At 62.5% G+C, this 99,914-nt stretch carries 108 protein-coding genes, 2 tRNA genes and 1 pseudogene; 44 read left to right on the forward strand and 67 right to left on the reverse strand.

The features are described from left to right. Window positions 1-255 precede the first annotated feature (255 nt). Window positions 256-2,364: an ATP-dependent DNA helicase RecG gene (recG, locus tag VKR55_RS15845; protein WP_324404849.1), complete on the forward strand. Its 2,109-nt coding sequence runs from the start codon at window positions 256-258 to the stop codon at window positions 2,362-2,364. 322 nt (window positions 2,365-2,686) lie between these two features. Here recG and VKR55_RS15850 read toward each other — a convergent pair whose 3' ends face one another. From VKR55_RS15850 to VKR55_RS15865, 4 genes are all read right to left on the reverse strand, one after another. Further along, entirely contained in the window at window positions 2,687-2,890 is a 204-nt protein-coding gene (locus VKR55_RS15850; RefSeq protein ID WP_324404850.1) for a hypothetical protein, read from the reverse strand. 198 nt (window positions 2,891-3,088) lie between these two features. Next, window positions 3,089-3,295: a hypothetical protein gene (locus tag VKR55_RS15855; protein ID WP_324404851.1), complete on the reverse strand. Its 207-nt coding sequence runs from the start codon at window positions 3,293-3,295 to the stop codon at window positions 3,089-3,091. Between the two features lie 89 nt (window positions 3,296-3,384). After that, the gene (locus VKR55_RS15860) at window positions 3,385-3,630 is read right to left on the reverse strand and encodes a hypothetical protein (protein WP_324404852.1); all 246 of its coding nucleotides are present in this window, start codon (window positions 3,628-3,630) and stop codon (window positions 3,385-3,387) included. A 388-nt stretch (window positions 3,631-4,018) separates the two neighbouring features. Beyond that, a complete protein-coding gene (locus VKR55_RS15865; RefSeq protein WP_324404853.1) occupies window positions 4,019-4,378 on the reverse strand; it encodes a hypothetical protein in 360 nt (119 codons plus the stop codon). 384 nt (window positions 4,379-4,762) lie between these two features. On the opposite strand from VKR55_RS15865, the gene VKR55_RS15870 reads away from it, so the two are divergent. Both VKR55_RS15870 and VKR55_RS15875 read left to right on the forward strand, forming a co-directional pair. Beyond that, window positions 4,763-5,413, forward strand: a complete 651-nt coding sequence (locus VKR55_RS15870) for a PilZ domain-containing protein (protein ID WP_324404854.1) — start codon at window positions 4,763-4,765, stop codon at window positions 5,411-5,413. Continuing rightward, entirely contained in the window at window positions 5,410-5,724 is a 315-nt protein-coding gene (locus VKR55_RS15875) for a PilZ domain-containing protein (protein WP_324404855.1), read from the forward strand. The genes VKR55_RS15870 and VKR55_RS15875 overlap by 4 nt, the downstream gene beginning before the upstream one ends. A gap of 53 nt (window positions 5,725-5,777) precedes the next feature. Here VKR55_RS15875 and VKR55_RS15880 read toward each other — a convergent pair whose 3' ends face one another. From VKR55_RS15880 to VKR55_RS15890, 3 genes are all read right to left on the reverse strand, one after another. Beyond that, window positions 5,778-6,542: a hypothetical protein gene (locus tag VKR55_RS15880; protein WP_324404856.1), complete on the reverse strand. Its 765-nt coding sequence runs from the start codon at window positions 6,540-6,542 to the stop codon at window positions 5,778-5,780. A gap of 197 nt (window positions 6,543-6,739) precedes the next feature. Continuing rightward, window positions 6,740-6,934: a hypothetical protein gene (locus VKR55_RS15885; protein ID WP_324404857.1), complete on the reverse strand. Its 195-nt coding sequence runs from the start codon at window positions 6,932-6,934 to the stop codon at window positions 6,740-6,742. A 64-nt stretch (window positions 6,935-6,998) separates the two neighbouring features. Then, entirely contained in the window at window positions 6,999-7,238 is a 240-nt protein-coding gene (locus VKR55_RS15890) for a hypothetical protein (RefSeq protein ID WP_324404858.1), read from the reverse strand. A gap of 284 nt (window positions 7,239-7,522) precedes the next feature. On the opposite strand from VKR55_RS15890, the gene VKR55_RS15895 reads away from it, so the two are divergent. After that, window positions 7,523-7,879, forward strand: coding sequence for a DUF6481 family protein (locus VKR55_RS15895; protein ID WP_324404859.1), 357 nt, complete (start codon window positions 7,523-7,525; stop codon window positions 7,877-7,879). 89 nt (window positions 7,880-7,968) lie between these two features. Here VKR55_RS15895 and VKR55_RS15900 read toward each other — a convergent pair whose 3' ends face one another. The 4 genes from VKR55_RS15900 to VKR55_RS15915 form a co-directional block, all read right to left on the reverse strand. Further along, the gene (locus tag VKR55_RS15900) at window positions 7,969-8,202 is read right to left on the reverse strand and encodes a pentapeptide MXKDX repeat protein (protein WP_324404860.1); all 234 of its coding nucleotides are present in this window, start codon (window positions 8,200-8,202) and stop codon (window positions 7,969-7,971) included. Between the two features lie 226 nt (window positions 8,203-8,428). Continuing rightward, entirely contained in the window at window positions 8,429-9,340 is a 912-nt protein-coding gene (locus VKR55_RS15905; protein ID WP_324404861.1) for a hydroxymethylglutaryl-CoA lyase, read from the reverse strand. Between the two features lie 7 nt (window positions 9,341-9,347). Beyond that, a complete protein-coding gene (locus tag VKR55_RS15910) occupies window positions 9,348-11,351 on the reverse strand; it encodes an acetyl/propionyl/methylcrotonyl-CoA carboxylase subunit alpha (protein ID WP_324404862.1) in 2,004 nt (667 codons plus the stop codon). Between the two features lie 2 nt (window positions 11,352-11,353). Then, window positions 11,354-12,958 (reverse strand): carboxyl transferase domain-containing protein, encoded by a 1,605-nt coding sequence (locus VKR55_RS15915; RefSeq protein ID WP_324404863.1) that lies wholly within the window; start codon window positions 12,956-12,958, stop codon window positions 11,354-11,356. Window positions 12,959-13,208: 250 nt separating this feature from the next. Here VKR55_RS15915 and VKR55_RS15920 point away from each other — a divergent pair, with 250 nt between their 5' ends. Together VKR55_RS15920 and VKR55_RS15925 are read left to right on the forward strand one after the other, a co-directional pair. Then, a complete protein-coding gene (locus tag VKR55_RS15920; protein WP_324404864.1) occupies window positions 13,209-13,859 on the forward strand; it encodes a TetR/AcrR family transcriptional regulator in 651 nt (216 codons plus the stop codon). A gap of 18 nt (window positions 13,860-13,877) precedes the next feature. Continuing rightward, window positions 13,878-14,372 carry an Lrp/AsnC family transcriptional regulator gene (locus VKR55_RS15925; protein ID WP_324404865.1) on the forward strand — a complete coding sequence of 165 codons (495 nt, stop codon included), beginning with the start codon at window positions 13,878-13,880 and terminating at the stop codon, window positions 14,370-14,372. 28 nt (window positions 14,373-14,400) lie between these two features. On the opposite strand, the gene VKR55_RS15930 is transcribed toward VKR55_RS15925, so the two are convergent. After that, on the reverse strand, window positions 14,401-14,706 hold the full coding sequence (locus tag VKR55_RS15930) for an ETC complex I subunit (RefSeq protein WP_324404866.1): 306 nt from the start codon (window positions 14,704-14,706) through the stop codon (window positions 14,401-14,403). A gap of 233 nt (window positions 14,707-14,939) precedes the next feature. Here VKR55_RS15930 and VKR55_RS15935 point away from each other — a divergent pair, with 233 nt between their 5' ends. Beyond that, complete coding sequence (locus VKR55_RS15935) at window positions 14,940-16,103, forward strand: OpgC domain-containing protein (protein ID WP_324404867.1); 1,164 nt, start codon at window positions 14,940-14,942, stop codon at window positions 16,101-16,103. Window positions 16,104-16,117: 14 nt separating this feature from the next. Here VKR55_RS15935 and VKR55_RS15940 read toward each other — a convergent pair whose 3' ends face one another. Continuing rightward, window positions 16,118-17,023 carry a VOC family protein gene (locus VKR55_RS15940; RefSeq protein WP_324404868.1) on the reverse strand — a complete coding sequence of 302 codons (906 nt, stop codon included), beginning with the start codon at window positions 17,021-17,023 and terminating at the stop codon, window positions 16,118-16,120. A gap of 45 nt (window positions 17,024-17,068) precedes the next feature. On the opposite strand from VKR55_RS15940, the gene VKR55_RS15945 reads away from it, so the two are divergent. The 3 genes from VKR55_RS15945 (at window position 17,069) to VKR55_RS15955 (ending at window position 21,627) form a co-directional block, all read left to right on the forward strand. Then, the gene (locus VKR55_RS15945; protein WP_324404869.1) at window positions 17,069-17,635 is read left to right on the forward strand and encodes a hypothetical protein; all 567 of its coding nucleotides are present in this window, start codon (window positions 17,069-17,071) and stop codon (window positions 17,633-17,635) included. Window positions 17,636-17,877: 242 nt separating this feature from the next. Beyond that, on the forward strand, window positions 17,878-20,127 hold the full coding sequence (locus tag VKR55_RS15950) for a TOMM precursor leader peptide-binding protein (protein ID WP_324404870.1): 2,250 nt from the start codon (window positions 17,878-17,880) through the stop codon (window positions 20,125-20,127). 60 nt (window positions 20,128-20,187) lie between these two features. Continuing rightward, a complete protein-coding gene (locus VKR55_RS15955) occupies window positions 20,188-21,627 on the forward strand; it encodes a SagB/ThcOx family dehydrogenase (protein WP_324404871.1) in 1,440 nt (479 codons plus the stop codon). Window positions 21,628-21,629: 2 nt separating this feature from the next. Here VKR55_RS15955 and VKR55_RS15960 read toward each other — a convergent pair whose 3' ends face one another. From VKR55_RS15960 to VKR55_RS15990, 7 genes are all read right to left on the reverse strand, one after another. Then, entirely contained in the window at window positions 21,630-22,010 is a 381-nt protein-coding gene (locus tag VKR55_RS15960; RefSeq protein ID WP_324404872.1) for a YidH family protein, read from the reverse strand. 96 nt (window positions 22,011-22,106) lie between these two features. Then, on the reverse strand, window positions 22,107-22,922 hold the full coding sequence (locus VKR55_RS15965) for a heavy metal-binding domain-containing protein (protein WP_324404873.1): 816 nt from the start codon (window positions 22,920-22,922) through the stop codon (window positions 22,107-22,109). 1 nt (window position 22,923) lies between these two features. Beyond that, the gene (locus VKR55_RS15970; RefSeq protein WP_324404874.1) at window positions 22,924-23,853 is read right to left on the reverse strand and encodes a heavy metal-binding domain-containing protein; all 930 of its coding nucleotides are present in this window, start codon (window positions 23,851-23,853) and stop codon (window positions 22,924-22,926) included. 3 nt (window positions 23,854-23,856) lie between these two features. Continuing rightward, window positions 23,857-24,237 carry a hypothetical protein gene (locus VKR55_RS15975; protein ID WP_324404875.1) on the reverse strand — a complete coding sequence of 127 codons (381 nt, stop codon included), beginning with the start codon at window positions 24,235-24,237 and terminating at the stop codon, window positions 23,857-23,859. Further along, entirely contained in the window at window positions 24,234-25,499 is a 1,266-nt protein-coding gene (locus VKR55_RS15980) for a toxic anion resistance protein (RefSeq protein WP_324404876.1), read from the reverse strand. Before VKR55_RS15980 ends, VKR55_RS15975 begins: the two co-directional genes overlap by 4 nt. Before the next feature lie 136 nt (window positions 25,500-25,635). Then, the gene (locus VKR55_RS15985) at window positions 25,636-25,887 is read right to left on the reverse strand and encodes a hypothetical protein (RefSeq protein ID WP_324404877.1); all 252 of its coding nucleotides are present in this window, start codon (window positions 25,885-25,887) and stop codon (window positions 25,636-25,638) included. Window positions 25,888-26,672: 785 nt separating this feature from the next. Then, complete coding sequence (locus VKR55_RS15990; protein WP_324404878.1) at window positions 26,673-26,858, reverse strand: hypothetical protein; 186 nt, start codon at window positions 26,856-26,858, stop codon at window positions 26,673-26,675. Between the two features lie 201 nt (window positions 26,859-27,059). Between VKR55_RS15990 and VKR55_RS15995 the strand changes: the two genes are divergently transcribed. After that, window positions 27,060-27,326, forward strand: a complete 267-nt coding sequence (locus VKR55_RS15995) for a hypothetical protein (RefSeq protein ID WP_324404879.1) — start codon at window positions 27,060-27,062, stop codon at window positions 27,324-27,326. A 136-nt stretch (window positions 27,327-27,462) separates the two neighbouring features. On the opposite strand, the gene VKR55_RS16000 is transcribed toward VKR55_RS15995, so the two are convergent. The 4 genes from VKR55_RS16000 to VKR55_RS16015 form a co-directional block, all read right to left on the reverse strand. Continuing rightward, window positions 27,463-27,663 carry a hypothetical protein gene (locus VKR55_RS16000; RefSeq protein ID WP_324404880.1) on the reverse strand — a complete coding sequence of 67 codons (201 nt, stop codon included), beginning with the start codon at window positions 27,661-27,663 and terminating at the stop codon, window positions 27,463-27,465. 1,145 nt (window positions 27,664-28,808) lie between these two features. Continuing rightward, window positions 28,809-28,885 (reverse strand) — tRNA-Pro (locus VKR55_RS16005). Between the two features lie 109 nt (window positions 28,886-28,994). Continuing rightward, window positions 28,995-29,651 (reverse strand): cold-shock protein, encoded by a 657-nt coding sequence (locus VKR55_RS16010; protein ID WP_324404881.1) that lies wholly within the window; start codon window positions 29,649-29,651, stop codon window positions 28,995-28,997. A 319-nt stretch (window positions 29,652-29,970) separates the two neighbouring features. Beyond that, window positions 29,971-30,732 carry an SIR2 family NAD-dependent protein deacylase gene (locus tag VKR55_RS16015; RefSeq protein WP_324404882.1) on the reverse strand — a complete coding sequence of 254 codons (762 nt, stop codon included), beginning with the start codon at window positions 30,730-30,732 and terminating at the stop codon, window positions 29,971-29,973. A 326-nt stretch (window positions 30,733-31,058) separates the two neighbouring features. On the opposite strand from VKR55_RS16015, the gene VKR55_RS16020 reads away from it, so the two are divergent. Next, complete coding sequence (locus VKR55_RS16020) at window positions 31,059-31,220, forward strand: hypothetical protein (protein ID WP_324404883.1); 162 nt, start codon at window positions 31,059-31,061, stop codon at window positions 31,218-31,220. A 67-nt stretch (window positions 31,221-31,287) separates the two neighbouring features. Here VKR55_RS16020 and VKR55_RS16025 read toward each other — a convergent pair whose 3' ends face one another. Continuing rightward, entirely contained in the window at window positions 31,288-31,590 is a 303-nt protein-coding gene (locus tag VKR55_RS16025) for a hypothetical protein (protein ID WP_324404884.1), read from the reverse strand. A 250-nt stretch (window positions 31,591-31,840) separates the two neighbouring features. Between VKR55_RS16025 and VKR55_RS16030 the strand changes: the two genes are divergently transcribed. Then, entirely contained in the window at window positions 31,841-31,972 is a 132-nt protein-coding gene (locus VKR55_RS16030; protein WP_324404885.1) for a hypothetical protein, read from the forward strand. An 18-nt stretch (window positions 31,973-31,990) separates the two neighbouring features. Here the strand turns inward: VKR55_RS16030 and VKR55_RS16035 are convergent, their stop codons facing one another. After that, complete coding sequence (locus tag VKR55_RS16035) at window positions 31,991-32,341, reverse strand: GrlR family regulatory protein (RefSeq protein ID WP_324404886.1); 351 nt, start codon at window positions 32,339-32,341, stop codon at window positions 31,991-31,993. A gap of 877 nt (window positions 32,342-33,218) precedes the next feature. After that, complete coding sequence (locus VKR55_RS16040) at window positions 33,219-33,767, reverse strand: hypothetical protein (RefSeq protein ID WP_324404887.1); 549 nt, start codon at window positions 33,765-33,767, stop codon at window positions 33,219-33,221. 199 nt (window positions 33,768-33,966) lie between these two features. Here VKR55_RS16040 and VKR55_RS16045 point away from each other — a divergent pair, with 199 nt between their 5' ends. After that, window positions 33,967-34,419: a VOC family protein gene (locus VKR55_RS16045; protein ID WP_324404888.1), complete on the forward strand. Its 453-nt coding sequence runs from the start codon at window positions 33,967-33,969 to the stop codon at window positions 34,417-34,419. A gap of 124 nt (window positions 34,420-34,543) precedes the next feature. Further along, window positions 34,544-35,179: a glutathione S-transferase family protein gene (locus VKR55_RS16050; RefSeq protein WP_324404889.1), complete on the forward strand. Its 636-nt coding sequence runs from the start codon at window positions 34,544-34,546 to the stop codon at window positions 35,177-35,179. Here VKR55_RS16050 and VKR55_RS16055 read toward each other — a convergent pair. Together VKR55_RS16055 and VKR55_RS16060 are read right to left on the reverse strand one after the other, a co-directional pair. Then, the gene (locus VKR55_RS16055; RefSeq protein WP_324404890.1) at window positions 35,176-35,421 is read right to left on the reverse strand and encodes a porin; all 246 of its coding nucleotides are present in this window, start codon (window positions 35,419-35,421) and stop codon (window positions 35,176-35,178) included. The genes VKR55_RS16050 and VKR55_RS16055 overlap by 4 nt on opposite strands. A gap of 120 nt (window positions 35,422-35,541) precedes the next feature. Continuing rightward, window positions 35,542-35,796, reverse strand: coding sequence for a PilZ domain-containing protein (locus tag VKR55_RS16060; protein ID WP_324404891.1), 255 nt, complete (start codon window positions 35,794-35,796; stop codon window positions 35,542-35,544). 226 nt (window positions 35,797-36,022) lie between these two features. On the opposite strand from VKR55_RS16060, the gene VKR55_RS16065 reads away from it, so the two are divergent. From VKR55_RS16065 to VKR55_RS16085, 5 genes and pseudogenes are all read left to right on the forward strand, one after another. After that, window positions 36,023-36,097 (forward strand) — tRNA-Glu (locus tag VKR55_RS16065). A 1,185-nt stretch (window positions 36,098-37,282) separates the two neighbouring features. Continuing rightward, window positions 37,283-37,522, forward strand: a pseudogene (locus VKR55_RS16070) (transposase domain-containing protein); the annotation flags it as partial. Beyond that, on the forward strand, window positions 37,519-38,124 hold the full coding sequence (locus VKR55_RS16075) for a plasmid pRiA4b ORF-3 family protein (protein WP_324404892.1): 606 nt from the start codon (window positions 37,519-37,521) through the stop codon (window positions 38,122-38,124). The pseudogene VKR55_RS16070 and the gene VKR55_RS16075, both read left to right, overlap by 4 nt. Window positions 38,125-38,231: 107 nt before the next feature. Further along, the gene (locus tag VKR55_RS16080; RefSeq protein ID WP_324404893.1) at window positions 38,232-38,891 is read left to right on the forward strand and encodes a hypothetical protein; all 660 of its coding nucleotides are present in this window, start codon (window positions 38,232-38,234) and stop codon (window positions 38,889-38,891) included. Next, window positions 38,892-39,305, forward strand: coding sequence for a hypothetical protein (locus VKR55_RS16085; protein WP_324404894.1), 414 nt, complete (start codon window positions 38,892-38,894; stop codon window positions 39,303-39,305). 123 nt (window positions 39,306-39,428) lie between these two features. Here VKR55_RS16085 and VKR55_RS16090 read toward each other — a convergent pair whose 3' ends face one another. The 4 genes from VKR55_RS16090 to VKR55_RS16105 all read right to left on the reverse strand — a co-directional run bounded on the left by VKR55_RS16090 (window position 39,429) and on the right by VKR55_RS16105 (window position 43,140). Then, window positions 39,429-40,586 carry a hypothetical protein gene (locus VKR55_RS16090; protein WP_324404895.1) on the reverse strand — a complete coding sequence of 386 codons (1,158 nt, stop codon included), beginning with the start codon at window positions 40,584-40,586 and terminating at the stop codon, window positions 39,429-39,431. Between the two features lie 423 nt (window positions 40,587-41,009). Further along, a complete protein-coding gene (locus VKR55_RS16095) occupies window positions 41,010-41,153 on the reverse strand; it encodes a hypothetical protein (protein ID WP_324404896.1) in 144 nt (47 codons plus the stop codon). A gap of 725 nt (window positions 41,154-41,878) precedes the next feature. Then, a complete protein-coding gene (locus tag VKR55_RS16100; RefSeq protein WP_324404897.1) occupies window positions 41,879-42,250 on the reverse strand; it encodes a hypothetical protein in 372 nt (123 codons plus the stop codon). A 335-nt stretch (window positions 42,251-42,585) separates the two neighbouring features. Then, entirely contained in the window at window positions 42,586-43,140 is a 555-nt protein-coding gene (locus VKR55_RS16105) for a cation diffusion facilitator family transporter (RefSeq protein WP_324404898.1), read from the reverse strand. Between the two features lie 755 nt (window positions 43,141-43,895). On the opposite strand from VKR55_RS16105, the gene VKR55_RS16110 reads away from it, so the two are divergent. After that, window positions 43,896-45,146 carry a Zn-dependent hydrolase gene (locus VKR55_RS16110; protein ID WP_324404899.1) on the forward strand — a complete coding sequence of 417 codons (1,251 nt, stop codon included), beginning with the start codon at window positions 43,896-43,898 and terminating at the stop codon, window positions 45,144-45,146. A 10-nt stretch (window positions 45,147-45,156) separates the two neighbouring features. Here the strand turns inward: VKR55_RS16110 and VKR55_RS16115 are convergent, their stop codons facing one another. After that, window positions 45,157-45,438, reverse strand: coding sequence for a hypothetical protein (locus VKR55_RS16115; RefSeq protein WP_324404900.1), 282 nt, complete (start codon window positions 45,436-45,438; stop codon window positions 45,157-45,159). 158 nt (window positions 45,439-45,596) lie between these two features. Between VKR55_RS16115 and VKR55_RS16120 the strand changes: the two genes are divergently transcribed. After that, window positions 45,597-45,887 carry a hypothetical protein gene (locus VKR55_RS16120; protein ID WP_324404901.1) on the forward strand — a complete coding sequence of 97 codons (291 nt, stop codon included), beginning with the start codon at window positions 45,597-45,599 and terminating at the stop codon, window positions 45,885-45,887. A 25-nt stretch (window positions 45,888-45,912) separates the two neighbouring features. Here the strand turns inward: VKR55_RS16120 and VKR55_RS16125 are convergent, their stop codons facing one another. Next, entirely contained in the window at window positions 45,913-46,119 is a 207-nt protein-coding gene (locus tag VKR55_RS16125; protein WP_324404902.1) for a DUF2061 domain-containing protein, read from the reverse strand. Window positions 46,120-46,229: 110 nt separating this feature from the next. Between VKR55_RS16125 and VKR55_RS16130 the strand changes: the two genes are divergently transcribed. From VKR55_RS16130 to VKR55_RS16145, 4 genes are all read left to right on the forward strand, one after another. Beyond that, entirely contained in the window at window positions 46,230-46,649 is a 420-nt protein-coding gene (locus tag VKR55_RS16130) for a hypothetical protein (RefSeq protein WP_324404903.1), read from the forward strand. Window positions 46,650-46,811: 162 nt separating this feature from the next. After that, window positions 46,812-47,849: a PrsW family glutamic-type intramembrane protease gene (locus tag VKR55_RS16135; RefSeq protein ID WP_324404904.1), complete on the forward strand. Its 1,038-nt coding sequence runs from the start codon at window positions 46,812-46,814 to the stop codon at window positions 47,847-47,849. A 48-nt stretch (window positions 47,850-47,897) separates the two neighbouring features. Continuing rightward, window positions 47,898-48,473: an HdeD family acid-resistance protein gene (locus tag VKR55_RS16140; protein WP_324404905.1), complete on the forward strand. Its 576-nt coding sequence runs from the start codon at window positions 47,898-47,900 to the stop codon at window positions 48,471-48,473. Between the two features lie 228 nt (window positions 48,474-48,701). Continuing rightward, window positions 48,702-49,787, forward strand: a complete 1,086-nt coding sequence (locus VKR55_RS16145; protein ID WP_324404906.1) for a 3-deoxy-7-phosphoheptulonate synthase — start codon at window positions 48,702-48,704, stop codon at window positions 49,785-49,787. Between the two features lie 43 nt (window positions 49,788-49,830). On the opposite strand, the gene VKR55_RS16150 is transcribed toward VKR55_RS16145, so the two are convergent. The 3 genes from VKR55_RS16150 to epmA are packed head-to-tail and all read right to left on the reverse strand — an operon-like array spanning window position 49,831 to window position 52,258. Continuing rightward, complete coding sequence (locus VKR55_RS16150) at window positions 49,831-50,079, reverse strand: hypothetical protein (RefSeq protein WP_324404907.1); 249 nt, start codon at window positions 50,077-50,079, stop codon at window positions 49,831-49,833. A 38-nt stretch (window positions 50,080-50,117) separates the two neighbouring features. After that, a complete protein-coding gene (locus tag VKR55_RS16155; protein ID WP_324404908.1) occupies window positions 50,118-51,209 on the reverse strand; it encodes a lysine-2,3-aminomutase-like protein in 1,092 nt (363 codons plus the stop codon). Further along, window positions 51,206-52,258, reverse strand: coding sequence for an EF-P lysine aminoacylase EpmA (epmA, locus tag VKR55_RS16160; RefSeq protein WP_324404909.1), 1,053 nt, complete (start codon window positions 52,256-52,258; stop codon window positions 51,206-51,208). The genes VKR55_RS16155 and epmA overlap by 4 nt, the downstream gene beginning before the upstream one ends. A 137-nt stretch (window positions 52,259-52,395) precedes the next feature. Between epmA and efp the strand changes: the two genes are divergently transcribed. Then, on the forward strand, window positions 52,396-52,962 hold the full coding sequence (efp, locus tag VKR55_RS16165; RefSeq protein WP_324404910.1) for an elongation factor P: 567 nt from the start codon (window positions 52,396-52,398) through the stop codon (window positions 52,960-52,962). 83 nt (window positions 52,963-53,045) lie between these two features. After that, on the forward strand, window positions 53,046-54,596 hold the full coding sequence (locus tag VKR55_RS16170) for a peptidoglycan DD-metalloendopeptidase family protein (RefSeq protein WP_324404911.1): 1,551 nt from the start codon (window positions 53,046-53,048) through the stop codon (window positions 54,594-54,596). Between the two features lie 75 nt (window positions 54,597-54,671). Here the strand turns inward: VKR55_RS16170 and VKR55_RS16175 are convergent, their stop codons facing one another. Both VKR55_RS16175 and VKR55_RS16180 read right to left on the reverse strand, forming a co-directional pair. Further along, on the reverse strand, window positions 54,672-55,181 hold the full coding sequence (locus VKR55_RS16175) for a cupin domain-containing protein (protein ID WP_324404912.1): 510 nt from the start codon (window positions 55,179-55,181) through the stop codon (window positions 54,672-54,674). 142 nt (window positions 55,182-55,323) lie between these two features. Continuing rightward, on the reverse strand, window positions 55,324-55,803 hold the full coding sequence (locus VKR55_RS16180) for a carboxymuconolactone decarboxylase family protein (RefSeq protein ID WP_324404913.1): 480 nt from the start codon (window positions 55,801-55,803) through the stop codon (window positions 55,324-55,326). Window positions 55,804-55,927: 124 nt separating this feature from the next. On the opposite strand from VKR55_RS16180, the gene VKR55_RS16185 reads away from it, so the two are divergent. The 3 genes from VKR55_RS16185 (at window position 55,928) to VKR55_RS16195 (ending at window position 59,153) form a co-directional block, all read left to right on the forward strand. Further along, the gene (locus VKR55_RS16185) at window positions 55,928-56,437 is read left to right on the forward strand and encodes a MarR family winged helix-turn-helix transcriptional regulator (protein WP_324404914.1); all 510 of its coding nucleotides are present in this window, start codon (window positions 55,928-55,930) and stop codon (window positions 56,435-56,437) included. Window positions 56,438-56,512: 75 nt separating this feature from the next. Further along, window positions 56,513-57,745 carry a lytic murein transglycosylase gene (locus tag VKR55_RS16190; protein WP_324404915.1) on the forward strand — a complete coding sequence of 411 codons (1,233 nt, stop codon included), beginning with the start codon at window positions 56,513-56,515 and terminating at the stop codon, window positions 57,743-57,745. A 40-nt stretch (window positions 57,746-57,785) separates the two neighbouring features. Next, complete coding sequence (locus tag VKR55_RS16195; protein WP_324404916.1) at window positions 57,786-59,153, forward strand: class-II fumarase/aspartase family protein; 1,368 nt, start codon at window positions 57,786-57,788, stop codon at window positions 59,151-59,153. A gap of 6 nt (window positions 59,154-59,159) precedes the next feature. On the opposite strand, the gene VKR55_RS16200 is transcribed toward VKR55_RS16195, so the two are convergent. The 7 genes from VKR55_RS16200 to VKR55_RS16230 all read right to left on the reverse strand — a co-directional run bounded on the left by VKR55_RS16200 (window position 59,160) and on the right by VKR55_RS16230 (window position 66,984). After that, window positions 59,160-59,969 (reverse strand): SDR family NAD(P)-dependent oxidoreductase, encoded by an 810-nt coding sequence (locus tag VKR55_RS16200; RefSeq protein ID WP_324404917.1) that lies wholly within the window; start codon window positions 59,967-59,969, stop codon window positions 59,160-59,162. A 24-nt stretch (window positions 59,970-59,993) separates the two neighbouring features. Beyond that, on the reverse strand, window positions 59,994-61,835 hold the full coding sequence (recJ, locus tag VKR55_RS16205; protein ID WP_324404918.1) for a single-stranded-DNA-specific exonuclease RecJ: 1,842 nt from the start codon (window positions 61,833-61,835) through the stop codon (window positions 59,994-59,996). A 111-nt stretch (window positions 61,836-61,946) separates the two neighbouring features. After that, complete coding sequence (locus VKR55_RS16210) at window positions 61,947-62,666, reverse strand: haloacid dehalogenase type II (protein ID WP_324404919.1); 720 nt, start codon at window positions 62,664-62,666, stop codon at window positions 61,947-61,949. 142 nt (window positions 62,667-62,808) lie between these two features. Beyond that, a complete protein-coding gene (gene glpX / locus VKR55_RS16215; RefSeq protein WP_324404920.1) occupies window positions 62,809-63,810 on the reverse strand; it encodes a class II fructose-bisphosphatase in 1,002 nt (333 codons plus the stop codon). A gap of 87 nt (window positions 63,811-63,897) precedes the next feature. Next, complete coding sequence (locus VKR55_RS16220) at window positions 63,898-65,217, reverse strand: homoserine dehydrogenase (RefSeq protein WP_324404921.1); 1,320 nt, start codon at window positions 65,215-65,217, stop codon at window positions 63,898-63,900. Between the two features lie 25 nt (window positions 65,218-65,242). Then, the gene (locus VKR55_RS16225) at window positions 65,243-66,463 is read right to left on the reverse strand and encodes an LL-diaminopimelate aminotransferase (protein WP_324404922.1); all 1,221 of its coding nucleotides are present in this window, start codon (window positions 66,461-66,463) and stop codon (window positions 65,243-65,245) included. 206 nt (window positions 66,464-66,669) lie between these two features. Then, window positions 66,670-66,984: a hypothetical protein gene (locus tag VKR55_RS16230; protein ID WP_324404923.1), complete on the reverse strand. Its 315-nt coding sequence runs from the start codon at window positions 66,982-66,984 to the stop codon at window positions 66,670-66,672. A 257-nt stretch (window positions 66,985-67,241) separates the two neighbouring features. Here VKR55_RS16230 and VKR55_RS16235 point away from each other — a divergent pair, with 257 nt between their 5' ends. After that, entirely contained in the window at window positions 67,242-69,047 is a 1,806-nt protein-coding gene (locus tag VKR55_RS16235) for a PHA/PHB synthase family protein (protein WP_324404924.1), read from the forward strand. 92 nt (window positions 69,048-69,139) lie between these two features. Further along, the gene (locus VKR55_RS16240; RefSeq protein ID WP_324404955.1) at window positions 69,140-69,538 is read left to right on the forward strand and encodes an MAPEG family protein; all 399 of its coding nucleotides are present in this window, start codon (window positions 69,140-69,142) and stop codon (window positions 69,536-69,538) included. Between the two features lie 65 nt (window positions 69,539-69,603). Here the strand turns inward: VKR55_RS16240 and VKR55_RS16245 are convergent, their stop codons facing one another. The 8 genes from VKR55_RS16245 to VKR55_RS16280 form a co-directional block, all read right to left on the reverse strand. Then, window positions 69,604-71,457, reverse strand: coding sequence for a nucleoside triphosphate pyrophosphohydrolase (locus VKR55_RS16245; RefSeq protein ID WP_324404925.1), 1,854 nt, complete (start codon window positions 71,455-71,457; stop codon window positions 69,604-69,606). Continuing rightward, the gene (locus VKR55_RS16250; RefSeq protein WP_324404926.1) at window positions 71,454-71,969 is read right to left on the reverse strand and encodes a hypothetical protein; all 516 of its coding nucleotides are present in this window, start codon (window positions 71,967-71,969) and stop codon (window positions 71,454-71,456) included. Before VKR55_RS16250 ends, VKR55_RS16245 begins: the two co-directional genes overlap by 4 nt. Before the next feature lie 92 nt (window positions 71,970-72,061). Beyond that, on the reverse strand, window positions 72,062-72,616 hold the full coding sequence (locus VKR55_RS16255) for a hypothetical protein (RefSeq protein WP_324404927.1): 555 nt from the start codon (window positions 72,614-72,616) through the stop codon (window positions 72,062-72,064). Window positions 72,617-72,682: 66 nt separating this feature from the next. After that, complete coding sequence (locus tag VKR55_RS16260; protein ID WP_324404928.1) at window positions 72,683-73,306, reverse strand: hypothetical protein; 624 nt, start codon at window positions 73,304-73,306, stop codon at window positions 72,683-72,685. Between the two features lie 206 nt (window positions 73,307-73,512). Continuing rightward, entirely contained in the window at window positions 73,513-73,701 is a 189-nt protein-coding gene (locus tag VKR55_RS16265; RefSeq protein ID WP_324404929.1) for a hypothetical protein, read from the reverse strand. Window positions 73,702-73,710: 9 nt separating this feature from the next. Further along, window positions 73,711-74,757: an N-acetyl-gamma-glutamyl-phosphate reductase gene (argC, locus tag VKR55_RS16270; protein WP_324404930.1), complete on the reverse strand. Its 1,047-nt coding sequence runs from the start codon at window positions 74,755-74,757 to the stop codon at window positions 73,711-73,713. Next, complete coding sequence (locus tag VKR55_RS16275) at window positions 74,754-75,413, reverse strand: FMN-binding negative transcriptional regulator (protein ID WP_324404931.1); 660 nt, start codon at window positions 75,411-75,413, stop codon at window positions 74,754-74,756. Before VKR55_RS16275 ends, argC begins: the two co-directional genes overlap by 4 nt. Window positions 75,414-75,626: 213 nt before the next feature. Further along, window positions 75,627-76,157, reverse strand: a complete 531-nt coding sequence (locus VKR55_RS16280; RefSeq protein ID WP_324404932.1) for a DedA family protein — start codon at window positions 76,155-76,157, stop codon at window positions 75,627-75,629. Window positions 76,158-76,330: 173 nt separating this feature from the next. Between VKR55_RS16280 and VKR55_RS16285 the strand changes: the two genes are divergently transcribed. The 6 genes from VKR55_RS16285 to VKR55_RS16310 all read left to right on the forward strand — a co-directional run bounded on the left by VKR55_RS16285 (window position 76,331) and on the right by VKR55_RS16310 (window position 82,740). Then, the gene (locus VKR55_RS16285) at window positions 76,331-76,699 is read left to right on the forward strand and encodes a hypothetical protein (protein ID WP_324404933.1); all 369 of its coding nucleotides are present in this window, start codon (window positions 76,331-76,333) and stop codon (window positions 76,697-76,699) included. A 91-nt stretch (window positions 76,700-76,790) separates the two neighbouring features. Further along, the gene (gene parE, locus VKR55_RS16290) at window positions 76,791-78,845 is read left to right on the forward strand and encodes a DNA topoisomerase IV subunit B (protein WP_324404934.1); all 2,055 of its coding nucleotides are present in this window, start codon (window positions 76,791-76,793) and stop codon (window positions 78,843-78,845) included. 229 nt (window positions 78,846-79,074) lie between these two features. Then, entirely contained in the window at window positions 79,075-79,860 is a 786-nt protein-coding gene (locus VKR55_RS16295; protein WP_324404935.1) for an outer membrane protein, read from the forward strand. A gap of 230 nt (window positions 79,861-80,090) precedes the next feature. After that, a complete protein-coding gene (locus VKR55_RS16300; protein WP_324404936.1) occupies window positions 80,091-80,276 on the forward strand; it encodes a hypothetical protein in 186 nt (61 codons plus the stop codon). 20 nt (window positions 80,277-80,296) lie between these two features. After that, complete coding sequence (locus VKR55_RS16305; protein WP_324404937.1) at window positions 80,297-81,061, forward strand: SDR family NAD(P)-dependent oxidoreductase; 765 nt, start codon at window positions 80,297-80,299, stop codon at window positions 81,059-81,061. Window positions 81,062-81,945: 884 nt separating this feature from the next. Further along, entirely contained in the window at window positions 81,946-82,740 is a 795-nt protein-coding gene (locus VKR55_RS16310) for an outer membrane protein (protein WP_324404938.1), read from the forward strand. A 94-nt stretch (window positions 82,741-82,834) separates the two neighbouring features. Here VKR55_RS16310 and VKR55_RS16315 read toward each other — a convergent pair whose 3' ends face one another. After that, the gene (locus VKR55_RS16315) at window positions 82,835-84,334 is read right to left on the reverse strand and encodes a caspase family protein (RefSeq protein WP_414642385.1); all 1,500 of its coding nucleotides are present in this window, start codon (window positions 84,332-84,334) and stop codon (window positions 82,835-82,837) included. A gap of 614 nt (window positions 84,335-84,948) precedes the next feature. Between VKR55_RS16315 and VKR55_RS16320 the strand changes: the two genes are divergently transcribed. Further along, window positions 84,949-86,343 carry a DEAD/DEAH box helicase gene (locus tag VKR55_RS16320; RefSeq protein WP_324404939.1) on the forward strand — a complete coding sequence of 465 codons (1,395 nt, stop codon included), beginning with the start codon at window positions 84,949-84,951 and terminating at the stop codon, window positions 86,341-86,343. Window positions 86,344-86,459: 116 nt separating this feature from the next. Continuing rightward, the gene (locus tag VKR55_RS16325; protein WP_324404940.1) at window positions 86,460-87,527 is read left to right on the forward strand and encodes a GGDEF domain-containing protein; all 1,068 of its coding nucleotides are present in this window, start codon (window positions 86,460-86,462) and stop codon (window positions 87,525-87,527) included. Between the two features lie 49 nt (window positions 87,528-87,576). Here the strand turns inward: VKR55_RS16325 and VKR55_RS16330 are convergent, their stop codons facing one another. The 9 genes from VKR55_RS16330 to VKR55_RS16370 form a co-directional block, all read right to left on the reverse strand. Beyond that, window positions 87,577-88,083 carry a TfoX/Sxy family protein gene (locus tag VKR55_RS16330; protein ID WP_324404941.1) on the reverse strand — a complete coding sequence of 169 codons (507 nt, stop codon included), beginning with the start codon at window positions 88,081-88,083 and terminating at the stop codon, window positions 87,577-87,579. An 18-nt stretch (window positions 88,084-88,101) separates the two neighbouring features. After that, complete coding sequence (locus VKR55_RS16335; protein WP_324404942.1) at window positions 88,102-88,503, reverse strand: HesB/IscA family protein; 402 nt, start codon at window positions 88,501-88,503, stop codon at window positions 88,102-88,104. A gap of 64 nt (window positions 88,504-88,567) precedes the next feature. Then, window positions 88,568-88,939 carry an SUF system Fe-S cluster assembly protein gene (locus tag VKR55_RS16340; protein WP_324404943.1) on the reverse strand — a complete coding sequence of 124 codons (372 nt, stop codon included), beginning with the start codon at window positions 88,937-88,939 and terminating at the stop codon, window positions 88,568-88,570. Then, complete coding sequence (locus tag VKR55_RS16345; protein ID WP_324404944.1) at window positions 88,936-90,183, reverse strand: cysteine desulfurase; 1,248 nt, start codon at window positions 90,181-90,183, stop codon at window positions 88,936-88,938. The genes VKR55_RS16340 and VKR55_RS16345 overlap by 4 nt, the downstream gene beginning before the upstream one ends. Further along, the gene (sufD, locus tag VKR55_RS16350; RefSeq protein WP_324404945.1) at window positions 90,180-91,490 is read right to left on the reverse strand and encodes a Fe-S cluster assembly protein SufD; all 1,311 of its coding nucleotides are present in this window, start codon (window positions 91,488-91,490) and stop codon (window positions 90,180-90,182) included. Before sufD ends, VKR55_RS16345 begins: the two co-directional genes overlap by 4 nt. An 18-nt stretch (window positions 91,491-91,508) precedes the next feature. Continuing rightward, the gene (gene sufC / locus VKR55_RS16355) at window positions 91,509-92,261 is read right to left on the reverse strand and encodes a Fe-S cluster assembly ATPase SufC (RefSeq protein ID WP_324404946.1); all 753 of its coding nucleotides are present in this window, start codon (window positions 92,259-92,261) and stop codon (window positions 91,509-91,511) included. Beyond that, the gene (locus VKR55_RS16360; RefSeq protein ID WP_324404947.1) at window positions 92,261-92,536 is read right to left on the reverse strand and encodes a hypothetical protein; all 276 of its coding nucleotides are present in this window, start codon (window positions 92,534-92,536) and stop codon (window positions 92,261-92,263) included. Before VKR55_RS16360 ends, sufC begins: the two co-directional genes overlap by 1 nt. Before the next feature lie 5 nt (window positions 92,537-92,541). Further along, a complete protein-coding gene (gene sufB / locus VKR55_RS16365; RefSeq protein WP_324404948.1) occupies window positions 92,542-94,029 on the reverse strand; it encodes a Fe-S cluster assembly protein SufB in 1,488 nt (495 codons plus the stop codon). Window positions 94,030-94,113: 84 nt separating this feature from the next. Further along, the gene (locus VKR55_RS16370; protein WP_324404949.1) at window positions 94,114-95,280 is read right to left on the reverse strand and encodes a cysteine desulfurase family protein; all 1,167 of its coding nucleotides are present in this window, start codon (window positions 95,278-95,280) and stop codon (window positions 94,114-94,116) included. Between the two features lie 289 nt (window positions 95,281-95,569). On the opposite strand from VKR55_RS16370, the gene VKR55_RS16375 reads away from it, so the two are divergent. Together VKR55_RS16375 and VKR55_RS16380 are read left to right on the forward strand one after the other, a co-directional pair. Then, window positions 95,570-96,217 (forward strand): alpha/beta hydrolase, encoded by a 648-nt coding sequence (locus VKR55_RS16375; RefSeq protein ID WP_324404950.1) that lies wholly within the window; start codon window positions 95,570-95,572, stop codon window positions 96,215-96,217. 63 nt (window positions 96,218-96,280) lie between these two features. Continuing rightward, window positions 96,281-96,799 (forward strand): DUF1697 domain-containing protein, encoded by a 519-nt coding sequence (locus VKR55_RS16380; RefSeq protein ID WP_324404951.1) that lies wholly within the window; start codon window positions 96,281-96,283, stop codon window positions 96,797-96,799. Here the strand turns inward: VKR55_RS16380 and VKR55_RS16385 are convergent. Further along, window positions 96,788-97,459, reverse strand: a complete 672-nt coding sequence (locus VKR55_RS16385) for a glutathione S-transferase family protein (protein ID WP_324404952.1) — start codon at window positions 97,457-97,459, stop codon at window positions 96,788-96,790. The two genes, VKR55_RS16380 and VKR55_RS16385, sit on opposite strands and share 12 nt — an antisense overlap. A 73-nt stretch (window positions 97,460-97,532) precedes the next feature. Continuing rightward, entirely contained in the window at window positions 97,533-98,636 is a 1,104-nt protein-coding gene (locus VKR55_RS16390; RefSeq protein WP_324404953.1) for an anhydro-N-acetylmuramic acid kinase, read from the reverse strand. Between the two features lie 194 nt (window positions 98,637-98,830). On the opposite strand from VKR55_RS16390, the gene tyrS reads away from it, so the two are divergent. Next, on the forward strand, window positions 98,831-99,914 hold a 1,084-nt coding region (tyrS, locus tag VKR55_RS16395), incomplete at its 3' end, for a tyrosine--tRNA ligase (RefSeq protein WP_324404954.1).

Raw genomic sequence — 99,914 nt, forward strand, 5'->3', positions numbered from 1 at the left:
TCGATCCCGTCATCTCTTTGCTTCCAGTCCAACGCCAAAAGCCCGGACGTGCCGGGCGCGGTGGATATAGCGACGGCGAGAGCGAATGTCAGCCCTTCTGGTCCCAATTATCAAAAGCCTTGTCATTGCCGGGCTTGACCCGGCAATCCATCCTCTTTTGAAGATGGATGCGCGGGCCTTCGCCGCGCCGAAGGGGCTTCGGCCCCGCAGGCGGGTCAGGTCCGCGCATGACGATTTCAATGGGACGTGAGCTTGATGCGCCCTGCTCTGCTCAATCCGCTGTTTGCGCCGGTCACGAGCCTGCCGGGCGTCGGGCCCAAGCAGGACAAGCTCTTGCGCTATCTGCTCGGCCGCGATGAGACGCCGCGGCTGGTTGACCTGCTCATGCATCTGCCAAGCCAGGTGATCGATCGCCGCGCGCGGCCAAAAATCCGCGATGCGTCGCCTGGGACCGTGGTGACGTTGGAAGTGACGATCGACCGCCATCGGCCGCCGCCGCCCCGCAACCGCCGCGCGCCCTATCTGGTCTATGCCAGCGACGACACCGGCGATGTTGTGCTGACCTATTTCCGTGCCCAGCCGGGCTACGTCGAAAAGCTGCTGCCCGTCGGCGCCAAGCGCTTCGTCTCCGGCACCTTGCAGATGTATGACGGCATGGCGCAGATCGTCCATCCCGACCGCGTGGTGGACGAAGCGGCGTTCTCCAAGCTTTCCAGGATCGACCCCGTCTATCCCCTGACCGAGGGGCTCGCGCTCGGCTCCCTGAAGCGCGCAGTCGCGCTGGCGCTGGCGAAATTGCCGGAGCTGCCGGAATGGATCAGCCCCGAGGTGACCCGCCGCTGCCATTTCCCGCCAATCCGCGAAGCGTTTTCGCGGGTGCATCAGCCGGTCGAGCTGACCGACATCCTGCCCGATGGTCCCTTCTGGTCGCGGCTTGCTTTCGACGAGTTGCTCGCCGGCCAGTTGGCGCTGGCGCTGATCCGCGCACAGCTCCGCCGGCCTGCCGGCGACCGCCATGCCGGCGACGGCAGTCTGCGCAAGAAGATCATCGATGCGCTGCCCTACGCGCTGACCGCCTCGCAGCGGCAGGCCGCAGCCGCGATCGCGGATGATCTGAAACAACCGGTGCGTATGCTCCGCCTCCTGCAAGGCGATGTCGGCTCGGGCAAGACCGTGGTGGCACTGCTTGCGGCTGCGGCAGTCACCGAGGCCGGCAAGCAGGCCGCGCTGATGGCGCCGACGGAAATCCTGGCGCGCCAGCACGTCAAGACCATCGCCCCGCTGGCCGAGCGCGCCGGCATGAGGGTCGCTATCCTCACCGGCCGCGAGAAAGGCAGGGAGCGGCGCGAGCTCTTGGCCGAGCTCGAAGCCGGCAAGATTGATCTTGTGGTGGGCACCCATGCGCTGATCCAGGACGACGTCCTCTTCAAGGCGCTGGCGCTGGCTGTGGTCGACGAGCAGCACCGCTTTGGCGTCCGCGAGCGGCTGGCGCTGACCGCCAAGGGCGAAGCGGTCGACGTCCTGGTGCTGAGTGCAACCCCGATTCCGCGCACGCTGGTCCTGACCTATTTCGGCGACATGGACGTCTCGGAGCTGCGCGAGAAGCCGGCGGGCCGCCAGCCGATCGATACGCGTGCAGTCCCGGATAGCCGGCTGGAAGAGGTGATGGACGCCGTCGGCCGCGCGCTGTCGTCGGGCAAGCTCGTCTACTGGATCTGTCCGCTGGTCGAGGAAAGCGAGGCCGAGGGCACCGATCACCTCACCAATGCTACCAAGCGCTTCGAGAGCCTGCAGAAGCGCTTTGGCCGCAAGGTCGGCCTCGTCCATGGCCAGATGAAGGGCGCCGAGAAAGACGAAGTCATGGCAAGATTCGCCGCGCACGACATCCAGCTTCTGGTCGCCACCACGGTGGTCGAGGTCGGCGTCGATGTGCCGGCCGCGACCATCATGGTGATTGAGAATGCCGAGCGCTTCGGGCTCGCTCAGCTTCACCAACTGCGCGGCCGCATCGGCCGCGGCGCGGAATCCTCGACCTGCCTTTTGCTCTACCACGAGCCGCTCGGCGAGATGTCGAAGGCGCGACTCAAGGTGATCCGCGAAACCACCGACGGTTTCCGGATCGCCGAGGAGGATCTGAAGCTCCGCGGCGAAGGTGACGTGCTCGGCGTCCGCCAGAGCGGCCTGCCCGGCTACCGCATCGCCCGATCGGACGTGCATGGCCAGCTCATCGCGCAGGCGCGCGACGAGGCGCTGCGCATCATGAAGGACAACCCAAGACTGAAAGGAGCGCGCGGCGAAGCGCTGCGCTGCCTGCTCTATCTGTTCGAACGTGACGAAGCGATCCCTCTCATCGGCGCTGGCTGAAAGGAAAGCTATCGTGCCCAAGGATGACCGCCGATTTCCCGCGCTCGTCCCACAGAAGTGCGCCCGCCTCGCAAGGGGAGCCGGTCGTCTCACGGTTGCGCGAGGCCTTCACATCGCGACATAGTTTTGCGGCATTGCGGGCCCATGCTGGCCCAAATGAAGCAGTCCCTTTTATTGATTCGAAGCCTTGCCGCATCTGTCGTCGTCGCGGTTGCGATTTGGGCCTTACTCGGCGCGCCGCCGCATCAGAACAGCATGGCCTCGTTCATCGTCGCCTGGCGCCACTGAATTTTTGTGCGCGTCCCCAGGAGCTGTCACCTGTTCACGTGCGTTCGCTGCTGGCTTGACCGCGCTGCTTCGGCGGCGCCAAACCCTCCGAGGGATCGGAATCGAGCGCCTGCTCGGCCTGCAGATCATAATCGGCGCCGATGGCTTCGAGCCGTTCGACGATCGCCGGGTCGGTCATGTTACGGGCGATACGGCGCGACATCTGCGCCAGGTTTCTGAAATAGTCTTTGCTGGGCATGTTCCTGCTTTCCCCGCCCCGGCTGTGACGGCATTGTGTCGTGCCCATGAAATCATCGGGGCTGCACTGCCACCGAACGTCACACAGCGGATTTCGTTCCCAGGGCCGTGAAAGATTTTTGCGTGCGAGGCCCGCGCAGGGGAATTTTCAACCTCAAGGTGTCGTGTCGGCCTGTACCTCTATTATCGTCGAGCGCATTCAAGCGAGCGGCTGGTCGTCCTCGGTCGGCATCGGCCGTTCCGGCGAGCAGAGATCGCCACCGCCGTACTCGTCCTCCGGAAGCCGCTGGGAACCGCGCCGCTCCGCATTCTGGCGGACCTGTTCCCAGGCGTGATTCATTGCGAGATTCAGAAGATGGTCGACCGCCAGCAAAGCGCGCGTTGCCACTGAAGACGCGAAAATCATCGCCGTGCTCCCACCGCCTTGTGGACGGCGCGTTTTGATCAATGGCTGGCATCCGGTCTGTGCCGCCGGTCACAGTGGCGGCACGCCGGTCATTTCGCCGCAAAGCTTGTAGTTTGCACGCTCGAGCCCAGGCACCGCCGTGCGGTCTCGATCTGGGCATCGGTGGCGCCGTGACTGCGCGCCCACCCCTCGGCGGCGGCTTCCGAATATTTGGCGACGTAATATCGCACCAATGTGCACGACAGGCGCCGCAGCACGGTTGGCTTTTCACTGGCGAGGGCGCCCTGCCCCCAGATCGTCAACACCGCCGCAAGGGCGACCGCGTGTCTCACCATGCTGTTCCCCCGTCGTTGGAACTTGGTGGCAAACTCGGTAGGTGCCGTTTGGTTCCGGCTCGGGTTTCACTCCGGCGGATTTCCATCTCGGGAATGTCGAAACTCGCCATTGCGAGGAGCGACCACGTGTCCGCCGTAGCTCAGAGAGCGAAGTCGGAAGCAATCCGGAATTGTGCCTTGGAAACAATCTGGATTGATTCGCGGCGCCTGTCATCGGCCGCGCTTCGCGCGGACCCGTTGGCTCGCAATGACGAAGCTCTTTGACATGTGAACGAGACCGCCAGAGCCGCACGCCCTACCTGCCTCGGCCGCGCGCGCAATGCCACAAACGAAAAAGCGCGGGCGTGACACCCGCGCTTCCGCTTTTTTCAATCAAACAGGCTTGCGCTCAGTAGCCGCAAACCGGGCAGCGCGGCGCGACCGGTGCATAGTAGCCAGGCGACACCATCTCGACGCGCTCGCGCGTCGCATATTGCGGCGGGATCTGCTCATAGGCGACACCGGGAGGCGCGACCATCACGGTCTGCGGCACCATCACGGTCCGGTATTGCGCGGGTGTGCGATGCGCGACCACCGCGCCCGGCGACACCATCACGGTCTGCTGCACCGTGCGGTATTGCGGAGGCACATATTGCTGCTGATAACAGGTGCCGCAGGGCGGCGGCGTGTAGCAGCAGGCCGAGGCGGCTGTCGGCACGATGGAAGAAGCGAGGATCGCAGCAAAGGACGCGGCAATAACGCGGGACATTGATGACACCTGAATTGTTGGAGCGTTTCGTATGCTCGGAAGTGAAAGCCGATGTAACGGCAGAGTCCGCAAATTTGCGTTGAGAAAAGTCCTTAACGGAACGTGACGCGAGCCACGGGCTGTATGTGGCAATCTGAAGCCGCGACGATCGCACAACCGTGATCGCCCGGAGCTCCATTTTAACGAAGCGGAAACCTTTGAATCCTAACGTGCCCTCGGGGACATCTGCCCGAAGCTTGGATTTTCAGAATCTCTTAGCTTTTCGCCGGCTTAATGCCGCGTGGAGCGTATCTGGTCTCGAGTTCCTGAAGCGCAGCCCGGTTGGCCCGCCTCGAAATGGAAACTCTCGCGGCCGTCCCTGATCTCGTCCCGCGAGGCCAACCCGTGTCCGTCGAAAGATTTCTGCGGCAACGTGCCGTCAACATCGTCTGCGAAGGAAGCTACACGCTTCATCGATGGTACGACCCGAACGGAAAGCTCCGCACGCTCGCCTGCCGCACCACGCGGGTTTCGCCGTTTCGCATGATCGTCGACGTGCCCGTCACCGGCCGCGTCGGCGATCGCATCACCTCCTATTTCGGCGAGTTCGGCGAGTTCGAAGGCAACATCAGCGACACCCGGCAGGGCAGCATCCTGCTCGAGCTCGAGATGACTCCGGAAAAACGCGAATGGATGGCCGACAAGCTCACCTGGCTCGAGAAGAAGCTGAGGGACCCGGGCATAATGGATGCGCGGGAGGATAGCCGCTTCATCCCGCAGACCCCGCAGACCACGCTCACGCTTGCTGATGGCAGCGTTCACGGCTGCTTCATCATCGACTTCTCGTCGGGCGGCGTTGCAGTCGCTGCCGAGCTGCAGCCGCCGGTCGGCACGCCGCTCGCCATCGGATCCTGCGTCGGCCGCGTCGTCCGCATCTTCCAGACAGGATTCGCGGTCAGGTTCGTCGCCAAGCAGGACGCCGACGATCTTTCGCGCCTGATCATGCGCTACGACCAGATCTCTGGTGGGCCGACACCGATGGCGGCCGCATCATGAGCGATGGCGAAAAAGGCGAAAAGCGCCAGAGCCAGCGTGTGCGCTTCGAGCACAAACGGCCGGCGCAAATGATGGCCATCGACGGCACCTGGCAGCGCCCCTGCACCATCGACGACATCTCCGATGGCGGCGCCAAGCTGACCGTCGGTGATTCCATCCAGGGATTGCCGATCACGGAATTCTTCCTGGTATTGTCCCCGTTCGGCCTGGCTTACCGCCACTGCCGCCTGATCTGGGTCAACGGGGATCAGATCGGCGTAGCCTTCGCCAATCGCGGCCGTGGGCCGAAGAAGGCTGCACAAACGGCGTGAATGCAAAAGCGCGGGAACCGGCCCCGCGCTTTCTTCATCGATCCTCGATCAGCTCAGTAGCACCAGCGCGGATCGGCCGCCACGTACTGCCCGTCGGGATAGCGGTAGTAGCAATTGCCCTCGGCCATCCAGTAGCCAGGCCGCGAAGCCGCGGTAGCGCCTGCGATAGCACCGGTCGCGCCCCCCACGATCGCGCCAGCGGCGGCGCCGCTCGCCCTTCCGGTGAGGAGCCCGCCCAGCAAGCCCCCCACGATCGCACCGCCAACGGCGCTCGCACCGGGATCCGGCGGAGGCGGTGGGGGTGGCGGTGGGTACGCATCCGGCGGTGGCGGATAGGCGCCGGGCGGCGGCCCATAGGCCGCGACCGGCGGCCCGTAGACGACATCGTCGGCGTAATCCTCGGAGATATAGGTCGGCGGACCTTCCATGCGCTGCGGATACCAGTACCAGACGCCACCGACGTCCCACCACCAGCCGGCGCGGCCGTCATGGACCTCATGCCGCCAGCGTCCGCCTTCCCAGGCGAGACGGCCGCGATAGGGATGGCCGGCGAAATGGCGCATCGGCAGCGGACCGGCGGCGCGGACGACATGCGGGTTCGGACGACGCGCGACGTGCGCTTTCTTCGCAGCGGCTACCGGGCCGGGATTGCTGGAGGTTGCTGCCGGTGTCGGCGGACCGGCCTGCGCCGATGCTGGCTGGTTGGCCGCGGCCGGCGGTGCTGCCGGCGGCGGCGCGGTCGATGTCTGCGCTTGGGCCGACATGGCAACCACGGTGAACAGAGAGACCAGTGGAACGACGATCCTCGATCGGCTCATTCTGGAAAAACCCCTTCTGGCGTGCCACGAAGCCTCAACGCCGGGACGCTCTACCCCGATTGTTGCGCCAAAGGATGGCGCGGCCGCTATTGCTGACCGGCGCGTGGCGCCCTGTCTTCTTACAAATCCGTAAGATCGCGACAAATTTGCGTCAGCCGGGAGCCAACGCGAATCAGCCACCCACCATCGGCCCAGCCTTATCGTGAAGGCTCGATGACGTTGCAATTGGTCCGCCCTGACATCACGCAATCCTGCAGCTTGCTCGCAGCAGTGAGCTCGCGCGCCAGCCAGATTCCAGCTGCAACCAGCACGACGGCGATCACGAGGCCCGCGATTGCGCCGCGCCGGTTGTCACCTGGTTCCGGACTCCTGTCCTTCAAGGGGCTGGTCATCGCGCGGTCATATATCAGGCAGCAAACGTTATGCCGCTTCTACCATCACTGCGCGACTTGCGTCTCACACCTTCATCGCGGCGATTGGACGGCTGGCCGAACGATGAACCGTCGGCTCAACACGGCTGATCCGGCGGCAGGTGGTCATGATTCCCGCTGAGCGGTGGCACTCCCAGCCAGCGCCGAGGGTTGGATTGGCGACTGGGGTCGGATAGGCAAGCCCGATGGTGACGGCCACGGCCGCGCCCGACAGCGCCGCCGCGATGAGGATCAGGGCTTTCCGATTCCAAACAGAACCTGTCATTGCCGTTACTCCTCTTTTAGCGCGCGCGGACACTAGTCCTGTGCTCCGGATATGGTTGTGAGGGAGATCACATGCGACAAAATTGCGCGTGATCAGCGTTGAACCTCCCTGCCGCGCCAGGACACGAGGGTTTCCACGATTTCAAGGGTGGTAGACGGCGATAACGGGTGGCATCCGAGCGCGCGAGGCTGTACACGCTGGGCCCGACCGCGCAGGGCGCCATTTTCGGCCGTGGGCGCGACACCCAAACACCAGGACTTCAGGAAAGGCACAAGGCTCGTTCGATGAGTGGCTTCAGGGAACCCGGCTTCGCCGACCGGCAGAAAGCGGCAAAAGAGGCGAAGAAGAATCTGCTGGAAAAATTCCGCGCCCAGCCGGGACCGGACGATCCCACGGTGGCCGCACGCCGCGCCGAGCGCGAGGCGATTGCCGCCAGCCGCGAGAAGGCCCGGCTTGCGCGCGAGGCCGAGAAGGCGGAAGTCCAGCGCCGCGAGCAAGAGGCGGCCGCCGCCGAGGCGGCTCGCATCGCCCGCGAGAGGGAAGAAGAAGCGTCACGCCTGGCCGCGCTTGAAGCCGAGCAGAAGGCAAAGCGCGACGCCCGCTATGCCGCGCGCAAGGAACGCGGCAAGAAGCGGAAATGAGGAAGCAGCCGGGCGCGGCGCGTCCGCATGATCCCTCACGCCAGGTTTAATGCGCTCGCTTCGCGCCGGAATGACCGACCTCGGTCGGATCAATTCTTCTTCATCATGTGATCGTCTTTCTTCATGGAATCCTTGGACATCGAATCCTTGGACATCTTGTCCTTCGACATCGTGTCCTTCTTCATGCTGTCCTTGGACATCGTGTCCTTCTTCATGGCGTCGTCCTTCATCTTGTCCATGGCGGACGCAGCGGGAACGAGCGCCAGGCTGAACGACAGGGCAGCGGCCGAAATTCCGAGCGCGATGCGGGTGCGAATGGTCATGTTGGGTCATCCCTTCGAAGACTGGTTTTGAAAGCGACTGATGCCGCCTCAGCCTTCGACGAACCGCCGCCCGCCGTTGTTACGATCAGAATGAAAATTTTTACGACGACGGATTTTTGCTACCTTCGCCGAGGTTTTCCTCCGCAGCGCCGAATGCCGGCCGATAGGAGGCGAATAGCGAGTGGCGAATAGCGAATAGTTAAAGGGGTCTTCTATTCGGTACTCCCTATTCGCTATTCGCCTTTCTCTTCTTCGCATTCAGCGCATTCGCGACACGGCTCGCGGGCGTGCGGCCGATCAAAGCCGTGATCTCGTTGGTCGCGGTCAAGAGCTTGGACATGTCGACGCCGGTTTTGATGCCCATGCCCTCCAGCATGTAGACGACATCTTCAGTCGCGACATTGCCGGTCGCGCCGGGCGCGAACGGGCAGCCGCCGAGCCCGCCGGCCGCCGCGTCGATCACGCGGACGCCCTCCTCCATGCCGGCATAGAGGTTCGCGAGCGCCTGGCCATAGGTGTCGTGGAAATGCATGGCGAGGCTGGCCATGGGAATGTGTGCGCCGACCGCGCGCAGCATCTCCTTGGCCTTAGTCGGCGTACCGACTCCAATGGTGTCGCCGAGCGAGATTTCGTAGCAGCCAAGGTCCCACAGCGTTTTGGCGACATCGGCGACCGCCCTGGGCTTGACCGCGCCGTCGAAGGGGCAGCCGAGCACGGTTGAGATATAGCCGCGAACACGCACGCCATCCGCCCTGGCTCGGGCTACGACCGGCTTGAACCGTTCGATCGATTCCGCGATTCCGCAGTTGATGTTGGCCCGGCAAAAGCCTTCCGACGCCGCGGTGAACACCGAGACCACCTTGGCGCCGCAGGCGCGGGCTGTCTCATAACCCTTCTCGTTCGGCACCAGAACGTGGAATTCACCGGGCAAATGGCTGACGCCGCGCAACACCTCATCGGAGCCGACCATCTGCGGGATCGCCTTCGGCGACACGAAGGCGCCGACCTCGATCGTATGCAGACCTGCGTCGAGCAGCCTCTCGATGAACGCAATGCGACCCGCGACGCTGACAGGGGTTTTCTCGTTCTGCAGCCCGTCCCGGGCGCCCATCTCGATGATGCGTACGGTATCGTTCATATGACCGTCACGCCGCAGGCTCGACTTCAGCGAGCTCGGCGCCCTCCTGCACAATATCGCCGACCTTGCATTTGAGTCTCGTCAGGATCCCGGCAAACGGCGCGCGTAGCGTCTGCTCCATCTTCATGACCTCGAGGGTCAGGATCGGCGCGCCCTTTTCCAGTGTCGCCCCTTCTTGTGCGAGCAGCGCCACCACCGTGCCCGGCAAGGGCGCAACGATCTTGTCTTCGCCAGCCTGCTCTTCCGTCTCGCCGCCGAAGGGATCGACCCAATGCAGCTCGAATCGGCCATTGCGGGTCCGCACGTAGAGCTCGTGTCCTTCGAGGACGGCGACGGTGCGGGATTTCACGCCATCCAGCGTCACATCGTAGCGGCCGGCTTCCGACGACGTAGACGCGAATGCGACCTCGCGGTTGTCGATCGTCAGCATCGATGGTCCGCTGCCGTAGCGCAGGGTGGCCTTGCTCTCAGCGCCCTGCCCTGCGCGGAATGAAAACACCCGCTCGCGACGGCCGACCGGCATCCAGCCGAAGGCATGCCATGGCGAAGGCGCCTCCCGCCGCGCGGCCTTCGCTTCCTCGCCAAGGATCGCCGCCACCGCCGCCGCCAGCTCGAGATCGCCCGGCGCCGCAGCCGAAGGCGTCAGCGCCTTCAATTCGCGTTCGATGAAACCGGTGTCGATCTTGTTGGCACGCACCTTCGGATGCGTCACCAGCGCCGCCAGGAACGGCGTGTTCGTGACGATGCCGCGGACATCCGTCTCTTCCAATCCGCGGTTGAGGCGATCGATCGCAGCCTCCCGCGTCGGCGCCCAGGCGATGACCTTGGCGAGCATGGCGTCGTAATAGGGCGAGACCGCATCGCCTTCCCGGTAGCCGCCGTCGAGGCGAAGACCATCGGCTTGCGGCGGCAACCGCCAGGTCCGGATCTTGCCGACCGAGGGCATGAAATTCTTCTGCGGGTTTTCCGCGTAAAGGCGCGCCTCGATGGCGTGGCCCCTCATTTTTATCTGGTCCTGGCTCAAGGGCAGCTTCTCGCCGAATGCGACGCGGAGCTGCCACTCGACGAGATCGATTCCGGTGATCAGCTCGGTCACGGGATGCTCGACCTGCAGGCGCGTGTTCATTTCGATGAAAAACACGTCCTTGCCGTCGGAGACGAACTCGATAGTGCCGGCGCCGACATAGTTCACCGCGCCTGCCGCCTTGCGCGCGGCCTCGCAGACCGCCTCGCGCTGCTTGGCATTCAGCGTCGGCGACGGCGCTTCCTCGATCACCTTCTGATGCCGCCGTTGCAGGGTGCATTCGCGCTCGAACAGCGAGAGCAGATTGCCGTGGCTGTCGCCGATCACCTGCACTTCGATGTGACGGGGATTGTCGACGTATTTCTCGATCAGCATGCGGTCATCGCCGAACGCCGCCTTGGACTCTCGCTTGGCGCTGGTGATTGCTGCACCGAGCTCGGACGCCGAGCGGACCACGCGCATGCCGCGCCCGCCGCCGCCGGCAGAGGCTTTGAGCAGCACGGGATAACCGATCCTGTCCGCAGCCTTGGCCAGGACCGCTTCATCCTGGTCCTCGCCGTGATAGCCGGGCACCAGCGGCACACCGGCCTTCTCCATCAGCGCCTTCGAGCCGGATTTCGAGCCCATCGCCGTCATCATTGCGGCCGTCGGGCCGACGAACACCAAGCCGGCCTTTGCACAGGCTTCCGCGAACTCGGCATTCTCGGAGAGGAAGCCGTAACCGGGGTGAACGGCCTCGGCGCCGGTCTGTCGCGCAGCTTCGATGACCCGTTCGATGTTGAGATAGCTGTCGCGGGCGCGGGCAGGTCCAAGCAGCACGGCGTCGTCAGCCATGGCCACATGCATAGCGCCGCGATCGGCCTCGGAATAGACCGCGACGGTGCGCAAGCCCATGGCGCGTGCAGTCCGGATCACGCGGACTGCGATCTCGCCACGATTGGCGATCAGGAGCGTGCGAAAGCGCCGGTACATCTTTGTGCCATCCATGGTCACATCCTGAACAAGCCGAATTTCGTGGGTTCGATCGGCGCGTTCGACGCCGCCGACAGTCCGAGCCCGAGCACAAGCCGCGTGTCGGCTGGATCGATCACGCCGTCGTCCCACAAACGGGCCGTGGCGTAGTAGGGATTGCCCTGGCTTTCATATTGCGCGCGGATAGGCGCACGGAATTTCTCCTCTTCCTCCGCCGGCCAGCTTTCGCCCTTGGCCTCGATATTGTCGCGGCGGACCTGGCTCAGCACCATCGAGGCCTGCTCACCGCCCATGACGGAAATACGCGCATTGGGCCACATCCAGAGGAAGCGCGGGCTATAAGCGCGCCCGCACATGCCGTAATTGCCGGCGCCGTAGGAGCCGCCGATCACCACGGTGAATTTCGGCACGCCGGCGGTCGCAACCGCTGTTACGAGCTTGGCGCCGTCGCGTGCAATGCCGCCCGCCTCGTATTTCCTGCCGACCATGAAGCCGGTGATGTTCTGCAGGAACACCAGCGGGATCTGGCGCTGGCAGCACAGCTCGATGAAGTGTGCGCCCTTGAGCGAGCTTTCGCTGAAGAGGATGCCGTTGTTGGCGATGATGCCGACCGGATAGCCCCAGATATGGGCAAAGCCGCAAACCAGCGTCTGACCATAGAGTTTTTTGAACTCGTCAAATTCGGAGCCGTCGACAAGGCGCACGATGATGTCACGAACGTCAAACGGTTTTCTGCCGTCGACGGGCACCACGCCATAGATTTCCTCCGCCGCATAGAGCGGCTCGCTCACCTCCCGCGTGTTGAGCACCGGCCGCGTCGGCGGCTTCAACGTGGCGACGATGCGCCGGGCAATCCCGATCGCATGGGCGTCGTTCTGCGCATAGTGGTCGGTGACGCCGGACTGGCGCGAATGCACGTCGGCGCCCCCGAGCTCTTCGGCGGTCACGACCTCGCCGGTTGCGGCCTTCACCAGCGGCGGGCCGCCGAGAAAGATGGTGCCCTGATTGCGCACGATGATGCTCTCGTCCGACATCGCCGGCACGTAGGCGCCGCCGGCAGTGCACGAACCCATCACGATCGCGATCTGGGGAATGCCGAGCGCCGACATCTGTGCCTGATTGTAGAAGATGCGTCCAAAATGACGTTCGTCCGGAAAGATCTCGTCCTGCAGCGGCAGGAAGGCGCCGCCGGAATCCACCATGTAGACGCAGGGCAGATTGTTCTGCCGCGCGATCTCCTGCGCACGCAGATGCTTTTTCACCGTCATCGGGTAGTAGGTGCCGCCCTTGATGGTGGCATCGTTGGCGACCACGACACATTCGCGCCCCGAAATCCGCCCGACGCCGGTAATGATGCTCGCCGAATGCACGTCGCCGCCATAAAGCCCGTGCGCTGCGAGCGGCGACAGTTCGAGAAACGCAGTGCCGGGATCGATCAGGAGGTCGACTCGCTCGCGCGCCAGCATCTTGCCGCGGGAGGTGTGCCGCGCCCGCGATGCCTTGCCGCCCCCGCCTGCAACCTCCTTCAACTTGTCGCGAAGCTCGGCGACGAGGCCGCGCATGGACGCCGAATTCCGCGTGAAATCGGAGGACGCGGGATCGAGTGTGGAATGAAGCGGCATCGTTGGGGTTTCCTTTGAATGCTGGAGGGGGGCCTGGAGATCGCTTCAAGGGCCATCCGACCGTGGCTCCTCCCTGCTTGCAATTAAACGATCATACGTTTTTTTAATTCAATCTCAAGGGCTAGATCGCGATCTGCATTTCAGGCCCATACTACATTGGAAATACTCCAATTTTACCACGACAAACATACGGTCGTTCGCTATTATCGCCGGCGGCTTTCGCAGCACAGGCTTGTTCCAGAGGATCAGAGTGGCGCGCACGATCGGCTCGCACGGCCCAAAGACGATGGAGGCGATCCGCAGGGCCGGATTGCGTCTCATCTTCGAGCATGGCTACGAGGCCATGAGCTTGCGCCAGCTCGCCGCAGAAGTCGGCATTCAGGTGGGCTCGCTCTATAACCATATCAGCACCAAGCAGGAGCTGCTGTTCGATCTCGTGCAGGACCACCTCCAAGAGCTGCTCCGTCAGCTCGAGCGCGCCTTGAAGGGGAAGGCCCAGCCGATCGAGAAACTGCGAGCCTTCGTTGCTTTTCACGTTCTCTATCACATGACGAGGAAACGCGAGGTCTTCATCGCCAATTCAGAGCTGAGAAGTCTCGATCCGAAAAACCATGCCGCCATCGTGACGCTGCGCGGCGCCTATGAACAACGGCTTGCGGGAATTCTCGCCGAGGGCGTCTCGGAAGGCGTGTTCGAGGTCGCCGATGTGCAGGTGGCAACATTTGCGATCCTGGCGCTGCTGACTGGCGTATGCACCTGGTACCGTCCGGGAGGACGCCTCACCAAGGAGGCCATCGTTGCGACCCACGAAAAGCTGGTGCTGTCAGGCATCACCGCCCAGGGCGAAATCGGCGCATCGCGTGGCAGGCGCAGGCTGCTGCGGCACCTCGAGGCCGGCTAGCCCGAAGGCGCGGAGGCGATGATAGAAGACCAGGGACTGGACGGCGTCGATCTGAAGATATTGTCGGAGCTGCAGAAGGACGGCCGCATCCGCAACAATGAGCTGGCAAGCCGTGTCGGCATTTCACCCCCTCCCTGCCTGCGACGTGTTCGGTCCCTGCTCCGCCGCGGCGTCATCCGGGCGATCCGCGCCACCCTCGATGAGAGGCATCTCGGCTACGAGGTGATCTCATTCGTCTCCATCCAACTCAAGCGTCAGACTCCCGCGGCCATCGACGCGTTTGAAGCGGCGATCATGGCCGAGCCACGCGTTCAGCAATGTTGGCGACTGTCGGGAGATACCGATTTCCTGCTGAAATGCCTCGCGCCGAACGTCGAGGCGATGCACCGGCAGCTTCTGCGGTTCGCGGGAATGCCGGAAGTCCTGGCGATCCGAAGCTTTCCAGTGCTCGGCCTGTCAAAGGACGAGCCGCTGCCGATACCGGAAGATCCGCCAACGGCTTTGCCGAAATAGCGCGAAGCCTGCTCTTCCGGGCCGCTCGCTAATGCGTCCAAGGTTCGCCGCGGCGGAATGCGAAATTATCGGCATAGGCCATCTGGCGGTAGGCCGACTGTTTCGGCTCAATCACCTGATAGGGAATGCCCATGCGCTCGCAGTAGGCGATCGCCTCTTCCTTGCTATCGAATTGCAGCGAAAGCTGCTGCTTCATGTCGACCGAAGACGTCCAACCCATCAGCGGCTCGATCGCACGCGGCTGCTCGGGTTCGTATTCGAGCCGCCATTCCATGGTCTGAGCTCTGCCCGATTGCATCGCGTTTTTGGCAGGCTTAAAAATGCGAGCGGTCATGGATGGCGGCGTCCCCTTGAGAAATGTGATATTGAAGCCCTTGGTGGAAACGTCCAAGATGGGATTCAAAGTTCTTGAGACCGTTGATTCCCGTCTCAAATGCTACCCGTCCGACCGGTATAGTCATTATGCTGCGCTGTGACAATCTCATTGCCGCGCTGTGACAATCTCGGCGGATTGCCCTGTCGGCCTTCGATCCCCACGCGAAAGCATTCACCCTCGAAGCAGTGCCCATGAAAATCAACGCAATTCTCCCCGACAAGGGTCGCGATCTCCGACTCGACCTGTTTCGCGGCATCGCCAACTGGGCGATCTTCCTGGACCATATTCCCGACAACGTCGTGAACTGGATCACGACCCGTAACTACGGCTTCTCCGATGCTGCGGATCTGTTCGTGTTCATCTCCGGCTATACGGCATCCTTCGTGTATGCGCGGATGATGATTGAGCGCGGCTTCATCGTCGGCGCCACGCGCCTCACCAAGCGCGTCTGGCAGCTCTATGTCGCCCACGTCATCCTGTTCGTGATCTACATCGTCTCGATCAGCTATCTTGCCCAGCGCTTTGCCGATTCCGAGTTGATCAACGAGTTCAATGTCGCCGGCCTCGTCGATCACGCGACCCAGACGCTCGGTCAGGGCCTCCTGCTCAAATTCAAGCCGGTCAACCTGGACGTGCTGCCGCTCTACATCGTACTGATGGGCTTCTTTCCGCCGGTGCTTTGGCTGATGCTGCGCCAGCCTGATCTGACCATGCTCGCCTCGATCGTGCTATGGCTTCTGGCGCGCCATTTCGGCTGGAATTTCAACGCCTATCCCGCCGGCGCCTGGTATTTCGACCCCTATTGCTGGCAGGTCATCTTTGTCTTCGGCTCCTGGTGCGCGCTGGGCGGTGCAAGAAGGGCGGCGTGGATCATCAATTCCAGCGCCGCGCTCTATCTCGGCATCGCCTATTTGATTTTCGCGCTGATCATGACCTTTGCCGGCCGGTTCCCTGATTTCGGCGCGATGTTTCCGCAGTGGCTCTATTCGGCGTTCAATCCGAACGACAAGACGTACATGGCGCCCTATCGCTTCATCCATTTCATAGTGATCGCGATGCTGGTGGTGCGTTTCATTCCCAAGGACTGGCCGGCGCTGCAATGGAAAGGTTTTGATCCCGCCATCGTCTGCGGCCAGCAATCGCTTGCCGTGTTCTGCGTCGGCGTATTCCTGTCCTTCGTCGCGCATTTTACGCTGACACTGAGCTTCGGCTCCTTGTTCACGCAAATTGTGGTCAGCCTTGCCGGCATCACGATCATGACGATCGTCGCCTACTACATTTCCTGGTCGAAGCGGCAGGACAAGCCGGCCGCCAAAGCGGCGAAGCCACCGGCAGCGCCTGCCGTCCCGACGTGAGGCTTGCGCCCGTGTCACGGCCGCTTCGGCCGGACCACCTTGCCACGTGACGCAAAGTCGCCCCAATCTGCCGCCCAGTTGAGCTCGCTGGTCGAGGTCGGTTCGATGCTGCGGTCGCTCGTCTTGCCTTGAAGCGAGAACATCGCGCCCTGCGGATCAATGCAGCGGGCGATCCAGATTCCGCCCGGAAGGGGCATGGGCCCCTGCACCACCCGGCCGCCGCTCTCCTTCACGCACGCGACGGCGACCGCGATATCGGCAACATTGAAATAGTAGAGCCAGAACGGCGTCGGCACCCGCGGCAGCTTGGTGAACATGCCGCCCATCTTACGTCCGCCGGCGCAGAGCAGTTGATAGGACTCGGGGAGGTCACTCTCGCCGGCTGCGCCCTGCCAGCCGAACAGTTCGCTGTAAAAGGCAAACGCCTTCTTGGAGTCGGCGGCAAACAACTCATGCCAGCCGATCTGGCCAGGTCGGTCCAGTTCCGGCAGTAGTCCTCCGCGCTTCAAGCCGCCGACGATGCCGAAATTTGCCAACTGTGGGTCGGCAACGATCGAAACACGGCCGATGTTGCTGTCGGTCGGCGGGACAAAGACCGATCCGCCGAGACTCTTGAGGCGGTTGACGGCGCGGTCGGCATCGTCGACCGCGACATAGCCGGCCCAACGCGGCGTCGCGCCCATGCGTCGCCCCTCGAGCGGAAGCTCCATCAATCCGGCGACTTCGGTCTTGTCGGTGGAGAAAACCGCATAGGCAAACGCCGCCGTCGATGCGTCCTGCACCTGCCATCCGACGACGCTGCCATAGAAGTCTCGCGCGGCAGCGGCATCGGTCGTCAACAATTCATACCAGGCAAAAGCTGCGCTGCGATCGGTCAACTCGACGTCTCCGTTCGGCCGGACAAAACTGCGCTGCAGCATTTCATCTCGCGCGACAAAAATGTCGTCACAAAATCGCGCACGCTTTTGTTCACTGAACGACACAACCACATTCATCAATATGAATGGAAACTGAATATACAACAACACGTTAGTGAGATCGCCAGCCTTGCGCGCGGACCCACCTTGAGCGTAGGATCGCTGCGGCTGGAATCTGAAATCGTCTCTACAGGTATTGGAGGAGATGCGACTATGTCGAAGCAAGGTTCTAGGCGGAAACGTGTCGCCAAAGCCGCCGCAGTGCCTGCGTTGGGCGCTGCCGGTTTGACCTTTTCGCTCGCGGGGGGTGCTTCAGCATCGGCTCTGCCGAATGCAGACACGCCGCAGAAACTGAACTTCTCGCCGTCCCAATCGGTCCTGCTCGGCGAAGAAGAGATCGCTGACGTCAGCCTCGCCACGTTCCATCTGTTCGACAAGGAAAATGGCGGCAACACCGGTTTCCAGCAGATGGCATGGGGATGTCGCTGTGGCGGCTGTCGCTGTGGCGGCTGCCGTGGTTGCGGCTGTCGCTGCGGCGGTTGCCGTGGTTGCGGTTGCGGCGGCTGCGTTGTCGGCCCGTGCTGTCTGACGTGGGGCTTTTGCCGCCTCTGCTGAGCGGGCCAGGTCCTGTGATTGTGCGTCCCAATCGATGATTCCTTGGCCGGGTTCGACCATCGACCCGGCCAATTCGCGTGTAGGGCCGCGCCGCGCGTCTCCCGGCAGCGACTTCGAAGCCTTGTATTTCCAACCAAATCGAAAAATGCTGGCGCGCGAGCCGGTGCGAATGTTCGGCGAGCGAACAGTTCACCTTGCGCCGACGTTCCCAGGAAGTCGAAAGAATCACGCGTGTTGACCCGATGACAGCCAAACGCAAGAGCCGCGCGCCGAAGCAGACCGGCAAGGACGTTCTGCAATTCGCGCCGAACTTCACCGCCTATATGCTGCCGCCCGCGACCGTCTGCCTCTATTCCGAGCATCGGAAATTCTTCCTGCACGGCGAGCTCTATTGCGCGCTGGTGGAAGCGATCGGAAAGAACGGCAAGAGCGCGCAAGCCTTGATGGGCGAGCTCTCGAAACGCTATCCGTCCGACCAGATCCAGGAAGGGCTGAAGCGGATGCTCGATCGACGCTACATCATCCAGGCTTCGCCCACGACGAGCGGCCCCGTGGCGGGCTTCTGGGCGAGCCTCGGCCTTCCGCCGGACGTTGCGGAGAAGAATTTGCAAGCCTGCCGCGTGCGACTCGAAACCTTCGACGTCAAGGGCGCCAGGGAGCTGACCACGGCCCTCACCAATCTCGGCGTGCGCGTCGTCGATCGTGCGCCAAGTCTCACGGTGACGCTCGTGAACGACTATCTCGACCGCCGGATCGCCGACGTCAACGGGCGGCACGTCGCCGACAAGACGCCGTGGCTGCTGGCGCAGCCGTCGGGCCCCTTTCCCCTGGTGGGACCGGTGTTCAAGCCGTTCGAAAACGCCTGCTGGACCTGCCTGTCCGACCGGATGATCCGCAACCGCGAGATCAAGGGCTTCCTCAACCGCGCGCAGGCGCGCACGATTGTGGAATCGCCGCTGGTGCAAAATGGCTTTGGGCAAAGCGGAATCCAGTTCGCCGCGGTCGAGATTGCCAAGGCGATCGCCTCCGGCTTCCGCACCGATCTTTCCAACCACATCGCAAGCTTCGACCTGATGGGCGCCACCATCACGAAGCACTACGTTGCCCACCGGCCGCAATGCCCGGCCTGCGGCAACAGGAAGCTGTGGAATCCGCGCCGCGCGCCGCAGCCGATCGAGATCAATCCCGGCACCAAGCTGATCATGACCAGCGGCGGCTATCGCTCGGTATCCTCGCGCACCACGGTGACGCGCAACCGCAAGCATGTCAGCCCGCTCACCGGCGTCGTGACCAGGCTCGAGAAGATGGACGGCGAGCTGCCGCTCAACACCAATTTCTTCGCTCAACACAACTTCTCCGCGCCGGCGATGAGCGTCGATCAGCTTCGCTCAGGGCTGAGCGGCGGCAGCTTTGGCAAGGGCTCGACCGCCGAGCAGGCCGAGGCCAGTGCGCTGATGGAAGCGATCGAGCGCTACTCGGGAATCTTCCAGGGCGACGAGATCAGGATGAAGCGCCGCTTCGCCGATTTCGGGCAGGGCGAGGCGATCCTCGCGAACGACGTCCAGCATTTCAGCGAAGCGCAGTTTGCAAGCCGGAACGAGCCGCAGCCGGAAAGCGCGCATCCCGTCCCTGATCCGATCGATCCCGACGCAGAGATCGAATGGTCTCCTGTCTGGTCGCTGCGCGACCAGCGGTTCAGATATCTGCCGACCGGGTTCCTCTACTTCTTCTACGAAGATTATCACACCGACTCGAACGGCTGCGCGGCCGGCAATACCCGCGAGGAGGCCATCGTCCAGGGGTTCCTCGAGCTTGCCGAACGCGATGCCTATGCGATCTGGTGGTACAATCGCCTGCAGCGCAATGAGGTCGACCTCGGCGCCTACGACGATTCCTACATCCGCGATCTGAAGAACCAGTTCGCCGATCAAGGTCGAAAGATCTGGGTGCTGGACGTCACCAGCGATCTCGGCGTGCCGGCCTATGTTGCGATCATGCACTGGATGCGGGACGGCAAGGAGCACATCGAGTTCGGCTCCGGCGCGCATTTCGATCGCCGCATTGCGCTGCTCCGCTCGCTGACCGAGCTCAGCCAGTTCCTCTCGATCGGCGGCGTCGGCGAGGGTATGCGCGGCGACAAGTCGACGCTCGATGGCGTAACCCCGCTCAGGCTGGAGAATTATCCCTTCCTGACCCCGGCGAGCCATCCGGTCAGCGCGCCAGAGCTCGGCCTCAACGTTCCGCTCGACAGCGTGAAGGAGCAGGTCGAGGCCTGCGTCGAAGTTGCCAGGCGCGCCGGATACGACTTTCTCGTGCTCGACCAGACCCGCCCCGACGTCGAGGTGCCGGTGGTTCGCGTGATCGTTCCGGGACTGCGACACTTCTACAAGCGGTTCGCGCCAGGCCGGCTCTACGACGTTCCGGTCAGGATGGGCTGGATTGATCGTCCACTCCGGGAGGACGAGCTTACGCCCTTCCTTCCCCACACCTGACGAGGTCCCGCCCGCGTGCGCGCTCCGAACAAGAAACCAACACGAAAGGCGGCGGCTCCCGTGCTGGCCGCGCGCGTCAACGACCATGTGACACTCGACGTCTACGATAGCGGCAAGGTTGGCGCCTTCTTTGATGGCTATGCCATCGAGATCGGCACGATCAGCACAGGCGCGGTGAAGCGAGCGCGCGCGCTGCGCGAGGGGCTGCCGATCGCCTCGCTTTCGCCGCCTCGCAAGGCAACCGACCAGGAGATCGAAGCGCTCGTCCGCCACCTCGCCCGCAGCGGACTTCTGGAATACTGCCTCGTGCCTCCGCGCGGCCGGGAATTGGTTGCAATCGAGCCGCAGATGCAAGGCTACTGGCCGCAGGCGGCGAAGCTCAGGAATTCCGACACGCTTGTACTGTCGCGCTTTGCCTATCTGCGGCGACGCGGCAGCGAGTTGGTGCTGGAATCGCCGCGCTCACCGGCGCTGTTCCGGATTGCAAACCCCAAACTTGCGGCAGCGATTGCCGCGCTGGTCACGCCGCAAAAGGTCGGCACGCTGTTGCGGGAGAAAGCCTTTGCCGGGCTCGCGCTGCTGGGCCTGCTCGTCGAATGCGAAATCCTGTTCAAGGTCGGCGCCAAGGACGAAGGGCTGCGCGCGAGCGAGGGCGACGAACACCTCGTGGTCTGGGACTTCCACGACCTGCTGTTCCACACCCATTCCACCGAGGGCCGGCAAGCCAACCCTCTCGGAGGCCGCTACCCCTATATCGACGCGATCGCGCCACCCGCGGCCGTGCGCCCGCCATGGGAGGGAGCGCCGATCGATCTTGCCGCCCATGCATCGGCGCCGGACGAACCGGCGTCGTCACTGGCCGCGCTGCTCGCCGAGCGGCGTTCGGTGCGCGATTTCGACGAGGCGAGACCGATCCGGCTTGCCGAGCTCGCCCGCTTTCTGGACCAGGCGGCGCGCGTGAAATCGAAATGGTCGAGCCAGCTCGATTTCGGCGAGGGCAGCATCGGCCCCATGCTGGATTATACCTCGCGGCCCTATCCATCCGCCGGCAGCGCCTACGAGCTCGAGCTCTATCTCACCGTAAACCATTGCGAGGGGCTTGCACGCGGCCTTTACCACTATGACGCGGACCGCCATGCGCTGGTACCGATCGCGGTGCGCACGCAGGAATTGGAATCCCAGCTCTCGGCCGCCAGCCTCGGGATGGACGCGATGGCCCCGCCGCAGATCCTGCTGACGATCGCCGCGCGCTTCAACCGCGTCGCCTGGAAGTACAGCGCCATCGCCTATTCCCTGATCCTCAAGGACGTCGGCGTGCTGCTGCAGACGCTCTATCTGACGGCCACCGACCTGGGGCTCGGCGGCTGCGCCATCGGCACCGGCAATATCGATCTCTTTGCCAGGATGACCAGGCAGCCCTTCCATGTCGAAGGCCCGGTCGGCCAGTTCGCGCTCGGCCGCGGCCGGCCCGCGGGCGTGGAAGGAGTTCCTCCTGGTTAAAGCTAATCCAGCGCGACGTAGGCTGCTAGCGCGGCCGTGATCAGCACCAGCGTCAGCACGATCTCGGTGCGGACACGTTCACCGGAGTGGGTTGCCTCGTCGTCGATCAGCCTGCCGGTCCGGACGAAGCGAAAGGCCGCGACCGCGATCAGCGCGATACCGACGAAGATCAGCATCGTGCCGTCATATTCGCCGAGATATCCGGAGAGCTTTCCCAGCATCTTGTGCTCGGGGGGCGCGATCTGGCTTGCCTTTTCCATCACCCGCACGAACAGGTTGAACTTCTCGATGACAAAGCCGAAAGCGATCGTGGCGATGCCGGTGCGGACCCAGGCCAGAAAGGTCCGCTCGTTGGCGGCATGGTCGGTGTATCGCTGGATCACGGCATTCTCCTGTCTGCATCTCGTGAATAGCCGTGTACATGATTTTCTCGCCGGTCGCCTCCAGTGCCGAAAAATCCATGCGCCCTACGGACGCATCTAATCGTTCACCGACAACACCATGATCGGATCGGCGATCTTCTCCGGCGCGATCTCGGCCTCCAGTGGGAGCACGGCGGTGCCAATCGCAAAGAACTCGATCACGTGGGTTTGCCAGCCGTGGCTGCCCTCGTGGATATCAACGCCGACGACGCCTTCAGCCTTCGCTGCGGAAGCTTCAAACTGCATCCGCTCGATCGCGACCTCGCGCGCTTCATAGAGGGCCGAGGTGAAATTCTCCAATTCCACGTTGCGGCCGACAGTATTGAGTCCTTTGAGAAAGCCGCGATGCGCGACGTGATAGACGCAGGAGCCCATCACCATCTCGACCGGGCGGTAGCCTGAATGCAGCAGTGACCAGAAATCCTGCCCGGAGAGATCGGAGGTGAAGGGACCGCCATCATGGGCGCGGAAGCCGCGGTGGCCGTCGGCGTGGACTACACCCGTGCCGATCGCGATAAACTCGAGCAGATGTTCATCCCATTCCAGCCGCTTGATCGTGAGCTTGACGCCGACGATGCCGTCGGCGCCCATCGCGGTCGCCTCCGAGCGCATACGCGTCATGGCAAGCTCGCGGGCGTGGTACATCGCCTTCGACAACACCTCGAGCTCCTGGTTCTGGCTCCAGTTCCCGTACTGGATGCCGACATGGTAGACGCAGGAGCCAACGCAAAGCCCGATCGGCTCGAAACCCGCCTTGCGGACCAGCAGGAATTCGTTGACGGAAAAGTCCGACGTGAACACGCCGGTTGAGTGCGCCGAGGAGCGCAAGCCCTTCAGCCGCTCCTGGGCGTGCGCGGGGAGATCCAGCGTCATGTCAAATCGCTCCTTCGGATTCGTTGGCGTAGGACTGGTGGTGCGGCCTGGTGCCCGTGAGCGGCGTTCCGCCGGCGTGGATATCGACGACGAAATTGACCTTGTGCGGCAAGGTCGTGCCGCGGCGCGCGTCGACGGTGGTCGCGACCACGATGTGCCGGGCGAGATAAGCCTTGCGGTCGTTGACATCGCTCTCGAACATCTGGCTGAAATTCAGATGCGCCAGCACGCCGTTGCCTTGCTTGCGCGCATGGTTGCGCAAATCCGCATGCGCCTGCCGTCGCACCCGCTCCCACAGCGCGCTGAGCTGCTCCGATTCGACATTACCCCTCCAGCGCATGTTGGGGTCGACCCAATAATTCTGCAGCCATTCGTAACAGGCGCCGATCGCGATCCCGGTCGGGACCACGTCAGCCTCCAGCAATTTCACGAACTCCAGCGTCGGCACGGTAGCGACAACGGGATCTGCGCTCGGCGGCAGCCCCTCCACGGAAACTGCTGTCCCGACCAGGGTGAAATCCATGCTGGCTTCGACCCCAAGCGGGATGGTGCGCATCTTGACGTCGAGCACCGCATTGGCGCCCGCGGCCCTTGCCTCGTCACGCAAACGCTGCAGCGCCATCTCCCAGCCCTGGGCATGGCCCTCGGTCCACGACCAACCGTAGTGCAGCCAGCAGCTCGCCGAGATCGCCGCGATCGGCCGGATGCCATGGGAGCGCACGGTGATCAGCTCGGCCGGCGTCAGCGTCGCGACCCAGGGCAATTTGCCACTTCGTGCATCTTCGACCCGCGCCTGAATGGCCGGCGGCACCCTGCCCTCGGCGAGCGCAGCCTCGATTTCCGCCCGCGGCCGCTCGGAGGCGGCGCGCTGCGCCAGCACTTCCGGGCTTGGGCCGGCAAACAAGCTGGTGAAGAGATCGCGGAGACCCACGGCTCAGCTCACCATGAATTGGCTCAGCGACTGGCTGAGCGCCCGCGCATGCTCGGTGGCTTTTTTGGTCTCGCCGGCGAGTTTCGCAAACCACTCGGCGGGATCGATGGTCTTGGTGTTGAGCACGATGCCTCGCACGACCATGGCGATCTTTGCGATCAGGCGACCGCGCTCAAGCTCGAGGCTGTAACGGTTTTCGCCGAGCTCGACGCTGACGCCGGTGGTTCGCCCGCCCGAGAAGAAGCCGCGGGATTCGTGTACCGTCACCAGCTCCGGCATGGCCTCTTTCAGTCGCAAGGCAAACGCCGTGAGGTTTCTCTCGGCGTCCGCCTTGAAGCGGCGCAGCCACGCCGCCTGCATGTCGAAATTGAGATCGTCGCTCATGGCTGCTGCACCGCGGACGCCGCGACGCCCTGCATGCCGCGCACCAGCTTCTCACGGATCTCCACGAGTTTTGCCTCGCGATCGCGATCGGCGGCTGCGACCTCGCGCTCGATCTTGATCACCTCGTTCATGGTGTTGATGGTCTGGTCGGCGACCTGCGCCAGCACCTCGATATTGCGCGCGTCGCCACCAAGGCTCCGCGCCGCGGAAGTCGCCGCCTCATGCGCGCCCTTGGAGGCGAGGATGGTGATCTGCCGCGCCGCGTCGTCGAGCTTGGCCGCTTCGTCGGCGGCCCGCTTGATATCGACCTGCACGACCGCCTGGCTCGCCACCGCCATCAGCCGCGGGATTACCACCAACATGCCGTTGGAAATCTGCATGATCCGCGTTTCCGCGGCCTTCTTGTTCTGGCCGATGATCGGGATCAGCATCGCCGAGCCCATCAGATTCTCGCGCATGTCGGCGATCTTGCCGCGGAAGTTTGCGATCGCCGAGCGGAACTCCATCACGTCGGCGGCATCGACCGCCTCGCCCGTCGTGACTGCGTGCTGGCGCAGCTTCTCCAGCTCCTCATAGCCGCGATCGAGTGCGATCTGGCCGGCGGCGATTTCGATCTTCAGGCCATGCAGACTCTCGCGGATGGCGACCGCCTGCTGATCCAAAAGCTCGACTGCGACGGATAAGTCCGCCTTGGTCCTGCGCGCCTTGGCTTGCTCTGCGTCCATCAGGTCCAGGAATTTCTTACGGTTCTCGGCAAAGCCCTTGAAGGCGGTATGGGCGTCAGCGACGAAGCCGACGATCTTGCCGATGATGCCGCCCCGCGCCGATGCACCGCCTTTGACTTCGGCCTGCAGATCCTCGATCCGCAAGATCTTGACGCCATCGATCACGCTGGCCGCGATGCGTCCGACGTCGCCGGTTTCCCCCAGCCGGACGCCGGTCAGCAATTGACGCGACGCGGCGGCGATGCCTGCCAGCACGCCCTCGCCATGGGCGAGCAGCGAATTGGTGTCGCGGAAATTGATCTTCGAAGCGGAGGCCTCCGCCGCCTTCAAATCGTCCGGGCCGAGATTGGCGATCTCGACCAGCCGTTCAGGCACTGGCGTGGCCGCAAGCCGCGGGTCGGCCGTTGCCGGCAAGGATGCCGCCGGCGCGACCGTGAGCGGCTGCTCCGGCGGCGCAACAAGCGCTTGTCCGGCTGGTGTTTCAAGATTGTCGAAAATTGAGAGATCGAGCGGCGCGCCCGGCCTGGTATCCGGCATGATCAATCCTTGGGTGTTGGTCTCCGGAAGCAAATTCGATCATACGCGGGTTGGAAGACACCGCACAAGGATGCGCCGACAGGTCAGGACGAGGGCGGTGCTCCCTTGTATCCGTCGGCGCGGCAATGGCTGTGGTTCAAATCACACTGCAATCGAAAGAGCAGGAAATCCAAAAGATGCTATTTTTTTCGGCGAAGAAGGCGCGCATATCGCGGACAAAAGCGCGCGCGACCTCGGACGGCAGTTCGATAGGTTTGCGGGGCATGCGGTGAAGATAGGGTTGCAAGCCGCGAATCGCGAATCCAACCGCCAACGAGTGCGGCCCTTGGCTGTCCTGGGGACCAAGGGCCGCGGGGCATTCCGATGATGCCTTCGTGAGGAAAGACATCGGGGCGATCCAAGCGTGATGTTGAGGCAAACTTGCGAACGATCGGGTGCTAAGCGACGGCCTCACAGGGGCAATAATCTGGCGTCAGCACCAGCCTTGTCTCGCGCGGATCGCGCGAAGCAAACGGCCCCACTCATTGGGGAGGAGCGGGGCCGCCAACCTTGCGGTTGGCTCCCCGGATGGGTTTGGGGGGCTTCTTTTACCGGGGAGCGATGAGTCGATTCCTCGCCGCGCTTCTAGTTCCGAAATTCCGGCTCAGTGGCACGTGCTGGTATCATCGTCAGGGATAAATCCCGGTGGCATGCGTGGCGGTGTCAATCCATCGCTCGGATTGCAGTTTGGGCAGGGCATCCCCAGAGCCCCGCAGCCACAAGCGTGCTCGCCTTCCCAAGGACGTTCGGGATGGCTTTCGCAAACCCACAGACTGCCGTCGCAGCGTTGGCAGGTCATGACCCGGTCTTGTCTCGCTCGGCTCGAGCAAGTGTCTTAGTATGCTGTTCGGCCATTTCGCCGGTAAGCAGATCAGGCCTTAGCCGGCGCCCCGGCTCGTCATCCCAATAGAAGAACCGGGAAGGCCTGCCGTCCGAAAACCGGACTTCATAGCTGCCGCACTTCGGGACGGCCTCGTGTTTGATCAGTCGGACGCTCGCCATGCGTCCATGATTCCGCTGCCATCCCGCTATCCGCAAATCATCAATCCCTTGGGGTGCAGAGGGGCGCCGGGCTACCGCACGTCGTGGTATGAAAGAGGCCGCCAACTGAGGCGGCCTCTAGTTTTCCTCCTCTTATTGCGGGTCTAAAGCGCGTTTTGGTTTTGCCTCCGGGGCTGGCGGCGGCAATTCGCCCGCTTGGTCTTTGAGATCGGCGGCGGCCTCGATAAGTCCAGCTGCGATCTTGGGATCGGAAGTTGTCTTTGCCATCTTGAGCAGCGCAATTGCTGCTTGGCGCGCGTGATAACGACTCTCGGACATCGGGGACCCCAACTTCACCCACCTACCGCGCACAAGTGAGAAGAGCGAAGCTGCGATTCAGTTCCGTCGCGAACGCAGATTTTTCTCGCCAATTGCGGCCGACCGTGTGAACTAATCATTCACCGCAATTGCTTCGGCATGCCGAACCTTAGGAACCTTCGCGGCGTTTGCCTTGTGCACTTGAAGCTGCAGGAGGAGGAGATGAAGCGTTTCTTCCTTGGCCTTCGCGGTGGAAGTAATATCGATGATCCGTTTGGCCTTCGGTTTGAGACCGAGTTGCAGGCCTTCCATGCCGCCGAGAATCTAGCCCGCGAATTGTCCGAGGCGCGTCCGTCATTACAGGGGAATACCTGGATTGCGCTCACTCAAGAGGGCTCAGACAGCACCTATTGCATTGCCGTCGGCAGTCACCCGGTGGGGAGGCCTGGCACGGCCGCGGCGTTGATGTGCGCTTCGCCCATGCCGTGATGACGATGTCAAAAGAGGACTTGATCAATTTGCACGCGACCAGGGGCGGCCGAAGCTTGTCGTGAGGCGCCCACGCTCATGAAGCGCCGGCGACGATCACACCGGAAGCGTAACCGCCAGCGGCTGGCGTCTCACGCTAGGCGACTGCGGCGATAATATCTGGCGCGGGCCTTCGGGCCCGCGTTGCATCTTGTAGATCCGCTGAAAGCTGCGCCTCTCTCAACTGCTGGCGTAGATCCATTAGTTCGAGGAACTGCGCGTGAAGATCAGCTTCTGTCCGTCTGAGTATTCCAAGCCGCGCGATGGCCAGATCTAGGCGCCTCAAATAGAGTTTCATTTTCGTCTCCCCAAAACCATTAGAGGAAAAACGAGATAGCTTGTGGATAAGCCTAAAAATTAACTTGCAAGCAGCAAAAGGCTGAATCCCATCAGAGTCAATTACAAATTGTCGGAGAGCTTAGCGGGCAGGGGCTGGCGACACACGCCAGAAGGCTGAGGCGATAACGCGATATCAACCCGGCCCGCGTAGCTTTTGGCTACCGCGGGTCTGGCATCGCGTACCGCGACATTGGTGATTTGATTGACCCGCCGGCGCCCACACGTCGGCGGGTTTTCTTTTTGCCCTGGAGGGCAGCCTCAGCACCGCCCCTGCTTCGCTAGACCGGGCGGGCAGCCGTAACCGCCCCAGCCCGTCTTGCGACCGTGGCTCCAGCCAGGTGGCGGATAGTGGTAGCCGTGACCCCAGCCGTGACCGTGACCCCAGCCGTGACCGTGACCCCGGCCGTGACCGCCTTTTATTTCGATGACATCGACGTTGTTCGTGATGTCCTGCACGAGCGGATGAGTCGGCGACCGGGGGAATGCTGACACCGGTGAGATCATTAAGGCGACGTGCACCGTGAGCGTGATTCCAAGAAGCAGTTTGCGCATGGTTGTCCCATTCCACATTTGAACACGCGATTAGGCAGAACGGGAAAATGTGGCCGGCGCGGGGCTTCGGTCTCGCGCATTCATTTTGCATCGGCGTCGATCGCGCAGCGCCTGAGACGCGCCAAGCGAGCCTCGACTGCGAGCTTCGTCCGCCGCAGCGCCTTCGCAATTCGATACGGGTGCATCTGGGCGGACAAACGAAGCAGTTCCTTGTCCTCCTCAGGTGTCCAGACCCGCCGCTGTGGCCGTCGTAGATCGCGCATACTCGTACGATGAAGGACCGCGATCGCAGTTTGCCCCAAGTCCGGATGCGATGTGAGTTTCCAGAAGTGCTAGCCCGAAAGGGTGGCCTCTACGGCGTCCAAGGGAAACCGAAGCGATCGGACAGCCGCATGCAGCCGGCGAGCGCCAAGACGTAGAGGCAGACGATCACCGTCCAGCGCAGAACAGAGCGCAGGCGACCGCAGCATTCTGTCGCTTCCCATAGCCTTCCCAATCGAGATTTCTGGGAAGATTGCGGCGGCGAATTGTCTTCTAAGTGATTGATTTCGATGGTCGGGGCACGCGGATTCGAACCGCGGACCTGCAGTACCCAAAACTGCCGCGCTACCAGGCTGCGCTATACCCCGATTGCTGGTTCGATAACACGCTCAAAGCGCCGGCAGCAAGGTACGGCTGGACGGCATCGGGGTGTCAGGACCAGTGCGACGCGGCCGAAGACGGCGACCTCGCCGGCGCCTAGTGCGAGGCGACCGGCGAGCCCGTCTCGGGGTGAATCTCCGCCGCCATCATGCCCTTGGAGCCGGGCCCGAAGCGCACCAGCACATACTGGCCGGGACGAAGCTCGGTCATGCCGAAGCGGCGCAGCGTCTCCATGTGCACGAAGATGTCCGGCGTGCCCTCCCCGCAGGTCAGGAAGCCGAAACCGCGCAGCCGGTTGAACCATTTCACCTGCGCCCGCTCGAGCCCGCTCGTCGGCGTGACGGTAACGTGAGTGCGCGGCGGCAGCATCTGCGCCGGATGGATCGCGGTTGATTCGTCCATCGAGAGGATGCGGAACGCCTGGTATCCCTTGGCGCGCTGCACGCATTCGACCACCACCCGCGCCCCCTCATAGGCCGTCTGGTACCCGTCGCGCCTAAGCACGGTAACGTGCAGAAGCACGTCGGGCCAGCCATTATCGGGGACGACGAAGCCGTAGCCCTTGGAGGCATCGAACCATTTGATGACGCCGGAGATTTCGACGAGATTGGCGGTCTCACCCAAGCCCGACAGCGCTTCCATCGCCGCGTCGCGTGGCGCACTGCTCGCGAACTCGTTCGCTCCGAGGCGACCCTGTGATGTCCCGCCTGACATCGGCCCGCCCTTCTTGGACTCAAATCCGTCCGACCCCATAACCCCGGACCCCACACATCATTTTTGCGGTCCACCGCGCTTTGCGACCGCACCAAGCGCGCTCTCCATCCAAATTTCTGGTGATGAATCGCGCGAATCTCTACGAATCAAAAGATAACATCCCCGTCTACGGCGCATAGATAAAAAACGGATTCGCCGGAACCTATGAACAGTCTTGCACAGGGCCGAATCAAACGCGGCTCGCGCCCGATCGGACGCGCGTCATCGCACTCTAGTTGTTGATTGAACATGATCTTTTCGAAAAGCGGGCAGCCACGCCCCACGATCGAATGCCGGGCACGCCGACCTGGAACATGCACTAATTGCCGACGAAAGGCCCGAGGGTCTCGCCGATGTCGAAGGGGATGACGAGATCGGCCATCTCGTCCTGCTCGGTCGGCTCGCGGTTGATGATGACGAGCCTGGCGCCGCAGTTCTTCGCCATCATGGGAAAACCGGCCGCAGGCCACACCACGAGCGATGATCCGATTGCGATGAAGAGATCGCAATGTTGCGCGAGTTCGGCCGCGCGGGTCATCGCCTCCTCCGGCATGGCCTGACCGAACGAGATCGTCGCGGTCTTGATCGGCTCGTCGCAGTCGGTGCAGTCGGGCGCGCCGCCCTCCGTCTCGAAACGATGCCTCACCCAGGGCATATCATAGGCGCGGCCGCAGCCGATACATCTGGCATAGGTGGTGTTGCCGTGGAGCTCGATGACATGGTCGGGCGCAAAGCCCGAAGCCTGATGCAGGTTGTCGATGTTCTGGGTGATGATCGCAGGAACCTTGCCGGCGCGGTAGAGCGACGCCAGCGCGCGATGGCCGCGCCCGGGTTTCGCCGACGCCAGTGTCGGCTCCATGGCAAAGCGCCGCCGCCAGGACTCGTCGCGCGCCTCCCGGCTCGCCACAAACTCGTCGAACGGGATCGGCCGGTTGCGTGTCCACAAGCCTCCGGGCGAGCGGAAATCAGGAATGCCGCACTCAGTTGAAATCCCGGCCCCGGTAAAGGGCACGATGGTGGAAGCACCGGCGATAAACTCGCCAAGTTGCTCCACAGCGCTCTGAAGGTCTCCTGCGATCATGGGCGCGAACATCCGTTATCTGGAACGAGAGGCCGTGCGGGCTATATAGCACGGCCAAGCGGATTTCGCGGCTGGCGCCCTGCGTTTCCGTGCGTCGCCTCAGACGACTTCGGTTGACCGGCTCGGCGCACCACAACAATGGTGGAACTCGTATCCATCGCGGAGCGTTAGGCGCGTTGAGATTTTCTCAAGGCGCGACGCAAATTTTTCATCAGCATGTGCACATCACAATCCGGCACTGCCCTCTCCGCAATCGCGCCCCAATCCGAGCCGCCAATGATCACGGGACCGACTCATCTGAGTCGCAATCAAGAAAAGGGATGGGCATGACGGAACAGGAACAGCGGCTCGCGAAGGAACGCGAGGAGATCGCCGCGCGTGTGGCAAGCTTCAAGGCGATGCAGGAGAAATTTCAGCGCGAGCGCGAGGAATATTTCACCGTGACCTTGCGCAAAGCGCGCGAGGGCAAGTCACCGCACTGGCGATAGACGCACGCGTTCAACAAAAAACCCGACGCAGTTCGCGCCGGGTTTTTGTTTGACAGGTCAGCGCCCGTCAGTAGCCATAGTAGTGGCGGTAGTAGTGATGCCGGTAATAGGGGTGGTAGTAGTGGTGGTAGTAGACCGGCCCGCCGTAATACGCATACGGGCCCGGCGAGTAGTAGGTGCGAGGTCCGTAATAGTAGTCGTCGTAATAGTAGGGCTGCGAGGCAGCGAACGCGCCCGCAGCCAGCGCGCCGGCAGCGAGTCCGAATGCGAGGCCCGGTCCAAAGTGGTGAGCCTCAGCCGGCGCCGGCGCTGCAACAGCGGCGGCACCGACGGCGCCAACGGTCGCCAGAACAACCAATGTTTTCCTCATGTGATCCTCCTCTTGAAAGGCTGTAGAACCAACGATCCGCGACGGCGATTGTTGCGGTGGAACCGATCACGGTCAGGGGAACCCGTCTAAATTTTCTGCAATAATTTCTTGGCAGGTCTGGCGGAACGAAACCGCGCTTGCCACGTTATGACTGCGTTGGAGAGGCAAGAGCACATCAGACCCCGTCGACGTCTTCGGATGGCGGCGGGGTCTTTGCGCTGCCGATCCGATTGTCCTTAAGGGGGCGGCCATGCCGGCGTGGTTGGAAGTCCTGCTCGACGTGCTCGCCTTTGGCGGGTTTATCGCGATTGCCACTCTGCGCAGATCGCCGCCCAAGGACGACAAGCCCGCGTCCTCCATGGGCTCGCCGCCGCGGCCTTAGCCGTGCAAGAAGCGGTGGCTAGAGATCCGCGAGCCGCTTCAGCGTCGCCTTGAAACTCAATGAACGGTTGCCGCCGACCAGCGTGGTGCCGAACACCTCGGCGCCGTCGTCGGTATAGGTTCCGGAAAATCCGCTGGTGACCTCCTGCTTTCCGAACAGCGGCCGCACGAAGGGATCGGGAAAATCGGTGTGCTGGTTGGTGGCGAAATAGCCCTTCCAGGTGCCATTGCCGACCGTGTAGGAGCCGACCGACCAGAAATAAGGCCCGCCGCTGATCAGATGCCCGTCGCGCAGGATCGTAACCCCGCTGTCGTGGCCCTTCACGCCGTCCAGCATCTCGATATGGATTGAAAACAGTCCGTTCTTCATCAAAGGACGCCCGCGGTCCCCTCCTCCGTGTTCCATTATAGACTGCTGCAACAGGTGAGGAGAAGCAGGCTTTGCGCACCCCTGTCCTTTTGCGTGCGACCCCTCGGGTCAAGCCCATGGGCACGCTTGCCGGCAAGCCGGCGCTTGCGCTTGCGCCACGCTGGCGAAGGGGGTCAGCGACCGCCCGCGTTGCTGGTCTACAATACCAGGATCACCAATTGGTAGAGCGCGTAGGCGACTTCCGCGCCCATGATGACGAACGCCGCGATCATCAGATAAAGGCCAAACCGCATCAGAGCTTTGAACCAAACACTTTGTTGCGGCTCACCCGCGAAAGCGTGTGGCCGTGAACCGATTTCAATACGCATTGGTGAGGACTGTCATTCTTCTGGGCCGTGTTGGATTAGCCGTCAATGACTTTCGGCACGCGCGTTTTTCTACGCCGTCGATTGAGTCTTTTCTGCAACGCTCCTTTCCGAAAAAAACACGGAAAGGGCGATCAATAGGCCAAGCTTTTTAAAAGGGTGAGCGACTTGAGCAGCAGACCTCCGCCGCCGCGGAGTTGCCTGTGCCGGGAGCCCCTCTTTGAAGGTTGCTGTAGCGACGCAAGCGTTCTGCCTGTTCAAGTGCCGTAGAGAATTCTCAGTCCCCACACCACCACGACGACGGCCGACACCAGCGTGGCCACCATCAACACACTCTCCAAGGAAGCGACTCTCATTGTTACACCCCGCTTCCCAGCCCCGCGACCGGTCTAGTTGATTCGTAAAATCACCCGCAATCCACAGGTCACAATCGCTTGAGCTTTGTTCATCAATTGTGGTTTGCAGAGCACACGTGATCGGAAAGACTCAGGCGGAACCGGGAGAGGCTTCCGTCAGATCAGACGGCCCCAATTGTCGCGGGCGATGAATTGCCCGCGCGCAGCTTTCCGCTCGCGTGATGCTTTGTTCCGCTTCTGACTCCATTTCGTTCCCAAAGAACGAATCGGATTCTCGCAAATCGGCCGGCGCGAAATCCTAACAATCGGTTCTCGCGCACGCTCAGCCCGTCGCGCCACCTCCTTTATGTTTCGGTAAGCATGTTGTTGGTAGAATCCATTGAGTTTGTTGTGTGGAGTACGCGTATGATTGATTTTGAAGCACTGCGTGGGCTCGCGGACGAAACCCGTCATTTCATCCAGATGTCCGAAGACAAGGGCCGCGCATTGCGCGTTGTCGTGACCGAGCACGACGTGGTCCTCGGCATTTTTCCCTGCGCCATCGAAGGTATCGGGTTGCACGTCATCAAGGGCCACGAGATCCTCGATCGGATCGCGAACAGCCACGAGATCGCCGACTACACTCACACGGCGATAGCGGTTCACAGTCGAGAGCAGGCGGTTGCGCTTCAGCAAGTCCTGACGCAGCAAGTCTTTGCTCGGCAAGTGCTGGCCGCCTAGCGACGGACCGTCTTCGAGCTGCAGCCCATGCCGTGTTGGGGCACGCGCCGGCTCGACCGGCGTCTTGCGCTGAGAACGCCCCTGCCCGACACAGGGCTGCGCGCGCGTGGGCCCCCTGCCCCCGCGCCTGTTCTTCTGCTATTGAACGCCGCCAACCAAAAACCGTCCGTCAGGGAGAACAACAATGCGTTTCCTCCACACCATGCTGCGCGTGCGCAATCTCGATACCGCGCTGAAATTCTATCAGGATGCGCTGGGGCTGAAGGAAGTCCGCCGCATCGACAACGACAAGGCCAAATTCACGCTGGTGTTTCTGTGCGCGCCCGAGGACGTCGACCGGCTCAAGAGCCAGCCACAGACCCGCGGCGCGCCGCTGGTCGAGCTCACCTATAATTGGGACGAGGAGAAATATGGTGAGGACCGCTATTTCGGCCACCTCGCCTATGAGGTCGACGACATCTACGCGACCTGCGACAAGCTCATGAAGATGGGTATCACCATCAACCGTCCGCCGCGCGACGGCAACATGGCCTTCGTGCGCTCGCCCGATCTGCATTCGATCGAGCTGTTGCAGAAGGGCGACCCGAAGCCGCCGGCCGAGCCCTGGACCTCGATGCCGAACACCGGCCACTGGTGAATGGACATGGTGGCGCTTGCGAGCACAAAAGAGCCCCGCGCACAACGCGGGGCTCTTTTCGCGCGCGCTTGTCAAATTTGGACTATGTACGGCACAAGCCAATCATTCATATCGGGAGCGAGACGTGGCGAAGGGGTTGACGATCTGGGGCCGGACCAATTCGGTCAATGTGCAGAAGGTGCTGTGGTGCCTGGCCGAGCTTGACGTGCCCTATGAGCGCATCGATGCCGGCATGCAGTTCGGCAAGAACAACGAGCCCGAATATCTGGCGATGAACCCCAACGGCCGCGTGCCGACGCTGGTCGATGGCGATTTCGTGCTGTGGGAATCCAACTCGGTGATGCGCTATCTCTGCATGGCCTATGGCAAGGGCACGCCGATCTATCCGCAAGAGCCGCAGCGCCGCGCCGCGGTCGACCGCTGGCTCGACTGGACGCTCTCGACCGTGCAGCCGGTCGATCGCCCCGTGTTCTGGGCGCTGATCAGAACCCCGAAGGACAAGCAGGACATGACGCAGATCCAGAAGGATGTCGACGCCGAGGCGCCGGTGTGGGCGATCGCCGATCGCCAGCTTTCGACGCGGCGCTATGTCGAGGCCGATCAGTTCACCATCGCCGATGTCGCGGTCGGCGCCTACGCGCGGCGCTGGCTCGGATTCACCGGCATCAGCAAGCCGAAATTTGCGCATGTCGAGCGCTGGTACGCCGACATCGCCAGCCGGCCGAGCTTTTCGAAGCAGCTCGCGACGCCGATGAGCTAGCGGCCGACGCTGCCCGCGACGCCAACACCGATCGAGCCGCCCACCTTCACGCACGTATCGGTGCCGGCGACCTTCACAAAGCCCGCGCCATAGGCCGCGCAGGAAGTGACCGTTCTCGGCCGCTTCACCGGCAATGTCTTGCCGTTGCCCGGTTGATCGAACTTCAGCGGACGCGCCTGTTCGGCCGAAGCCGGCGCGATCAGCGCTGCAAGGGTGACGAGGAAGACAAAGCGCTTTTGCATGCGCGCTCTTTAGCGCGGCAAGATGGCCAAAACCAGCGCACGATCCCGAAAAAGCCTGCCCCACACTTGCGCGGAGATCCTGCGCCAACAAAAGAGCCAAAGCGCCAAATCGTTCGCGCTTCAGCGCACGAACTTGACGCCGGCCGACCGGCCGCGGCGCCAGATCACCTGACACTTGTGGCCGGTGCGGGCATCGCGGGCGAACGCCAGGCGCAAGGTGGCGGGAAGTGCCGCGGCGTTGTCGATGCTGATCCTGGCGCCGGAGCTCGAAATGTCCTGCACCACGCAGTGGCGCGCCGCAAAACCGCCCTCCAGCGTGATCCACGCTGGTTGGCCCAACAGCTTGCGCGATTCCCGTTTCCTCGGTGCCGACATAGTCCGCTCTCTTGGGAGCCCACACCTAGGCCCGGGGACCTTTCAAAACCGTTGATTTGATTGAATAGTCGAGCGTTCCATTAAGGCCGGCAAACGTGCCGCCGGCGCTTGCCCGCTTCCGCAAACGCCTCTATACGTTCGCCCGCCGTGGCCGGCGGAACGCCCTTGGCGTCCTTGTCCGCACGGTGAAATCCTCGCCGCAAGCAACTGATTAAACGAGGATTTTGCTCCCTTCGTCTATCGGTCAGGACGCCACCCTTTCACGGTGGAGAGAGCGGTTCGATTCCGCTAGGGAGCGCCAGCAATCGGCCTGCCCGGGATGCCGTAGGCCTTAGCCATCCTTTCGGACTAGCCCATCTGGAAGCTCACGCAGCGTCCCGACACCGGCCAAACTGCGATTGCGGCCCCCTTTGTCCCGAGCCCCCTGCTCGGGGCCGCCGGCCTCGGTACACACCGGATGTACTGAGGCCGTTTTGCTTTTGCGGAAGTTTTCGACCGCTTGGGCTCGAGCCATCACGCCACAAAAACGCCGCGCGCTTGAAACCATTTCCCAAGCGCAACGAAACGCTCCTGAAATAAAGCGGCGCCTATGCTTCCTCCGCTGACCCAGAATGGGGAGTATAGCGTTCATGACGTTCGTTATTGCGTTTCTGGTTTGCTGTAGCGCCGCCGTGTTTCTCGCTCATGCATTCGATGCCTATCAGGCCGGTTAGAAGACCAGCCTGCATCATGAGGGAAGATTGGTCCTGAAATGGAAAGCGCGGGACCGGAGCCCCGCGCCATGCGATGTTTATCGCCGCCGTAATACTACGGGTTTTGTAAGATATTTCATGCAGCCTTCAGGCAATCCATGCGATCGTGTCCTGGTGGGGGCCGTTGATTTAAGTTAGTTGGAGTTTTCAAATGGATTCTCTCCGGGAGCGTATTGCCGCTTTTGCCAATGAGTCCGCCAATCTCCTTGTTCAGTTGAACGAATTAGACGAATTGCGCGAGCAGATCAGAAAACTATCACCGGGATCACCCAAGCCAGTGAAGAGGTCCACCAGCGTCAAGCGGCGATCCCTCAGCCCTGGCGCCGATTGGCGCTAGATCAATCAGTTGCGTGGCTCTCAAGCCACTAGCCGCCGGCGCGCGCCGCTTAAGGCCTGACCTGCTTTCCGGAGAAACTGGCGGAGCGCGACGCAAGATTGTTCGTCCGCGCCGAGCGCGACAAAGCTCGCCGCCTGCCGCGTCGTACCCCGACGATGATACCGGCACGCGCCACTGAGGCAGAATTTCGGAACTCGTGGCGCAGGCGGGAGTCAACTCAGTGCCTCCGGACAAGCACCGTAATTTAATTGCCACGGAGGAAACCCAAGGGTTGGCGGCCCTGCTCATCCGACCATATGAGCGGGGCCGTTTGCTCTGCGCGTGATACCTGTGTCGCTGGCGCCGACGACCGGCGACCCGTCAGGCCATCGCCTCCAATTGTCCCGCTCGCGTCTGCGGGCTGCGTGGGATTGCACTCGGAAGAAAATCGTGGTTGTTCGCCGGCTCCGATCGCGGTGGCGAGCGTGCCGCGGTCATGCTGACGTTGATCCAAACCTGTAGGCTCAACGACGTTGATCCGCAGGCCGGGCTCGCCGACGTGTTGGCGCACATCAACGATCACGCTATCCACAGGCTGGCCGAGCTCTTGCCGTGGAACTGGTCCGCCGAGATGGAACGTCGTAAAGTGGCGGCATGAATGCCGCCACCATCGCCCGCCTCAAGATCACTCTCGACGACGTCAAGCCCGTGGTCCTGCGCCGCGTCGAGGTGCCATTCGATATTCGGCTCGACCGGCTGCATCTGACCATCCAGGCAGCCATGGGCTGGACCAACAGCCATCTGTACGAAATCCGCGCGGGCGGCGTCGGCTGGAGTACCCCCGATCCCGATGCGGGTTGGGGCGGTGACTTCATGGATGCTCGCAAAGCGCAGCTCGGCGACATCCTCGAAGACATCGGCACAAAGACTGTGAAGTATCTCTACGACTTCGGCGATGGCTGGGAGCACACGATCAAGATCGAACGCCTGATCGATCCCGAACCGGGCATGCTTTATCCGCGCTTGATCGAGGCGAAGGGCCACTGCCCGCCCGAGGACGTCGGTGGTCCTTGGGGCTATGGCGAACTCCTCGAGGCCCTCGCCGATCCCAGCCACGAGCGCCACGGCGAGCTCAAAGAATGGTTGGCAGACGACTTCAACCCTCATGTCGTCGATATCGACTGGCTGTCCGAAGACGTCGCCGATCTGGCGCAGCGATGGTCGCGCCAACCCGCCGTAAAGCGCCGCCGCTCTGCCTAACCCGCGGCGCTTACCGGATGGTTACGTTTTGCATAGCTCAGCAAGCGGCTCGCTGTCTGGTAGTATAGTGGCCGAACCAAATCAGCACCGCAGGGGCGACGGGTGGCATGCTGGAATTCTTCACTTCTGATGTCGGCAAAGTAGCTTTAGGAGGCGTAATTGCTGTGTCCGGCCAGCTTGCGGTGACGCTGATATCCTGGCTCAAGGAACATCGGTTTGCTGCGAGCAAAAAGAGGAAGGACGCTGAATACCTTGCCATGCGCTTAGTGCTGGCTTTTGATGGTCTCATCAATGGTTGCTACAACGCGGTTCACGATCCGCTTAGAGAAGATCAGGAAGGGATTAGTGAGAGCACCGTGCCCGATCCGACGCTCACCCTCCCTTCCGATGGAGATTACAAAGCGCTCTCTCGTCATCTGATGTACGAAATATTGTCGATGCCAAACCGATTAGAGGGCATCAAAGAAGGTTTGTCCTCGGTTGCGGAAGATTCCGATCCGCCGGATTTTTTCGAGTTCTTTGAGTATCGTAGGGAACATTGGTCAAGGCTTGGGCTAAGAGCGCTCGACTTAATCGACGCGCTTTGTCATCGGTACAAAATACCCCCGCCTACGCGGCCGAATTTTTACACGCCGAGAACATCGTTCCAGGATGAGATAGCTGAAATCGAGAACGACCGTCGAGAGCGACTCGAGCGCAACAGAGTAGTGATGGCGGGCTTCAATCTCAACCCGAACTACCGCTGCAACGATACAGGTGCCGCCTAGATGATAGTGCTGCTGCTGATCCTAATACTTTGTGTCCTGCTATTCGGAGCGGGCGCGGTGCTGGCCGGGTTCAGGTGGCTGGCGGTCATTGTCGTGACACTGACGTTGCTCTACGTGCTGATCGTCGCAGTGGCGTCGGTTTTCGTCGGTGTGCGTGACACGGCACCCAAGTTACCGGGAGCCGCCGCCGCGTTCTTACGGAGCTATGCTAAATTTCTTGGCGCGCCGGTCCTTGGACCTATTGCTTACTGGCGGTCAGTCTCCGAACGGCGAACACGCGGCGAGCACGTTGGTGCAGTTTCGAGCAGTCTTGCGTTTCTGTGGACCTTCCTTGTGGGTGTGTTCTTGAGTTGGTTGGCTTGCATCATACCGCTTTTGATCGTGAGTGCTGTCTATCAGGCATCGCTGGGTTGAAGCGCCCTGTCCTTCCGCAGGGAGGCCAGCCCGCCGAATGTAGTCGCCTCTACCCTCTACCACGCGATGACAGTTCAAAGCGGCGGGGCAGTTCCTTGGCGCTGCAGTAGGCGACCGCTCGCTTCAGCGCTGCCTGCCGGCGCCGGTCAGCGCCGCGCGGCCCTTTTCGAACAACTGGCTGATACGACCGCCGACCGAATGCGGCCGCAGGCTCGGCGATTCCAGGACATGCATGAGGTGCTGGTGATCGGTCGGAATGCTGTTGATTTCCGCATCGAGCGTGGCCTGGACGGCCGCCATCAGATTGCGAAGACGCCCGTCCCAGTCGGACCCTTTCAGGTCGATCCGCTCCTTTACGACGCTCTCGATCTTGTAGATCTGGCTGACGATCTCCTTTGCCTGCATCACCCGATTGTTCTTCAGCGCAAACAGCAGGAGCTGGCGCTTCTCCTCGATCTGGTCGAGAACCATCGAGACCGCAGCCGCGTTAGGCGATTTCGCAATCACCGCCGCCGACCGGCTTCCGGCCGGATTGGCCGCAAGAAGGATCAGCTCCCAGGGCGTCTCGAGCCGCTTGGCGACGATCGTCAGCGCGAACGGCAACGCATCGGCGCGCTTCATTTTCAGCGCGACCAGCGCATCCATGATCTTCGAAAGGACCGAGCCCTCCAGCTTGGCAATCCGCGGCGCAAGCGTGCGGGTGAAATCCGCAAGCTCCTGCTGCATGCGCATGTAGCGGAGCATCTTCTTCAGCTCATCGAAGGCCGCATGCGAGCTGGTATAGGCCGATAGCCCGGCGCGCACGTCGGCCTCTCCCCCGGCCGTGCCAAGCATGCCGTCGAGGTAGGTGAGCATCTTCTTCTGGAAAGCCGCCGCGATCTGCCGCGCCTCTTCGCGGTTCTCGGAGGTGATGGCCTTTTTCGCCTGCGCCACGTAATCCGCGGCCATGCTCGGCAACAGCCTCTCGGTGACAAGGCTCCAGATCGGCGCCAGCGATCCGCGCGCAATCTGCCCGGCGTTCGCCCGCTCCGGCGCGCCATCCACCAGCACCGGCTCAAGCGGCTCGAAGAAATAGCGTGACGGATTGCCGATGCGGTACTCGCTCTGGCCGGTGTTGCGGAACTCGGCTCGCAACGCTGCGATCAGCGGCTCCGAATGCGGAATGTCCTCGCCGAGAAGATGCAGCCGCTCCAGCTCGGCGAGCAGACGGCTGCGCACCTGCGGCGACAGCTTCCGCAGATACTGCCTGAGGTTCTCGGCGATCTGATCCGATCCGCTCATCGCATCAACGGCTCCAGGCTAAGGCCAACACGCTCCTCGATCCAGATCCAGCGATCGCCGGCAAGGCTTTGCTCGTGCGTGGAATTTGGCGGCGACTGCACTTCCGGCGAGTTAATAGCACGCACATCCTCAACCAGTGGTTACATTCCGATGAAAAATCTTGTCGGATTTCCTCTAGCATTATCAGTGGCCGGTGGTCCTACGGGCGTGGCGCTACGGGCGAACCCGGCAGGTTGGCTGGTTCGGTTCCAGCGCAGGTTGCAGGCGGAATCGCGGAACCAGATTTCTTGCCGGCAGCCACGTGCCGCGTCGCCGGTAGTGGGATAGTGCCAAGCGCCGGAACTTCCCGTAAGTGGACGATGCGGAAGCAAAGTCGGGTGGGCGTGGAACCGAGGGACCAGCACCCATCCGTCCCGGGCGGCCTTATTCGTCTTCCTGGCCTAGCAGCTTGCCAGTCTCTTTATTGATGAAATGAAGCCTTGTGCAGGCCCTACAGACCACAGTGTCGTAGGTGCCGCTCGGATCGTCCGGATCGATTCCTTCGGCCAGCCAGTGCTGCACGTTCATACCGGTTTGCGGACATTTGAAAAGGATGTGTCGGCCCATTCGCAATAAATACTGCGATGGCCAGTTTCAGAAAACTCCGGATGTTTCCTAATGCAGTGCAGCGACTGCAAAATTAGGACACTGCCAAATTCAACTTTAGGACACCTCGGGTCAAATACGGGCAGCACCCTATCGCCGGGTGGGACCATCGCGTGCACCCTTCCGCGGACGGCCCGCGATCCGCGGTCGAAGGTGCGCTTGCATCACCAAAGGATCTCGCAGAGCTGCTCGTAAAGCGATTGCGAGCGGTTGGGGGATCGCGGCATCGACCTTGTATGCGCTTCTCGACGGCGAAGCGGTGGTCCCAGGCGTCGATGGCGTGCCGGACTTCGACGCTCTGCATTCCCGCCGGTATGACGATGGTGTCAGGTTCTGCGCGTTCGACAGCCTGAGGCTCACCCGCATCGTCTCCAGCGTATCCTCCCTATTTTGGTCACCTTTTGATCGCGATGTGAGTAGTCAAATTGCCCGCAGCCAAGGGGTCAGTGATTTCGACAGCGAAGCGGATTGCAGAATGCGATTGAAGAACGCTGCATTCTTTGCCGTTGGTTTCCTGTCTGTCAGTTTTTGGCTGCATGGCAGTGCGCGATGCCAAAGCTCGCTTTCCCGACCACTTTCACTTGCCCCGCCGCCATCGGTGACCGACCAAGGTTCGCCACCAGCGGCTAGGTGTCACTGGGGCGGTCTCAATATGTGGTGCAGCACCCCAGCGAGTCCTGGCGTTTTATCGCCACCGCCGACCGCCAAGGATTCGCCGCCACCGGCCGCCAATAACGTTTCTCCGCCAATGGCGACAGACGACGTTCCACCGCGAACAGCGACAGCCAGAGGTTTGCCGCCGCAGGCCGCCAAAAACGTTTCTCCCCCAGTGGCGACAGACGACGTTCCGTCGCGAACAGCGACAGCCAAAGGTTCGGCACGATCGGCAGCCAAAAACGCCTCTCCGCCAATAGCGACAGACGACGTTCCACCGCAAACAGCGACAGCCAAAGGTTTGGCACGATCGGCAGCCGCCAGGAACTCGCCACCGCCTGCCAATGCCAAAGACGCGCCGGCACCGTCCATCGACAACATTTCGCCCACGCCGCGCATCGCCAAGCGGTCTCCGTTACAGGAGCCCGCTGCCGGCTCCGATGGCTTTACCGTGGGTGTCGAGGACGCCGAGGAGACAGGCCAGCCGCTGCCCACTAAGCCTCGCCCAGCAAAACAGTCCAGGGTCAGGCAAAAGCCCGCTACGACTGAGGGATCATCGGCGAAACAGCCGCTGGACGATCAAGCAGAAATTGAGAAACTGAAGCCCTATCTTGCGATCTGCCGAGGCTGCTAAAGGGTAAGCTGCTGCCGCGGAGCGCCCATGATAATCAAAAGCGGGTCGTGAAAGACACGGCGGCAATCAGCAACGGCAGCACTCTCCGCCGGACCATGCTTCGCGCCCCTCTTTGACCAGGAACCAAACGATTGCCAGTGAGCCGACGGCATCGATCCACCATGCGCCGGTCAGCCATTGCGCAGCGAGACTGATAACGACCACAAAAGACAGCCAGCCGCAGGTCACGGCTTCCATGGCATCCGCGCGCAACGCGCGGCTTCCAATCCTTTCAGCAATCGCGATCTTGCGGTGGGCCAGGTAACGCATGGCCGGAATCGCCATCAGGGTGACGATAAAGCCCACCCACGAAAATACTTCGCCGGTCCCCGTCCACAGGCGCCATAGAGAGGCAACGGTGACATAGGTCGCCAGCGCGAACAGCAGACCCCCACCGATACGACTGGCAACGTGCTCGGCGCGTTCAGAGAATCTCTGCCCATGGCGAAGTTCGACGGATAACCGCCACATGAGCACGCCTGCCGAAACCAACTCGATGAGACTGTCCAGACCGAAAGCCAGCACGACAAGACTGCCAGCCAAGATGCCGGCGCTGATGGCAACGACGGCTTCAATTGCCATCCATCCGATCGTCAGCCATTCGAGCCGAAAGGCTTCACGTATGAGCCAAAGCCGGTCTGGACGCGGCGGAAGGACCAAGGGAGGCGGAGCGTAACATTCTGTCATGCCATCTATATACGCGCGCCGAGTGCTGATGTCAGTTCGGAGTCATTCGGCCGATCCAGTGCGGACTGTCGGCTTGAGGACGCCTCTTTCCACTCGCACCTGATTTGCCCGACGGGCAAGCTTCTGAAAATCGCAATTATGTCAAGCCCCTTCATCAAAAATATTTCTCTTTATCAGAAGCGCAAATCAGGCGTAGCTTTCGCCCGTCTCGCGCCCGTCGGAGGGGCGTATCGCGATCGTCACGGACGTGGGGTGCGGGATGCGATGGACGTTGTGGCCACGCAAGACGAGCGCGGCCAGGGCGGACGGCGAAGACGTGTGGTCCTGACACCCCGACGCTGGTGTCAAGTCGCGCGGGTTATGCCCGCGCGGCGACGGAGGCTAGAAAGCCCGGCACTCCGGGGAGAGCGCGTTATAAGCCGTAAACCATTGCGCAGGGAATGCCGGACTGTTGCGGCGTACCTGTAGTTTAACTCGTGTGCATTTTTGCGCACATTTGCGCACACGAGTCTGCGGGTGTGCCAGACACCCGGCGTTCCCTGCGCCCTCCCAATTCTCGAGGGCAGAAGCGAGCGTACAACCCGGACCGTTCAGGCCGCGGGAACGCGAAGCGTTGTCATCCACTGTTTGGCAGGTCAATATCTTCTCCCATGACTGACACTCCCCCTCGCGCCAATGGCGCTCGCGTCCTTGCCGATCTCAACGCGCTGCGCGCGATCGGCACCTACAAGACCGGCGTGCACAAGCCGACCTTTTCGGACGCGCATATGCGCTCGCTTGAATGGCTAGCCGCACGCCTCCCCGAGGCCCAGCTGGCGGCCACCATTGACGGCATCGGCAACGTGCTCGGCACCAGCGCGAAAGCCGGGCCCAAGCTGCTTGCCGGCTCGCATCTCGAAAGCCAGAACCATGCCGGCTGGCTCGACGGCCCGCTCGGCGTCATCTATGCGCTCGAGGCCGCGCGCGTGCTCAATGCCGATCCCGGAATTTCCGGCGCCGTCGAAGTCGCCTCATGGTGCGACGAGGAAGGCCATTTCGGCTCCTTCCTCGGCAGCCGCTCCTTTGTCGGCGCTGTCATGGAGGCCGAGATCGACGCCGCGCGCGACCGCAACTCGGATCGCACCATGCGGCAGGCTTTGGAGAGCGTGGGCCTGAACGGACGCGCGCGCGTCACCGCGGAACGCGGCCGTCACATCGGCTATCTCGAAGCCCATATCGAGCAAGGCGATCGGCTTGAGACGAGCGGGCTCAAGATCGGCATCGTCACCTCCATCGTCGGCATCTGGCAATACCGCATCACCTTCACCGGCGAGCAGAACCATGCCGGCACGACGCGGATGGAAATCCGCAAAGATGCAGGGCTTGCGCTCGCCAGGTTCTGCGTCGCGATCGACGAGGCCTTCCCGAAAATCTGCGGGCCGCGCACGGTCTGGACCACCGGCCGCATCACGCTCGATCCCGGCGCGCCCAGCATCATTCCCGGCCGCGCGGACATGCTGTTCCAGATCCGCGACGATAACCCGCAGGTGATCGACCGCCTGGAAGCAGAGCTGCGCCGCATGGCGGCCGAAGTCACCGCGGCGGGCCGTGTTGCCGTTGCGGTCGAGCGGATCAGGACTGGCGTGCCCGCCTTGATGAATGATGCCTTCCAGGATGCAATCGAGGCCGCCAGCCAGGTCTATGCGTCGGCCAAGTCCGTGCGGATGCCGAGCGCCGCCGGCCACGACGCGCAGGTGTTGTCGACGATCATGCCGGCCGGCATGCTGTTCGTACCCTCGATCGGCGGAATCAGCCATCACTGGACGGAAAACACGGCGGATGCCGATATTATCACCGGTGCCGAGGTGTTCGTCGAAGCCTGCCGGCTCCTGCTTCAACGCGCAAGCGGCGGGGTCGATTGATCGGTGGTCGTCAGCAGCCGCGGCAGATCGACCGCACGATTTGTTTCACCCGTTTGTCTTCGCGATCAACGGCGGGATTGCCGGTACCAAGCAGCGCTCCCTTCTGCCTTGCGCCGTGCCCGCTGGATGACAGCGCGGTGCCGAGCGAGTTGGTGCCCGGCGTCGCGCCATTGCTGCCGAAGGCGCCGCCCGTCGGCGAGGAATGGTTCGATCCCATGCCCATCCCTTGGCTGAAGGCGGATGTCGCAAGGCCGACCGATAGTGCGACGCCGAGGATCAGGAGCATTTTCATGCCGAAAACCTCCCTTTCTTGTTTGCCGTTGTATCCAATGAACGGGAATCCAACCGCCCGGCCATACGCCGGTTCCCGACGGCGCTCGGGTGGCGCTTTTTGGTTTCGATACAAACCGGCTTTAGGCTATCTTCCACTCAAATCGAGGGAGTCTTCCGATGCGCGTTGTTCTGGCCGCCGTGATCATCGCTTCGCTGGCAACCCCTGCTCTCGCCCAGCAGCAACACATGCAGCAAGCTGGCGAGCCAGATCATGAAAAGACGCCTGCCGAGTTGGCTGCCGACAAGGCCGCCGCCGACGCCTACAAGCGTTCGCTCGGTGCGATTCCCGATCAGGGACCGGTCGACCCTTGGGGCGACGTGCGCAACAACAAGGCGCCAAAGCCGGCCGCAACCAAGACCGCGAAGGCCAAGGCCAAGAACCGCAGCGCCGAAGCGAAGCCGCAGTGACGTTTCCCAAGTCTGGCGTTGGCATCTAGGTGGCGCGCCCGAACTGGCGCCGTCCCCAGGGAATGATCATCCAGATGCGCTCGTGGAGATAATACCAGAGGATCTTGGTGATGATCTCGGTCCCAGCAATCGAGCCTGCAATCTCGGGCCGTCCGGTCATGAACCAACTGATGGCGAACGTGTCGAGCGTCCCGAGGATCCGCCAGCTCACGGCCTTGAGGACCGACCTCAAATGGGTTTCCGCCCCGCGAAACAACGCCACAAGGTGCCTCCCTGCTTTGGCATTCCGGGGATAACCACGCGGACACCGCGCCTCAGGTTCCCCCTGTCACAAATCCACTCATGGACAGAACCGCCGAATGCGTGCATTTTTGCTTCAGGAAGGCTTTCAAAGCCTTTGATTTGACTAGTAAATCTGGAAATCGAGACGGTCACCGCAGCCGTCCCTTGTTTCTTTCAAATATTGAGGACGCGAAAATGAGAATCCTTGTCGCGATGGCTGCGATTTTCGCGCTAGCGGGCGCTGCGTCGGCGGAAGCGCAGGATTGCAAGACGCTGACGGATCCGGCCGCGCGGCTCACGTGTTATGACAAGATCAACCCGCCAATCGCGACCTTTCCGATCCCGTTGCCAAAGCCCGCACACCATATTCCCCTGACGCGCCCCGATGGGACGCAAGGCAGTGCGGGCCCTGATGTCCCGGACAGCGCGGAGGACGCCGAGGTAAACGCGAGGATGAACAGCATCTGCCGCGGGTGCTGACGATGCGGGACCGCCTGTGTTGTTTTGAGCTGTTTCTTCGACTTGTATCCGCGAACACCCATTGATCGGGGCGCGCCGCATATGCGACGAAATGTTGTTGTGCGTATGACAATGCGTAGCAAGGCATAGCGAGGCTTGAAAAATGGCCTATGTGCGACTGAGATGAACCTGCTTACATCCCTCCCCACCGTGATCGGCACGGCCGCGGTTGCCCCCGCGCTGCTGATCCTGTGGCTTGTGGTTGCGGCAGGCGAGCGACCCGGTCCGCCGTTGAAAGTCTGGACTGCCTTCGCCCTTGGTGCGGCCAGTATTCTTTTGCTCGGCATCATCCGCGCGCCCTTTGCAAACCTCTTCGGTGCTCCAGCCGATCCGTGGCTCGCGCAAGCGCGGCACGCGGTGTTCGGTGTCGCGCTGCCGGAAGAGACCGTGAAGATCCTGGCAATCGCGGCGGTCTCGCTGCGGCGGCGACCCTTCGCCGATCCCATGGACACGGTGGTCTACGGCGCGGCCGCGGGCCTCGGCTTTGCGGCCTATGAGAACCTCGCCTATCTGGTCGAGCATGCAGACATGTGGCGCGCGCTCGCGGCCCTGCGCAGCGTGCTGACCGTGCCGTTTCACGGCGCGCTCGGCGTCATTGCCGGCGCCTATCTTGCGATTGCACGCAGCGGCACCGCGCTCGGCGCCCATCGCTTCCACCGCGATTGGGCGCGACTATCCAGCTACGCGCTGATGCTGGCCGGGCCGGTCGCGCTGCATGCCGGTTTCGATTTTCCGCTGCTGATGCTGCAACAAGACGACGGGCTCGATCCCTCCGCCCGGCTCTGGCTCGGGCTCGCCAGCGTCCTGATCGGCTTCTCCTCGATCGGCTTTGCCATGCGCCTGGTGCGGCGCGTGGCGCACCATCACGCGCCGCGCAGCGATCTCGACCGCGAGCGGTTGAGCCAACTCCGCAAGATGTGGGCGGCGCTGGTCGGCGGCGGCGGCGCCGGATTCATCGGGCTCGTTTTCGTGCTGACCTCGGTGCACCACTGGCTGCTCAACCCCGACCGCAACCTCGCCTTCGTGCTGATCCCCATCGGGCTTGCCTCGATCGCGCTCGGTTGCGCACTGCTCGTCGTCACGACCGCGATCTATTTCGCCGGGCGCAACCGGATGCGGACCGCGGCTGAGGGCTTTTCGTCGATGGCCGGTCGCGGCTAAGATTGTACCCGATCGAGACACCCCCCGCGCTGTATCGGGAGAGCCCCCATGACCATTCCTGACGACTTGAACAAGCTGCAAGCCAAGGTGAGCGAAGCCATGCGCAGGCATTGGAAAGCCTTCCTGTTCGAAGGCGTCCTGCTTGCCATCCTTGGGCTTGCCGCGATGATCGTACCGCCGCTCGCGAGCCTTGCGGTTACGATCTTCCTCGGCTGGATGTTTCTCATCAGCGGCGTCGCCGGGCTCGCGGCCACCTATTGGGCGCGGGCGCTGCCGGGCTTCTGGTGGTCGCTGATCTCGGCGGCGCTGGCGGTGCTCGCCGGCGGGATATTGTTGGCGCGACCGATGCAGGGCGTGCTGACGCTGACGATTGTGATCGGCGCCTATTTCGTAGCCGAGGGCGTCGCCACCATCATGTACGCGCTGGAGCACCGCCGCGAATTGTCGGGGCGATGGTCGTGGCTCCTGGTCGCAGGGTTGATGGACATCCTCATCGCGTTCCTGATTATCGGAGGCCTGCCGGGCTCGGCGCAATGGGCGATTGGGCTTCTGGTCGGCATCAACCTCTTGTTCGGCGGCGCCACCCTGATCGGCATGGCGCTGGCCGCCCGCAATGCGCCCTGACGTTTTTGGCGTGTTTTGGGGGATGACACGGCGCCCAGCCTGCGCTATGAGGAGCGCCATGATCAACCGCGCCACCAGCTATGTTTGGTATTTTAGCTACGACAGCTCGCTGGCGGTGGGAGGATCGCGCTCAATCTGAAGAATTGCAGCAAGACATCCGAACAAGCCGCCGGACCTGGCGGCTTTTTTTGTTGGCCGGCAGGTCGTTTTCCAAGCAAGGAGCCTGCCGTGTTAAGCACCACCGATGATCTTCGCATCCGCGAATTGAAGGAACTGAGTACGCCCGAAGAGGTGATGCGCGAGATCCCGCGCACGCTGACAGCAACCCGCGTCGTGATGAGCGCGCGCAACGTCATTCACGCGATCCTGCACGGCGCCGACGACCGTCTGCTCGTCATCGTTGGCCCCTGCTCGATCCACGATCCGATGGCCGCGGTCGAGTACGCCTCGCGTCTGGCGGCCTTGCGCGAACGCCTTGCCGACCGGCTCGAGATCGTGATGCGCGTCTATTTCGAAAAGCCCCGAACCATCGTCGGCTGGAAGGGACTGATCAACGACCCCGATCTCGACGGCAGCTTCGACATCAACAAGGGCCTGCGGCTCGCGCGCAACGTGCTCTCGGCCGTTAACAATCTCGGCCTGCCGGCAGGCGCCGAATTCCTGGATATGACGACACCGCAATATCTCGCCGATCTCGTGACGTGGGCCGCGATCGGCGCCCGCACCACCGAGAGCCAGATCCATCGCGAGCTCGCCTCCGGACTATCGTGCCCGGTCGGCTTCAAGAACGGCACCGACGGCGATGTGCGCATCGCGGCCGAAGCCGTGAAATCCGCCTCGCATCCCCACCATTTCATGGCGGTGACCAAGGGCGGACGCTCGGCGATCGCGGCGACCGCGGGCAACGAGGACTGCCACATCATCCTGCGCGGCGGCCGCGCGCCGAACTACGATGGTGCGAGCGTCGAAGCGGCGGCAGCCGAGCTTCTTCGTGCCGGCGTCAGGGAACGCCTGATGATCGATGCCAGCCATTCCAACAGCGGCAAAAAGCCGGAGAACCAGCCGAAGGTGGTCGCTGACATCGCGCAGCAGGTCGCCGGCGGCGAACGGCGCATCATGGGTGTTATGATCGAAAGCCATCTCGTCGCCGGACGCCAGGACGTGGTGCCGGGCGTGCCGCTCACCTACGGCCAGAGCATCACCGACGGCTGCATCGACTGGGAGGCGACGGTGGGCGTGCTTCACCAGCTTGCGGACGCGGTGACGGCACGGCGTACGACAACGCGCGCGACGTACGAAGAAATCTCGGCATAAGAATTGCGGCGGGGCACGCGCTCCGTGTGCCCCGCTGCGAGCGCTAGCACCCGCGGCAGATGCTCTTGATCTTCTTGTCGAGCAGCGCGTCTTCCTTGTTCACGGGATCGTTCGGATTTGAGAGCTTGCTCTCATCCGGCACGTCGCTCGCGCGCGGCTGACGGTGGCCGACCGGCGCCTGTGGCACGCCGCCGCCCTTGGTCATGCTCGAATGCGCGTTGCCGCCCTGCGCTACGGCCGAGGGCACGCCGATCAGCATCAGGAGCGCCATCGAGATGATGATTTTCTTCATGTTGCTCCTCCACTCCTGTTTGAACGCGCACCGCGGCTTCAGGGTTGCGGCGGATAGAGATGAACCTCACCGCAATAATCCGTGATACGATAGCGCGTTTCTTCCCTTTCTTCACCTGCGCCGGCAAGAGAATCCTGTGGCGAAAGGTAGCCCGGCCCGACCGGCGATTTGCCGCTCCCGCCCGGAATATCGAGGACGTATTCCGGCTGACACAGCCCTGACACCCGGCCGCGCAGGCGTCGCATCAATTCCCGGCCGTGCGCCAACGTGGTGCGCAGGTGCGCGGTTCCCGGCGCGAGATCGCCGTGATGGAGATAGTAGGGCTTGATGCGGCATTCAACGAAGGCGCGCATCAAGGCTTCCAGCGCCGCCTCGCTGTCGTTGACGCCGGCCAGCAGCACCGACTGGCTCACCATGGGAATGCCGGCATCGACGAGGCGCGCGATGGCCGAGCGGACGCTTTCGGAAAATTCGCGGGCATGATTGGCGTGGAGCGCGACCCACGTCGTCACGCCCTCGACGCGGAGCGCGGTTACCATTTCGGCGCTGATCCGCAGCGGATCGGCCACGGGCACGCGGGTATGAATACGGACGATCCTGACGTGATCGATCGCGGCAAGGTCAGCCATGATCCGACCGAGCCGCCGTGGCGAGAGCATCAGGGGGTCGCCGCCGGTCAGGATGACCTCCCAGATTTCGGAATGCGCGCGGATATAGTCGAGCGCGGCGGTGTAAGCGCCATCCGATAGGACGCTCTCCTTGCCTAGCCCAACCATCTCGCGCCGGAAGCAGAAACGGCAATAGACCGCGCAGACATGCACGAGCTTGAACAGCACGCGGTCGGGATAGCGGTGCACGATGCCGTGAACTGGCGAATGCGCGTCATCGCCGATCGGATCGGGGCGTTCGGTGGACTGCGCGACCAGCTCGGCGGCAGTCGGAATAAATTGCCGCGCGATCGGATCGTCGGGATCGTCGACGTTGATCAGGCCCGCGATTTCGGGCGTTATCGCGACGGCATAGCGTGCGGCAACCTTCTCCAGATCGGAGAGATCAGCAACGCGCGCCAGCCCATGAGCGACGAGTTCTCTCGGCTCACGAAGTGTTTGCGCAACATTGATTCGGCTCATGTCTCACCTGCGGGTGGCGTCCACACCACCTGATCGATCCGAAGCGCGCCACTTGCCAGCATCACCAGCCGGTCGAAACCGAGCGCAACCCCGCTTGCCTCCGGCATACGCGCCACCGCGGCCAGAAATTCCTCGTCCAGCGGATAGCGCTCGCCATAACGGCGCGCCTTTTCCCCCATGGCGAGATCGAAGCGGCGGCGCTGCTCGGCCGCGTCAGTCAACTCGCCAAAGCCGTTGGCAAGCTCGACGCCGCAGGCATAGACCTCGAACCGCTCGGCCACGCGCGGATCGGACGCTTTGGTGCGCGCCAACGCTGCCTCGGGAGATGGATATTCAAACAGGACCGTCAAGCGCCCCTGCCCCAGCTTTGGTTCGACATGCTCGACCAACAGCTTGCTGAAGATATCCGACCAGGTATCGTCATCGGCGATCCGCACCTTGCCACGCGCGGCGGCAGCCAACGCCGCGCGGTCGCCCTCACCACCCTTCACCGTGGCAAGCAGGTCGAGGCCGGCAAAGCACCCGAACGCCGCGGCAACCGTCAGAAGCTCAGGCTCGGCACAAGGGTCGCATTCACGCCCGCGAAACGCAAACCGCCTGATGCCAGTCGCCTGCGCGGCATGGGCAATGACCACGACGGTATCGGCGATGATCGCGTCATATGCGCTTCCGGCGCGGTACCACTCCAGCATGGTGAATTCCGGCAAATGAAGATCGCCACGCTCGCGGTCACGAAACACGCGGGCGAACTCGAAGATCTTGCTCTCGCCGGCCGCCAGAAGCTTCTTGCAGGCAAATTCGGGCGACGTCCGAAGGTATCGGGTGGCGCGGCTGCCGTCTGCCCGCAACAGCTCGGTGCGTGGTGCATGCAAATGGGTTTCGTTGCCCGGCGAAACCTGCAGAATGCCGGTTTCGACCTCGACGAAACCCTGGGCGTCGAACCAGGCCCGGATTGCCTGCGCAACCGCACCCCGCGCGTTCAGGAACGGCCGGATATCGGCGTGCCGGGAAGCCGACCACCAAGGCGAAAGCTGGTCGTGATCAGCCATTAACAAGCCGCCCGAAGGAACGCAAAAGGCTGGCGCAAGCGGCCAAAATCAGTATGTTGCGCCCCGAATTCGCTTCGGGCGCCACTCGGTGCCCCCGTCCTGCCGGGTGCAGGGCCGCAACTTCGGGAAAATCAACTTTGAGAGTCATCGCCAGTTCTATCCGCAAGGGCAACATCATCGAGCAAGACGGCAAGCTTTACGTCGTTGTGAGCGCCGAGAACATCCATCCCGGCAAGGGCACGCCCGTCAGCCAGATCGAAATGCGCCGGATCAGCGACGGCGTGAAGGTATCCGAGCGCTACAAGACCACAGATCAGGTTGAAAAGGCGACGGTAGAAGAGCGCAATTTCACCTATCTCTACGAAGACGGCGACGGCTTCCACTTCATGAACCCCGAGACCTACGACCAGGTCCAGGTGTCCAAGGATATCGTCGGCGATGCAGCAGCCTATTTGCAGGAAAACATGACCGTCAAGCTGTCGCTGCACGAGATGAACCCGATCGCGCTGCAATTGCCGCAGCGTGCAACCCTTGAGGTTGTGGATACCGAGCCCGTCACCAAGGGCCAGACCGCCTCGTCCTCCTACAAGCCCGCCGTGCTCTCCAACGGGGTCCGGACCGCGGTTCCGCCGCATATCACAACCGGCACGCGGATTGTTGTCATGACCGAAGATGGGTCTTACGTGGAGCGCGCAAAGGATTAAACTACGCCCCCGGGAACGATCGCGCCGAGGGGTCGACGCACGTGAGTGGCAGGGTGGTTGGGCGGGTTAGGCGATGGCTGGCAATGCTGGCCCTGCTTCCGGCAGGCGCCGCGCCCATTTCTGCGCAAGACTTTCAAACACCTTCGGTGACCGCGGTTCGCGTCGAGTGGCGCGCGGTGCTGGACCAGCTTCGTACCGAGCTTGACGCGGCGCCAGCCGCCGCCTCGAATTTCACCTTCGCCAGCCAGCGCCGCCTCGGCCCGTCCGATCCGCGATCAATGCCGGCGCTGGTGCAGCTCAGCGGCGTCACCTCGCAGATTTTCAACGGTATCGGACAGAGTCCGGTACCAGTGCTGCTGCCGTTCGACACCGCCTCCTTTCTTGACGCGCGGCTGAATGGGGCCGATCCGGAGCGCTCGCTGTCGCGCTTTCAGGCGGATTTCCGCCCCGTCGATCTCTTCGATGCCGGCCCATCCGGCTATGACGCGGTATTCTCGCTTGAGCCCGGCGCGGGAAGCGGCCTGCCACCGCGGACCTTCGCCAAGCCGGTCGAAGTGCAGATCACTGGCTCGCTCCTGCTCTACGACGTCGCCGATCCGCAGGGCGGCAAGGGCGAGCCAGTCAAATCGCTGTCGGCGCAATACCCGGATCTGAGGCGCTTCATCCGCGAAGGCTACGTGCGCTATGCCTTCAGCCGCTTCGGCGTGCCGTATGTGGTTTCGATCCAATGCCTCGATTCCACGCCAAAGGCGCGGCGGCTCGCCTGCCGCGAAGCCTATCCGATTGCCGAACGTTTCCTGAAAGCCTTGCGGATTACGGGTGGCCTGCCGACCCGGCCGCGACTCGATCTCCCCTCCCAGCCGGTGGAGCGGCCGCTATCGCGCTCGGACGACTTCACCTATCGCCCGCCCGGCGACATCATCGCCGGCACCGGCTATCACCATCAGAGCGGCCGCGCCGACTTCAACGCCTATTCGCAGATCCGCTTTCCGCTGGAGGCGCCGGCCTATATCCATTCGCAGAAGCGTCATTCCGGCGCGGACAAGTCGGATGCGCCGAACAGCGGCTATCCCTGGCGCGACAATTTCTGCGAGGCGCGCAGTTTCAGCGTCGGGCAATGCGCCAATGGGTATGGCCATCAGGGCGAAGACGTTCGCCCCGGCGCCTGTCCGGTCCGCGTCCAGGGCGGCTGCGACCCGAAGCGGCAACCGATCTTCGCAGTCCGCGATGGGGTTGTGATCCGCTCGCCCAAGCAGCAGGCGGCGACACTGCAGATCAACACCCGCAACGAGCACATCCGCTTCCGCTACATGCACATGAATCCGTCGGCGATGGATGCCGATGGCCTCCTCAATGGACGCCACGTCGCCGAAGGGGAGCAGATCGGCGTGGTCTCGAACTATCTCGATCATCCCAACGGCACCACGCGCCACCTGCACTTCGACGTGCAGGTGTTCACCCGCGACGGCTGGATCTGGGTCAGTCCCTACGTGACGCTGGTCTCAGCCTATGAACGGCTGATCGGTGGCCGCGGCCGCGAGATCGGCCCCGAAATCGCCGCCGCGCCTGAGGTTGCGCACGCCAAGCCGGACGATGCCGCGCAATCCGAGTTGCAGGAAGGCGCCGAGAATTAGACCGCTCGTGGCGGTATTCCGGCGCGGAATTTACGACGAGAATCGCAGGCTCACGCGACCTTTTCGCCGGACCCGCTATTCAAGGAAAGTGGTGAGCTGGGCGCCCTCATCGGCGACAAACACGGCAATCAATTCCGCCGGCTCCGTCTTGCTCGCATTGGCCGACACCATATGCGTCGAACCCGGCGGCTCGAAGAAGGACTGGCCGACCCCGAACGTCTCGACGGGGCCGCCGCCGAGTTGCGAACGGATTTCGCCCTTCGTGATATAGGCCGTCACTGAACCGGCATGGCGATGCGGACGCGTGAAACCCCCGGGTCCATAGGACACGCGAACGATGGTGACCCGTTTGCCCGGGACGTTCGGTAGTGCGTACGAGGCGATCAGCTCGACCTTGTCGAGCGCCGATCCTTCGGCGTTGTTGGCCGCGCAGAGAGGCACAAGGGCGGTCGAGATTGTATCCATCATCGGCTGTAGTGATTTGCCGGCCAGCGCCGCGCACACAAGTCCGGCGGCAATCGCAAGCATCATCGGCCGCAAAGGACGCGCGAGCCCAAAGCCCAGTGCAGGTGCCATCGATGTCATGAGTTCTGTTCTCCAGATCGTTGCTCAACCCAGAGCGCGATGGAATCGGGATGAGTCGCCATCGCGCTCTGGATTCTGTTTGCGCATGATCTTTTCGGAAAACCGCTGCACACTTTTCCGGATCATGCGCTAGTGACGGCTCTCAAGACGCTGCGGCGCTGGCGGGCTTCTGCCGCGCCGGGGGCGTCCAGCGGTATGCGACGCCGTAGCGATTCCAGGCATTGATGACGCCGACTGCCGATGTGAGATACGCCAGTTCCTTCTCGGAAAACTCGGTCGTCGCCTCCGCGTAGACCTCATCGCTGACGCCGTGGCCGAGCTGCGTCAGCGCTTCAGTCCAGGCCAGTGCCGCGCGCTCGCGCCTGGAGAATTGCGGCGCCTCGCGCCAGACCACGACGAGATTGAGCTTGTCGATGGGCACGCCGAGTTTCTCGGCTGCCAGAATATGATACTGCAAGCAGAAGGCGCACCCGTTGATCTGCGAGGCGCGTATCTTGATAAGCTCGAGGAGCTGCTTGTCGAGACCGGCCCTGCCGGCAAGCTGGCTTAGCGCCTGCAGGGCTTCGTAGATGTCGGGAGCGATCTGCTTGAGTTGACCATTCTGCCGGCGAGCGTATGACATCTCAATCTCCTCTGTTATAAGGCCTCTGACATATTATAAGAGCCCTTATATGAAGCGCAATAATACGATATCGATCTCATCGCGACGATCTGCGAAAGCCGCGAGGCGGCAAAAAACCGGCTCGTTGAAAGGATCGCCCCGCGACCGCAGGGCCGGAGCCGCGCCCTCGCAGCCGGACAGTATCCGCCCGCCGCCGCCCGGCCAGGGCAAGCGCGGCGAGCAGGGCTATTTCGGCTATCTGTTGCGGCAGGCGGCCGCCGCCTCACGGCTGACGCTGGAGCGCTCGCTCGCCGAGCTTGGCGCCACGCCGCCGCAATTCGTGGTTCTGACCATGCTGAAGGCCTATCCGGGGCTTTCGGGCGCCGACCTTGCCCGGATCGCTCTGCTCACGCCGCAGACCGTGGGGGTCATCATCAGGAACCTGGAACGCGACGGCGCCATCCGCATGACGCCTCATCCGGTGCACGGGCGGGTGCTGCAATGGACCCTGACCCGGCGCGGCCTGGCGCTTCTGGATAAGTGCCGAAAGCACGCCATGGCGCTGGAGCGGCGGTTGGCCGCTGGGCTCAACCCGCAACGGCAGGCCACAGTGCGCCGCTGGCTCGCCAAGATTGCCGCAGATTTGCAGCAATGAAGCGGCATCACGCCGCAAGTCCGTTTTGGTAAGTCTGTTTTGCCGCTGTTGTCCTTGCGCCGGTAGACTGCCGCCATGGGACCATCTGATTCCCTGACGACCCCTTCCCGCCGCGCCCTGATCCGCGCGGGTCTTGGCGCGACCGCGCTGCTGGTAACGCCACCGGCCGCGCGTGCGGCGCCGCCCGGCTTCGACCGATGGCGGGACGCCTTCCGCGCCCGTGCCCTCGCCAAAGGCATTTCGCAAGCCACCTGGAACCGCGCCATGGCCCGGGTCGAGCCTGACACGAGCGTGTTCAAGGAATTTCAGAACCAGCCGGAGTTCACTGAAGAGACCTGGCAATACATCAACCGCCGTGTCTCCGATTGGAGAATCATTCACGGCAAGATTGCGCTGAAGAAGAACGAAGCGCTGTTTGCCCGGATCGAGAAGGATTTCGGCGTCGAGCGCGGCACGCTGCTTGCGCTGTGGGGCGTCGAGTCCGCCTACGGCGACCCGCTGGTGCAGCAGCACTACATGCGTCCGGTCTTTCCTTCGCTCGCCGCGCTCGCCTGGAATGCGCCGCGCCGCAAGGCCTATTGGCAGAGCGAGTTGATCAATGCACTGCGGATCGTCGACCGTGGCTGGAGCACGCCGGAGCAGATGCGTGGCTCCTGGGCCGGCGCCATGGGACACACGCAATGGATGCCGGAAGTCTGGCTTAATGTCGGCATCGACTATGACCACGACGGCAAGATTTCGCCGTTCGGCAAGCCCGATGACGCGCTGGGATCAACCGCAAAATTTCTCGTGGACCGCGGCAGATATCATCGCGGCGAGCATTGGGGCTATGAGGTGCGCGCAAGCGGCGGGGGCAACGCTGCAAGCCGCACCTATGCGGCCTGGGAGAGCGCCGGCGTCACGCGCGCCGACGGCCGGCCGTTTCCGCAGCCGAACGCGAGCGCGCGGCTCTGGACGCCGGTGCCAGGCGGGCCTTCGTTCCTGCTGGGACCAAACTTCTATTCGGTGAGGAGCTATAATCCATCGATGAATTATGCGCTCGCCATCGTCCATCTCGGCGACCGCATCCTGGGTGGACCGGCGTTCCTCCAGCCATTCCCGGGCTCGGAGCGCACGCTGACGCTTGCCGAAGTCCAGGAGATGCAAACGCGCCTCACCAGGGCCGGCTTCGATACCGGCGGCACCGACGGCCGCGCCGGCAACGACACCATGAAGGCGGTCCGGGACTTTCAGATCAAGGCGGGGATCACACCGGCCGATGGCTATGGCGGCTTGAAAGTGCTGGCGCGGTTGCGGCAGGGTCCGTAAAGCTCGCAGCATCCACCCGCGTCATCCACCCGGAGATCCCATGCGTCCCGCCACCTCGGCCACCACCGTTCTCGACTCCCTCCTTTTCCGCGACGCCTTTGGTACGCCGCGCATGCGCGAAGTCTTTTCCGACTACGCGCTTGTCAGCCGCTACGCCGAGGTCGAGATCGCGCTGGCGAAGGCGGAGGCGAAATGCGGTGTCATTCCCGCCGACGCTGCCGAGGCGATCGCAAAGCGTACCGACGTTTCGGTGCTCGACTTCGAGCTGTTGCGGACGGAAACCGACAATGTCGGTTATCCGATCCTGCCGCTGGTGCATCAGATGGCCAAGCAATGCGGCGATGCCGGCCGCTATGTGCATTGGGGCGCGACCACGCAGGACATCATGGATACCGCCGTGGTCCTGCAGGTGCGCGAAGGTTTGAAGCTCATCGAAGATGACATCACGGCGCTGCGCGGCATTCTCGCCAATCTCTCGCGGCGCCACCGCGACACGCCGATGGCCGGCCGCACCCATCTGCAGCAGGCGCTGCCGGTCACCTTCGGCTACAAGACGTCGATCTGGCTTGCCATGTTCGACCGCCATGCCGAGCGGCTGGAGCAACTCAAGCCCCGCGTCCTAGTCGGTCAGTTCGCGGGCGCGGCCGGCACGCTCGCCTCGCTCGGGGATAAAGGCTTTGATGTGCAAGCGGCGCTGTGCGAGGAGCTTGGTCTCGGCGTGTCCGTCTCGACCTGGCATGTCGCACGCGACGGATTTGCAGAGGTCGTCAATCTCCTCGCACTGGTGGCGGGGTCGCTCGGCAAGATCGCCCTCGACATCATGATCATGGCCTCGACGGAATTCGCCGAGGTCTACGAGCCCTTCGTAAAAGGGCGTGGTGCATCCTCGACCATGCCGCAAAAGCGCAATCCGATCTCTTCCGAGCTGGTGCTGGCGGCTGCAAAGGCTGTGCGTCAGCATGCCGGCCTCATGCTCGATGCGTCGATCCAGGATTTCGAGCGCGCCACCGGTCCTTGGCATGCCGAATGGATCGCTGTTCCCGAAAGCTTTGTGCTGACGGCTGGCGCGCTGCACCAGGCCAAATTCGCGCTCGGTGGCCTTATCGTGGACGAAGCGCAGATGGCCAAAAATCTCGACATCCGCCGCGGGCTGATCGTCGCGGAAGCCGTCATGATGGGCCTTGCGCCGCAGCTTGGCCGGCAAGAGGCCCACGACGTCGTTTACGACGCCTGCCGCCGCGCCAATGAGGAGCACATCTCCTTGAAGGACGCACTGTCATCCGACGCGAAGGTCACTTCACGCATCGATCGCGCAACCATAGAGCGGTTGACCTCGCCAGGTAACTATCTCGGGCTCGCGCCGCAAATGGTCGACCGCGTGCTGGCATCAAAGCAGCGCGAAAACTGACTTCGCTCACGGCTGGCGCGCGGCCGCTCCTGCATACATGCCGCCGTCAATGACGAGCTCGGTGCCGGTCACGTAGCGCGAGGCGTCGGAGGCGAGATAAAGCACGCCAGCGGCGATATCCCACGCTTGGCCGGCATAGCCGAGCGGCGTCGCCAATTTCGCGCGCTCCTCCGGATCGATCGGGGCATTGCGGCCGTTACCGGCCGCCCCTGTTGGAATCTTGCCCCAGATCGGCGTATCGATGATGCCGGGGTGCACCGAATTGACGCGGATGCCGTCGCCGAAAGACGCGCATTCCATCGCGATCGCCTTGGCAAACAGCCGCACGCTGCCCTTGGTCGCGCAATAGCCGGCGAGCGTCGCCGAACCGCGCAAGCCCGCCAGCGACGACATCATGATGATCGAGCCGCCGCCGCTCTTGCGCATCAACGGCAGGCCATATTTGACGGACAGGAACACGCCGTCGAGGTTGATCGCGGTTTGCCGGCGCCAGTCGGCCAGCGACATCTCCACGATCGACGGCACGGCAATGCCGATGCCGGCGTTTGAAACCAGGATATCGAGCCGGCCGAAGCGCTTCTCGACGTCGGAGATCACGTCCGCCCAACGCGGCTCGCTGGTGACATCCTGTTGCAGGAAGATCGCCTCATGGCCGGCTTTCCTGATGGAGGCTACGACCTCCGGACCTCTCAGCTCATCGATGTCGCTGACGATGACGGCAGCGCCCTCCTCCGCCAGCAGCTCGGCGACTGCCTGGCCGATGCCCGACGCTCCACCCGTGACCAACGCAACCTTGCCCGCAACCTGGCCTGCCATGTCCATCCCCGATTTTTCTTGAGATTATCTGATCATCGCCGGCCCCTGATCGGGCACGGCGACATCGAGCACGCGAAGCTGCACGCGCTCCGATCCCTGGTAGCGGTCGACGGCGAGCGAGCCTGCGACATGCAGCACCTGCCCGCGCTGCGCGACCAGCGCGTTGCCGAGCCTCTGGCCGATCGAACGAAAGGCGATGCCATTGACGATGGCGCCATCGCCGGACTTGAAGCGCAGGCGCAAGTGCGCTTGTCCCACTTCGTCGGCGAACACGAGCTGGTGCGATGGCAGCGCCAGCACCGGTTCGGGATTGCCGCTGCCGAAGGGACCTGCACGGCTTAGCGTCGCGGCCAATTCGGGCGTGGCGCCGCGTGCGCTGATGGCGCCGTCGATGAACAACTCGTTGACGTGGCACGACTGGGCGACGTCATGCGCGAGCACGTCCTCCATGTAGGCGCGAAACTCCGCGAGCCTTTCCTTGCGAAGCGTGACCCCGGCGGCCATCGCATGCCCCCCACCCTTCATCAACAAGCCGTCGGCCACCGCCTGCCGTACCGCCATGCCGAGATCGACGCCACCGATCGAGCGGCCCGAACCGGTGCCGACGCCGCCAGGCTCGAGCGCAATCGCAAACGTGGGCCGCCCAAATTTTTCCTTCAGCCGCGCCGCGACCAGTCCGACCACGCCGGGGTGCCAGCCCTCGGATGCCGTGACGATCACCGAGCCCTTGTCCTCGGCGCCGAGCGAAGCCAGCGCCTCGGCTTCGGCCTGGGCTTCGGCGGCCTGCTCGATGACGCGGCGCTCACTGTTGAGCCGGTCGAGCTCGGTGGCGATCCGCGCTGCCTCCGAAATATCACCTTCCAGCAAGAGACGCACGCCGAGATCGGCGCGGCCGATACGGCCGCCGGCATTGATACGCGGGCCGAGCAGGAAGCCGAGATGCCAGGCTTCCGGCGGACCGTTCAGCCGCGACACATCCATCAGCGCGGTGTGGCCGATATGGTCACGACGGCGCATCGCAATCAGGCCTTTCGCGACAAAGGCGCGGTTCAGCCCAATCAGCGGCGCGACGTCGGCGACCGTGCCGAGCGCGACGTGATGCAACATGCCGAGCAGATCGGGCTCCGGCATCTCCGCGGTCCAGAAGCCGCGGTTGCGCAGCTCGCGATTGACCGCGACCAGTGTCACCAGTGTAAGCCCAACCGCCGCGAGATGGCCGAGGCCGGAGAGATCATCCAACCGGTTCGGGTTCACCAGCGCGTCGGCTGGCGGCAGCACTTCGCCGGGCTGGTGGTGATCGATGACGACGACCGACAGACCGAGACGTTTCGCCTCGGTGAGCGGCTCGATCGAGGTGGTGCCGCAATCGACCGCTATGAGCAGCGTGGCGCCCTTGCCTGCCAGCGCGCGCACGGCTTCTGTGTTGGGGCCATAGCCCTCGAACAGCCGGTCGGGGATATGGATCAGGGGATCGAGGCCACAGTGACGCAGATGCCAAGCGAGCAGCGCCGCTGAAGTCGCGCCGTCGACGTCGTAGTCGCCGAAGATCGCGACCTTCTCGCCCCGCACCGCTGCGTCCGCGATGCGCTTTGCCGCCGCTTCCATATCGGTCACGGTGTAGGGATCCGGCATCAATTTGCGGATAGTCGGATCAAGAAAATCCGCGACCGCGTCGATCGCGACTTCGCGGCTGGCGAGCACGCGCGCCAGCATCTCCGGCAGTTGATGGCGCTGCGCGATCGCGAGCGCCCGCGCCGCGCCCCGCGCGTCAAGCCGATCCCGCCAGAGCTTTCCCGTAAGCGAATGCTGCACGCCGAGAAAAGCGGGCTGGGATTCGACAGGCAATACGGTTGCGGGAAGCGTCATGGCTCCTTCCGGAAATGGGGACTTGACGCGGATTCGCAACCATCGTGCCCCGGACGCCTCGCCCCGCGCAAGCGCCCGACGACCCATCAGAACGCTATCAACAGCGCCGGCTCAGCAGCCCATTTTGTCGGCGACGCCGCCAAAATCCCCGGCGACGATGTCCCAGTCGCCCTTGGCTTCGAAATCATATTTCTGCAGCGGACCATATTCGGTCGGCCGCGCCACGAAGGCGGTCTTCAGTCCCTGCTTCTGCGCGGCCTTGAGGTCATGGTTGTGCGCGGCGACCATCATCACCTCGGCCGGCTTGAGGCAGAGCAGCTTCGCGGCGCCAAGATAGGTCTCGGGATCGGGCTTATAATGCTCGAACAGCTCGGCCGACATGACGAGGTCCCACGGAAGGCCTGCGAACTTCGCCATATTGGTGAGCAGCGCGACGTTGCCGTTCGAGAGCGGCGAGATGACGTATTTTGTCTTCAGCCGCGTGAGCCCGGCGACACTGTCCGGCCAGGGGTGCAGCCGATGCCAGCCCATGGTGAGGTGATGCAGGTCGGCGTCGCTCAATCCCTTGATGCCGAGCTGTTCGACCAGCTTCTCCAGCGAGCGGCGATGCAGCACGTCGAGGATGACATAGCCGTCCTGCGGGTTCTTGCGCACCACGTCCATCGAGGCGGCGTAGACCGCGCGCCAGCCGTCGACGAGCGCGGTCCAATCGGCTTTCGTGCTGTTGGCCTCACCCCATTTGGTGAAGTCGTTGATCAGGCTCGTGCGCCAGTCGACGACGGTGCCGAACACGTCGAACACCAGCGCCTTTACCCCTGAGATATCGGACATGTTTGCTCCCTGCCCATTTTTCTTGCTTCTTGCTGTCATTCCGGGGCGATGCGAAGCATCGAACTATGGTGTGCAGTTGCGCACCTGAGAATCTCGAGATTCCGGGTCTGCGCTCCGCGCATCCCGGAATGACAGTGCTCATTTAATCGAGATGAAACTTGTCCAACTGCCGATGCTCGGCCTTGATGTAGCGCACCGTCCCGGTAACGGAGCGCATCACCACGGTTTCGGTTTCGTACACGCCGTCTTTTCGAAACTTGACGCCGGTTAGCAGCGAGCCGGTGGTAACGCCGGTCGCCGCGAACAGGCAGTCGCCGCGCGCCATGTCCTCGATGCCGTAGACCTTCCTGGGGTCGGTGATGCCCATCTTGTGCGCGCGTTCACGCTTCTCTTCGGTGTCGAGGATGAGGCGGCACTGCATCTGGCCGCCGATGCAGCGCAACGCCACCGCGGCCAGCACGCCCTCCGGCGCACCGCCGGTGCCGATATACATGTCGACGCCGGTCTCTTCCGGTGTCGCGCAATGGATCACACCGGCGACGTCGCCGTCGGTAATCAGCCGCACCGCAGCACCCGTCGAGCGCACGCCCTGGATAATCTCGGCGTGGCGCGGACGGTCAAGCACCAGCACGGTGATCGCCGAGGGGTCGACGCCCTTGGCCTTGGCGAGGCGTTTGACGTTATCCGCTGGCGAGGCGTCGAGCTCGACCACGCCCTTCTGAAAGCCCGGACCAACAGCGATCTTCTGCATGTAGACGTCGGGCGCGTGCAGCAACGTGCCCGCATCGGCCATCGCCATCGTCGCGATCGCGCCAGGCATGTTTTTTGCGCACAGTGTAGTGCCTTCGAGCGGATCGACGGCGATGTCGACCTGCGGACCGGCGTTCAGTCCGACCTTCTCGCCGATGAACAGCATCGGCGCCTCGTCGCGCTCGCCTTCACCGATCACGATGGTGCCATAGATCGGCAGCTTGTTGAGTTCGCGGCGCATGGCGTCGACCGCGGCCTGGTCGGCGGCCTTCTCGTTGCCGTGCCCCCGCAGCCGCGCCGACGACACCGCGGCACGTTCGGTGACGCGGACGATTTCAAGTGTCAGAATGCGCTCGAGCAGTAGCTGCGGCGGAACGGAAATATGGGTAGACATCAGCGCACTCCCTCAAGCGTTTACTAGCGAACTATCAAGCTAGCCCGCCAAACAATTCCCCAATGCACGACAAGGTTCGCTCGCGCATCAATTCTTTTCGATTCGGATCACCTGCGGCCGGCCAGAGATCACCTTGTCGCGCTGCACGGCGGCGAGCGCGCGATACACGGCGTCCTCATGGGTGGCGTAGGTAATCAGAAGCACGGGCACCTGCGATCCTTTTCCGGCCGATTTGCCGACGTCGGCGCCATTGGCATGGCGCTGCACGATGGATTCGATCGAAATCTTCTGCTCGGCAAGGTGCGTAGCGATCGTTGCCGCGGTGCCGGCGAGATCGCGCGCCATCAGGCGGATATAGTAACCGCCCTCATGCCGCTCCATCGGCGCCTTTTCGGTGGCACGCAGGCGCTCGACCGGACGCCCGAACGGATTGACGCGAACGCCGCGCGCGACATCGGCGATGTCGGCGACCACCGCGGAGGCGGTCGCGGCGCCCCCGGCGCCAGGCCCGACCAGGGTGATCGGCGGAATGCCCTCGCCGTCGATCGTGACCGCATTGGTCACACCCATCACCTGCGCAATCGATGACGACTTCGGCACCATGGTCGGATGCACGCGCTGCTCGATGCCCTTGGCCGTCTTTACGGCAACGCCAAGCAGCTTCACGCGATAACCGAGATCGGATGCCGCGCGAAGGTCTTCCGGCGAGATCGACGAAATGCCTTCGACGTAGACGGCGCTTTGCGCGACCTTGGTACCGAAGGCGAGGCTTGCGAGGATGGCGAGCTTTTGCGCGGTGTCGTGGCCATCGACATCGAAGGACGGATTGGCTTCGGCATAGCCGAGCCGCTGCGCGTCCTTCAGGCATTCGGCAAACGACAATCCCTCCTGCTCCATCCGCGTCAGGATGTAATTGCACGTGCCGTTGAGGATGCCATAGACGCGGTTGATGCCGGTGGCGGCAAGCCCCTCGCGCAGGGTCTTGATCACGGGGATCGCTGCACCAACCGCAGCTTCGAAGTTCAGCGCTCCGCCGTGCTTCTCTGCCGCCTGTGCGAGCCTGATCCCATGCTTGGCGATCAACGCCTTGTTGGCAGTGACGACCGACTTGCCGGACTTCAACGCTGCTTCGACCGCCGACAGAGCGGGCTCGCCGGCGCCGCCCATCAATTCAACGAAGCAGTCGATATCCTCGCTCGTGGCAAGGGCGACCGGATCCTTGACCCAGGCGATGCCACGCAGGTCGAGGGAGCGCTTCTTCGCCTGCGAGCGCGCAGTCACGGCGACGACGCGCACGCTACGGCCGGCGCGCGCGGACAACGCCTTGCCTTCGTTTTCGATCAGGCGGACGACTTCGGCACCGACAGTGCCGAGCCCCGCAATGCCCACCTTCAGGGGTGCGACCATCGGTTGCGAACCTAACGGATAAGGATTAGCGCCGGTTGGCGAGAGGAACCACGTTGTGCAACGTTTCGATGCCGCTTTCAAGGAACCGGCGCACACCGCGGGCGGCCTGGCGGATCCGCTGTTCGTTCTCCACCATCGCGATCCGGACATAGCCCTCGCCATGCTCGCCAAAGCCGACACCAGGCGACACCACCACGCCGGATTTCTCCACCATCAGCGTTGCGAACTGCATGCTGCCGATGCTTTCGAACGCCTTGGGCAGCGGTGCCCAGGCGAACATCGAGGCCTCCGGCGGCGGAATGTCCCACCCCGCACGGCCGAACGATTCCACCAGCGCGTCGCGGCGCTTGCGGTAGGTCTCGCGCATCTCGCGGATGCAATCCTCTGGCCCGTTGAGGGCCGCGGTTGCCGCGACCTGAACCGGTGTGAACGCGCCATAGTCGAGGTAGGATTTCACCCGCGCCAACGCGGCAATGATCCGCTCGTTGCCGACCGCAAAGCCCATGCGCCAGCCGGCCATCGAAAACGTCTTTGACATCGAAGTGAACTCGACAGTCACGTCCGTCGCGCCGGGAACCTGCAGCACCGACGGCGGCGGATTCTTGTCGTCGAAATAGACCTCGGCGTAAGCGAGGTCGGACAGGATGAAGATCTCGTGCTTCTTCGCAAACGCGACGAGGTCACGATAGAAATCGAGGTCCGCGACATAGGCGGTCGGGTTGGAGGGATAACAGACCACGATCGCGATCGGCTTCGGAATCGAATGAATGATCGCGCGCTCAACGGCCTCGAAGAATTGCGGCGTCGGCTCCGACGGCACCGAGCGGATCACGCCGCCCGCCATCAGGAACCCGAACGCGTGGATCGGGTAGCTCGGGTTCGGGCAGAGGACGACGTCGCCCGGCGCGGTGATGGCCTGCGCGACATTGGCGAAGCCTTCCTTGGACCCCAGTGTCGCAACGATTTGCGTTTCCGGATTGAGCTTCACGCCAAATCGGCGCGCGTAGTAGGCGGCCTGCGCCTTGCGCAAGCCTGGAATGCCGCGCGAAGCGGAATAGCGGTCGGTCCGAGGCTTGCCGAGGGTCTCCTTCAGCTTCTCCAGGACGTGGGGCGGCGCGGACAGGTCCGGGTTGCCCATGCCGAGGTCGATGATATCGGCGCCGGCATTCCGCGCGGCCGCCTTGGCCCGGTTGACTTGCTCGAACACGTAAGGCGGCAGGCGGCGGATGCGGTAAAAATCTTCCATGGGTCCTCGGGCTCCGGCAACCCCGGGGGATGCAGAGTAGCCATTCCTCCGGAATTTCCGGAAGAGATGGCGTCGCCCAGAACCTTCGCCAAGTCAGACACTTAGCGCAATTCCGGAGGCAGCTCCTCAAATCACCCCTGACGGTTGAGTGGCTCTTTTTACCACGGACGCCCCTTGGCGCCAGCGATTAGCTTGACAACAAGCGCTTATTTCGCCGGCGTAGGAGTGGCTGGGGTCTGATTGGCCGCTGGCGGGGTCACCGTTGCCTGGTGGTCGCGCGCAGCGATCAATTCGGCCTCGACCTTGGCCCGTGTTGCCGGGTCCATCGCCGTGTCGTCGCGGTCGGGCGGAAGATCGTTGACCGGCAGATAAGCGCCTGGCTCTTTCGGCCGGGCCGGCGCGTCAGCCGGCGTGCCGACCCCAGGCAAATCGGCAATCTGGCTCGAACAGCCGGCGAGGGCCAGGCCAGCACAAAACAGCGCCGCCGCGACAAACCTTCGTCTTTGCCGGTCGGTGAGCATTTTGCCGGAAATCCCCACTCGAAAACGCCACCATGTGAACCCGCGGCCTTAAGCGCTGGTTCGCGCTCTTCCGCTCAAACCATTTTGACCCAAAAGGGTTAGAGCCACAGCAGCCAATTGTACCGCTAGGGCCGCAATGTGACAGAACCAAGATCAATTGTCGCAGCGCAGCACATGTCTAAACAAAGGTTAATCTGCTTCCGGTTACTGCCTCTCTCGCGGTGACGAAAACCAATCGAAGCGTTAGTGTTGTTGTCATGACCGATGTCACGACCGAGACCAAGCAAGAGAAGAACTTCGACACCGAAGCGTTCGCGATGAACATCGCGCGCGCGATGGAGACCGGCGGCCGTGCGCTTGCGGCCTATCTGAAGCCGCGCGAGAGCGGTGAAGTGAAGGACAAGTCCTCGGAGGAGATGGCCGAGGTCATCAAGACGCTGACGACCGTTGCCGAATACTGGTTGTCGGACAACGAACGTTCTTCCGAGCTGCAGACCAAGATGGCCAAGGGCTATCTCGATCTCTGGGGCTCGGCGATGCGGCGCCTGGCCGGCGAAGGGGCGATGCCGGCGATCTCTCCCTCCCCGCGCGACAAGCGGTTTGCCGACCCCGAATGGAAGTCGAATCAGTTTTTCGATTTCGTGATGCAGGCCTATCTGCTCACGACGCAGTGGGCGCAAGATCTCGTGCGCAACGCCGAGGGCGTCGATCCGCACACCCGCAAGAAGGCCGAGTTCTACGTCAATCAGATCACCAATGCGCTGGCGCCATCGAATTTCGTCTTCACCAATCCGGAAGTGCTGCGCGACACGCTGGCGCAGAACGGCGACAATCTGGTTCGTGGCATGAAGATGCTGGCCGAAGACATCGAGGCCGGAAAAGGCATGCTGCGCATCCGCCAGTCTGACCCGGCGAACCTCGAGGTCGGCGTCAACATGGCGACGACGCCCGGCAAGGTGATCTACCAGAACGACCTTATGCAGCTCATCCAGTACGAGCCGACCACGGAGAACGTACTGCGCACGCCCCTCCTGATCGTGCCGCCGTGGATCAACAAATACTACATTCTTGATCTCAGGCCCGAAAAATCCTTCATCAAATGGTGCGTCGATCAGGGCGTCACCGTGTTCGTGATCTCCTGGGTCAATCCCGACAAGGATCTGGGCGCAAAGACCTGGGAAGACTACATGAAAGAAGGCCCGCTGACGGCAATGGACGTCATCGAGAAGACCACCGGCGAGATGAAGGTCCACACCATGGGCTATTGCGTCGGCGGTACGCTGCTCGCCACGACGCTGGCCTGGCTCGCCGAAAAGCGACGGCAGCGGGTGACCTCGGCGACCTTCCTTGCGGCGCAGGTGGACTTTACCCATGCTGGCGATCTTCTCGTGTTCGTCGATGAGGGCCAGATCTCCGCACTCGAGCGCGACATGCAGGAATCCGGCGTGCTCGAGGGCTCGAAGATGGCGATGGCCTTCAACATGCTGCGCTCCAACGACCTGATCTGGTCCTATGTCGTCAGCAATTATCTGAAGGGAAAGCCGCCGGCCGCGTTCGACCTCCTGCACTGGAATTCCGATGCGACGCGGATGCCGGCCGCCAACCATTCCTATTACTTGCGCAACTGCTATCTGGAGAACCGGCTTTCCACCGGCAACATGGTGCTCGACAACACCCTGCTCGACCTCTCCAAGGTGAAAGTGCCGGTCTATAATCTCGCCACGCGTGAGGATCACATCGCTCCGGCCGATTCCGTGCTGTACGGCTCACAATTCTTCGGCGGCCCGGTGAAATTCGTGCTGTCCGGCTCAGGCCATATCGCCGGCGTGGTCAATCCGCCTGCGGCCGGCAAATATCAGTACTGGCTCAACGACAACATCAAGGACATTTCGCTGGCCGACTGGATCAAAGGCGCGCAGGAGCACAAGGGCTCGTGGTGGCCGAACTGGCGCGAATGGCTCGGCGCGCTTGATGCCGAAGAGGTTCCGGCACGTAGCGTCGGAAGCGACGCGCTGCCGCCGATCGAAGACGCCCCCGGCGGCTATGTGCGCGTCCGCGCGTAGCGCAAGCCATCGCGCTCTTGTATAACCATAACACTCAAGCCCGTTAGATTCTCGAAATCGAGCAAGGGGACACACCAATGATGCCCGGATCGTTGACGCCCGAATTGTTCTGGCTGACGTTGACCGTGATTTTGACCGGACTGCTCTGGGTCCCCTACATCCTCAATCGCGTCGTGGTGCGCGGCCTTGGCGGCGCCATGGCCAATCCGTCCCGCGGTGACAAGCCTCACGCGCCCTGGGCGACGCGGCTGATGTTCGCGCATGACAACGCGGTGGAAAACCTCGTGATCTTCGCCCCGCTGGTCCTGATCCTGGCGCAGATCGACTATTCGACGAAATGGACCATCTGGGCCTGCGCGGTCTATTTCTGGGCCCGCGTCGCGCATCTGATCGTCTACACGATGGGCCTTCCGGTGTTCCGCACGCTCGCGTTCACGGTGGGATTCCTGGCTCAGGCCGTGCTGGCGCTGGCGGTGTTCAGGATTCTCTGACAACCACTGCTCGGAGAGTGTTCCGGGCCACAATGCACGACATCGTGGCCCGAACCACTGCCGGCTCAATTATCAGCAGAATCGCGCGTTGTTTTTCGGATCGGCGGGTCCGGCTCACTTTTCACTTCTAGATTAAGCGGCAAGTCCAATTGCTGCGGCTCCCTCATAAGCCGCAAGCTGAGGCGATCGCTCTTCAGTGTCAGTTCGAGGGAAATGCCAAGTTCGGAGAACCGAACAGCGCGCGGCTGGTCAATCTCGGCAAATCCAAAGAAGGTAAAGGGTAGCTCTACAGTATCGGAACCGACCTCACGTGACATCACTTGGGCCGATGAAGTATCGAAATTGATGACGGCTTGTCCGGGCCCGCCGATGCCAGTCCGGAGCAATACTTTTCCGGTCTCGAATCCGCCAAGCTTGTCCCGCTTTACGTCAGCAGCAGCAATAATCTCGTCTAAAGTCAATCCGTCCAATTTGGCGAGCGCGCGCACAATCTCGATGACGTCAGCCAACTCGACGTGCCTCTCCTTTATGGTTTCGCCTTCGCGGACCTCGAGCGCTTCTTCGAGCACCTTTCCAATGAGAAAAGATTTAAGAGTACTTTGCGGTACGGTTCTCGTTGCTTCGAGTTCCTGCCGAGCCGAGATTCGCGCAGGAATCTTATCGCGAACAAGTTTACCAAACGACACATTCTTCCGAACGCGCAAATGGTCCTTCTCGCTGCTAGCAATCACGGTGCAGCCGAAGCGATTGAGCTGATAGTAGGCATGCGCGAGTGTCGATCCTTCGAGATCGATCGGCATGCCATGACTAAGGGCCTGGCGGGCGACTTCTTCCAAGAAGGAGTTATCGCGAAACAAGTCCTGATGATCAGGCCGCAGCACGATCATACGTTGGCTCATATCGAAATTTGCTTGCGTGAGCGCTTGGAGCGATTGCTGGTTGCGGACGACGAAAGGGTGACGGCGGTGACGATCATGATTCACAACGGAGTGCGCCGGTGTCCAATACCAAGGCATATTGAAAGATTGGCCGCCTTCGTCCACGCAGCCGATAAACCACATCACATGGCAAGCTCTGTTGAGACGCATAGCGATCTCATGCGTGCGCCTAGCTACATGCAGCGCTTGTTTCTTGCTAATGCTGAGCGAGCGCGCGACCTCATTCTTAACGCGCGCATACGACCACGATCCGTCACTCTGGCAACGAAGAATGTTCGATTTGTATTCAGGGTACTCCGTTGCATTCTCGGTCGGGATATGCACTTCCCAAATGTCGTAAGGACAATACTGGAGAGCATCCGGCAATCCCCACAGCCCGTGAATTTCCACCATCGCCTCATCGGGCGCGGCGCGTGCCCAAGCAGAGGCGCGCGCATCGACATAGCGATGGCTGATGAAGGCATAGTCCCCGACGCTGGCATCTTTCGCTACGATCTCGTCGCGCACCTTAAGGCACCAAGCGGCGGCATCATTGGGGGTCAGGCAATTGGGCGTTCTCGGTAGGTTGACCGGCTTATTTTCCTCGCGTTTGACGCTTGTCCGCACCATAATATAGTCGGGTCCAAGCAAGCGCGCGAACTCGTCGGCCAAAGCGTTCGACGCGGCGGCGTCTCCAGTGTCAGGCAGACTCGCGAGCGGTATGTAGAATAGGTTGGGCTTGTGCGGGTCGTTATCCGACCAAAGCTCTTGCAGAACGCGAAGCTTGTCCCAATGCTGAACGGCCGCTAGGTCTGGAGCGCGGATGTATTGGCCATTTCCGCCGTCAGATGCATGGATCGGCGTAATGGTGATTTGCCATGGATTGACCCCACTAAGGTCCTCGTCTTCTTGGTCGAGTTGAACAACATAAAATCGGGCGGTGTCGCTTATCCACTCGATGTTGAGCCGTGTTGAAGTCCCACGCAGCAGCTCGTTGTTCACCCATGCTCCGATCGAACCGAACAGCCGTTCGAGAGACAGGCGCGGTCTGGCCAAAGAGGCGCGTTGGCGATGGCAGCGGCATCGCGCTGCACATTTAATCGAAGACTGGTTGCGCGATCCTGTTCGTGGGTTGTGATTTCCCACTGATCACGCGTTCTGGAAATGCGGGCGAGATTTCCGAACTCGCCGCGTTGTTTCGGCTCAAGGAACCGCTGGAGAACCAGTCCGCACGCTCGACTGTCGGCCGATTCGATTACCAGAGCGCACGCCGCCTGGAACCTTTCAATCCAGTCCTTTGCGGTAAGATTGACGACTACGCTCATATACGTGCCGCGATCCCAGATTGTTTCGCCGACTACGCTTGACCGGACTATGATCTGCTGGCCCTCACCAGCAAGGGACTGAAGCTGGTCCGCAAAGACGGCGTCTATGGTCGCCGGCGGCAAGAGGTCGCGCGCACGATGGGCGCTCACCAGGATAAACGGCAACGTCCACGCGCGAGGTATAGGCATGAGCCCCGCCGCTTTGGGGCCGAGTGTCTCGCGAGCGTCGATCGACTCGGACCATGAAGCGGGGACTGTCGCCTCCGAATGATAGAACCCGTTCATTTTTCGCGGATGGTTCCGAACACGGCATTCGCGATATTCGTGAGAAGCCCGCTCACGCCATCAGAGAAATAACCGATCAAGAATGCCATGGAAGCCGAGCTTGCGATTCCGCGCGAAACGTCGCCTGGGTGCCCGATGATCATCCCGCTATCGAGCAAGGTGAGAACAGCACACGCATAAACGCCGCCGACGAGCGGAACGAACAGCCGCCATAGCTGGCGGTCGAGGTGCCAGCTCCCTTTCGCGACCGCATGAATCAGCCATTTGATCGAAAATGTAGTTCCGCCGACGCCGCCACAGAAAAACAACACGACCATGCGGGGATCAACATTGGCCGAAGCATTGGGGCCGAGCGCCGGAAATGCCACTAGGTAAGAGCCGCCGGACAAGACAAGCGCGATGCTGGAAAGGAAGATCAAAATCAGGAGGACAATAGCGAGGATGACGGCTTCGTAGCAAATGTGCTTCCGGGCCTCCGGTGGAAATTTCGATTGCCAATCGTAAGGAGCTCGGCCATCCGTATAATCGATGGTTTTTCCGGGCATCGCCATCGGTGGGGCGCCGTCGGACGGCTCAGCTCCCGTCGTCCCGTCCTTTGACACGTATCATCTCCGCGCTCAGGCCGCCCGTGAAGCGCTAGCAATCGTTTCCAGGACGTTTTCGAGGTGTGGATGGGACCTATAATCCCAAGCCGCATCCTGATCGATAATGCGGGCGATTACCTTGCGGAAAAATTGCGACCCAGCCGTCTCTACCGACTGTGCCAACAGAAATTGGTCGCTATGTCCCGCCACGAAGTAAGACTGGCTCGAATCAATCGCAGCATAGGCATCACCGCGACCAAAAGACCATTCGAGCGCGACTTCGGCCTGCGCTTCCTCACAAAGTCGCTCAAACGAAAATGGAGGGGTCAGGAGGATATGAATATGCGCATGATCAACGCCGCACCCCACAATCGAGCGCGCTTTGGTCGCGCCATGTTCGAACCAGATGACGTCCCTCGGATCGCGTCCGAACGAGCCCGTGATGTCGTTGATGGCCAAAAGCAGGGCTTTGCGCTCTTCCTGAGCCCAAAGCGCGGCATTGACAGCACGCCCTTTAGGGATTGCGAGGACCCAGTTCGGAATGATCGACCCCAGCGTAGGCGTGACAACCATCGTCCCGGTATCACGGAGAATCGTGTCGTAAACCGGCCGTGGGCAAGCATCCGAGAGTATGTTCGCAAATCGTGAATTGATCACGGGCTCCTCCGACGGAAAGTCGAATCGCGTCAGTATTGTACGTGTAGTGCGACCTGATTGCCGAAGGACTGTAGCAAATAGTTGTCCCGCGGACTGACCACAATGCCAGCTTATCGTGGGGCCGAGCTGGTCAAAAGCGCACTGACAAGCAAATCATTGAGAAAGATTAACGGGGATTACCTAGCGCCAGCGGCGTATCACTACCCTCAGCCACAACGTCCTTTGGCATTGAAAAATAGAAAGAATTCTCCCAATTCAGCGCCCCGCAAGAGTTTCCCCGAGAACCAGTATCCAGCAGCGCGCGAAAACGTACAGGTAGCGTCTTGCTTTGCAATTGCGCGCCCCGCATAGGCCTCGGCGTTACGGCGGTAGAATTGCAGCGTATCGTCGTCCAAGCTCTCTCCTCACGGAAACAGCGCGATCTGTTCGAGCCCTGTGGTCTCGGGCCAGCCGAACATCAGGTTCATGTTCTGGATGGCCTGCCCGGCCGAACCTTTCACGAGATTGTCCAGCGTCGCAATCACGATGGCGCGACCCTTGATGCGGTCGTCAAACACGCCGATCTGGACGTAATTGGAGCCGCGCACATTCTGGGTCTGCGGCACCACGGCCTTCTGCGCGACATGTACGAAGGGCTCGCCACGATAAGCTTCCTCAAGTGCGGCGCGCAGGTCGTCGACGCCGGCGCCATCGAGCCGGACGTAGCAGGTACAGAGCTCGCCGCGGGCCATCGGGATCAGATGCGGCGTGAAATTCACCGTCACGGCTTTCCCTGCGGCGACGCTGATCTCCTGGTCGATTTCCGCCGTGTGGCGGTGCCTGGCGATCGAATAGGGCGACAGCCCCTCGCCTGCTTCCGAAAACAGCGTCTTTTGTTTCAGGCCGCGACCTGCGCCGGTGACGCCCGATTTCGCGTCTATGACGAGATCATGGGCGTCCACGAGACCGGCTTTGACGAGCGGCACCAGCGCGAGCAGGACGGCCGTTGGATAACAGCCGGGACAGGCGACCAGACGAGCGGCGGTGATTTGTTGCCGGTAAAGCTCCGTCAGCCCATAGACCGCCTCCTCTTGCAGCTCCGCTGCGCGATGTTCGTGCCCATACCATTGCGCATAGGCGGCCTGATCGCGCAGCCGGAAATCGGCCGACATGTCGAGCACCCTGATCAAGGGATTGGCCTTCAGCACGGCAGCGATGATCTCCTGCGTGGTGCCGTGCGGAAGTCCACAGAACACGGCATCGAGGGCGGCCCAATCGACCTCTTCCCACGCGGTCAGCATGGCCAGATCGAGCGGAAAGAAATGCGGAAACACGTCACTCACCGCCTTGCCAGCGTGGGTGTTGGCGGTCAGTGCGGCGATTTGGACATGCGGATGCCGCGCCAGCAGACGCACAGCGTCGGCGCCGGTGTAACCCGAGGCGCCAAGGACAGCGATCTTCCTCGCGCTCATGGTTTGACCTCCGCAGGCTGGTTCGCGAACGCCTGTGGCCGCGCTTCGCACATCAGCTCGGAGATCGCTTGCGAGCCCGCATCCGGTTGCCCCGCGAGTGCGCCTGCAACCGCTGCATAATCCACCTCGGACTTGTGCTGGTTCAGCTTGAAGCTGCCCTCGATCTCCTCGACCGTCATGACCAAGCCGACAATTGCCTTCTTCATGGCCTCAAGGCGAGCGGCCGTCATCTTGCCCGACGTCCAGGGCTTCTTCGGCAGAAGTCTATTTTCGAATTTCGCGCTGAGCGAATCGATCTGGACTGCGAGCTCGTCGTCCACGAGCTTGCGCACCGGGCCGGTCAGGTGCGCGGATTGGTAAAGCCAGGTCGGCACTTGGTCCGCCGAGACGTACCAGTCCGCGGACACGTAAGCGTCGGCGCCATTGACCGCCAGCAGCCAGGACGACGCCCCGTCAGCGAACTTCGCAAGCGGATTGCCGCGCGCCAGGTGGAAGAGCGCGCGCGGCGTGCCGTCATCGGCATAGCTCAGGTAGAATGGCAGCAGCGAAGCGATCGGCTTCTTGCCGTCGAATGCGCAAACCATACCGAACCCGCGCGCTTCCGCGAACGCAAGCGTGGCGGCGCGATCGGGCCTGAAAGGCGGAGGCGTATACATGGACTAACTCCTGCTTGATGAAGGAGCCGCCGGATCAGTTTACGCTGCTATGTGAGTGAAGGCATGCCGCGGACTGAGCCGGCGGCAGGGGGTGATCGCTAGACGCAAACGATCGCCCATGCCGCAGCAAGGCTACGGCGGGCGATGGTGCTGGTCGCAAAATGGATCATGGGTCGGCCCTATAAGGCCGCGGGCCACCCGCGTCAAGCCAGCCTAGATCACGCGCCACAGCCATTCCATGATCTGCGCGATCACGTCACCGAACGTCAGAAGCGCGGCAGCCCAGATCAGCGCGGACACGAAATTCGCGATCTGGAACGACCAGTACGGCATCTCGAAAATGCCGGCGGCCAACGGCACCGACGCCCGCAATGGTCCGAAGAAACGGCCGACGAAAATGCTCGGCACGCCCCAGCGCCGCACAAAGGCTTCGCCGCGCGGCAACAGGTCGGGATAGCGCGACAACGGCCACATTTGCGCGACGTGGTCCTTGTATTTGTAGCCGAACCAGTACGAGACCCAATCGCCCAGCGCAGCACCGATGCCACCGGCAATACACAGCGGCCAGAAATTGATACCGCTCACGCCGATCAGCGCACCGATCGCGACCAGTGCGCCCCAGGCTGGAATCAGGAGCGAAATGAACGCGAGTGATTCCCCAAATGCCAGCAGCAACACGATCGGGGCTGCCCAAGCCTGATGATCGCGCACGAAATCGGCAAGCGCGTGCGCATGATCTCCCATTCTGTGTAACCTTCCCGCCCCGGATTGCTGCGATTGAACCTTGTTGTGGCCTCAAAGCCCAACAGCAGGTAAGCCGCCCGTGCGGGTCACTTCAAGTCACAAAGCACCACGTGATTGTGAGCAACCACGCTCGTCAATGTTTGCAAATCCCCCATAAGGACAAGGAAATTCCGATGATCGGTTCGCTAATGATGTGCGTCAGCGTCGTCGTTTTGCTGTGCGGAATGCTGCTAGGCATCGTGATGGGCATCAGCGAGGATTTCGTGCTGCAGCCCGCGCATGCACATCTCAACCTGCTTGGCGGGGTAATGCTGTTTTTGTTCGGCCTGTACTATCGCGTGGTCCCAGCCGCGGGCGGCAGCCGCTTGGCGAAATTCCAGGGTTGGCTCCACATCGCGGGCGGACTTCTCCTGCCGGCAGGCGTCGCCGTCGTGGTCACGCATGGCAACGCCTTCGTCGCCATCCCGATCGTGGGGTCGCTGATCACGCTTGCGGCGATGGCGCTTTTTGCGGTGATTGTGTTCCGGACCGCGCGAGTATAAGCGGCCGTTGTCACATTTTCAGGCCTATCCGTGGCATAGTCGAACGAACCGATTCGCCCGATTCTGCTTGTGTTTCACAGTGTGAAGAACTATGGCTAAAGCCTTGAAATCTCCTGCAAAAGCCAAGTCCGACGGCCTCTTTGCCGACGCCGAGCCCAAAGGCCGCGCAGCACTCAAGGTTGCCTCCCGCGGTTCCGCGGCCGAGGCCGGCTATACCGCGCGCGATATCGAGGTGCTGGAGGGGCTGGAACCCGTCCGGCGCCGGCCAGGCATGTATATCGGCGGCACCGACGAGAAGGCGCTGCACCATCTGTTCGCCGAAGTCATCGACAACTCGATGGACGAGGCGTTGGCCGGCCACGCCACCTTCATCGAGGTCGAGCTCACGCCGGACGGCTTTTTGACCGTCTCGGACAATGGCCGCGGCATCCCCATCGACCCGCATCCGAAATTTCCGAAGAAGTCGGCACTCGAAGTGATCATGTGCACGCTGCATGCCGGCGGCAAATTCGACTCCAAGGTCTACGAAACCTCGGGCGGTTTGCACGGCGTCGGCGTCTCTGTCGTCAACGCGCTGTCGTTGCGGCTCGAGGTCGAGGTCGCACGCGGCCAAAAGCTCTACCGCATGGCGTTCGAGCGCGGCCATCCCAAGGGGAAACTGGAGGATCTCGGCAAGATCAACAACCGCCGGGGCACCAAGGTCCGCTTCAAGCCGGACACCGAGATTTTCGGGGCAAAAGCCACTTTCAAGCCGCAGCGCCTCTTCAAGATGGCACGCTCCAAGGCCTACCTGTTCGGCGGCGTCGAAATCCGCTGGCGCTGCGCGCCGGAATTACTCAAGGGCATCGAGGATGTGCCGGCGGAGGACACCTTCCACTTCCCCGGCGGTCTGAAGGACTATCTCGCGGCCGCGATCCACGCCGACACACTCGTGCATCCGGACGTCTTCTCCGGAAAATCCGGACGCACCGGAGCACATGGGGCTTGCGAATGGGCGGTTGCGTGGACGGCTGACGCCGACGGCTTCCTCTCCTCCTACTGCAACACCATTCCGACCCAGGATGGCGGCACGCATGAATCCGGCATCCGCAGCGCCTTGCTGCGGGGGTTGAAGGATCACGCCGAACGCGTCGGCCAAGGCAAGCGCGCCGCCAGCGTCACCTCGGAAGACGTGATGGCGGGCGCCGCTGTGATGCTTTCGGTGTTCGTCCGCGAGCCGGAATTCCAGGGCCAGACCAAGGATCGCCTCGCCACTGCCGAAGCCCAGCGCATCGTCGAGCAGGCGGTCAAGGACCCGTTCGACCATTGGCTGTCGGGCAATCCGCTCCAGGCCAACAAGCTCCTCGACTTCGTGATCGAGCGCGCCGATGAGCGCATCCGCCGCCGCCAGGAAAAGGAAATCTCGCGCAAGGCCGCTGGCAAGAAGGCGCGGCTGCCGGGCAAGCTTGCGGATTGCACGAATACGGCTGCAGAAGGCTCCGAGCTCTTTATCGTCGAGGGCGACTCGGCCGGCGGCAGCGCCAAGCAGGCGCGCGACCGCAAGACCCAGGCCGTGCTGCCGCTGCGCGGCAAGATCCTCAACGTTGCCTCCGCCGGCAAGGACAAGCTGACGGCGAACGCGCAGGTCGCCGATCTCGTACAGGCGATCGGGTGCGGCACCCTGGCGCAATACCGTCAAGAGGATCTGCGCTACTCCCGAATCATCATCATGACCGACGCGGATGTCGACGGCGCCCACATCGCTTCGCTCCTGATCACCTTCTTCTACCGCCAGATGCCGCGGCTGATCGACGAGGGCCATCTCTATCTCGCCGTGCCGCCGCTGTATAAGCTCACCCACGGCACCAAGAGCGTGTACGCGCGCAACGACGCGCACCGCGATGCGCTGCTCAAGAGCCAATTCAACGCCAACGCCAAGGTTGATATCAGCCGCTTCAAGGGCCTGGGCGAGATGATGCCGGCGCAGCTCAAGGAAACCACGATGGATCCGGCCAAGCGCACGCTGCTGAAGGTCGTGCTGCTCGCCGACGACCGCGAAGGCACCGCCGATTCGGTCGAGCGGCTGATGGGCACCAAGGCGGAAGCCCGCTTCGCCTTTATCTCCGACAAGGCCCCCTACGCCAGCGACGATCTGCTGGACGTTTAGTGGTCCCGTGCCAGGTTGGCGCCGCCTCCACGGAGGAGTAGCGATTCTCCTTAATTTTCAGTTACTTGTAAATTTTTCTATTGATGCTGCCGATGGTTGTTTTCTGGCGAGTGTGCCCGTGCAGCAACAGCATTTCGCCCGGAAACGTCTATAGTGGCCCTTAACACGTTGGGTACTTTGTTACCCCCGTACGCGGACAATTTTGAACGCGAATACTGAGGAATCGAAAATGAAGAAGTTCCTGCTCGCTCTGACCGCCGTGGCGGCTTTCTCGGGATCGGCGCTTGCCGCTGACCTGCCCGCTCGCGTGTACACCAAGGCTCCGCCCCCGGTGGTGGCTCCGAGCTGGACCGGCTTCTACATCTTCGGTGGCGCAGGCGGTGGCTTGTGGAACGCCGATCAGCACACCCAGACGACCGTCGGTGGAATTCCCTTCGGGATCGACCAGCGCAATGGTGGTTCGGGCTGGTTCGGCACGGCTGGCGCTGGGTATGACTGGCAGGTCAGCCCGAGCTGGGTCGTGGGTGTCTTCGGGGATGGCCAGTTCGGCAGCCTGAGGGGAGACATTCGCGATACGAACTTCGGCTGGACCGGATTTGAAAAGCTTCAGGATACCTGGGCGGCCGGCCTGCGTGTCGGTTATCTGGTTGCCCCGAACGTTCTGTCCTATGTGAACGGCGGTTACTCCGGCTCGCACTGGTCTGGCACGGAGTTCGTCAGCTCGGTCAGCGGCGTTCCGGTGGGCGCTCACACCAACAGCTTTAACCGCAATGGCTGGTTCATTGGCGGCGGCGTCGAAAACAACCTGAACATCTTCGGCATCACGGCACCGGGCTGGTTCATGAAGACCGAGTATCGTTCGGCCTTCTACAATGCCAGGAACGACAGCGAGTTCTTCGACGGCACCAACCTGCCGACCGGCCACGATATCCGCTTCAATGCCTGGACGCAGACCATCTCCACCTCGCTGGTCTACCGCTTCAACTGGACCGGCCCTGTGGTTGCGAAGTACTGATCTCCTCCCTGCGTAAGGAACTTAAAAGCCCCGGCATCCCGCCGGGGCTTTTTTGTTGACCATTGCCATCCGGCGATCACTTGTGCCCGAGCCTATTCGCGCGATCGCCAGCGCATCGGCCTCGCTGGCCTTGTCGGGAATCGAAAGCTACGGTGGCGCCTTGCTGCGGTTTTTCGCGTCCGTCACCAAGCGGAGCCGCGGCCAACATCAACAGACCGGAGGATGCGCCCATGCGCAGACTGCTTCTGAGCGTCGGCCTCGTGGCGCTCGTCATCGGCCTGCTCTGGATTGGCCAGGGCACCGGCGTGGTCGCCTGGCCTCCCGGTAGCTTCATGATCAAGGAAATCCATTGGGCGCTGTATGGCGCGGTGCTTTCGGCGATCGGCCTCATCCTGATCTGGCAAAGCCAACGTTGAAGAGAGTGGGAAATGCGGCGATGAGTTCGTTCAATCTGAAAGGTAAGGTCGCCATCGTCACCGGCGGCAATGGCGGCATCGGGCTCGGCATGGCGCGCGGCCTTGCGGATGCCGGCGCTGACATCGCGGTGGTCGGCCGCAACGCGGAGAAGTCCAAAGCGGCGGTCGCCGAGCTCACTTCTCGCGGCGTGCGCGCAATCGCGGTTGCGGCCGATGTCACCGACAAGGATGCGGTGGGCCGCTTGGTCGAGCGGGTCGCAAGCGAGCTCGGCCGCATCGACATTCTCGTCAACAATGCCGGGATCAACATCCGCAAGCCCCCGCATGCGCTCGAGCTTGAGGAGTGGAGCAGCGTCATCGACACCAACCTGACCAGCGCCTTCCTTTGCTCGAAGGCGGTTCACCCGGCGATGAAGGCCGCCAGCGGCGGCAAGGTCATCAATATCGGATCCATGATGTCGATCTTCGCCGCAAGCTTTGCGCCGGCCTATGCCGCGAGCAAGGGCGGCATCGTGCAGTTCACGCGCGCTTGCGCCTGCGCCTGGGCGGCCGACAACATCCAGGCCAATGCGATTCTGCCGGGCTGGATCGACACCGATCTGACCAAGCGGGCGCGGGTCGAAGTTTCCGGCCTGCATGAGCGGGTGCTGGCGCGCACGCCGGCGGCACGCTGGGGCGGGATCGATGATTTTGCCGGGATCGCGGTATTCCTGGCGTCGCCTGCGTCGGATTTCGTCACCGGCACCGCCATTCCGGTAGACGGCGGCTTCTCGATCATGGGCTGAAATCCCTGGGCTCAAACAAAAGCCCCGGCCAAGGCCGGGGCTTCGGGTCGGACAAAATCGCTTCGGAAGGCGATCAATACCTCGCAACAACCGGGCCAGCGGTGAAGCGCCAGTTGGCTTTCAACATCACCTCGCCGGTCTGAACGCTCACATTGCGGAAAGTGGGGGAACTTGTGAACGCGGCCCCCGAAAATGCCACCGGCAACACGCCTGCGTTCCTAACAAATCCTTAATCTGCCTACACGTAGGACGCGAACCAAAACTGCGCTCACCCATCGCGCTTGGCTGGTTTTTCGACTGAAGTTGCCGACGCGCAACGAATGCGACGAAATCACTGACCTAGTCTAGAAGAGCCAGGAGGCGGTAGGTAAGCACCTTGGGTGCGCTTGCTGGCGGAGGCGAGGCCGTCGCGGTGCGGCTGCCTGTGGAAATCGCAGCTTTGGAACCTCAGGTAGAATCGGCAGGCAGGCCTGGCGCAGGTAGAGCTTCGCGCAGCCCTATTATGGCTTGGCGCCGAAAGCTCTCGATCTCCGACACGCTGGCGTCGCGGTAAGTCAATTCCACCGATACGAATGGAGCCGTGCGCGCGGGCTTCAGGTTGTCAGGAATCGCGTGAGCGAAGCAGCGTGCGACAGCCTTCCCTGTAGCTGTCATCGGCGGCTTCATCCACAAATCCGCCCTTAGAAGGGATCACGCGGCGCATCAAATTACCATGGACGTGTCCAGATTGTGCTGATTTTGCAACGCCCGCGGGAAAACGCCGACATGCCCTATCGTGGTGGGTGAGCTTCCTTTCGCCTTGAGGTAGTCTCCTCCCAGTAACTATTTTGAAACTTTTTCCACCTTTGGGGGACGTTGTGCGCCACTCATCCAAAAGACTTCTGATGGCCGGGGCCATTGCTTCGCTTGCCTTCACTGGCGTCGCCTCCGCGGCCGACATGCCGGTCAAGTACAAGGCGCCTCCCGCGCCAATTGTGTCCTGTACGTGGTGTGGATTCTACGCGGGCGTTAACGGCGGCGGGGCATGGTTCGACGATGGCTCCGCAATCGTGAACGAGACGACTGCGGGAGTGCCGTTCATCTCCGGAACGTGGCCTGGTGCCGGCAACTTCGGCAACCTCCGTGGCAGCGGCGGTTTTGGTGGCGGCCAGTTCGGATATAACTGGCAGCGGGCTCAGTGGGTGTTCGGTCTCGAGACCGATATCCAGGGCGGTGACATACGAGGGTCAACGGCTGCGACCTTGCCCTATATAGTCGCCCCCAACACGGTGACGGTCGGCGTGTCCGAGCGCATCGACTGGTTTGGCACCTTGCGCGGTCGCGTGGGATACGCGTGGAATAACTTCCTTCTGTACGCCACCGGCGGCCTCGCTTACGGTGATGTTCGAACGAATGTTGCCTATTCCGACACGTTTGGTTTCACGGCCAACGGCACCAATACTTCTACGCGCGCAGGTTACGCGGTCGGCGCGGGTGGCGAGTGGGCCATCGCTCCCAGGTGGTCGATAAAGGTCGAATACCAGTACATTAACCTCGGCCGACAGACCACAAACGCCACGGAATTCTTCGCCGGCGCTCCGACGACGTTCGCAATAAACACGACCACACGTGACGATTTCCACACGGTCCGTGTTGGCATCAACTACCGGTTTGGTGGCCCGGTCGTCGCCAAATACTGAGTGTTTTCGACAACGAAAAGCCCCGGCATCGTCCGGGGCTTTTTGCTTTTGCAGCGGGCCGGCACACCCTGTCTTGCGCGAACGATACTGCGCTTCAGCGCCGAAAGCTCTTGATCTCCGACACGCTGCCGTCGCGGTAGGTCAATTCCACCGAGACGAACTGGGTCGTCGGTGCAAGCTTGAGATAGGGCGTGGCGCTGGCGGGGATGCTGGCGGGATCGCGGGGATCGCAAGGCGGCATCTTCAGGACCTTGTCCGGCACCGTGGTGTCGATGCCAATACGCACCTCGCGGATTGCGCAGCGATACGACATCAGTTGGGTGTAGTAGACGAGCAGCCCGTTGAACACGCGGAACGACAGCCAGCTCGTCGCGGTCATGTCGAGGATCTTGCGCTGGTCACGGATTAACGCGGCCTCCGGATCGAACTTGATCGGAAACGGTCCCTGCATTTCGCCTGATGCGTCGATATAGCGGACTTCGATCGTGCCTGCAGGCGCATCCGCCGCGAGCTCGATCGAAGGATTGGGCATGCGTTTGCGGGTGCGCGAATCCAGCGTGTCGAGGAAACCGGTCTCGCGGAAATCACCGGCCTCGCCCATCCGCCATGAAATCCCGAGCGTCGGTTCGGCGATCGAGAACACCACTGTCCAGCCGCCGTTATGGCGCGAGAAGGAGGCGATCGGCGCGTTGGTGGCATCGGCCGCCGGCGCATTGTTGCGCGGCGCGACGACCGGCGGAATGGCGGCCGCCACCTTCTGCGCGGGCTCGGCAGGCTTTGCAGCATCACCCGGCCCTTTGGCGAGACCGTTCAGGAACACATTGTCGACCATCTGATCGGTGTAGGCCGGGATCTGCCGGTGGCCGACGCTCTCGGCCATCTCGCTGACGAGCTTGCGCGTGTGCTGGGCGATCTCAACGAGGTCCTCGCCGGGCTGCAGCAGCTCCTTGGCGAAGGTGCGCGTGAAGACCGAGTTGGGGCTGTCGTCGTTGTTGGAGAGACGGTCGAGCGCAGTCTGCTTGTAGCCGGCGGAGAAAATCGAAAACACGCCTTCCGGCAACTGGCTCATCGGCGCAAGCCCGCCGCCGCCGGCCACCGCGCGCGTCCCTTTACGCTCGAACGGATTGTTGCGACAGGCATCGAACACGAGGATCGAGGTGCGGACCTGCCGGTTCTGCAAGCGCTCGACGATGCGGTCGGCGAGCACGGAAGCGTCGCGCACCAGGTCTTCCTGGCCTTCGGTCGCTGCCGGCACGTCGGTCGGCAACAAGTAGTTCTGGCCCGCGATCTCGAACCCGTGGCCGGCATAGAAGAAGAACGCGGTGTCGCCGGGTCCGAGCGCATTGTCGAAGGCGAGCAGCGACTGGCTGAACTGCGCGCGATTCTGGTTCTCCGCAACCATCACCGTAAAGCCGAGTTGCTTTAACGTATCGCCTATGGTGCGCGCATCGTTGACCGCCTTCTGCAGCCTCGGGACGTTCTTGTAGTCGTTGTTGCCGATGACCAGCGCAACGCGCTTTTCCGCGTGCACCGGTGCGGCAAGCGCCACAAGCAGGGCCGCGAGAGCGAACATCGGCGATTTCAAGCTTTTCATCCTTGCCCCTGGCGCCCGACCAAAATGCCCTTTGCCGTAGTCGGACAAGCGGCTTTCCCGGTTCAATGCGCGCTTGTCGGATGGCGCCGATACCTCTCAATCACTGGCTGGGCAAAATTGAGAGCAAATGCCCGGAGGACAATGCCCGGCTTGAACAGGCTCACGACAATCGCAAGAAGCGAGCAGGAGGATCAGAAAGAAGCCTCAGACAGGCGCACATCGAGCACGGGCAGTGTCATCGCGACGCTGAAGATGCCGTCGCGGAGGGCATCGAGTCGGACTTTCGGGACCATGGCGTTTGGTCATCCCGCAATTTCACCTCGCAAAACATCGTAAGGCGCCCGGAGCCGTTTGACTGCTAATGACACAACGCCCGTTATTTGTGCGAAAACGTTAAGGTTTTTCGCCCATTTGGTCCGTTCCAAGATTGACATTGGCTATTTCGACCCTATGTTCCGCGTCAAAGCGGATTGGATCGAACACGATTCCTGTTCGACCGGCCGCTGGTCAGCGTCCTTCACCGCCCCTGAGCTTCATCAAAGCGCGCCGTTTCGGGGCCCGACGCGACCGCCTTTTACCCTCGATTCCGAACGGCGGTGTCGATTTGAGGCGCAATGTCCTTTTCCAATCTAGGCCTGTCTGACAAGGTCCTCGCCGCTGTTGCGGCCACCGGTTACACCCACCCCACCCCCATCCAGGAACAGGCGATTCCCCACGTGCTGGCTCGCCGCGACGTTCTGGGCATCGCCCAGACCGGCACGGGCAAGACCGCCGCCTTCGTCCTGCCGATGCTCACAATCCTCGAAAAGGGGCGCGCGCGGGCGCGCATGCCCCGCACCCTGATCCTGGAGCCGACGCGCGAGCTCGCAGCCCAGGTCAAGGAAAGCTTTGACCGCTATGGCGCGGGCCAGAAGCTCAACGTCGCGCTGCTGATCGGCGGCGTCTCGTTCGGCGACCAGGACTCCAAGCTGACCCGCGGCGTCGACGTCTTGATCGCAACCCCCGGCCGCCTGCTCGACCATACCGAGCGTGGCGGCCTTTTGCTGACCGGCGTCGAGCTGCTCGTCATTGACGAAGCCGATCGCATGCTGGACATGGGTTTCATTCCCGACATCGAGCGTATCTGCAAGCTCGTTCCGTTCACGCGGCAGACGCTGTTCTTCACCGCGACGATGCCTCCCGAAATCCGCCGTGTGACCGAAGCCTTCCTGCACAATCCGCAGAAGGTCGAGGTATCGAAGCCCGCAACCGCCGCGGTCACCGTGGCGCAGTCGCAGGTATCGGCCGGACGCGAACCGCATCAGAAGCGCGAGGTGCTGCGCCGGCTTCTGCGCGACGCCAAGGATCTGAAGAACGCAATCATCTTCTGCAATCGCAAGCGCGAGGTCGCGGTCCTGCACAAATCGCTGCAGAAGCATGGCTTCAGCGCCGGCGCCCTCCATGGCGACATGGATCAGCCCGCGCGCATGGCGGCGCTGGATCAGTTCCGCAAAGGCGAGCTGCCGCTCCTGGTCGCGTCCGACGTCGCCGCGCGCGGCCTCGATATTCCCGAAGTCAGCCACGTCTTCAACTTCGACGTGCCGCATCATCCCGACGACTACGTGCATCGGATCGGCCGCACCGGCCGCGCGGGCCGCGCGGGAATCGCGATCTCCATCGTCACCCCGCTTGATTCCAAATCGATCGCGGCGATCGAAAAGCTGATCGGCCAGGACATACCGCGCGCCGAGCTCGATCTTGCCGACGCCACCGACGAGGGCGAGCAGGCGCGCGAGCGGCGCTCGCGCGAAGGTTCACGCCGCGGTCGCGGCAAACCACAGCGCGAACGCGAGCCGCGTCAGGCAGGAAACAACCGCCATCATGGTCCCGCGCAAAACGGCGGTGCACCGCGGCCGGCATCACCGCCGCATAAAGAGCCGCGGCGCGTTTCGCGCGAAGCGGAAGCAGAGCCGGGCGACCACTCGCACCTGCCGGCATTTCTGCTGCGGCCGGTTCGTGCGCGCGCCTGAAGGCGCAACGGACCGGTGGAACCCGTTTACCGGTCATTCACCTCCCTCCACTAGTTTGGCCGCATAATTCCAGATTATTGCTTGCGGCGGGCGGTCCCCGCTATGGGGACTAGTCCGTGGTCAAGGTGCTCGACGAACACGAACGCACGATGGCCTTTGCCGACGTTGCGCTCGGCCAGATCAGGTCGCTGCGCCAGACGGCAATTCCCCGTAACTACGAAATCTGGTACGTCTACGCGACGGGCTACAACGCTCCCCTCAACAAGATCATCAACGAGACGCTTGCCCGCAACGGCAAGCTGACTGAAGCCGATCTCGAGCAGATCTACGAAACCTATCTCTCGCATTTGAAGACCACCGACCGCATCGACAAGGTCGGCGCACGCGTGATCGGCGAGATCGACGACGTCATGGTGTTGCTCTCCGACGCGCTCGGCGTGTCGGCGAGCTATGATTCGAGCCTCAATGGCGCGAGCGAGAAGCTTTCGAGCGCGAGGACCCGCGACCAGGTCGAGGCGATCGTGCAGTCGTTGGTCAAGGCGACCAACGAGATGCGCGAGACCAACAAGGCGCTCGAAGCGCGGCTGGCGCTGTCGAGGAACGAGATTTCAAATCTACAGCAGAGCCTGGAAGCGATCCGCGCCGAATCGCTGACCGATCCGCTGACCGGGCTCGGCAACCGCAAATATTTCGACCGCATGATCGAGATGGCGGTCCAGACCGCGCAAGCCAGCGGCGAGCCGCTGTCACTCCTGATGTTCGACATCGACCATTTCAAATCGTTCAACGACTCCTATGGCCATCTGACCGGCGACCAGGTGCTGCGCCTGGTCGGCATGTCGCTGAAGCAGACCATCAAGGGCCAGGATATCACCGCGCGCTACGGCGGCGAGGAATTCGCAGTCGTGCTGCCCAATACGGCGCTGCGCCAGGCGCTGACGGTCGCCGATCACATCCGCCGCGCCGTGATGGCGAAGGAACTGAAGAAGAAATCGACCGGCGAAATTCTCGGCCGCGTCACCATCTCCGTCGGCGTCTCCATGCTGAAGCCGGAGGACGACACCGACGCGCTGATCGAACGTGCCGACGCCTGCCTCTACGTCGCCAAGCGCAACGGCCGCAACCGCGTGATCTGCGAGGTCGATCCGGAATACGTCGCGGAGACGCAGAGCCAGGTGGCTTGATGTTTGCTGCGTAGGGTGCGCAAAGGCGCAAAGCGCCGTGCCCACCACTTTATCGCGATCGTCGACTCGAGCGGTGGGCACGCTTCCGCCTTCGCTCTCCGGGCTTCGGCGGACGCGTCGCTTTGCCCACCCTGCGGCTCTTTGCCTTCGCGCTTTTCATCTTGGCGACGCGTTTGCGTGGCGCCGCTTTCGCGGCGGCAGGTTTGCTCACCCGCTTCCGCGCCCTTGCCCGCTTCTTCAGCGCGGCGCGCTGGGCAGCGCCGAGCGCCGCCGTCGCCCACTGGCCTAACTCCTCGGTGTCGTCGAACAGCCGCGCGGGCAGTTGCCAATAGGAATTGACCAGCACCGTCTTGGCGCGGGTCTGATACTGAAACGGCTTTGAACCCTCGGCCTCGAATTGCGGAATGGTCGCTTCATCGGCGCGGAAATAGAGCCCGGCGCGCAAGGCCAGCGCGAAATTGACGCCGTCGACGGAAATGCCGAAGCCGGAAAACATCGGCCGGATGGTGACGGGACCGAAATCCGCAAACAGATCGGTCAGGAATTCGCGGTCCATGCGCCCGCGCCCCGACGATCAGACCTGCGCGGGCTTGAGCTGCACGGATTCGCCGCAGCCGCAGGCCGAAACCTGGTTCGGATTGTTGAAGATGAACTGGGCCTGCATCTTGTCGACCTTGTAGTCCATCTCGGTTCCGAGCAGGAATAGCACGGCCTTGGGATCAACCAGTATCTTCACGCCCTTGTCCTCGACGACCTCGTCGGTCGGGCGGATCTCATGGGCATATTCGACGGTATACGATTGGCCGGCGCAGCCGCCATTCTTGACGCCGACGCGCAGGCCCACGATCTCGGAATCGGCGCGCCCGGTCAGCTCCTGGATGCGATGCGCAGCAGCCTCCGTCAGCCGCATCACTTGCGGACGCGGCCGCTTCGGCTTTGCGGAGTGTGTGGGTGATGCCGGCGTCATATTACTCATTTGGTCAGTCCCGACGGCAAATCAATGCCGCCTGTTCAAAGCTTAACGCGCGTCTCCTAACGCTTCACCACATATTGAGGACGAGACGGGCCTCATCGCTCATCCGGTCCGGCGACCACGACGGCTCCCAGACCAGGTTCACATTGACCACGCCGACACCGGGGACGCTGGCGATCGCATTCTCGACCTGCGTTGGAAGCTCGCCGGCCGCCGGGCAGTTCGGCGTCGTCAGCGTCATGGTGACATCGACCGCGCGCTCGTCAGAGATATCGACCTTGTAGATCAAACCGAGCTCGTAGATGTCGGCGGGGATTTCCGGGTCAAAGACCGTTTTCAGCGCGGCGACGATTTCCGTGGTCAGCCGCCCGGTCTCTTCCGGCGACAACGCGGAATGCGTCTCCATGTTGGCAGTCTTGACTTCGGCTACATCACTCATGCGAACAATTCCCCGGCCTTGATCAGCGCCTGAACGAGGTGGTCGACTTCCTCGCGGGTATTATACATGCCGAACGAGGCGCGGCAGGTCGCCGTCACATTGAACCGCTCTAAAAGTGGCATGACGCAATGCGTGCCGGCGCGCACCGCGACACCCTGGCGGTCGATCACGGTCGCCACGTCATGGGGATGGGCGCCCTTCATCTCGAAGGAGATGATCGGCCCCTTGTCCTTCGCCGTGCCGATCACGCGCAGCGAATTGATCTCGCGCAGGCGCGCCTGCGCGTATGTGAGCAGGTCGTGCTCATGCGCGGCGATACGCTCCTTGCCGATGGAATTGACGTAGTCGATGGCAGCGCCCAGCCCTACCGCTTCCACGATCGCCGGCGTGCCGGCCTCGAACTTATGCGGTGGATCGCCGTAGGTGATCCAGTCCTTTGCGACCTCGCGGATCATTTCGCCGCCGCCGTTGAACGGGCGCATCGCGACCAGATGCTCGTGCTTGGCATAGAGCGCGCCGATGCCCGTCGGCCCGTACACCTTGTGCCCGGTGAAGACGTAGAAGTCGCAGTCGAGGTTCTGCACGTCGACGGAGAGGTGCACCGCGCCCTGGCTGCCGTCGATCAGCACGGGAATGCCGCGCGCATGCGCGGCCTCCACGACGTCCTTGACCGGCACGATGGTGCCGAGCGCATTCGACATCTGCGTGATCGCGACCAGCCTGGTGCGCGGCGACAGCAGTTTCTCGAACTCCTCGAACAGGAAATTGCCCTCGTCATCGACCGGCGCCCATTTGATCACGGCGCCATGGCGCTCCCTCAGGAAATGCCAGGGCACGATGTTGGAATGGTGCTCCATGATCGAGATGACGATCTCGTCGCCGGCCTTGATGTTCGCTTCGCCCCAGGAATAGGCAACGAGGTTGATCGCCTCCGTGGCGTTGCGGGTGAAGACGATCTCCTCGTTGCGGCGGGCGTTGAGGAATTTTGCGACTTTCGCGCGGCCGCCCTCGTAAGCCTCGGTCGCGGCATTGGCGAGGTAATGCAGGCCGCGATGAACGTTGGCGTACTCGCTTCTGTACGCCTCCGTCATGCGGTCCAGCACGGCCGTCGGCTTCTGCGCGGAAGCGGCGTTGTCGAGATAGACCAGCGGTTTGCCATAAACCTTCACGGCGAGCGCCGAAAAATCCGCGCGCACGCGCGCCACGTCATAGGAACCATTGGCGACGGCCGGATGCGTGGTCATGCCCTTGCCTCCAGCCAGCGTTCGGCCTCGGCCATGACCGCTTCGCGCAGATCGTCATCGGCGATGCCCTCGATCGCCTCGCCGACAAAGGCCTGGATCAGCAGCGCCTGCGCCGCCTTTTCGGAGAGACCGCGTGCGCGCAGGTAAAACAGCAGGCTCTCGTCGAGCGCGCCAGCCGTTGCGCCATGGCCGCAGGTGACATCGTCGGCGAAAATTTCGAGCTCGGGCTTGTTGTCGGCTTCGGCCTCGTCGGATAGCAGCAGCGCCCGCGTCATCATCTTGCCGTCGGTCTTCTGCGCGTCGGGGCGAACGATGATGCGGCCCTGGAACACCGAGTGGGCGCGGTCGTCGATCACGGCGCGGAACACTTCTCGGCTCGTGCAATGCGGCACGGCATGATCGACCAACAGCGTCGTGTCGCCATGCTGCGTGCCCTTGAGCAGGTTGACGCCGTTGACGTTGAGGTCGGAGCCCTCGCCGGCCAGCGTGACAAATCCCTGATAACGGCTGACGGCGCCGCCCGCGGTCATGTTGAACAGATTGAACTTGACCTTGGCGCCGACAGTGATGATCGCGGAGGTAATGTTCGCGGCATCGGTGCCGTCGGCCATGAGCCGCAGTTGCGTCAGCTCCGCACCGTCGCCGATGGAGAGCAGCACCGCATCGTGAGCCTGATAGGCCTTGGCGCCCTCGGCCGCGATAAAGTTCTCAACCAGCGTGGCGCGCGCGCCCTTGCCGATTTTTAACTGAGAACGGGTGAAGCAAGACGCCGACGATGCAGTCGCGACATGGACGATCTGCAGCGGCTTGGAAAGCGCAGCACCATCGGAAATACCAACCAGGACACCATCCGTCGCCAGCGCCGCGTTCAACGAGACCATCGTGTCCTTGACGCTCGTCGTCTCCAGAAGATGGTCCTCGCCCGCCTCAAGCGCCTCCTGCAGGCTGCGGACATTGAGGCCCACGGGCACGGCATCCGAAAGCTCCGGCACAAAGGCGCCGTCCACCAGCACAAGTCTGGTGGCCCCGCCCTTGATCGCGACGGACTTCAAAGCCGCCTTTGCATGTTTGATCGCAGACGCATCCGGGCCAGCCGCGAGCGGCTTCACCTCGCGCAGCAGCACGCGCAGGTCGGTATATTTCCATTCCTCGATCCGGCGGTTCGGGAGACCAGCGCGCTCATAGGCCTCGAAGGCCAGCCGCCTGGTCTCGGCGACCCTGCCGGTGCCGGGCAGCTGGTCGCTCGCGGCGGAAAAGATAGTCTCCGCCGCGCGTCCCGTCTCCGTCTTTGCCAAAGCAACGTTCATCACAAAACCCGTATTGCGTCAGGCCGCGTCCTCGAACTGGGCATAGCCGGACTCTTCCAGCTCCAGCGCCAGTTCCTTGCCGCCGCTTTTGACCACGCGGCCTTTTGACATCACGTGCACGAAATCAGGCACGATGTAGTTCAGAAGCCTCTGATAGTGGGTGATGACAACCATCGCCCTGTCCTTCGAGCGCAGCGCGTTGACGCCGTCGGCCGCGACGCGCAGGGCGTCGATATCGAGGCCGGAATCCATCTCGTCGAGGATGCAGAGCGCCGGCTCAAACAGCGCCATCTGCAGGATCTCGTTCCGTTTCTTCTCGCCGCCGGAGAAGCCGACATTAACGCCGCGGCGGAGCATGTCCTGCGGGATGTTGAGCGACTTCGCGACTTCGCGGACTTTCTTCAGGAAATCCGGCGTAGAGAACTCGCTCTCGCCGCGCGCCTTGCGCTGTGCGTTCAGCGCCGTGCGCAGGAAATTCATGGTGGCGACGCCAGGGATTTCGACTGGATACTGGAACGCGAGGAATACGCCCTTGGCCGCGCGCGCGTCGGGCTCCATCGCAAGCAAATCCTCGCCTTCGAACAGGATTTCGCCGCCGGTCACCTCGTAGCCGGGCTTGCCGGCGATGACGTGGGAGAGCGTCGATTTGCCGGAACCGTTCGGCCCCATGATCGCGTGCATCTCGCCCTTGTTCACGGTGAGCGAGAGCCCGTGGAGGATCTCACGATCCTCGACACGCACGTTTAGATCCTTCACTTCGAGCAATGCCATCAGTCTTTCTTTCCAGAAATTTGCCTGGCGCCGGCGTTCCAGCCCCATGGACCATCGGTCTTCTTTTTGCAGACGACGACCAATGCGATGGTCGCGGCAATGAGCACGGCGAACAGCGCAACGAGCGTCGAACCCGAGCCCCTGTGGGTCACCATGATCGAAACGCACGCCGAAAGCACGAGGCAATAGGCTGCCGTGATCGTCCATCCCTCCCAGGTGCTCGGCGTTGCGCCGTAGCCGATCCGCTTCGGCCTGAACCAATAGGCGTTGGTCATGGCTGCTATCCCACGCTGCCTTCGAGCGAGATCGAAATCAGCTTCTGCGCTTCGACAGCAAACTCCATCGGGAGCTGCTGCAGCACGTCCTTGACGAAGCCGTTGACGACGAGGCCGACAGCCTCCTCCTCGCTCAGCCCGCGCTGGGTGCAATAGAACAGCACGTCCTCGGAGATCTTCGAGGTCGTCGCTTCATGCTCGAACGTCGCCGACGAGTTCTTGGCTTCAATGTAGGGCACGGTGTGCGCGCCACATTTGTCGCCGATCAGAAGCGAGTCGCAGGCGGTAAAGTTGCGCGCGCCGGTCGCCTTGCGATGTGCGGTCACAAGCCCGCGATAGGTGTTCTGCGAGCGGCCCGCCGCGATGCCCTTGGAGATGATCCGGCTCGTCGTGTTCTTGCCGAGATGCCGCATCTTGGTACCCGAATCGACCTGCTGGAAGCCGTTAGAGATTGCGATCGAATAGAATTCGCCGCGCGAGTTGTCACCCTTCAGAACGCAGCTCGGATATTTCCAGGTGATCGCCGATCCCGTCTCGACCTGGGTCCAGGAGATCTTCGAATTCTTGCCGCGACATTCGCCGCGCTTGGTGACGAAATTGTAGATGCCGCCCTTGCCTTCCGAATTGCCGGGGTACCAGTTCTGCACTGTCGAATATTTGATTTCGGCGTCATCGAGCGCGACCAGCTCGACGACGGCGGCGTGCAACTGGTTCTCGTCGCGCTGCGGTGCGGTGCAGCCCTCGAGATAGGAGACGTAGGAACCCTTGTCGGCGATGATCAGCGTGCGCTCGAACTGGCCGGTGTTGCGCTCGTTGATGCGGAAGTAAGTGGACAGCTCCATCGGGCAGCGCACGCCCTCGGGCACGTAGACGAACGAACCATCGGAGAAAACCGCCGAGTTCAGCGTCGCAAAGAAATTGTCCGAGGTCGGCACCACCGAGCCCAGATACTTCTTCACCAGCTCCGGATGCTCGCGGATCGCCTCCGAGATCGGCATGAAGATCACGCCGGCCTTCTTCAGCTCTTCCTTGAAGGTGGTCGCGACCGAAACCGAGTCGAACACCGCATCGACCGCGATCTTGCTGCGCTCGCCGCCCTCCGGCGCCACGACGCCTTCCAGCACCGCAACCTCGCGAAGCGGGATACCGAGCTTCTCATAGGTCTTGAGGATCTCGGGATCGATCTCATCCAGCGAGCCGACCTGCTTCTTCGGCTTGGGGGCCGCGTAATAATAGAGGTCCTGGTAGTCGATCTTGGGGTAGTTGACGCGCGCCCAGGTCGGCTCCGTCATGGTCAGCCAGCGGCGGAACGCCTCCAGCCGCCACTCCAGCATCCAGGCCGGCTCATTCTTCTTTGCGGAAATGAAACGGATCGTGTCCTCCGACAGGCCCTTCGGCGCCTTGTCGGATTCGATCAACGTTTCGAACCCATAACGGTATTGGTCGACGTCGATCCGCCGGACGCGGTCGACCGTCTCTTGTACGGCTGGCATTCAATCCTCCGCTCGCGGTTTCAAGGACCGCGGTGGAACAGTTTCGAAGCTCTCTTACGATGCCTTTGCGAGGAAATCACCTGCTTAGAACCGTTCAAGCAGTGTTTCGTCGCTATCCTTAATTAGGGTACTGCCAAGCTTTCGCCAAGCCTGAAGGCAGAATTCAATGTCTTCCTCGGTCGTGGACCAGCCCAGACTGAGCCGCACGGCCCCTTGGGTGAGCTTTGGGGAAAAGCCCATGGCCTCCAGCACGTGGGAGGGCTGGACCTTGCCCGACGAGCATGCGGAACCCGAGGACACGGCGATTCCCGCCAGATCGAAGCCGATCACAGCCGTTTCGGCCCTTAAGCCGGGAACGGTGAACAGGCTGGTATTGGGAAGCCGTGGAGCGTCAGCGGCGAAGATAATCGCCCCCGGGGTGGCCTTCAGACCGGCTTCCAGCCGATTCCGCAGTCGCTCGGCGCGCGCGTGCTCTGTCTCCAGCGCTGCCGCAGCCGCCTTTACGGCCGCGCCAAAGCCCGCAATACCCGGCACATTCTCGGTTCCGGCCCGATGGCCGCGCTCCTGGCCCCCGCCGCGGAGCAGCGGCGCGACGCCAACAAGTCCCTCGGCGAGGACGAGCGCGCCCACGCCCTTCGGCCCTCCGATCTTGTGCGCCGACACGGTCACAAGATCGGCACTCAATATATTGATATCAAAAGGTATTTTTCCAAATGCCTGGATCGCATCGACGTGCAGCACGCCTCCCGCTTCATGGACGATCTGAGCCGCTTCACGAACCGGTTGAAGAGCGCCGGTCTCGTTATTGGCCGCCATGATCGAGACCAGCGCCGGGCCGCCGGTAGCAAGCTTGGCGCGGAGATCGACCAGGTCGACTACGCCTGTAGACGTGACATTGATCTTGGTGAGCGTCTCCTGCGGGAACCGGCCGCCAGCCATGACTGACGCGTGCTCGATGGAAGACAGCAGCAACCGCTCGGCCGGCCGACCGGCCGCCGCATGGACGCGAGGACAAAGCGCCAGCGCATTGGCTTCGGTCCCTGACGAGGTGAACACGACATTCCGCGGCAACGCGCCGATCGCGCCCGCGACGGCTGCGCGGGCCTCCTCGACCAGTCTACGCGCTTGCCGGCCCTCGGCATGAACCGAGGACGGGTTGCCCGAAAGCTGCCATGCCGCCTCCATCGCCGCGCGTGCTTCAGAGCGCAGCGGTGTGGTCGCATTCCAGTCGAGGTAGACCCTGTTCGGCATCGAGTATGATATTACCTTGAACTTTAACCAGAATCTGAGCGCCGCGTGCTCCGGCCTTTCGACATCTGGCCACCTTTGCACGTTTCGGCAAGCAGCACGCTAACAGCTTGAATGCGCCCAGCGATGTTCAAGATGCTTGCTTTTTGCCCCTCGCCTCATGCTAGAACGCGGCCGAGTTTCGAGCGCCGTTCGCACATCATCGACGTCGCAAGCCCTATGATCTCGCAAGGCTCCGCCAACCGATCGCAGCGAGCCGGCACATATCGGTCGATGGTTCTAAGGATCTCTCATGCCTGAAGTGATATTCACCGGCCCGGCGGGTCGTCTGGAAGGCCGTTATCATCCGGCCAAGCAGAAGAACGCGCCGATCGCCATGGTGCTGCATCCGCATCCGCAGTTCCGCGGCAACATGAATCACCCGATCGTCTATCAGGTCTACTACGCCTTCGCCGCGCGTGGCTTTTCCGTGCTGCGCTTCAACTTTCGCGGCGTCGGCCGTAGCCAGGGCTCGTTCGACCATGGCGCCGGCGAGTTGTCTGACGCGGCGTCCGCGCTCGATTGGGCGCAGACCATCAACCCCGAGGCGCGCGCCTGCTGGGTGGCGGGTTTCTCCTTCGGCGCCTGGATCGGCATGCAGCTCCTGATGCGCCGCCCCGAGGTCGAAGGCTTCATCTCGATCGCGCCCGAGCCGAACCGCTACGATTTCTCCTTCCTCGCGCCCTGCCCGTCTTCAGGACTGATCGTCCATGGCGACAAGGACATCGTCGCGCCCGCCAAGGACGTCAACACGCTGGTCGAGAAGCTGAAGACGCAAAAGGGGATCGTCATCGATCAGCAGACCATCCCCGGCGCCAACCACTTCTTCGAGGACAAGATGGAGCCGTTGATGGAGACGGTGACGGCCTATCTCGACATGCGACTCGCCAACGTCCGCTAGCGCATGATCCGGAAAAGTGTGCAGCGGTTTTCCGACAAGATCATGCGCAAGAGCTAGGGCCGAATGACTGCGTTCGTGGCACTGCTCCGGGCGGTCAATGTTGGTGGCACCGGCAAATTGCCGATGACCGAATTGAAGGCGATGTGCGAGGAGCTAGGCTTCACCGAGGTGCGGACCTATATCGCGAGCGGCAATGTGGTGTTTGCCAGCCGCAAATCGGAAGCCGCGGTGAAGGGGGCGCTGGAGAAGCGGCTGGCCGCCTATGCCGGCAAGGCGGTCGGCGTGATGGTGCGAAGCGCCGCCGAGATGGCGCAGGTTTCAGCCGCTAATCCGTTTCCCAAGGCCGCGCCGAACCGCACCATGGCGATCTTCCTCGACGCAGGGCCACCGAAGGATGCGCTGGCCGCGGTCCGCGGCCGCAAGGATGAAGAGATCGAGCTCGGAAAACGCGAGATCTATGTCCACTACGGCGAGGGCATGGCGAAATCAAAACTCGTCATTCCCGCGGCCAAGGCCGGCACTGCGCGCAACATGAACACGGTCGCCGTGCTCGCCAGGATGGCCGCTGAGCTAGGCGGCTAGCTCCGCCTGTAATCGTGCGAGGTGCGAGCGCCTCCGCTCGATGAAGTCCCGCAGCAACGCCGGATAGTTTGCGCCGACGGCCGATTTCACCGACGGCCGCGACGCGAGGTTCTCGCGCCAGCGCGCAAGCTTCGGCTTGCCGGTGAGAATGCCGAAGTCGCCGATCTCGTCGAACACATCGAAATAGCGGACCACCGGGCCGAACACCGCATCGACCAGCGAGAATTTTTCGCCGTCAAACCAGGGGCCGACCACACGCGTTTCCAGCCACGCGAAACGCTGCTCGAGCTGCGCCGCCTTGGCCTTGAAGGCGGCTGCATCCGGCGCCGAGTAAAGGCCGGCGATATCATTGAGCACCGCCGAGCCGAACTCGATAAAGGCGCGATGCTCGGCGCGCCGGAGCACGTCGTTGGGATGCAACGGGTTTGGCTGCGTCTCTTCCAGATATTCCAGGATCACAGCGGATTCGAAGATCGCATGGCCGCCGACCAGCAGCACCGGCGTCTTGCCAAGCGGCGAGACCTTCAGGAACCAGTCCGGCTTGTTGGCGAGATCGATGTCGATCCGTTCAAACGGCACGCCCTTTTCGGTCAGCGCGATCACGGCGCGCTGCACATAAGGGCAAAGCTTGTGGCTAATGAGCTTGAGCTGTTCGGCCATGGGCGACCCCGACAATTTCATGCAACTGCATTTAACTAGATGCAACTGCATGAACCGTCAAGGCATCGTCAGATCACGGCCTTGCGATCACCCCGCCGGTCATCGGCATCGGCACGCCGGTCGTAGCGGGATAGCTGAGCGGCAGGCCCTTGAGGCCGCGCGCGGCGAGAAAGCCGAAGGCCTGCGCCTCGATCGCATCCGATGACCAGCCGAGCGTCTCGGCCGCCTCGACGGTCGCGGGCGCAAGCTGTTCGCGCAGCATCCTGATCATGGTGAGGTTGCGGGCACCACCGCCGCAGACGATCCAGCTCTTTGGCGGCTTCGGCAACAGCGGCACGATCCGCGCGATTGCAGTCGTGGTGAAGGCGGTCAGCGTCGCCGCGCCATCGGCTGGCTGCATCGGTCCGAGCTTCAGCGCAGCGAAGTCGTTGCGGTCGAGCGATTTCGGCGGCGGCAGAGTAAAGAACGGCAATTCCAGCGCACGGGTGACCCACGCCTCGTCGGCCACGCCTTGGGCGGCGAGCCGGCCCTCGCGATCGAAGGGCTGGTGCATGGTGCGGAACATGAAATCATCGAGCAGCGCGTTGCCGGGTCCGGTATCGCAGGCGATCAGCGTGTCGTTGCCGTCGATATAGGTGATGTTGGAGATGCCGCCGATATTGACCACGACGATCGGCCCGTCCCGCCCCAGCGACTGCGCCAGCGCACGGTGATAGACCGGCACGAAGGGCGCGCCCTGCCCGCCCGCAGCAACGTCGGCGGCGCGGAAATCGTGCATCACGGGGATGTGGATGGCCTTGGCCAGGGCGGCCGCGTCGCCGATCTGCACCGTCAGCCTCTTCTCGGGCCGATGCAGCACGGTCTGGCCGTGGAAGCCGACGATATCGATGTCCTCGAAGCTGATCCGGTTCTGCGCGACGAAGATGGCGACAGCTTCGGCATGAGCGATGGTGACGGCCTGCTCGGCCTCGCGCAGGATGCCCGGCCGCGCATCGCGCTGCGGTAGATTAACGGCTTCGGTCAGGGCCTGGCGAAGCAGGCTGCGTTCGCGCTCGGTGTAGGGTCGGTAGCCGGATGGCCCGAAGCGCTGAACCCGCTTGCCGTCGGTTTCGATCATGGCGACATCGACCCCGTCGAGCGAGGTGCCGCTCATGAGACCGAGAGTCGTCAACATCATGGCCGCAAGTCTTCACCTGCCGTCGGCTTTCCTCTTGGGTGTTCCTGGCCGCCGATCCCGGGTTCCCCAAGCTTGTGCCGAACGGGCACATCTTATAATGCCACAGCGCGCCGATCCGCGGCAGCCTGCCTTAAGGCGGACTCGGGAATTTGATGCAAATACCGTAAAACAAGAATGATCAGAGTCGCAGAAAGATGACCCCGTTCAAGTCAGATTTCCTCAACGTGCTGCAGGAGCGCGGCTTCATCCATCAGTGCTCGGATTTCGAGGGCCTCGATGCGCTGGCCGCGAAGGGACAGGCGACGGCTTATGTCGGGTATGACTGCACCGCACCGTCCCTGCATATCGGCAACTTCCTGACCATGATGATGCTGTACTGGCTGCAGCAGAGCGGCAACAAGCCGATCACCTTGATGGGCGGCGGCACCACCATGGTCGGCGATCCCTCCGGCAAGGACGAGACGCGCGCGCTGCGTTCGATTGCGGAGATCGAGGCAAACAAGGCAAGCATCCGCGGCGTGTTCGCCAAGGTGCTGCGCTTCGGTTCCAGTTCCAATGACGCCATCATGCTCGACAATGCGGAATGGCTGACCAGGCTGAACTGGATCGAGATGCTGCGCGATGTCGGCAAGCATTTCTCGGTCAACCGCATGCTGACCATGGATTCGGTCAAACTCCGGCTCGAGCGCGAGCAGGAGATGAGTTTTATCGAGTTCAACTACATGGTCTGCCAGGCCTACGACTTCGTCGAATTGGCCCGGCGCACCGGCTGCCGGTTGCAGATGGGCGGCTCCGATCAATGGGGCAACATCATCATGGGCGTCGACCTCGGGCGCCGCATGGGCACCGAGCAGCTTTACGCGCTGACGACGCCGCTGCTCACCACCGCCTCCGGCGCCAAGATGGGCAAGACCGCGCAGGGCGCGATCTGGCTCAATGCCGAGGCCTGTTCGCCCTACGAGTTCTGGCAATATTGGCGGAACACCGAGGACGCCGACGTTGAAAAGTTCCTGAAATTGTTCACGACGCTGCCGATGAGCGAGATCGCCAAGCTCGCGGCCCTTAAAGGCGCCGAAATCAACGAAGCCAAGAAGACGCTGGCCGATGCCGCGACCAGGCTGCTGCATGGCGTGGAGGCCGCGCGACAGGCGGCGGAAACCGCGCGACAGACGTTCGAGGAGGGCGCGATTGCGGAGAACCTGCCTACCGTGGAAATTCCGCGCGGCGAACTGGAGGCCGGCCTCGGCGTGCTGACGAGTTTCGTGAAAGCTGGCCTTG

The sequence above is a fragment of the Bradyrhizobium sp. genome, assembly GCF_035309285.1.
Taxonomy (GTDB): domain Bacteria; phylum Pseudomonadota; class Alphaproteobacteria; order Rhizobiales; family Xanthobacteraceae; genus Bradyrhizobium.

What these genes read in the sequence shown, in the direction of transcription:
- recG (WP_324404849.1), top strand. Translation starts at nt 256, where the DNA reads ATGCGCCCTGCTCTGCTCAATCCGCTGTTTGCGCCGGTCACGAGCCTG.
- VKR55_RS15850 (WP_324404850.1), bottom strand. Translation starts at nt 2,890, where the DNA reads ATGCCCAGCAAAGACTATTTCAGAAACCTGGCGCAGATGTCGCGCCGT.
- VKR55_RS15855 (WP_324404851.1), bottom strand. Translation starts at nt 3,295, where the DNA reads ATGATTTTCGCGTCTTCAGTGGCAACGCGCGCTTTGCTGGCGGTCGAC.
- VKR55_RS15860 (WP_324404852.1), bottom strand. Translation starts at nt 3,630, where the DNA reads ATGGTGAGACACGCGGTCGCCCTTGCGGCGGTGTTGACGATCTGGGGG.
- VKR55_RS15865 (WP_324404853.1), bottom strand. Translation starts at nt 4,378, where the DNA reads ATGTCCCGCGTTATTGCCGCGTCCTTTGCTGCGATCCTCGCTTCTTCC.
- VKR55_RS15875 (WP_324404855.1), top strand. Translation starts at nt 5,410, where the DNA reads ATGAGCGATGGCGAAAAAGGCGAAAAGCGCCAGAGCCAGCGTGTGCGC.
- VKR55_RS15880 (WP_324404856.1), bottom strand. Translation starts at nt 6,542, where the DNA reads ATGAGCCGATCGAGGATCGTCGTTCCACTGGTCTCTCTGTTCACCGTG.
- VKR55_RS15885 (WP_324404857.1), bottom strand. Translation starts at nt 6,934, where the DNA reads ATGACCAGCCCCTTGAAGGACAGGAGTCCGGAACCAGGTGACAACCGG.
- VKR55_RS15890 (WP_324404858.1), bottom strand. Translation starts at nt 7,238, where the DNA reads ATGACAGGTTCTGTTTGGAATCGGAAAGCCCTGATCCTCATCGCGGCG.
- VKR55_RS15895 (WP_324404859.1), top strand. Translation starts at nt 7,523, where the DNA reads ATGAGTGGCTTCAGGGAACCCGGCTTCGCCGACCGGCAGAAAGCGGCA.
- VKR55_RS15900 (WP_324404860.1), bottom strand. Translation starts at nt 8,202, where the DNA reads ATGACCATTCGCACCCGCATCGCGCTCGGAATTTCGGCCGCTGCCCTG.
- VKR55_RS15905 (WP_324404861.1), bottom strand. Translation starts at nt 9,340, where the DNA reads ATGAACGATACCGTACGCATCATCGAGATGGGCGCCCGGGACGGGCTG.
- VKR55_RS15910 (WP_324404862.1), bottom strand. Translation starts at nt 11,351, where the DNA reads ATGGATGGCACAAAGATGTACCGGCGCTTTCGCACGCTCCTGATCGCC.
- VKR55_RS15915 (WP_324404863.1), bottom strand. Translation starts at nt 12,958, where the DNA reads ATGCCGCTTCATTCCACACTCGATCCCGCGTCCTCCGATTTCACGCGG.
- VKR55_RS15925 (WP_324404865.1), top strand. Translation starts at nt 13,878, where the DNA reads ATGATAGAAGACCAGGGACTGGACGGCGTCGATCTGAAGATATTGTCG.
- VKR55_RS15930 (WP_324404866.1), bottom strand. Translation starts at nt 14,706, where the DNA reads ATGACCGCTCGCATTTTTAAGCCTGCCAAAAACGCGATGCAATCGGGC.
- VKR55_RS15935 (WP_324404867.1), top strand. Translation starts at nt 14,940, where the DNA reads ATGAAAATCAACGCAATTCTCCCCGACAAGGGTCGCGATCTCCGACTC.
- VKR55_RS15940 (WP_324404868.1), bottom strand. Translation starts at nt 17,023, where the DNA reads ATGCTGCAGCGCAGTTTTGTCCGGCCGAACGGAGACGTCGAGTTGACC.
- VKR55_RS15950 (WP_324404870.1), top strand. Translation starts at nt 17,878, where the DNA reads ATGACAGCCAAACGCAAGAGCCGCGCGCCGAAGCAGACCGGCAAGGAC.
- VKR55_RS15965 (WP_324404873.1), bottom strand. Translation starts at nt 22,922, where the DNA reads ATGACGCTGGATCTCCCCGCGCACGCCCAGGAGCGGCTGAAGGGCTTG.
- VKR55_RS15975 (WP_324404875.1), bottom strand. Translation starts at nt 24,237, where the DNA reads ATGAGCGACGATCTCAATTTCGACATGCAGGCGGCGTGGCTGCGCCGC.
- VKR55_RS15980 (WP_324404876.1), bottom strand. Translation starts at nt 25,499, where the DNA reads ATGCCGGATACCAGGCCGGGCGCGCCGCTCGATCTCTCAATTTTCGAC.
- VKR55_RS15985 (WP_324404877.1), bottom strand. Translation starts at nt 25,887, where the DNA reads ATGTCTTTCCTCACGAAGGCATCATCGGAATGCCCCGCGGCCCTTGGT.
- VKR55_RS15990 (WP_324404878.1), bottom strand. Translation starts at nt 26,858, where the DNA reads ATGTCCGAGAGTCGTTATCACGCGCGCCAAGCAGCAATTGCGCTGCTC.
- VKR55_RS15995 (WP_324404879.1), top strand. Translation starts at nt 27,060, where the DNA reads ATGAAGCGTTTCTTCCTTGGCCTTCGCGGTGGAAGTAATATCGATGAT.
- VKR55_RS16000 (WP_324404880.1), bottom strand. Translation starts at nt 27,663, where the DNA reads ATGAAACTCTATTTGAGGCGCCTAGATCTGGCCATCGCGCGGCTTGGA.
- VKR55_RS16010 (WP_324404881.1), bottom strand. Translation starts at nt 29,651, where the DNA reads ATGGGGTCGGACGGATTTGAGTCCAAGAAGGGCGGGCCGATGTCAGGC.
- VKR55_RS16015 (WP_324404882.1), bottom strand. Translation starts at nt 30,732, where the DNA reads ATGATCGCAGGAGACCTTCAGAGCGCTGTGGAGCAACTTGGCGAGTTT.
- VKR55_RS16020 (WP_324404883.1), top strand. Translation starts at nt 31,059, where the DNA reads ATGACGGAACAGGAACAGCGGCTCGCGAAGGAACGCGAGGAGATCGCC.
- VKR55_RS16025 (WP_324404884.1), bottom strand. Translation starts at nt 31,590, where the DNA reads ATGAGGAAAACATTGGTTGTTCTGGCGACCGTTGGCGCCGTCGGTGCC.
- VKR55_RS16030 (WP_324404885.1), top strand. Translation starts at nt 31,841, where the DNA reads ATGCCGGCGTGGTTGGAAGTCCTGCTCGACGTGCTCGCCTTTGGCGGG.
- VKR55_RS16035 (WP_324404886.1), bottom strand. Translation starts at nt 32,341, where the DNA reads ATGAAGAACGGACTGTTTTCAATCCATATCGAGATGCTGGACGGCGTG.
- VKR55_RS16045 (WP_324404888.1), top strand. Translation starts at nt 33,967, where the DNA reads ATGCGTTTCCTCCACACCATGCTGCGCGTGCGCAATCTCGATACCGCG.
- VKR55_RS16055 (WP_324404890.1), bottom strand. Translation starts at nt 35,421, where the DNA reads ATGCAAAAGCGCTTTGTCTTCCTCGTCACCCTTGCAGCGCTGATCGCG.
- VKR55_RS16060 (WP_324404891.1), bottom strand. Translation starts at nt 35,796, where the DNA reads ATGTCGGCACCGAGGAAACGGGAATCGCGCAAGCTGTTGGGCCAACCA.
- VKR55_RS16075 (WP_324404892.1), top strand. Translation starts at nt 37,519, where the DNA reads ATGAATGCCGCCACCATCGCCCGCCTCAAGATCACTCTCGACGACGTC.
- VKR55_RS16080 (WP_324404893.1), top strand. Translation starts at nt 38,232, where the DNA reads ATGCTGGAATTCTTCACTTCTGATGTCGGCAAAGTAGCTTTAGGAGGC.
- VKR55_RS16085 (WP_324404894.1), top strand. Translation starts at nt 38,892, where the DNA reads ATGATAGTGCTGCTGCTGATCCTAATACTTTGTGTCCTGCTATTCGGA.
- VKR55_RS16090 (WP_324404895.1), bottom strand. Translation starts at nt 40,586, where the DNA reads ATGAGCGGATCGGATCAGATCGCCGAGAACCTCAGGCAGTATCTGCGG.
- VKR55_RS16095 (WP_324404896.1), bottom strand. Translation starts at nt 41,153, where the DNA reads ATGAACGTGCAGCACTGGCTGGCCGAAGGAATCGATCCGGACGATCCG.
- VKR55_RS16105 (WP_324404898.1), bottom strand. Translation starts at nt 43,140, where the DNA reads ATGGCAATTGAAGCCGTCGTTGCCATCAGCGCCGGCATCTTGGCTGGC.
- VKR55_RS16110 (WP_324404899.1), top strand. Translation starts at nt 43,896, where the DNA reads ATGACTGACACTCCCCCTCGCGCCAATGGCGCTCGCGTCCTTGCCGAT.
- VKR55_RS16115 (WP_324404900.1), bottom strand. Translation starts at nt 45,438, where the DNA reads ATGAAAATGCTCCTGATCCTCGGCGTCGCACTATCGGTCGGCCTTGCG.
- VKR55_RS16120 (WP_324404901.1), top strand. Translation starts at nt 45,597, where the DNA reads ATGCGCGTTGTTCTGGCCGCCGTGATCATCGCTTCGCTGGCAACCCCT.
- VKR55_RS16130 (WP_324404903.1), top strand. Translation starts at nt 46,230, where the DNA reads ATGGACAGAACCGCCGAATGCGTGCATTTTTGCTTCAGGAAGGCTTTC.
- VKR55_RS16135 (WP_324404904.1), top strand. Translation starts at nt 46,812, where the DNA reads ATGAACCTGCTTACATCCCTCCCCACCGTGATCGGCACGGCCGCGGTT.
- VKR55_RS16140 (WP_324404905.1), top strand. Translation starts at nt 47,898, where the DNA reads ATGACCATTCCTGACGACTTGAACAAGCTGCAAGCCAAGGTGAGCGAA.
- VKR55_RS16150 (WP_324404907.1), bottom strand. Translation starts at nt 50,079, where the DNA reads ATGAAGAAAATCATCATCTCGATGGCGCTCCTGATGCTGATCGGCGTG.
- VKR55_RS16155 (WP_324404908.1), bottom strand. Translation starts at nt 51,209, where the DNA reads ATGAGCCGAATCAATGTTGCGCAAACACTTCGTGAGCCGAGAGAACTC.
- epmA (WP_324404909.1), bottom strand. Translation starts at nt 52,258, where the DNA reads ATGGCTGATCACGACCAGCTTTCGCCTTGGTGGTCGGCTTCCCGGCAC.
- VKR55_RS16170 (WP_324404911.1), top strand. Translation starts at nt 53,046, where the DNA reads ATGCTGGCCCTGCTTCCGGCAGGCGCCGCGCCCATTTCTGCGCAAGAC.
- VKR55_RS16175 (WP_324404912.1), bottom strand. Translation starts at nt 55,181, where the DNA reads ATGACATCGATGGCACCTGCACTGGGCTTTGGGCTCGCGCGTCCTTTG.
- VKR55_RS16180 (WP_324404913.1), bottom strand. Translation starts at nt 55,803, where the DNA reads ATGTCATACGCTCGCCGGCAGAATGGTCAACTCAAGCAGATCGCTCCC.
- VKR55_RS16190 (WP_324404915.1), top strand. Translation starts at nt 56,513, where the DNA reads ATGGGACCATCTGATTCCCTGACGACCCCTTCCCGCCGCGCCCTGATC.
- VKR55_RS16195 (WP_324404916.1), top strand. Translation starts at nt 57,786, where the DNA reads ATGCGTCCCGCCACCTCGGCCACCACCGTTCTCGACTCCCTCCTTTTC.
- VKR55_RS16200 (WP_324404917.1), bottom strand. Translation starts at nt 59,969, where the DNA reads ATGGCAGGCCAGGTTGCGGGCAAGGTTGCGTTGGTCACGGGTGGAGCG.
- recJ (WP_324404918.1), bottom strand. Translation starts at nt 61,835, where the DNA reads ATGACGCTTCCCGCAACCGTATTGCCTGTCGAATCCCAGCCCGCTTTT.
- VKR55_RS16210 (WP_324404919.1), bottom strand. Translation starts at nt 62,666, where the DNA reads ATGTCCGATATCTCAGGGGTAAAGGCGCTGGTGTTCGACGTGTTCGGC.
- glpX (WP_324404920.1), bottom strand. Translation starts at nt 63,810, where the DNA reads ATGTCTACCCATATTTCCGTTCCGCCGCAGCTACTGCTCGAGCGCATT.
- VKR55_RS16220 (WP_324404921.1), bottom strand. Translation starts at nt 65,217, where the DNA reads ATGGTCGCACCCCTGAAGGTGGGCATTGCGGGGCTCGGCACTGTCGGT.
- VKR55_RS16225 (WP_324404922.1), bottom strand. Translation starts at nt 66,463, where the DNA reads ATGGAAGATTTTTACCGCATCCGCCGCCTGCCGCCTTACGTGTTCGAG.
- VKR55_RS16230 (WP_324404923.1), bottom strand. Translation starts at nt 66,984, where the DNA reads ATGCTCACCGACCGGCAAAGACGAAGGTTTGTCGCGGCGGCGCTGTTT.
- VKR55_RS16235 (WP_324404924.1), top strand. Translation starts at nt 67,242, where the DNA reads ATGACCGATGTCACGACCGAGACCAAGCAAGAGAAGAACTTCGACACC.
- VKR55_RS16250 (WP_324404926.1), bottom strand. Translation starts at nt 71,969, where the DNA reads ATGCCTATACCTCGCGCGTGGACGTTGCCGTTTATCCTGGTGAGCGCC.
- VKR55_RS16255 (WP_324404927.1), bottom strand. Translation starts at nt 72,616, where the DNA reads ATGGCGATGCCCGGAAAAACCATCGATTATACGGATGGCCGAGCTCCT.
- argC (WP_324404930.1), bottom strand. Translation starts at nt 74,757, where the DNA reads ATGAGCGCGAGGAAGATCGCTGTCCTTGGCGCCTCGGGTTACACCGGC.
- VKR55_RS16275 (WP_324404931.1), bottom strand. Translation starts at nt 75,413, where the DNA reads ATGTATACGCCTCCGCCTTTCAGGCCCGATCGCGCCGCCACGCTTGCG.
- VKR55_RS16280 (WP_324404932.1), bottom strand. Translation starts at nt 76,157, where the DNA reads ATGGGAGATCATGCGCACGCGCTTGCCGATTTCGTGCGCGATCATCAG.
- VKR55_RS16285 (WP_324404933.1), top strand. Translation starts at nt 76,331, where the DNA reads ATGATCGGTTCGCTAATGATGTGCGTCAGCGTCGTCGTTTTGCTGTGC.
- parE (WP_324404934.1), top strand. Translation starts at nt 76,791, where the DNA reads ATGGCTAAAGCCTTGAAATCTCCTGCAAAAGCCAAGTCCGACGGCCTC.
- VKR55_RS16295 (WP_324404935.1), top strand. Translation starts at nt 79,075, where the DNA reads ATGAAGAAGTTCCTGCTCGCTCTGACCGCCGTGGCGGCTTTCTCGGGA.
- VKR55_RS16300 (WP_324404936.1), top strand. Translation starts at nt 80,091, where the DNA reads ATGCGCAGACTGCTTCTGAGCGTCGGCCTCGTGGCGCTCGTCATCGGC.
- VKR55_RS16305 (WP_324404937.1), top strand. Translation starts at nt 80,297, where the DNA reads ATGAGTTCGTTCAATCTGAAAGGTAAGGTCGCCATCGTCACCGGCGGC.
- VKR55_RS16310 (WP_324404938.1), top strand. Translation starts at nt 81,946, where the DNA reads ATGGCCGGGGCCATTGCTTCGCTTGCCTTCACTGGCGTCGCCTCCGCG.
- VKR55_RS16315 (WP_414642385.1), bottom strand. Translation starts at nt 84,334, where the DNA reads ATGAAAAGCTTGAAATCGCCGATGTTCGCTCTCGCGGCCCTGCTTGTG.
- VKR55_RS16320 (WP_324404939.1), top strand. Translation starts at nt 84,949, where the DNA reads ATGTCCTTTTCCAATCTAGGCCTGTCTGACAAGGTCCTCGCCGCTGTT.
- VKR55_RS16330 (WP_324404941.1), bottom strand. Translation starts at nt 88,083, where the DNA reads ATGGACCGCGAATTCCTGACCGATCTGTTTGCGGATTTCGGTCCCGTC.
- VKR55_RS16335 (WP_324404942.1), bottom strand. Translation starts at nt 88,503, where the DNA reads ATGAGTAATATGACGCCGGCATCACCCACACACTCCGCAAAGCCGAAG.
- VKR55_RS16340 (WP_324404943.1), bottom strand. Translation starts at nt 88,939, where the DNA reads ATGAGTGATGTAGCCGAAGTCAAGACTGCCAACATGGAGACGCATTCC.
- VKR55_RS16345 (WP_324404944.1), bottom strand. Translation starts at nt 90,183, where the DNA reads ATGACCACGCATCCGGCCGTCGCCAATGGTTCCTATGACGTGGCGCGC.
- sufD (WP_324404945.1), bottom strand. Translation starts at nt 91,490, where the DNA reads ATGAACGTTGCTTTGGCAAAGACGGAGACGGGACGCGCGGCGGAGACT.
- sufC (WP_324404946.1), bottom strand. Translation starts at nt 92,261, where the DNA reads ATGGCATTGCTCGAAGTGAAGGATCTAAACGTGCGTGTCGAGGATCGT.
- VKR55_RS16360 (WP_324404947.1), bottom strand. Translation starts at nt 92,536, where the DNA reads ATGACCAACGCCTATTGGTTCAGGCCGAAGCGGATCGGCTACGGCGCA.
- sufB (WP_324404948.1), bottom strand. Translation starts at nt 94,029, where the DNA reads ATGCCAGCCGTACAAGAGACGGTCGACCGCGTCCGGCGGATCGACGTC.
- VKR55_RS16370 (WP_324404949.1), bottom strand. Translation starts at nt 95,280, where the DNA reads ATGCCGAACAGGGTCTACCTCGACTGGAATGCGACCACACCGCTGCGC.
- VKR55_RS16375 (WP_324404950.1), top strand. Translation starts at nt 95,570, where the DNA reads ATGCCTGAAGTGATATTCACCGGCCCGGCGGGTCGTCTGGAAGGCCGT.
- VKR55_RS16380 (WP_324404951.1), top strand. Translation starts at nt 96,281, where the DNA reads ATGACTGCGTTCGTGGCACTGCTCCGGGCGGTCAATGTTGGTGGCACC.
- VKR55_RS16385 (WP_324404952.1), bottom strand. Translation starts at nt 97,459, where the DNA reads ATGGCCGAACAGCTCAAGCTCATTAGCCACAAGCTTTGCCCTTATGTG.
- VKR55_RS16390 (WP_324404953.1), bottom strand. Translation starts at nt 98,636, where the DNA reads ATGATGTTGACGACTCTCGGTCTCATGAGCGGCACCTCGCTCGACGGG.